Below are 109,375 nucleotides of genomic sequence, written 5' to 3' on the forward strand. Positions count from 1 at the left end.
CAGAACGCTGGCCTTGGCGGCCGAAGCCCAACGTGCTGATCCTGCTTCACCATCGGTACCCGGAACTGGCGTGGCGGTTCCTGTCCTGCTCAGGGGTGCTGCACTCTGGGAAGTTGTTGCGGTGTCGCTTCCTGGCTCCGGCACGGAGTCCGTCCAGCCGGTCCGCCATTCCGGTGCTGCTGCCGAGGACCACGGCCCGGCCGTTAGTGCTTGGTTCCGGGTCCGCTCCACAGCCTGCGCCGCGACAACCTGCAAGTACTCCACCGACCGGGCGATCTCCTCGACCTTGCCGGCAAAATCCGCAGCCTCATAAAACCCAAGGAGCCGTGCCTCGCCGACGGCTATCGATCGCAACAAATCGGTTGCGGCTGCACCCTCACGTAACGCCGCTTCCAATGCGGGCATGGCAGACAGTGGTGGCTCTGCGGATATCGTGCCCCGCACTTTCCCTGGCGCGGGTTCCGAGCCGCCGGACAGCGACGCCTCCAGCAGTGCCTTAGGCGCAGAAACACTGGAACTGGGCAGCAAATCGAGTCCCGGAAGCAGCCCGGAGTTCCGGTCGGTAGCCGCAGCGGCGACCATCGGCGTCGGGTATGTGCGGACAGCGGGTCCGGGAGGCAAATCTGGAGCGAAGGATGACATGTGAGGGGGCATGTCACTGGCGCCGGACAAACCTGCCCGCCGCGCCAGAACCTGCCCTCTGCTGCCATCCATAAATCAAGCCTGTCACCATGGCTTGACCGTCATAAGCCCTTATCTGCGCTATGTGGAAAACTCTCGTCGGAGGCTCTGCAACAGCTGCAGGCCACCGTTTCGAAGGGAATTATCCGGCGACTCCGGTCTGATGGTCGATGCCCGCTTGGTCGACCTTTCGGTGGAACCGCATGCCGGCCTTTCCGCCGAGGATGGCGCCGAGAAGGGGGACGATCAAGGCGATGACGAGGCCGATGATGCCGCTGGCGGTCATCAGGCTTCCGTCGAGGGGAATCCGGGGTGCGCCGTTGAGGTCGTCGAGGATGTTGAACTGGTTGCCTGCCACTGCCGCGAGGATCGCAACGAGGATGGCGACAATAATGCCCCACAACCACACAGCGAGCCCTTGCTTCGCACCGTCGAAGCGGGCCATGCGGCCGGCAACGTAGCCGCCACAGTAGTAGGCCACGAAGAGGACAACTGCCAGCACAATTCCACCGACGATCCCCAGGGTTTCGGCATTTTGCCGGGCCTGATCCGCTGCCTGTTCGGCGCCGGACGGGTTCGCCGCTCCTACGCCGACCCCGATGGCCGTAGCCAGGGCGCTGAGAAGGACGGTCATCCCGATGGCCGTTAGCCAGCCAAAGAAAGCCGAGCCCCATTTGATGCCGCCAAAGCGGTCCTTCTCCGCCCGGACGACCTCGTCCCTGCGGGCTTTGGGGGTGCTTGATCCCGCGTCATATCCATCAACCATGTCAGCTCCTGATCCGGTTGCCTGAACTTTGGTAAATCAAGCAAAACACCACTTCCAGCAAGAAAGCAAGGATGCTTACTAAGTTGCTGCGGTAAGGGCAGGAGCCGACGCCGACTGTCCGCCGGGGACGGCGGCAGACAGCGCGCAAGCGCACGACGGCGGCAGCTCGCCGTTGTGCGCTGCCCGCGCGCCCGACGCTGCCCTCGCGCCTGACGCTGCCCTCGCGCCTGACGCTGCCCTCGCGCCTGACGCTGCCCTCGCGCCTGACGCTGCCCTCGCGCCTGACGCTGCCCGCGCCCGAGGCTTCCCGCATATAGGGACGGGCGGCTGTTCCGTGGGAGAATCGGAGAATGGAAACCACCACCGCCGGAGCCCGGACACTCGAACGCGGACTCAGCCTGATCGACTGCGTAGCAGGCGGCAATCACCGGCTGGAGGACATCACCAAAGCCGCAGGACTCAGCCGATCGGCCACTCACCGCATGTTGACCTCCTTGGTGGGAGCCAAGTATCTGAGCCAGTCGGAGGACCGGAGCTACCACCTTGGTGTGAAGCTCCTGGAATTGGGCACGCAAGCTCAAACCAGCATCGATTTGCCGGGGGCCGTGCAGCAAATCCTGTCAGATATTGCCCGCATCACCCTGGACGCAACCCATCTGGGGATACTGTCCGGCGATGAAGTGGTCTACCTGGCCAAGGCCCGTGGCCACCGGGGCTTCGAGATGACTTCCTATCCGGGCGTTCGCCGGAAGGCCCAGACCACGGCGTTGGGCAAAGTGCTGCTGGCCGAGAAAAGCGACACCGAGGCAATCAAGGCCTTCAACCACACCATCACGCCAACGCCGCTTTCCATCAGGACGGCCGAGGAATTCCTGGACGCGCTGCATGAGGCCAAGCACAACGGCTATGCCATGGATGACCAAGAGAACGAACTCGGAATCACGTGCCTTGCCATTGGGGTACCTGATTTGAGCGGGGCCATGGCTGCCGCCGTGTCAGTTTCAGCCCCCACTGTCCACATGAATCCCGAGCGCATCCAATCCCTCGTTGCGTTGTTGCAGAAGTTCCAGCCGGAGCTCACCAGTTGCCTGCCGCCGGGATTCGAAAGGGCCTGGATCTAGCGCCGGTAGAGCCGTGCAGGGAAGAACCGGGTCCGAACCCTGCTACCGCGTCACGGGCTCAGAAGCATCGAGCAACCCCAGTTCGTGGCGCCGGGGCATGCCTTCCCAGTCGCCGGGTACCAGGCAGGCGAAGGCTCCTGTCCTCACGGCGGTGCGTAGCCGCTCTTCTACGGAGGCTCCGGCAAGGAGGTCGGAGATGTATCCTGCCACGAAGGCGTCTCCTGCCCCGACCGTGTCCACTGCGTTGATCCGGACGGCTTCTTGGCGGTATTCGGCGCCGTCGATCACACCGACGCAACCAAGGGGGCCGTTCTTGATGATTACTTGTTGGGGTCCCATGGCGGCGATTTTGTGTGCAAGCTCCAGGGAATCCGCGCACGGTCCCACTGAAATAGCCGCTTCGTCGTCACCTGCAAAAACAATGTCTGCCTGTTTAATGAACGTGCGGAAGACCGGCCCTGCCTGGTCCTCTGTCCACAGCCCAGTGCGGTAGTTCAGGTCGAAGGAGACGGTCACCCCGGCTTCGCGCGCCACGGACACCGCAAACAGTGCGGCGTCACACGCTGAGTCGGAGAGTGCGGGCGTGATTCCGGTCAGGTGCATCAGCTTCGCGTTCCGGATGGCACCGACGGGGACGTCCTCCGGGGCCAGACGTGAGCCGGCGCTGCCGGAGCGGTAGTACCAGACCTTAAGGTGTTCCAAGGTGCGGCGTTCCTTGATCATCAGGCCTGTGGGTGCGTGCGGGTCGCGGATACCTAGAGTGGTGACACCCTCGGCGGCTATCTCCCGGAGTACAAGGTCGCCGAGGCTGTCCTGCCCCACCCGCCCCAGCCAGGTCACGCTGGTACCCAGCCGCTTCAGGGCGATGGCGACGTTGGTTTCGGCCCCGCCCATGCCCAGCCCCAGCGAACCTGCGTGGGCCAGGGGTCCGGGTGTGGCGGCTTTCATCAGCGCCATGGTTTCGCCCATGGTCACCACGTCGGTGTAGGTAGTCACTTGGCTGCCCGCGCTTCCACGGCCTCGGCTACCAGTTGGCTGAGCTTCGATGCGCGTGCGGTCAGATCGGCCAGGTTTCCGCCGGCGAACGCGTCGCGCAGCAGAGGCCCGCCGAGGCTGACGGCCAGGGCGCCGGCCGCGATCCACGCCGGTGCGTCGTCGATTCCGATGCCTCCGGATGGGACTATCCGCATCTCCGGGAACGGTCCGCGGAGTTGGCCGATGTACCCAGTGCCGACAGCTGAGGCGGGGAAGAGCTTCACGGCTGTGGCGCCGGCGTTCCAGCCGGCGAGCAGTTCGGTGGGCGTCAGTCCGCCCGGAAACACCGGGATGTCACGCTCGACGGCGGCACTCACCACTGCGGTGACCATCGCCGGGGTGACCAGGTAGTCCGCTCCGCCGTCGAGGGCTTGCCTGGCTTGATCCACGGTGGTGATGGTGCCGACGCCGATCTCCGCGTCCGGACCGAAGCGTTCCGTGAGCCGGGGCAGTTCCTCGAAGACTCCTTGGGTGCTGAGGGTCAGCTCAATGGATCGGACGCCTCCGCGTATCAGAGCCTCGATCACGGGGGCGTACTCGCGGGCGTGGTGTGCCCGCATGACGGCCACCACGGGATTGGCTGTCAGGATCGCGGAAACGGCCGGCCGTTGCGGGTTGCCCGCTGGTTGGGTGCTGTTCATCGGGCCAGCCACCCGCCGTCGACCGGAAGAACAACGCCGTGCACGTAGTCCGCGGCCGGGGAGGCCAGGAACACCACAGCTCCGGCGAGGTCGTTCCTTGATCCCCAGCGGGCGGCGGGGATCCGGCTGGATATCTGCTCATGCCGCACCGTATCAGCGAGCAAGGCCTGGTTCATGTCGGTGGCGATGTAGCCCGGGGCCACGGCGTTGACGTTCACGCCTTGCGGGGCCCATTCGTTGCACAGGGCCTTGGTTAGTTGGGCGACTGCACCTTTGGATGCTGCGTAGGCGGGGACCCGCAACCCGCCTTGGAAGGTCAGGAGGGAGGCCAGGTTGATGATTTTGCCGTGTCCGCGCTCGACCATGGCCTTACCGAAGCCTTGGCAGAGTTGGAACACTGCACGGGTGTTGATGTTCATGACCGCGTCGAAGTCCTCCAGTGGGAACTCGACGGAGTCGTGGCGGATCTGCGTGCCGGCGTTGTTGACCAGAATGTCGATCCGGTGATTTGCCAGGGTCGTTTCGATCGCGTGGGACACCGAGTCCTGGCTGGACAGATCAATGGCCACGGCCTCGGCAGTTACGCCTGCTTCCGCCGCGGCCTGGGCCAGTTCCGGAGCGAGCGGGCCACGTTGCAGCGCAACCACGTTGGCGCCGGCCCGGATCAGGCCCAGGGCAATGCCCAGGCCGATGCCGCGGGAAGCTCCGGTGATGGCCGCCGTCGAGCCTGTCAGGTCAAATGGCGCGCGCGGCGCCGCTGCTGTGTCTGTCATGCTTCTCCCTTGCCGGGGACGGCTGCCGTAGCCGGCCCAACGAATACTTTGAGGACCGCTCCAGCGGTCATGGCCTTGGTGAAGGCGACCGGGGTTTCTTCGAGGGGGAAGACCTCCACCGGGATGCGTCCGAGGCCAAGGTCGCCGCCCTCGATCAGTTCCACGGCGCGTTCGACGTCGGCCCGCGTGTAGACGCGGACGCCCACTACTGTGTTTTCCGCGAAGGTCAGGGCCTGCAAATCCACCTCGACCGGTTTCTTATAGACACCCACCAGCACGATGGTGCCCAGGACCCGAACAGCCCTCGGCAACAGGGCCGCGACCGAAGGGTGGGCAGCGGAATCGAACACGATGTCCGCGCCATCCCCGCCGGTTGCCTCCAGGACGGCAGCTACCGGGTCAACGCCGGGAGCAACGGTGTCGAAGCCGAGCTCCACAGCCACTCTGCGGCGTTCCTCGGAGGGCTCGGAAATCAGCACACTGCGGGCCCCCTCATTGCGGGCAACAAGGGCCGTGAGGATGCCGATGGGACCGGCGCCGAAAACCACCACCCGCTCACCGCCACGCACCCCCGATCGGGATACGGCATGCACTGCCACGGCCAAGGGCTCAGCAAGCGCGGCTTCCTTGAGCGGGACAGTCGAACTGACGGGAATGAGGGTCTCTGCCGGCAAAGCCACGTACTCGGCCAAGGATCCTGCGACGTCGATCCCGTACAGCTTCAAGTGGCGGCACACATGGGTGTTCCCCTCCCGGCATGGGTGACACTTTCCGCAGTGGATCAAGGGTTCAACGGTCACGCGGGTCCCCGCTGCCGGGCCTCCCGGGGCGGCGATTTCCACAACGCCGGTGATTTCATGGCCCATCACCACGGGCGCTTCGGCCCGCGGGTGGCTTCCGTGCAGGATGGAGAAATCCGTGCCGCAAATGCCGGTGAGTTCAGATCGGACCAAGGTCCAGCCCTCCGGCACTTCGGGAAGCGGAACGGTCCGATACTCAATGGTCTCCGGACCCGTCCAGACCGCCGCGCGCATCGTTGGGTGGGTGGTTCCGGCCGCTGTTTCGCTGCTCATAGGGCGATGCTCTCTGTTAGTACTTCCGGGTTGAGGATGTTGCGTGGTGTACGGCCTGCGCATACCTCGATGATGTTTTCCACCGTGCGTCGCTTGAGCTCCGCGTAAGACTCCTCGCTGTACCACGCCGCGTGGGGCGTGAGGACCGCATTCTCCAGGTCCAGCAACGGGCTGGTCCTGGGCAGTGGCTCCGCCTCAAAAACATCCAAACCGGCAGCATGCAGGAGCCCATCCTTCAGAGCCGCAGCCACCGCGTCAGTATCCACCACCCCGCCACGGCAGGTATTGACCAATACAGCGCCCGGCTTCACCTTCGCCAGGACCTCAGCGTTGATCAGGTGATGCGTGTACTGGTTGAGGGGGACATGCAGGGATATCACGTCAGCGCTGGCAACGAGCTCCTCGAAGCCGACCACCGTGGTCCCGTCCGCGGTGACAGTCCCGGCGGTCAGCAGCGGATCCGAACCGATGACCTGGTAGCCCAGACCTTTCGCTTTCCGGCCCGTGGCGGCACCAATCAAGCCCAGGCCCACCACCCCGAACACGCGATCGCTGATCCGGTGCAACGGTTGAACCGGCCCCAGCGAGTAGTCCCCGCGTCGCACGCCGCGGTCCAGCTGCGTGATCCCACGGGCCAGGCTGACAGCCAAGGCAATTGCGTGGTCGCTGACGTCCTCGGTGCCATAGTCGGGGACGTTGCAGATGGCGACGCCGCGCGCGGTGGCCGCTTCGACGTCAAGCGTGTCAACCCCGACGCCGTAACGGCCAATTGCCTTCAATCCCGGCAAAGCGTCCAAAACCTTGGCGGTGATGGGCGCGTACTGGACAACGATCGCATCCGCACCGGCCGCGGCAGTGATGACCTCGTCTTCGGTTCGGCACTGAGCCAACACCAGCTCGACGCCGGCGTCCCGGGCGACCGCACGCTCGATATCGATGGAATCGTGATCACAATCGGTGATGACAATTTTGGTCGGGTTGGTGGAGGGGGTGGCGGTTTCTGACATTACTTGGCGTCCTCTTCAAGGAGAAGGTCACGATCGACCGTCTCCGGGGATTTGATGGTGGTGAACAAACTGATGCCCATGATGGCCATCATGTAGATGGCCACGGGGATCCAGGATCCGCTGAATGCCGTGACCAATGCGGAGCAGATCAGCGGGGCGACGCCGCCGCCGAAGACGGAGGAGAACTCGCGGCCGAGCGCCACGCCGGCGTAGCGGTAGCGAGCGCCGAAGAGCTCCGGGAAATACGCAGCCTGGACTCCGACGGAACCCTGGGCGGCAAAAATGAAGCCCAGGACGATGACCAGAGAGATCAGGAACAGGTTGCCCGTGTTGATCAGCAGGAAGGCTGGGATGGGGAAGATGAACAGGAAAGTGGTCACTACCAAGTACATGGAGCGGCGTCCGAACCTGTCCGAAAGGTTTCCGAACACGAAGGCTGACACGCAGGCGAACAGGGCACCAACCAGCAGGACCTTGGGAATGAACGTGGCGTCGATCTTGAGCTGGCTGATGAGGTAGGAGCCCAGGAACACCTGGAAGAGGTAGGAATGGGCGTTGGCGCCGACATTCATGAAGAACACGCGGAAGAGGTTGGTACGGCCGTTCTTGATGACATCTGCCACGGGGGTGTCCCGCTTGCCGATGCCGCCTTCTTCCTGGAGCTCCTGGAATACCGGGGACTCCTTGAGCTTGCGTCGGATGACGTAGGCGGCAATCGTCACGAAGATCGAGGAGAAGAAGACCAGCCGCCAGCCGTAGGATTCCAGCGCTTCCTTGGGCATCATCTGCACCAGGATCCAGACCACCGCTCCCAGCGCCGTTCCTGCCGCTGCGCCGACGAACACCAGTGAGGCGTACTTGCCGCGCTGACCCATGGGCGCTGTTTCCGCGATGAGGACCACTCCGCCGGCCTGTTCAGCTCCGGCGCCGAAGCCTTGCAGGAATCGGCAGGCCACCAGGAGCGCCGGCGCCCAGAGCCCGGCTTGCTCGTAGGTAGGCAAGAGCCCGATGGCGAACGTCGCGATGCCCATCAGGAAGAGGGTGGCCACCAGAACCCATTTACGGCCCAAACGGTCGCCGTACTTGGAGAAGAAGAGTCCGCCCAAGGGCCTGGCACCAAAGCCAACGGCATAGGCGCCGAAAGCGGCGAGGATGCCGATCGCAGGATCAACATTCGGGAAGAAAATCGTGTTGAAGATGATCGCGGAAGCGGTTCCATAGATCACAAAGTCGTACTGCTCCAAGGCAGTTCCAATAAGTCCGGCCCATGCGGCCCGGCGGACGTTCTTCACCTCGGACGGGGTGCCGGCATCTGGCCGGCCGGCATTCTGAACAACGCTGTTCTCAGTCAATCTTGTCTCCAAGCGGGTGGTGGCTGGTAGCCGTGGATGAGGACGTTCGCTCTAGATTCCGATTATCGGGATAGCATCCCGAAAACCGCTGGAGATAAATGTAGTGCATCCCGAGCTTGGAAGAAAGCGATTTCTGGAAAGGTTAAAAAGGCGCACGATGGCGCAGCCCGCTGCCGCGGGTCCTCTCGCCGGCCGACGCGGTAGTTTCCGCCGGTTCCCACATTGGCTCTTGCCAAGCAAACGCTAAGCATGCTTACTGTATTGGTGTTCCTTAAAGCCGGCGGGTTGAATTTCTTCCCCGCTCCGGCGTCCGGAAACCATGCCTGGTGATGCAGCCCGCTTGCATTCCAAGGAGACATCATGCTCGCGAGGGAAAACATTGACCGATTGATGGGCCTCAACGGACACGTCCGTACCACTGAAGGTGACAAGGTGGGCTCGATCGGCACTTTTTACACCGATGATGACACCGGGGAACCCACCTGGGTGACCGTCAAGACCGGACTTTTTGGCAGTTCTGAATCATTCGGACGCCGCCGTGGAAGGTGAGGACGTAGTGGTCCCCTACACCAAGGACCACATCAAGGACGCTCCCCGGGTGGCCGAAGACGGGCACTTGGAACCGGGTGAGGAGAGTCGCCTGTACAACCACTACGGACTCGAGGGCGAGCGCGGCTTCAGCGGTCACGGCGATGATCTGCGCGCCGACGCACCAACTGATCGCGACGCGCATTTCGCCGGCACGGTGGGTACGCGGGACCGGTTGGGAACCCAGGACACACTCGGAACCCGGGATGCGATGGACACGGGGGGCACCTATCGTCCGGAAGGTGACAGGAACGACGGCGACGACGCCATGACCCGCTCTGAAGAAAGGTTGAACGTCGGCACGGGGAAGCAAGCAACGGGTCGGGCGCGCCTGAGGAAGTACATCACCACTGAGAACGTCACCACTACGGTCCCCGTGCAGCGCGAGGAAGGCCGCGTGGAGCGTGAGCCCATCACGGACGCGAACGCAGGTGATGCCATGTCCGGCGCTGACCTGACGGAGAGCGAGCACGAGGTCACCCTCCACGAGGAGAGGCCTGTGGTGGACAAGGAGACCGTCCCGGTGGAGCGCGTCCGCCTCGAAAAGGACACAGTGACCGAGGATGTTCGGGTGGACGAAGAAGTCCGTAAGGAGCGCATCGAAACCGAGGGGACCAGCTCGGACGACACCCGCCGCTAGATGCACGGTGTGAGGCCCGCTCTACGCTCAAAGTGCCCGGAGATGGGCGCAGAGCGGGCCCCACACCCCGCACCCCGGGCCCCGCACTCCGAATTCCGCTATCGCAAAAGCGCGGTCGATGGGACGATCTCCTTATGGGCGAACATGAGAAGGACCGGACTGCTGCGCGAACGGACACTGCGCCGTCAGACGCGGCGGTTGAGGACAGGGGCGACCCCACCACCCAGCAGTTGAGGACCGTCGGCCAGCGGCGCCGTGAGGCCGAACGTAAGTTGGATATCCACTTGGAAGAAGCGAGTCATAAAGGCGAACCCCCGGTTAACGCAGGCGAGGGTCATTCCGAAGGGTAGTACTGCTGGAGTGCCCCGGATGTTTCGGGTGCCCCAGCGGGGTGTCGCTCTTGTGCGCCTCTCCCTGGTGCAGTTGCAAGGCGCTGTGAATGAGGGGGAAATGGCTGAAAGCCTGGGGGGTGTTGCCCAGCTGCCGTTGGGCGCGGGGGTCCCACTCCTCGCTCAGCAAACCCACGTCATTGCGCAGGGTGAGGAGCCGTTCAAAGAGTTCAGTTGCCTCGGTGGATCGGCCGATTCCCAGCAAGGCATCGACCAGCCAGAACGAACAGGCAAGGAAAACCCCTTCGTCCCCGGGCAAGCCGTCGTGCCCGGACTGGGTTCTATAGCGGAGGACCAAGCCGTCGTCCGTGAGTCCCTTCTGGATGGCTTCCACGGTCCCCGTGACGCGTGGATGCCTGTGCGGGAGGAAGCCGACACGGGGGACCAGGAGCAAGCTCGCGTCCAGTTCCTTGCTTCCGTATGACTGGACGAAGGTGTTGAGTTCCTCGTCGAACCCCTTGGTCATGACGTCGTTGTGGATTTCACTGCGGAGTGCTGCCCAGCGGTCGTGTGGGCCGGGCAACCCCGAGGTCCGGACGCCTTTGACCATGCGGTCCGCGGCCACCCACGCCATGACCTTGGAATGAGTGAAGTGCTGCCGTGGTCCGCGCATTTCCCAGAGGCCGTTGTCCGGTTGGTCCCAGGCTCCTTCGAGGTACTCCATCAGGGCCACCTGGATGTCCCAGGAACTGTCCACGGTGCCGTCCTGGAAGGCGGCCCGGGTTAGGGAAAGGCCGTCCAGGACCTCGCCCCACACATCCAGTTGCAGTTGCGGGGCTGCAGCATTTCCGGTGCGGACGGGCTGGGATCCTTCGTAACCGGAAAGCCAGGGGATGTCTGCCTCGGGGAGTCTCCGTGCGCCGTCGAGCCCGTACACAATCTGCAGTTCCGACGGGTCGCCGGCGATGGCTCGCAGCAGCCAGTCCCGCCACGCGGAGGCCTCCTCCGTGTACCCTGCGGCGAGCAGTGATTGCAGGGTCAGGGTAGCGTCTCGCAGCCAGCAGTAGCGGTAGTCCCAGTTCCTGGGGCCGCCGATCTGCTCGGGCAGGGACGTGGTTGCCGCTGCCACGATGCCTCCGGTGGGAGCATACGTCAGTGCCTTGAGGGTGATGAGGGACCGCTCCACCGGCTCCTTGTACTTCCCGGCCATTTCGCTGCGGCCGATCCATTCCAGCCAGAACGATTCGGTGACGGTGAGCGCGCGGAAGGGGTCGATCCGTCGCGGCTCCCGCTCGTGGCTCGGCGCCCAGCGCAGCACGAACGGGACCCGATCGCCCGCGCGGACCGTGAATTCGCTGTAGGTGCGCTTGTCCCGCCCCTCAAGCGGGACATGGGTGGTGAGGTAGGCCGAGTCGGGACCCGCTACCGCGCTGATGCCGTGCTTGCCGTGCCGGACCCACGGCACCACGCGGCCGTAATCGAAGCGCAGGACCAACTCCATCTGCATGGTGACCTCGCCGGAGATGCCCTCCACAATCCGCACCAGGTCCACGGCGTCGTCCCGGACCGGCATGAAGTCGATCACCCGGACAGCGCCGCCGTCCACTTCCCATTCGGTCTCCAGGATGAGGGTGTCCTCCCGGTAGCGGCGCCGGGTGCAGTTGCCGCCGTCGGGGGTGCCGGCGGGCGCTAAAAGCCAGCGGCCGGCGTCGGGCGTGTGCAGAAGCGACGCGAAGCAGGCGGGGGAGTCGAACCGTGGCAGGCACATCCAGTCAATGGACCCGCTCCGCCCTACCAAGGCAGCGGTGTTCAGGTCCCCGATGATCGCGTAGTCCTCAATCCTGGCCATGGATCAGATCCTAGTCCGCGTCTCCCGCCTGACGGCTCAAGCCGTCGAGAATGAGGTCCAGGCCGAACTGGAATTCGTCGCCAAAGTCGTACCCGGGTTTAAGGACATGCTCGACGGCGATCTCCACCATGCGGGGATACTCCCCGGTGGTGAAGCGCTCGAGGATAGGGCTGGTGATCGCGGCGGCGGTGTCCCGCCCCTCGAACGGAAGGGCCGCTTCCTGTACGGCAAAGCCGTAAATGTAGCTGTCCAGCAGGGCGTAGGCATGGGCGGTGAGCTGCACGGAGAATCCTGCAGTTCTCAGCGTCGCGAGCGTCGCTTCGTGATGGCGGAGGGTTGCAGGGCCCGGCGCGGACCGGCTCTCCAGCAACCCGACTGCCCAGGGGTGGCGCCTGAGCGTCGAACGCACGCGGTGGGCCCTCAGCTCCATCTCCTCGCGCCAGTCCCCTTCGGGTGCGGGCAGCTCGATTTCACTGAACACCATGTCCACGATGCCGTCCAGGATCTCGTCCTTGTTGGCCACGTAGTAGTAAAGGGACATGGGTTTGGTTCCCATGCTGTGGGCGAGCGTGCGGATGGTCAGGGCGTCGATTCCGGACTCGTCGGCGAGGGCGATGGCGCACTCAAGGACCCGCTCCCGGCTCAGCGGGGGTCGCTGCGATGCTGCGGTGGGCACGGAACTCCTCGAGGGGTTGCTGGGCTCTAGCGGTTTAGTACAGTGTACGATAGCCTCATTGGTACAGCGTACGAAAATTATCGAAACCCGTACGTCCCCACCCAGCCCTCACCGCACAAGCACAGAGAGGTCCGGCCATGACCACTGGTCAGCAAGCCAAGGAATCGCGTCGCCATAAGGATCGGGCGTTGCCGGGTCCCACCATGCGGGCCATCGTGCAGGAGGGCTACGGTTCCGCCGCGGACGTTCTCCATGAGTCCCGGGTCCCGCGCCCAGTCATCGCGGAGAATGAAGTGTTGGTGAAAGTCCGGGCGGCCGGGCTGGATCGAGGCACGTGGCACATAGCCACCGGCCTGCCCTATGCGCTGCGCTTGGTCTATGGGTTCAAGGCACCCAGGAAGCCCGTCCCCGGGCTGGACCTCGCGGGAACCGTTGAAGCGGTGGGAGCTAAGGTGACCCGCTTCGCGGTGGGTGACCACGTGTTCGGCTCGGGCACGGGCACCTTTGCCGAGTATGCCGCGGCCCGCGAAAACCAGGTGGCCCACAAGCCGGCGAACATCACCTTCGAGCAGGCCGCCGTGGTGCCGGTGTCCGCGTGCACGGCCCTGATTGCCCTGCGCGCGGGTGGCATCGATCCCGGCCAGGATCGGCCGGCGAGAGGGCAAAGGGTCCTGGTCAGCGGAGCTTCGGGCGGTGTGGGCAGTTACGTGGTGCAGTTCGCCAAAGCCGCCGGGGCTGAGGTCACCGGAGTGGCCAGCGCTGCGAAAGTGGATATGGTGAGAGCCCTCGGCGCCGACCACGTGATCGACTACACCACCCAGGATTTCCTCGATGGCACTGAGCAGTACGACGTCATCATCGACATCGCGGGCAACCCCTCGGTTTCACGTTTACGCCGGTCACTCACCCCGTCCGGGACTGCCGTGATAACCGGTGGTGAGGAGGGCGGCACGTGGACAGGGAGCATGGACAGGCAACTCCGCGCCGTGGTCCTCTCGCCCTTCATCCGGCAGCGGCTCACCATGATCGTGGGCACCCAGAATGCCCCGGATCTTGAGTACCTCGCCGGACTCCTCGAGGCAGGAACCATCACTCCCGTCATCGACCGGACGTATCCGCTGGCCCAGGTTCCGGACGCCATGCGCTATTTCGACGCCGGCAAGGTCCGCGGCAAGGTGGCCATCACCCTCTAACCCGGATGGGTACAAGGCAAAAGCAAGGGACGCACGACGGCGGCAGGTCGCCGTCGTGCGTCAGGCCCCTTTGCCGGGGCCCTTGGCGGATAAGGTCTCAGGCGCAGGTCCCATGGTGGTGGGCTCGGCCAGGGGAGGCAGCTTCCTGTCGCCCCCGCGCTGGGAAGCGGCGCCGGCAACCACAACCAGGGCGATCCCGATGAACTGGACGATGGTGGGTTGCTGGTGCAGCACCAGCAGCCCCAGGAGAACGGCGAAGGCAGGTTCCAGCGACATCAGCGTGCCGAAAGCCGTGGACGTCATCCGGCGCAGGGCCTTCAGCTCCAACACGAACGGCAGGACCGGCATCAGGATGGCTACGCCCAGGGCCCCTGCGAGGATGCCCCAGTTCAGGTGCCCAACAGCCTGCGGAATGCCGACGACGGCGGCCGTCGCGGCGGCGATGGGCACCGTCAGCGAGAGCGCTCCGATGCCGGTGAAACGGTCGCCGATCAGCTGCGTCAGCAGGATATAGGCACCCCACCCGGCGGCGGCGATGGCCGCGAACATGATTCCCAGGAAGTCGACGCGGCCATGCCAGGGTTCGGTCAGCAGGACCACTCCCAGCAGCGCCAGCACCGGCCATGCCAAGGCGCGGCGGTTATGGCTGCGGATCGCCGCCACCGTCAGTGGGCCAAGGAACTCGATGGCGACGGTGGTGCCCAGCGGGATCCGCTCCACAGCGGCGAGGAACATGATGGTCATGAGCCCGGTAGCGATGCCGAGACCCAGGAGCGGCAGGATATCCGGCCGGCGAACCGATCGCAGGGGTGGGCGGGCGATGGCAAGGAAGATGATGGCGCCCAGGCTGAGCCGCAACCATGCCGTTCCAGCCGCACCTACCTCCGCGATGAGCCCCACCGACAGGGCGGAGCTGAGCTGCACCGAGAACATGGCTGCAACAGCGAGGCCCCAGGGTGGAATGGGGCCACCTTTGCGGGTGCTCACTGGGTGATTCCCATGCCGCTGGAATCCGTGTGCTGCCCGTGCCCGGATCCCACGCCGGGCTCAAAAACAGCAAGGATGAATCTGGCCGGCGCCGTGCCGAGGTTGGCGTAGGAGTGGGCAATGTCGCCTGGGAAAGTCATGGCATCGCCGGCCTCGAGGGTGACTGACTGCTCCCCTGCGTCGACTGTCACCGTGCCGGCTTGAACCTGCAGGAGTTCCTTGGTGCCCGCGGTGTGGGCCTCGCTGCCGTGGCTGTCGCCGGGGCCCAGTGTCCAGTCCCAGAGTTCCACGACGTCCGGTGATTCGGTCCCGGCCACCAGGATGCCCTGGCCGCCCTGTTCGCTGCTCCACAGTGTTGCGCCTTCGCCGCTGCGGGTGATCCTGACGGGCTTGGGACGCGGGGACTCCACCAAGGCGGGGAGCCCGACTCCCAGGGCGTCGCTGATCCGCAGCAGTGTTCCGATGCTGGGGTTCGCTGCCCCTTGCTCCACATTGACGATCATCCGGCGGCTCACTCCTGCGGCCTCGGCCAAGTGGTCCAGGGTCCATCCGCGGGCTTGGCGTTCCTGCTTGACCCGGGCGCCGATGGCCAGGGAGAGGGTGGTGGTGCTGTCATCCATAAGTGCAGCATACTGCACTTTCAGTGCACTCTCCTTATTCACGGGACCTGAGGAGGGGCAAGCCGGGGCTGGCCGCCGTCCCATGCTCGTGCTACCACTGACCCTAGGAACACAACCCAAAGGAGAAATCGTGGCCGAAGTCCTTCCTGTCCTTGTCATTGGTGCCACGGGATTCCTTGGCGGCCAAGTGGTGGATGAACTGCTCAAGCGCGGCAAGAAGGTCCGCGCGTTGCTAAGGCCCAAGTCCAACGCCGCCAAGGTCGAGGCCAAAGGAGTTGAGATCGTCCGCGGGGACATGTTGGACACCGCCTCCTTGATCGAGGCGATGACGGGCGTGTCCGCGGTTGTCTCGACGGCTGCCGGCTATACGCGAAATGACAAGAACGCCCAGGCGATCGATACCTTTGGGAACAGCAACCTGGCCGTGGCTGCCAAGTATGCCGGCGTTCCCCGCTTCGTGCTGATCAGCATCGTCACCAGCGACCAAACACCGCAAATCCCGCATTTTTGGAACAAGAAGCTGGCTGAGGACAAATTCCGGGAGCTCGGCGTTCCCTTTGTGGCTCTCCGCCCGGGCGCCTTCTTTGACCAGGCGGTGGGGATGGGCGGCGACCCCTTCGCCAAGGGCCGCTTTGTATGGCTCGGCTCCAAGGACGCCAGACTCACTTTTGTCCTGGCCAGCGATGTCGCACGGTACCTCGCGGAGGCCGTTGACGCGGACATTGTTGAGGGGGAGCACATTGATGTTGGCTGGAGCCGCCCCGTCAGCATCCAGGACGCCGCCGACATTGCCGGGCAGCGCGCCGGCAGGCAGATCAAGGTGATGTCCATTCCCGCCGGCGCCATCGTCGGGCTCGGCAAGGTGACCTCGAAAGTCCTTCCGCTGGTAGGCGACATGGCCAGCATGGTGGCGTGGTTCGAGACTGGAAAATACGTTGCGGACACTACCCGCCAGGAGCAGGTGTTCGGGCCCCCGCCGACTCCCGAGGATGCCATCGCCCGGGTGGCTTCACGCTACGGCCACTGACGCACGGCCCGCCGGAGGGCTACGCATGGCTGGTGGGAGAAGTGGTTCATAAGTATGCTGACTGTATAGATTCGGCCGACGATCCCTGACCACGCGCCGAACGGACACGAGGAGCACGTTATGAGAATTGGTTCTTCCATTGCCCTGATTGCCATTGGCGCTATTTTGGCCTTCGCGCTCGCCCCCGGACTCATTCCCTTCCTGGACCAGGTGCTGGTGGGCTACATCCTGATGGTGGTCGGCGTCATCGGCCTCATCATCTCCATCGCCATGTCCAACAGGACCCGCCGGACGGTCGTCGAGCGCCGCACCGCCCCTGAAACAGTGGTCGAGCGGCGCGCCGCCCCTGAAACCGTTGTCGAGCGCCGCCCGGAGGTTTAGCGGCCGCTGCACAAGCAGGTCACCAGGAAGCGCACGACGCCGGGCTGCCGCCGTCGTGCGCTTCTTGCGTTGGCCGCTCACCGCTCACCGCTCGCCCCTCACACGAGGGAGAGCGTGAACGAAAGGACGAAGCCCGCTGCCGTGCTCAGCGCCACAGCCGGGCCACCATGCTCGTAGGCCTCGGGCATGAGGGTGTCCGCCAGCGACGCGATCACCGCACCCGCGGCGAACGCCAACGGCAGGGAGATCGCGGCGGGTTCGGCGGAGGAGAGGGGCCCGGCGCCGAGGACCACGGCTGCCACCAGCAGCACGGCGCACACACTCCAGAGCAGCATGACCGATCCGGCTTTGCGGCCCTGGCTGCGCATGGACGAGGCCCCCACCAAGGCTTCGGGGAAGTTCGACACAAAGATGGCCGCCAGCAGTGCCAGACCGCCGGATCCTTCTTCCAAGGAGATGCCCAGTGCCACGTTTTCCGGGACGCCGTCCAAGGTCACGGCGGCCAGTAATGCCATGCCGGCGGCCCCGCGTGTAGAGGCGGAGGTGGCTGCCCTGTCTGACGCGGCGGCGTCGGTGTCCAGCTTCGGGCTGCCCTGTACTTCGTCCGCGGGCTTGGATTTCGATGTGCGGCCGGGTTGGGCCAGGCGATCCAGGAAGGCGCTGAGCGCGGTAAACACGATGGCGCCGGCAAGGAGTCCCACCGCCGCACGCACAATTCCGCCTTGTTGGTAGGCGTCCTCGAACAGTTCGAACGCCAGGGCGGTAATGAGCGAACCGGCCGCGAAGGACAGCAGGATGGCAAGGAGCCGCTTCGGCAACTCGAAACGCACGCCGATGAGTGCGCCTATCACCAAGGCGCTGGAGGCAATCAATCCGAACCACAGTGATGCCATCACAACGCCATTATAGAAGTAAGTAACCTGATCTTCTCTAGGATGGGGAAGCAACGTTCGACGGCGGCAGCCCGCCGTCGAACGCTGCTTGCCTTGGAACGCAGCCCGCCGTCGAACGCTGCTTGCCTTGGGTAGGCGGTCAGGCCGTCCCGCTGCCCTGCCTCGCACCCAGCGAATCCCCGCTCCAGGCCGGCGACTGGAAATGGGCGCCGCCGAACATCGGGAAGGACAGCAGGCCTTCCTGGTCCCGGAGTTGGGCCCAGGGGCGGTTGATGCCGTGGGTTCCGTAGCGGCGGAGCTGCGTGACGCGGTCCAGGTCCAGCACGGCGAACAGAATCTCTTCGCCGCCTTGGGCGTGCTGCATGATGGTGCCCTCGGGGTCCACGATGACGCTCTCGCCCACGCCGGACGGGGATGCTCCGTTGACGTTCACCACGAACACCTGGTTGGCGAAGGCGTTGGCCTGGGACATGACGATTTCCATGGCCCGGTCCCGGGTGGTGGTCAGGGTGGGCTGGATGATGACCTCCGCACCCAACCAGGCCAACTGCCGTGCAACTTCGGGGAAGCTGCCGTCGAAGCAGATCGCGAGGCCGATGCGTCCGCAGCCCGGGATATCGAACGTGACGAAGGAATCGCCGGGCGTGGTGGTCTCGAACGGGCGCCACGGGAAGAGCTTCCGGTAGCGTGCCACGATTTCGCCCTGCGGGGACACTGCGATGGCGGTGTTATAGGTGTTTCCGTCCTCCGTTTCCAGTAGTGAGCCGGGCACGAGCCACACATTCAGCCTCCGGGCCAATGCGGAAATGCGGTCCGTGAGCGGGCTGGGGATGGGCGCAGCGGAACGGGTTTCGCCCTCTGGATCCGGGAGCAGGAACTCGCCTGGCGCGGAAAGCAGCAGTTCAGGCACCACGATGACGTCCACGTCGGGACCGAGCTTCTTGGCTGACTCAGCCTGTGCTTCGAACCTGGCCCACGTGGCCTCGAGGTCGTGGGGGACGGGGTTGGTCTGGATTGCTGCGATGGACAGGATGCGCATTTATGCCTCGGTTTCGTTGCTGGGATTTTCGGTGCTGAGAATGGAGGGAAGTTGGTTGCGGGTAGTGACGTTTCCGCGGGGGATGGATTGGCCGGAAAAGAAGCGGCGAGGCCTTGTCCTCAGGATCGCGGTGACCATCAAGCCCAAGGACAGCGCGCCGATCCCGATCCAGAACACTGAACCGATGCCAAGCCAGGACAGCCCCGCGTACTCAGGGGACAGCATGTCCACGGCGCTGTACGCGAACGCTCCGATCATCAGGAGTGCTCCGAGGCCAGGGAGGATGCCTTTCATGATCAGGGCGGAGGGGGAGGTGCGCATCAACGGGGCGAAGTACACCACCGAGGCCAAAGCTGTGGCCGCGTAGTACGCGGCGATCATCAGCCCCACCGAGAGGATGGCCAGGCCGATGAAGTCGGCGCTGATGGCCGTCAATCCCAAAGTGATGGCCATGGTGATGCCGGCCCACCAAGCGATGGAGGTGGTGGGCGTTCCCCGCCTGGGGTGCATCTTTGTGGTCGCCTTGGGGAGCGCACCATAGCTGCCCATGCTGAGCCACGTCCGGGGCGTGCTCACGGCTACGGTCAGCAGGGCTGCCAACGCGGACAGGCCCACGGCAAGGACGATGACCTGGCCAAACACGTCCCCTGTCGCCTGCGGACCGAGGACCGAGAGGACGTCGGAGACGGTTTCGGGATCGGTGATGCTTGCAGTTCCTGCAAATCCGACGGCGGCGGTGGCTGTCACGACGTAGGAGACCAGCAGGATGACGGTAGTGATGACAACCGCCTTTCCGGGCGTTCCCTTGCGGTCGGTGGTCTCTTCGTTCACGGCTATCAAGGCATCCCAGCCCCAGTAAATGAACAGGCACAGGATGACGCCGGACACGAGGCCGGACATGTCGCCGGAGGCAAAGGGATTGAACCACTCCAGGCTTGGCTTCTCTGCTCCGCCTGTTGCCGTTCCGGGGGAGGTGCCCGTGGCCATGGCGGTGAAGGCCGCGACGCAGAATCCGCCGAGTGCCACCAACTGGAGGCCAATCAGCGCGTACTGGACCCAGGCGGAGAGTTCGATTCCCCTCGAGGCGATCCATGCACTCAGGACGATCAGCCCGCACGCGATGGCAGCCACGGCAAGGGGCTCTGCGGCGATCGATGCTAAGCCAAAGAAGGTGAGCAGGTAGGTGGTGGCGACTTGGGCCACGGCGGCGCCCGCAATGAAGGTGGCCATCTGGGGTACCCAGCCACCGAGGAACCAGCCGGCGGCAGGCCCGAAGACGCGGGTGATCCAGACGAAAACGCCACCGCAGTCGGGCATCTCCCGGTTGAGGTCCCGGAAGGCGAGGGCGGTGAAAAGGATCGGCACAAATCCCAGCAGGAAGGCAGCCGGGGTGCTCTCTCCTACGGCGAGAACCACGAAGCCCAGCGTCACAGCCAAGCTGTAGGCCGGGGCGACGGCGGCCAGGCCAAGGGCGACCGTGGGGCCGATGCCGATGGACCCGGCTTTGAGGCCTTTGGAAGCTGTGTTCGTGGGGATTGGTTCCTGGGTGGCCATGGGCGGGGGTGGGGGAAATGACACGGAGACTCCTCGTTGAATCAGTAATTTGAATCACATTCAAATTTGAATGCCATTCAATACCCGTCTAGAGTCAATGTCAACAGGAATCTTCAGGAGCTCACGGGGGAGCAGTAGTGGCCAAGGTAGACAAGAAGGAAGCCCGGCGTCAGGAAATAGTGGCCGCTGCCCAGGCTGTAGCTGCGCGCGACGGCGCTGAAGGGGCCACCCTGCGCGCCATCGCCGCCGAAGCCGGCATGGCCGCCAACGCGGTGCTCTACTACTTCGGCAGCCACGCCGAGATCATCGCTGCTGCCGTGCGGGCTTCCTCCGGCAGGTTTCTTGAGAAACTCGCCGAATCCGTTGACCCCGACATGAGCCCGACGGCGCGGCTCGCCGCCGTCATGAGCGCGGGCACTACTGCCGGACTGGACGACGACGTCTCCCGGATCCTCTACGAATACTGGCCCCACATGCTCCGTGACCCCGAGCAGCGGCGCATCCAAGACGAGCTCACCAGCGCCCAGGAACGCATCTACCGCGAGATCATCGACGCCGGAACCCGCTCCGGCGATTTCTCTCCGCTTTTGGATCCGGCCAAGATCGCCCGGACCCTGGTTGCCCAGGAAGACGGGCTGGTGATGGATGTGCTGGCAGGCAGTGCCGGCAGCGAGTACGTGCTGGACCTGATGGGGAGCCTCGCGGCCGCCCTTCTGGGCCTGCCGGCCGGGGCGCTGCTGGAGCACATGGGCGCCCGGTCGGCACCGGCCACGTAACGGCGAACGGTACGTGCGGCGTTAGGCTGCTGCCATGGAGAAGTCATTCGATATTGAACTGGTTAATCAGAACGAGTACCTGGTGCGTTGGGCCTCGGAGGGCCAAACCGGGGAATCCCTGGTCCACACCAACCCGGAGTTTCTTGCTGAGGCTGGCCTGGGCGATTTCGACGAGCAACTCGTTGTTGAAGAAACCACGTCGTACCTGGCCGAGCACCAGCCTGTGATCGACTTCCCCCAAACGGTGGACCTCGAAGAGATCGCCGCCGCCTATGCGGATTACGCTGAGCAGCTGAAGGCGCGGCTGGGCGCCAAGCAGACGGGCTCCGACCAGCCACAGGCGTAGGCCTGGACCAACGCCGGCAGGGCCTATGACAGGCGGGCTGAAGCCTCTATCCTCATGACATGGGCGTTTGGGGAGCGTTTTCCTTGCCGGGCTCCCCCTTCAGTGGACGGGACCGGGCTTTCCTGCGGGAAGACGCGGCACCATGGATCGGGTGGCCGGGTGGCCCATGAACCCAGAGGAAAAATTTTCGCCCCCGGACAATTACCCTGCCTTCATCGAGAGGGTGGACGACGCCACAGTCCGTCTCAAGACCCGCCTCCGATCCGTCATCCAGGCACTCGGTGCGGTCTCGTTGCTCGTGGAGAAGTACCAGGGTGCTTCCTTGAAATGGGAGCAACGCCGGGCCAGGGTCGCTCTGGAACTTGACCGCTGCGCCGGCGAACCGGAGACCTATGCCGCTCTGAGCGAGCTCCACGATACAGCCGTGAAAATGGTGGGACTCCACCACGCACAGACAGCGCGCATCACCGAAAAGTTGCACCTGCTGCAAGACCACCGCGACGCCATCCACAAGGCGTTGGCTGAGCTGGAGGCCGGCAGGGCGAAACTGGCGGCGTCCCGTGCAGTGTCGCAAGACCGGCGCAAGCTGAAGAGCGCCCTCTATGAACTTGCCGGTGCAAACGGTGCCGCTGCAATAACCCCGGACCCTGGATTGCTCAGCGATCTGAGGCAAGCCCGCGAAGCGGTCGTCCTGGCCGAAGCGCTCATGGAAGTGAAGGGACCCCGACCATGAAAGATTCAGCGCCACTGCCATCCCCCAAGGACGCGGTCACAGTGGTTCATTGGGAAAGGAAACCGGGCGACGAGCCAGTCATCAAGTTCGTGATCTTTAGTGTGCTGGGGGTGCTCCTGGGGCTGCTTCTGATGGTCCTCATGCCGGCGTTCAGAAGCATCGGAGCCCTGGCCCTCTTCACGGTGGTCTTCGCGGGTCTTCTCACGATTCCTGTCATCGCAGCTCAGCGGAACTTCATGCGGGGAGTGGTCAGGAGGATCAATGACACCATCGATGCGGTGACGCACAGCTCCCGCCACGGGCTGTCAGTGAAGCAATTGAACCGGCTCATCAGGAGCGGAGAGCCGTGGCCAATCGCGGTTAGCGGAGTGCCAGGGCTGCGGCTGCAGGTTCAGCGGGTCCTGGCCCGTGAAGAAGACGCTCCTGGGAAGTGGAGAGCCGTGATCACGGCAGCCCCTCCCCGGAACGGAATGTCCAGCTTCGACCGCCTGCTGGAAGCCGCACTGAGCGGCGGGACGGGGACCTCTGCCCATTCCCGTCGCATCGAAGGCGCCCCTAATGTGGGAGGTTCAAGGTAATCCAACAGGGGGTAACGATGAAAAAGCTCAAAACGGTCCTGGCAACAGCGGTGGCGGGAATTTCCCTCAGCGCAGGGGCGCTGGTGATGGCCGCGCCGGCCCACGCTGATTTCAACACCTACCAAGTGGTCAGGGCCACCAACGCTGCGTGTTCAGCAGAACTCCGAGCAGCGATTCAGGCTTATGGGGGATCGGTAACTGCGGTTACTCCGTGCCACTGGAACAAGTACCAGCGGATGTACATCGGCAGCTTCGGCTACAACTACTAAGCTGCCCACCGCCGAGGGTTCATCCGTCGGCAGGTTGAAAGGCGGTCGCCGAAACCGGCGGCCGCCTTTCCTTCGAGCAAGGCGCTTCGAGCAAGGCGCTTGGGGAAGGCGCTTGGGGAAGGCGCTTGGGGCGAGCCGCGAAATCAGGCCTCGACGTCGGCCGTGACGCGCTCGCCGTTGAAGTACTCCAACTGCCAGCCATCGGTGACGTGGTGGTGGGCCAGGTTCAGCACCGCGTTCTGGACGCTGTCCAGGGTACGTCCGATCGCACGGCTGAGGGTCAGCCGTATCAACGTGCCGTGCGCGACCACCAGGACGCGCTTGCCGGCGAATTCTTCAGCCAGCGATTCCAACGCTGCGATGCCCCGATCGGCGGCGGCTTCGTCGCTTTCGCCGCCGCGGAATCCGCCCGGGATGCGCAGGGCATCCAGTTCCGGGCCGGCCTGCAGCCCTTCGGCCGGTCCAAAGCTTCGCTCCGTGAGCTCAGGAACCAGCCGTGCAACCTTCAAGCCAAGCCCCTCGGCGATGATCTCCGCAGTTTCGGCGGCGCGGCCCAGCGGCGAGGACACCACGGCATCCCATGGCTGGTCCGACAGGAAAGCAACGGCTTCGCGCGCCTGGCCGCGGCCGACGTCGTTAAGCGGAATATCGGTGGACCCTTGCAACCGGCGCTCCGCGTTCCAATCGGTCTGGCCATGGCGGACGAGGGCGAAAGTTGTGAGGGTCATGCCTTCCATTGTGCCCTGCGTACCTGCGGGACCGCAGTTCCGTACGTCAGGCAAGGAAGCGCACGACGGCGGCAGGTCGCCGTCGGACGCTGCGTTGCGGTCAGTGCCGCCCGGCGCGGTCTATCCCTCCATAGCCTGGCCCATTGCGTAGACCGTGCGCCCGCCCACCACTGTCCGCAGGACCTTTGCGTCCAAAAGCGCGCGCGGGTTCGTCATGGCGAAGACGTCAGTATCCAGGACCACGAAGTCCGCGTACAACCCCGCAGCCAGACGGCCGATGTCGTTCTCTGCCCCGCACGTCCAGGCCGAATCACGGGTGGCGTGCTCGATCGATTCGGCCATTGGCAGGGCGAATTCCGGGACATTGGTTCCGGCCGCGGCATCCAAGGCCGAAGCCCGCGTGGTGGCCACGTACATGTTGGGCAATGGTGCGTGCGGGGAGGTGGGCGAGTCCGTGCCAAAAGCCAGGCGGGCTCCGGCAGCCGTGATCCAAGGCCACGGGAAGCCGCGTTCCACGCGGTCATCGCCCAGCTTGGTGCACCAGTTCTCGCTGATGGCAGGATCGGCGTGGACCGGCTGCATGCTCGCGGTAATACCCAGCGCGGCGAGGCGATCGACGTCGGCCCTGTCCACCAGCTCCAGGTGCTCAATGCGGTGACGGCGTTCGCGGGGGCCGTTCTCCGCCACGGCGTGTTCCACGGCGCCGATGGCGATCCGTACCGATTCGTCGCCGATCGCGTGCATGGCGACTTTCAAACCGGCAGCATCGGCCGCGGCGACCACTGGCGCGAGCTCCGCAAGGCTCCAGATCGGCTCCGCATTCGAACCATCGGCGTACGGCATCCCGAGGGTGGCGGTGCAGCCATCGATGGTGCCGTCGATGATCACTTTGATGCCCACCACGCGCAGGAAAGGAGATTCATGCTCGACCGCGAGCGCGGCCGCCCGCCGGACCTGGGCGATGTTTTCCTCGGCCGATCCAGCGTTGTTTACCCTCCAGTAGGCGATGAGCCGGCTGGTCAGGGTGCCGTCTTTGTCGGCACGCTTAAAGGCCTCAAGGTCGGTCTCGTTGAAGCCCATGTCGCAGGCGGTGGTCACGCCTGTTTCGCGGTAGGCCTGCTGGACTGCGGCGATGCTGGCCTCGTGTTCGTTGTTGCTGACCTGGGCATCGAGGTAGGGGAGCACGATGTCATAGAAGGCGTTCTCGTCGATGTAGCCGGTGGCGTGCCCCCGGGAATCGCGCTTGATGGTGCCGCCGTGCGGGTTCTCAGTGTGGTGGTCTATGCCGAGTTCGGCCAGCGCCGCGGTGTTCACCCACACGGAGTGGAAGTCGTAGGCGAAGGCGTACACGGGCTGGTCGGGAACTACGGCGTCCAGCATCGCGGCATCCGGCACTCCGCCCGGAATGGCACCGTGCAGCCATCCGGTGGCCAGGATCCGGTCAGCATCCGGGTGTTCGTCGGCCCTTGCCTTGATGCGTTGCTGGATCTCCTCCACGGACTTGGCTCCCCACAGACTCACTTGGCCGAGGGCTTCTCCGGTACCGACGACGTGCGCGTGGCCGTCCACGAACCCGGGGACCACCAGGCGGCCTCCGAGGTCAATCCGTTCGGCGTCGGGCTGGAGCCGTTCGGCGGTTTCGGCGTCGCCGACGTACAGGACGCGTTCGCCCTGGACGAGGATGGCCTCGGCCCAGCGGCGTGTATCGGAGGTGAAGATGCGGGCGTTGGTGTAGAGCTGGGTGGTCACGCTGCGTTGTCCTTGCTTTCGGGTGCTGCTTGGTCTGCTGCTTCTTGTGCGGCGGCTGCTTCTGCCGCAATCCGGCTGTCCAGGGAGCGGCTGACGTCCAGCAACAACTGGTTTTGGAGTTGGTGAAGGTGTTCGCTTTCCGGCTCCGGCCAGGTGGACAGTTTCACCATCACGGTATCGGTGGCGGGGTCGATCCAGAGGTACTGACCGTAAATGCCGATGCCGGTCACGTTGCCGCGCTCGTTGCCCGTGCACCACCACTGACGGGTGTAGGAGCCGCGCGGGTGGATGGCGGTGAAAGAGGAGTCCGCCATGGCTTCGCGGTCCCCTCCGTTGAGGATGTTCCCCACCCACTCCGGGGAAACCACCCTGCCAAGGGGACCTTCGCCGTCGTCGAGCATTAACTGCCCCACCCGGGCGAGGTCCCGGGCGGTGCAGGAGACCCCACCGTTGGCGAAGCCGAACCCGGCGGGATCCACGGTGATGGTGGCATCCCGGTCGGCGTCGAGTTTGGACCACAGATACGTGGACAGGGCCTCGGAGTAGCGCAGCCCTGTGACGCGCTCGATGATCCAGGCAAGGACATCGGTGTTGGCGGAGCAGTACTGGAATTCGGACACGGTGCCGTTGCCGGTGAGCGTGGTCAGGAACGCGTAGGTGTCCTGGGGGTCTCCGGGGCGGCGGGTGCGCCACCCTGCGGAGCGGTCGTGGGTCTGAACCTCGGAGGCTGGATCCACATAGTCTTCGCTGTAGTTGAGGTGGATGGCCATATCCAACACGTGCTGGATGGTGGGACCGTCGTAGGCAGAGCCGGCGAGCTCCGGAACGTAGTCCACTACGCGGGCGGACGGGACGATCTCTCCCGAATCGATCAAGGCTCCCACCACCAGCCCGCACATGGACTTGGAAACGCTCATCACCAGGTGCAGGTCATCCGGCGCGAAGCCGGGGCGGTAATACTCTCCGATGACCTGGTTGCGGTGCAGGACCAGGAAGGCATCGGTATAGGTCTCTTCGAGCCGGTGCTTCAGGCTCGGCAGCCCCAGCCCGTCCAAGCTGTCAGCAGCCGCAGCGGAGGCGTCCGGGAGGCGGCGGGAAACTGCCGCCGTCGGGACTATCTCGCCAAGGTGCGCGAACGTCCAACGGTTGTGCGGTCCTTCCTGCCACGTGTCCAGCGTTGGCTGGCCGGTGGCGCCGGGATAGCGGGAAGGGTGGTGGCCGGTGGGGGCGGTCATGCGTGCGCTCCTTGGGTGACGGATGGTGTGGTGGTGGTGCTGCGGCGCAGGGAGGGGGTCAATGCGATGTACACGCCGGCAGTGACGATCATGGAAACGGGTACGGAGAGATCCAGGAAGCCCATGGCTGCCGAGATTGGTCCGGTCCATACGGCGTTGGTGAGGAAGAGTGAGGCCACGGCGGCGCCGAGGACCACCGCGAGCAAGCCGGGGATGTGCCAGCCGCGGCTGTACCAGAACGGGCCGCCCGGTTTCTCGTTGAAGAGGTCTTCGCCCTTGTAGCGGTTGCGGCGAAGGATGACGTCCATGGCGAAGATGGTCATGGTGGGCCCGGAGATCAGGACCAGCAGTTGCAGCATCAGGTTGACGGCGTCCAGGAGGCTGGTGGACATGACGAGGTAGATGGTCAGTGCCGCGCCGATCGCCCCGACCACAATGGCCGACGGGATGCGCCGGATCGGGACGCCGATGGACTGGAACGCCATGCTGGCGGTGTAGGTGGTCATGCCGTTGAGCGAGATCGTGTTGATGATGACCCCCACCACGAAGATCGGCCCCAACCAGGCAGGGAGCAAGGCCAGGAGTGCCGACTCAATGCCGAGGTCCATGGCTGCTGAGCTGATGCCGGTTGCCAGCAGTGCGCCCACGGCCGTGAAGAAGATGCAGGGCAACGCACCGCCGAAGGCCGTGGCCGCGATGATGTGAGAGCGCTTGGTGGTCTCCGGGAGGTAGCGGGCCAGGTCCGGACTGTTGGTGTAGGACAGGGGAGTGGAGGCCAGGATGGCGATGCCGATGGTCACCGCAGACCACAGCGGTGCTCCTTCCAAGGGTGCCGGAGCCGCATATCCCCACTGCACGTGGGGCAGGACGAACGCAGTGACCAGCAGGAAGATGGCCAGCAGCACGGAGGCCACTACGGGGTAGCTGCGGAGGATGAGGCTGTGGCCGAAGACCGCCACTACGACGGTAATCGCAGCCACGACGATGGTGACGATTACCGGCACGGCCACGGGATCCGTGAAGCCAAGCTGTGCCAGGAGTTCAGCGCCCATGAAGGAGGATGCGAGCCAGTTCAGGGCCAGGAAGACGGCGGAAATGAACCAGCCGAAGAAGGCGACGAGCACCCTGTTGCCGCGGATTCCGTAGATGGCGCGGGTGATGACCGAGCCGGATGTTCCGGCGGCCGGGCCGCTGGTGGCCACGATCCCGGTGAGGATCCATGGGAGGCTGCCGGCAACGATGACCAGGAGGGCCTGCCACAGTTCCAGGCCAAGCAGGATCAGTGAGGCACCCACGGTGAAATTCAGGACGCTGACGTTGGGGGCCGCCCATACGGGGAAGAGATCGCGGGCGCGGCCGTGCCGTTCGGAGGCGTCGATGAGTTCGATGCCGCGGGTTTCGGGATGGGCAAGGGGTTCCGGGTAACTGACCGGATCGGTGACATGGGGCTGGGACAACGCTGTTCCTCTCGGGCAAGGACCGGATCACGACGATGGGATACCGGGCCATTGATGCTATTGGTCATGCGACCAACGTGCTATTGGTCACTAATCCAATAGACTGGGGAGCATGGTGTCAAGCCCCACAACCCAACGCGTTCGAAAGTTACCTGGCGAGCGCCGTGCCGAAATCCTCGCCGAGGCCGCGTCCATTGCCCTGGGTGAGGGGCTCGAGCGGATCACCCTCCGCGCCGTCGCGGACCGATTGGGTGTGCGGCCCGGCCTGATCAGCCACTACTACCCGGCCGCTGAGGATCTGGTGGTCGCAGCCTTTGTCCTGGCGGTATCGGAAGAGCGGGAAGAGCTGTTTCCCGACGGCGGAACGCCCCTCGCGCGGATGGCGCACCTGATTTCCCGCATCGAGGGTGGCGGCGCCTTGGAGCTCACCCGGCTGTGGCTCAATGCCAGGCACCTCTGCCGCTTCACGCCCGCGTTGGCGGACGCCATGCTGGCGCAGGAACACCTGGACCGGACCCGGCTCACAGCCCTCATCCAGGAAGGCGTGACGTCCGGTGACTTTGCCGTGGGAGACCCATTCGCGGCGTGCATCCGGATCTGGGTGGCAATCGACGGCGTCGGCTCCTACGTCAACAACCCCGGATCCTTCGACTATGAAGCGTTCACGCGGTTCGTCGCCGACGTTGCCGAATGGTCCCTGGGTGTGCCCGCGGGTGCGTTGCGGGCGGCGGTTGATCAGTTGCGCGAGGCGTGATTTCCGCCGTAACGCTGCACTCCGCATTGTCCTTCCCGCTCCTTAATCAGTATCCTGATGACTTATCTGGTGAAACCGGATGATGCTGTTCGGGCTCCTTGCCTGGGCCGCACGTGGCTGAAGCAGCTCGGCCGCGCGGCCATCGTGAAAGTTTGATTGACGGCATTGCTTGGTGACGCAAGGACAGCGGTTGGGTCCGTGGCTCCAGGTATGCCTGAAGGACGTGACATTCGTGGGCACCATTGACGAGGCTGTGGACTCCCCCGTCCCTGATTCCATCGACGACACACTTGACGGCCGCTACCAGCTGGGGCCCGTCCTTGGCCGGGGCGCCATGTCGGCTGTCTACCGTGCGACGGATCTGCTGCTGGGCCGCGAGGTGGCCATCAAGATCTTCCTGCCCGGCTCAGGCGACGAGTCATTCCGGGCCCGCCAGGAAAACGAGATGCGGCTCCTCGCCGCTTTTGACCACCCAGGGCTCGTGGCCGCATTCGATGCCGGAGTGGACACCCGGAACGACGAAGAGCGCGCATATCTGGTCATGGAACTGGCTGAAGGCCGGGACTTGCGGGCCGTGCTGTCGGATGGACCTCTCACCGTTCCTGAGACCGCGCGCATAGGGATCCGGCTGGCCGGGGCGCTGTCCCAGGTGCACGCGCAGGGCGTCATCCACCGTGACATCAAGCCGGCCAACATCCTGGTATCCGACGACGACGGGCTGGGGGAGTCGGTGAAGTTGGCGGACTTCGGCGTAGCGCTGGTGATGAACGACAACCGTCTGACTGCCACCGGATTCACCGTGGGCACGGCACAGTATCTGAGTCCAGAACAAGCCCAAGGTTTGCATCTGACCCCGGCGAGCGACATCTACTCGCTGGGCCTGGTGCTCCTTGAATGCCTCACCGGCAAGGCAGAATACCCGGGGACGCCCATTGAGACGGCATCAGCGCGCCTGCATCGCGCGCCACAGGTCCCCGTGGAATTGCCCGGCCCGCTGAGGGAGCTCCTGGAAGCCATGACAAACATGGATCCCGACAAGCGTCCCAGCGCCCACCATGTGGAACAGTCACTGGCCGAAGAGGGCATCCAGTCCGGCCGCAGGACTGCGTTGCTGCCGACGACGGTGCTTCCGAAGCGTCCGGTGCTTCCGAAGCGCCCGCTGCGTTCGTCGACCCGGAAGCAGGCGACGGTCACCAGCATCCTCGACTTCGGCAGGCGTCGGCCCAGGACGGTCAGGGGTGTCGCGGCAGCAGCCGTGACCATCCCGCTTGCGCTGCTGATTTTCTCGCAAGGCATCAACCCGTCCGGCAACAACACGGCCGATCCGTCACAACCCGCTGATCCCAGCGTATCGCAGGCCGAGCCGCAGCCCAGCAGCCCTGCCGGCCCGGCCGCGCCCGTGGATCCGGTGCTCGCTGATCCGGTCCCTGCACAGACAGTGCCGGCAGGCACTGTGCCAGGCGAGGCCGTTCAGGCGGAGGTGGTGGACCTCCCGGAGGCAACCCGCCCGGAGCAGGTTCCAGCGCCTGCCGACCAGCCCGCCGTTGAACAGGCGCCCCTCACGGGCAAGGACCTCGCAGGCCAGAAGAGCGAGGGCAAGAACGACAAGAAATCCGAGAACGGCAAGGTCAACGGCAAGTAGTCCACGCGCTGGCGACCAACGCACGACGGCGACCTGCCGCCGTCGTGCGTCAACTTCCGGAGGGAAAGCTCACTGCCACGGTGGTTCCGCCGCCCGGGGTTTCCGCAAGGGTGAGGTCGCCGCCGTGGGCTTTGGCGATGCTGCTGCAGGTGGCCAGGCCCAGACCGGAACCGGGACCATCGCCCTGCCTCCGCAGGCGCACCAGGGGTTCCAGGACCTTGGCGCGGTCCTCGGGGGCGATGCCCTTGCCGTTGTCCGCAACGTAGATGGTGGCCCCGTGGTAGTTGGAAACGCCGGTAATCCGGATCCGGAGGTCACGATCCGGGCTGCGGTAGTTCATGGCGTTGGACAGGAGGTTCTGCAGCAGGGTGCGGAGCTGGCCGCGGTCCGCGTGGAGCCTGAGCTCCTGGACGTCCACGATGCCATCGTTCTCAATGCCAAGGTCCCGGGCAACTTCCTCGGTGACCTCGCGCAGGGAGACGTGGGCGGGCTGGATGCCACCGCCCACGCGGGAGTAGCTCAGCACATCTTCCAGCATCCCGAGCATCCGCCGGCCGCTGGCACCGATCCGGTCCAGGTACTTTGCAGCGGTGCTCTGTGGTTCCACGTCGGGATCGTCCTCCACGAGTTCCACGTAGCCGAGGATGGTGGTCAACGGGATGCGGAGATCGTGGCTGACGCGGCCCGCGAATCCAGCGAGTTTGGCGTTGCTGTCCCTCAGCTCGGTGTAGGTGCGGTCCAGCTGGACGGTGCGGTGCTGCAGCTCGAGCAACTCCACCACTTGCTTGGCCAGGACCTCCAGCATGCTGACCTGTTCGGGGCGCAGCTCCTGGGTTTTATCGGAGAAAACACACAGGGTTCCCGGGACGAACCCGGACTCTGTTTGCAGGGGAACAGAGGCATAGAAGCGGACTTTGCCGATTTCCCCAGTGACAAACGGATTGTCCGCGAAGCGCGGATCCTTGGACGCGTCCGCTACCACCGTCCTCTCGCGGGAGAGGAAGACCTTGGCGCACATGGAGTCTTCGCGGGAGCAGACCCCCGGGTCCACGCCCCAGGCACCTATCTGGTGCTGGTACTCGGCACTGATGATGTTGACCACGCCAAACGGTGCACCGCACAGCTCCGTGGCCAGCCTCACGAGGTTCTGCAGGGCACTCATGACGGCGGCATTGGGCAGGAGGGTCGAATCCATGGCGGGATCAAGCCCATATTCCTGAAGTTCCAAGTCCCTGCCGGCGTCCTTCGTGAAGGACAGTTGCCCCTGAATTTCCGTCATAAAAACAATCCCCCAAGAGTCTCGTGAATTCCCTGCCGATACTACCGGGCGGTTGGACCCGGTGGTTTACTGGAACGCATGACCGAGCAGGAACCGGCCACCGCCGCGTCTACTGACAATATCGATCTCTCCCTGCGAACCCCGGCACAAAGATCCCGCACCTTTACCGGGATCCTGGTCAATACAGCCATGGCCAACATCACCACCAGCTATCTCTGGTTCGCGCTGACCTTTTGGGTGTACCTGGAGACCCGCAACGTGATTGCCACGGGGGTGATCGGCGGCGCCTACATGCTGTTGATTGCCCTCTCCAGCATCAGCTTCGGCACCTTCGTGGACCGATACAGGAAATTGGCCGTAATGCGGTTTGCCGCCGCGTTCACCCTGGTGATGTTCGTGCTGTCCGGGGTGATGTTCTTGCTGACACCGGAGGAAGCGCTGCTTGACCTGACGCAGCCCTGGTTCTGGATCTTCACCATGATCATCCTGATCGGTGCGGTGGTGGAGAACATGCGCAACATCGCGTTGTCCACCACGGTCACCATCCTGATAGAGCCTGACCGCCGGGCCAACGCCAACGGGCTGGTGGGTATGGTGCAGGGGCTCATGTTCATTGTGACCTCGGTGCTGTCCGGATTGTCCGTGGGACTGCTTGGCATGGGATGGACCGTGGTTGTGGCCCTGGTGCTCACGGCGTTGGCCTTCGGACACCTGCTGACGCTGCGCCTGCCGGAGGAAGTACGGGCAGCCGCCTCCGACGCCGAAGGCGGATTCGACCTGCGAGGATCCTGGGCCGCCGTCATGGCAATCTCCGGTCTGTTCGCACTGATTCTTTTCTCCACGTTCAACAACTTCATCGGCGGCGTTTACATGGCTCTGATGGACCCCTACGGCCTGGAAATGTTCTCCGTGGAGATGTGGGGAACCGTCTTCGCCATAGGAGCCACCGGTTTTGTGGTGGGCGGCGCGCTGATCGGCAAGTTCGGCCTCGGACCCAACCCTTTGCGGACCATGCTCACCGCAGTGGCGGTGATGGGCCTCATCGGTGCCGTGTTTACGCTGCGGGAATGGGCCTGGCTCTACATCGTGGGGATCTGGCTGTACATGGCGTTGGTTCCCGTGGTGGAAGCAGCCGAGCAGACCGTCATCCAGAAGGTGGTTCCGCTGCCCCGCCAAGGAAGGGTGTTTGGCTTCGCCATGGCCTTCGAGTCGGCGGCCGCACCCATCACCGCCTTCCTCATTGCCCCGATCGCCCAATTCTGGATCATTCCCTACGCCCGTTCGTCCGAGGGGGCAGCACAACTGGAACCCCTGCTGGGCGAAGGCATTTCCCGCGGCATTGCCTTGGTGTTCCTGGTGGCCGGCCTCATCATGATTGCCGTGGCACTGCTTGCCTTCCTGACCCCGGTCTACCGGCGGGTCTCGGCCTCCTACGCGCAGACAGCTGCAGAGGAATCCGCGAACGCGGACTCTCCAGCGGCTGGCTGAACTGATGATGCCTGGCCTGCCGGACCGAAACGGACCAGCCAGCCGTGCACCCAAAGATCACTCTTTTCGGATGAGACGGTGTAATTGCCTGCGGGTGCAGGGTTGATTCAGATCGTGGCGCGACGGGCAAGGCACAGAAAGGGAGACACCTCCATGGCTCAGCAGGACACCTGCGATTACACCATTGGATTTGAATCGGACGATGTCATGTTTTTGGCGTGGAAATCCGGGGTCCGCATCGAAGCTGCCAACGCGCGGGCCGCCGTCGAGGCGGTGAATGACCTCGCCGCGGGCAGCAGGTATCCCCTCCTGGTGACCATGGCCGAGACTGCGCACCTCAGCCGCGCAGCCCGCGACGTCTTTGTTGAACCCTGCGCTGCCTCGAGGATTGCCCTCTTGGGGAACAATCCCGTGGACCGCATGCTCGCCGATTACCAGCTGGCCGTTCAAGAGCCGCCATGCCCCACGCGTTTCTTCACCTCGGAAACGGATGCGATTGCCTGGCTCCGGAACCCCTCCGAGGGCGGGCAACAGGAGAGGCAGGAGGACCACACCGTTTCCGGCGGAAGAGCCGCACCGTGACGGAACCCGCGTCGGATATCAGAACCGGCAAGCTGTCCGGGAACGACTGATGCCGGCCGGAGACGTCGGAGCCGAAAGGCATGCGCTGCAGGCATCGCTGTGGGTCTCCGCTGCTTCGGCGGCAGGGGCACTCATCCTCGGCGTGCTCAGCGGGACCAGGATCATCGTCTTTGACGGCGCCTATATGGGTATTGGGCTGGTCCTCACCGCGATCTCCTTGAAGGCGTCGTCGGCATCGGCCGCGGGACCCACACGCCGTTTCCCCTTCGGACGCGATGCCCTGACCCCGCTGGTGGTGCTCATCCAGGGTTTGGCGGTGGCCGGGACGCTGCCGGGGTGGCGCGCTCACGACGGCTCCGGAACTTTTCGAATGAACCAGCCATCCCCCACATCGAATGAGAACTCGACAACCCCTACCCCTCGTCAGGGAGGTATGGAAGTATCGGCAAATGGACCAATATCTGTGGGTGTTGAAGCAAGATCAACTTGACTTGATTCGCGAATTGGAGCCAGCCAGGCTTGAGCTCCTCGATGAGGAAGGCCTGCTGAAACTGCACAAACGGGTTCGGCGGGCCCGCAACAAATACACCACCAACTATCGGCGCAAGGCCGCTGACGAGGTCCTGGAGGCAGGCGGACGCGGAGCCGCGTCCAACAAATCCGACAAAGCGCGGGCCCGGGCGTTCGTGTTCGAGGAAGCACTCTCGATCGTGAGCACGGAACTGGCCCGGCTGGCCCACGAAGCAGCCGAAGCCCTGAAGGATGAACGGCTGGAACGCGCCAGCGCCGGAAAGTCCGCAGGGCCTGCTTCCTCTGGTTCAGGGGCCAAATCCGGTGCAGGTTCGGGCCGGGCACGGTCCCACCAAAAGACCACGGGCGGCGTGAAGCGCGACGCCTCCAGCCGGTCCCAAGGCGCCCAACGCCAAGCCAAGAAGGACTCGCGCTAAGGCGCCCACCCTTAAAGGCGGCAAACGCACGACGGCGGCAGGTCGCCGTCGTGCGTTTGTTGCCTCTTGGCTTCCAGGAGAGTTGCGTCCACAGCCCCTCAGGCCATAAACGCCAGGTCCTCCAGCCGCACCGGGAACCGCAGCGCTTCCCCGCGGGACAACCGCAGCGCCTCGTCCACGGCGCTCGCCGCCATGCGCTCCAACTCATTGCCCAGCGACCCCGCCACGTGTGGGGTGAGCAGCACGTTGGGGTGGGTGTAGAAGCGGGATCCGGCGGGCAGCACCCACGGGGTGGTCACATCCAGGATGGCGTAGAGGTCGCCGCGTTCCACCCGCGCGAGCAACGCGTCCTGGTCCACCAGCTCGCCGCGCGAGGTGTTGATGAACGTGGTGCCCGGCCGCATCCGCTCGATCAGCCCGGCGTCCATGAGGTTTTTTGTTGACGGTAATGACGGCGCGTGGAGGCTGACGACGTCGCTGCTGGACACCAGCTCGTCCAGGCTGACCAGCCCGACGCCGAGAATGTCCGCCTCTTCGGGGGAGAGATAGGGGTCGGCCACCACGACATCCAGCTCATACGGAGCCAGCAACCGGATCACGTGCCGGCCGATCTTCGAGGCCCCAATAATGCCCACTCGCTTCCGGTAGTTGCCCATGTCCGGGAAGAGCTGCTCAGCCAGGACGTCGGTCCGGGTGGTGTGCAGGGCGCGGGCAATCTGGAGGACGCGCTTGTTGGCGAGGATGATCATGGCCACGGTGTACTCGGCCACCGGGATGGCGTTGGCGTCAGCCGCGGAGCTGACCTGGATGCCACGTTCCCAGCAGGCGTCGCCGATGTGGTGTTTGACGCTGCCGGCGGCGTGCAGGACATAACGCAGCCGGGGTGCGGCATCGAGGACGGTGTGGTCGATCATCGGACACCCCCAACCGGTGATGAGGATATCGGCCTCCGCCAGAACGGCGCGGCCTTCCGGCGTCGAGAAGTCCTGAATGGGGTCCCGGCCCAGCAGCGTCAGCGCGGGCTCCAAAGGATCAAGGCTCCTGGACGGAAACACCGCCCGTGCGGTGTGGGCCGGCATGGCCAAGGCAACATTCAAGGTCACTTGACGCTCCCTGCCGTGAGGCCGGACTTCCAGAACCGCTGCAACATGATGAACGCGAGCAGCAGCGGGATGATCGAGAGCAAGGAACCTGTGATGACCATGGGCGTGAATTCCGGCTGGGGGATTGAATAACCCTGCCAGATGGAGATGCCAACGCTGACGGGCAGCAGCTTCTGGTCCTGGAGCATCACCAGCGGGAGCATGAAGTTGTTCCAGACGCCCACAAACTGGAACAGGGCGATGGTGATATACCCGGGCATCATCATGGGAAGGCCCAGAGAGAAGAAGGAACGGATGGGTCCGGCTCCGTCAACGCGGGCTGCCTCCAGGGTCTCGGCAGGAACGTAGGCCGCCGAGTACACCCTGGCCAAGTACACGCCGAACGGGTTGCAGAGCACCGGGATGAGGATGGCCCAGATGGTGTTGGTGATGCCGAAAACGGAGGCCAACAGATACATGGGAAGGACCGTTGCCGTGTTGGGTATCAGCACGCCCACCAGGACAATCCCGAAGAACGAGTCCTTGCCGCGGAAGTGGAATTTATCGAACGCGTAGCCGGCCATGACGGAGATGAGGCCGCCAAGGATTGCTCCGAAAGCGGCGTAGAACATGGAGTTGGCCATCCAACGGAGGAACATCCCGCCGTCCTGGTTCAGGACCGCCATGACGTTCTCGAAGAAGGCCGGCTCACCAAAAGCGTACGCGGCGGTTCCGTAGAGATCCGCGGTGTTCTTGGTGGAGGCGAAGAACAGCCACACCACGGGAAGGACCATGTAGGCGCAGCCCAGGATGAGCAGGGCGTTCACGGTGAACGTACTCGCGAAGCCGCCGTTGCGGGCGTGCCTGCGCCTGCCTTGCGACGGCGCCTGCTCTGTGACTGGGCGGGAGATCGTGGAGGTGCTCATGCTGTGTTCCTTGAGCCGAAGCGGGTCACGGCCCAGGACAGTACTGCGGCCATGAGCGCGATGATGATGGAGGCAGCCGCGGCCTGGTTGAGGTTGTGGCGGTTGAACGCGGCGTCGTAGGCCCACATATTGGGTACCCACGTGCTGGTGACCGATGCCGTGGCCTTGGAGATGATGTTCGGCTCGGTGAAGAGCTGCAGCGTGCCGATCACGGTGAAGAGCATGATGACGCTCAGGGCCGGGAGGATCAGGGGCAGCTTGATGCTGATGGCTGCTCGGATCTCGCCGGCACCGTCTACGCGGGCAGCTTCCAGGATTTCCCGGGGCACAGCCTGCAGGGCGGTGAAGAGGACAATCACGTTGTAGCCCGTCCACTCCCACACGGCGATGTTCACGATGGACGGCAGGATCAGCTGATTGTCCAGGAAATTCAGCGAGATTCCGCCGGTTTCCAGGACTGAAACGATCGGGCTGACACCGGGTGTGTAGAGGTAGGCCCAGATCAATGCGGCAATGACGCCGGGCACTGCGTGGGGGAGGAAGACGAGCAGTTGGAACAGTTTCCGGGCACGCGCGACGGCAGAATCCAGCAGCAGCGCAAATGCCAGGGCGCCGCCCACCATGAAGGGGATGTAGAGCAGGCAGTACAGGGCGAGGCGTCCGATGCCGCCAACGAAGCTCTCGGATTGAAGGACCTGGACGTAGTTTTCCAGGCCCACAAACGCGGTCTTGGCCTCGCCGAAACCGAGTCCGGACTTCTGCTGGGCGAAGAAGCTGAGCACCATCGCGTAGATCACCGGCGCAACCATGGCGAGGGCGAAAATCGTGAAGAACGGCGTCAGGAACAGTGCGGCCGTGCGGCCCCCGGTTCCGGACATGGCGCGGGGCTTTTTCGTGTTTCGGGGTTCGACGGCGGTGGCTGTCTCGGGCGCTGTGGGTGACGTGGATGCTGTGGCATGGATGGGCATGATGATTCTCCTCGCTGGCAGGGCGGCTCCGTAAGCTCGGAGCCACCCCACCCTGCGGGCCTACTCCTTGACGGAGAGGCCGTTCTGCTTGAGTCCGGCCACTGTGGCGTCCTGGGCGGTATCGACGGCGTCCAGCACCTTGCCGCCGCTGGTCAGTGTGCCGTAGGCATCCTTGAGCGCGGTGTTGGTGATGTCCCAGTTGGGACCCCACTGCCAGCCCGGAGTGATGGTGGAATATGCCTTGTCGAAGACCTCGTAGATGTCGTTGCCGAAGTAGCTGGCGTCAAAGGCTTTCTGCGCTACGGGGGTCAGTCCCGGGTAGGCAAGGAAGGCAGAGCCGGTGTTGCCGCGGGCGGTAATGGCCTCTTTGCTGGTGGCAAGGAACTCGATGAACTTCGCCGCCGCGGCCGGGTTCTTGCTGCTCTTGGTGATGTTGAAGCTGGAGCCGCCGTAGAACGCGTCCGCCGGCGTGCCCCAGTTGGGCACCTCGGCAGCGATCCACTGACCCTTCTGGCCGCTGGCCTCCGTCCGCTTCTGGATACCGGTGGCGCTCCAGTTGGCGCCCAGGACTCCGACGACGGCGCCGCTCGCCAGGTCTGCTGACCATTCGTCACTGAAGGACTGCTGGACTTTGACGATCTTCTGGTCGATCAGCTTCTGCCAGTACGTGGCGACCTTCTGGGTGGCTTCGTCGTTGACGCCCACCTTCCAGCTGTCGCCTTCGGTGCCGAACCACTTGCCGCCCGCCTGCCAGGACAGCGCAGCAGTGAGCGCAGCCTCGTTCGGGTTGAAGCTGGCCAGGTGTGCTTCGGGGGCAACGGCCTTGAGCTTCTTGCCGGCCTCCTCGAATTCCTGCCAGGTCTTGGGTGTGGCGACTCCGGCCTTGTCCAGCATGTCCTTGCGGTACCACATGATCATCGGCGCGGCATCGTAGGGCAGCGCATAGGTCTGCTCGCCGAACTGCACCAGGGCCTTGGTTTCATCCGTGAGCTTGTCCACGGTTTCAGCCTTGTTGATGAAGCCGTCCAGAGGCTGCAGTTGGCCGTTGCTGACAAACTGGGGGAGCTGCGGATACTCGATGGTGGCAACGTCCGGGCCATTGCCTGCGGTAATGGCAGTGGAGAGCTTGGCGTAACCGCCGGCTCCGCCGTTGGGGATGGTTTCGAAGGTGACCTTGATCTTGTCCTGGCTGGCGTTGAACGCTTCCGCCACTTTGTCCATACCGGCCATGGAGGACCAGAACGTGATGTTGCCGCTGGGGTCCTCCACCGGGCTGGGGGTTGGCGTGGCGGCCGGGGTGCTGCCACAGCCGGTGACGAGGGCAGCACTGGCCATGATGCTGGCTGCTCCAAGCAGAAGCTGGCGACGCTTCATTCTGTTCTCCTTTGAAGTTCACGATGCGAAAGTCGTGGTGCTCTGGGGGCACTTTCGGACTAGGCACCATGAAATCCACAAAAGTGAACATCATCAATGAAGTGAACAGAAGTAAACAGGAGTGGGGCGGCCCGCGGGCGGCGGGGGGTGGCTCGGCGGGGCGGGGTGCGGGGGTGGCTACACCTGCGTGGAGCCGCGCACTTCCAGCGCCGGGGACAGGTTCACCCGTTGCAGGGCGGACGTGCTTCCCCGCCGCGCCCCGATCCGGCTCAGGCACATCACCAAAGCCTGGTGGCCGACGTCGTATTTTGGCGGTGCCACAGCGGTGAGCGGGACGGCACCGAGCGCGGCGATCTCGTCGTCGTAGGAGACGATTGCGAAGTCCTCCGGCACGCTGATCTGCCGTTCCAGGCAGGCGCTGACGAACTGGAGCGCGTCCTCGTCGGTGTGGACGACGGCGGCCGTCACCTCCGCCGATGCGCACCAATCCAGGATCCGGTCCACCAATTCACGGTGGGCTTGGGGATCGTTTTGGGCGCGGGACATGGCACGCACCATCGAGTCATCGCGGGCATGTCCGGCACGCTGCATGGCCAGATGGAAGCCATCGATGAGTTGCGGGGCGGTGGGACTGTTCTCGCGCAGGCAAATAGCGATCTTCCGGTGCCCGAGGCCCAGCAAGTGGTTCACGGCGATCTCCGAGCCGCGGACATGATCGCTCCGAACGGCTTCGAGCCGGCCGTGGTCCAGGGCGTCGTCGATGGACCGTTCCACCACTACCACCGGCACCTCCGCTTCTGCCAGCAGGTCCAGTGTTTCGGTACCCGCCAACGACTGCCCGCTGGGCGTGATGAGAATTCCATCCACGCCGTGTTCGTAGAGCCGCCGCAGCTGCCGCCGCTCTTCCGCGTCCGAATAGTTGGTGACGCCCAGCACCAGGCGGACGCCCGCTTCCTGCGCGGCGGCTTCAGCGCCGCGGATGACGCCCGGGAAATAGTACGACGCCGACGGCACGATCATCCCGATGGTCGCCAAAGGCCGCCTCCCGCCAGGACGCCAGGATGTGGAGGGCTGCGTCGCCGGCCCGGCCGACGGCTTGCCACCCACCGGGATGGCGCCGCCGTGGACCCGTTCCAGCAGGCCCTGCCCGGCGAGCACTGCGAGGTCCCGCCGCACGGTCATCCCCGAGGTGCCCAGTTTCGCCGCGAATTCGCTGGCATTGAGGGAACCGTTCAGGGCGAGTTCCCTCAGGATGAGCTGTTGACGATCCTCGGTCAGCATGCAGGTCTCCGCCTATCACGTTCACTTGTGTTCAGTTTGTTCATTATGAACCAGAACCCGGCGGCTTGGACCCCCGTCGCCTAACTGCCCAGCTTCACCACGGAAATCTCGACGACGGCGGCCCGGGGGAGAAGGTGCTTGCGGATCGCCCCGGCTGCTTCGCGCGTCACCGCCGGAGCAGGACGGGAGGCATTCACTCCAATCCTGACTTTCACTGCCAGTGCCTCGGCGGTCTCGGTCAGGCCGATCAGGGGAAGTGTCTCTCCGGTGACCGCGGCCAGGGCGGCGCCGGCTATGGACTGCCACAACGGCTGGGCGGGATAAACCGAGTGGACCCCGTCTACCGCCTGGACGAGGCCGAGCAGTTCCTCAGCCAAGTCGGTTGACGCACCTGCCGACCCGCCTGCAGGGGAAGTGTTCGCGGCTTCCAAAAACTCCGTCATGGCTGGTCCTCCGTGTTCAGCGGTTCGGTGGCGGCGGGTGTATGAGTGGGCTGGACCGGTGCTGGTGGCTCGAGCACGTCCGTCACGGTGATGTTGATGGCCTGGATGTTCAGTTCCGTCTGGGTTGCCAAAGTCCTTGCCAGCTCGTCGCGGAGGGTGGCCGTGAGTTCTTCCATGGGGTGTCCGTACACCACGGCCACTTCCACCTCTACGGTGATGGGGGCTCCCATGGTGGTCACCTCTCCCTGCAGCCGGCACTTGCCGGCGGCTGTCCCGGGGAGCGCATCGGCCACGGACCGGATCAGGGCGGAGATGGCTCCTTCGGATTCCCACAGCGTGTCATCAGGGTGTTCCGACTGCAAGGGAATGCTCCGTCCGGGCCGCAGTTCCAAGCGCAGGTTATCCAGGATGGACTGCATCCAGTCGTCGTTGCCTGAGCCCGCGTCTGCTACATCGGACCGGAGCAAATCTCCGCCGAGTTGGGAGAGATGTCGCAGGGAGGCCAAAGCGGCCTGGCACTCGGGGCACCTTTCCAGGTGCGCCGGATCGTCAATCTGTCCCGTATCCACGTAGGCACTGAGATCCGCAAGGCTGTGCCCGCATTCGAGGGTGTCGTTGGGGGTGTTCATCGCCATTCCTCCATGGTGCGTGCGAGCGTGATCCGTGCCCGGGCCAACCGGCCGCGGACACTGGCGGGGCTGATATTCAACGTCAGCGCAATCTCCTCGTAGCTCTGGTCATTGAATTCCTTGAGTACCCAACAGCGTCGTTGTTCCTCGGGGAGAGCGGCCAGCGCGGCTTTGAGCGCATCCACCCGCGAGGCGTTGACAGCGTTGTTTTCCGGATCCTGGGTCCTCGTCCGGTGGCTGTCATCACGTCGGTTTTCCACGTCGTCCACATCCACGTAGTGTCGTCGTTTCCTGAGGTGGTCGATGCTGCGGCTGCCAAGGATCCGCAACAGCCATCCTCTGACGGCGGCAGGCTCCCGGAGCGTGTCCAGCTGCTTCCAGGCCTGCACCAGCGTTTCCTGGACCACGTCATCAGCGTCCGTGAGGCTGCCGGTCAACCGGCGGGCGGTGGCGCGCATCAGAGGGCCGTGGCGACGTGCAAGCGCTTCGAAAGCTGCCGTGTCGCCGTCTGCTGCCCGGCCGGCCAGCAAAGCATCCGGAACGAGGTCCAGTTGGTGCTGCGCCGCGGGTGAACCAGTCACGTTCTGCCTTTCCAGTGGGGTCGAGGGCAATGGTGGAAAGGGGCCGGCCCCACCATCGGTGCGGGGCCGGCCCGGGAGTGGCCTACTTCTTGGTGAAACCCTCTTTGAGCTTCCGGGCCGCATCCTTGATGTTGTCTCCGATGTCGGCGGCAGCGTCCTTGACCTTCTCGCCTGCCTGCTGGAGCTTTGCCTGGGCCTGATCGTGCTGGCCTTCACGCTCCAGCGACTGGTCACCTGTCAGCTTTCCGGCACCTTCCTTGGCAGCGCCGAGGTGTTCGGTGGCGGCGTTGTTGATTTTGTCGTTGATTCCCATGGTGTTCCCTTTTCTTTTCAGTGCGCGTGCTCTGTGGTGCCCGTGCATGGTTTGGGTGGAGAGAAGTGCGTTCCAGCGGTTACCGTGTACGTCGCGATCCTGACACCTGGGTTCGGGCGCCGCTGGTAATTCGGACCAGGACGGGGATCGGATGTCCCAGCAGGGCATCCATTTCGCGGATGAGTTCTTCGGCAGTGTCGGCAAGTTCCCGTGGCGAGCTTCCCTTGCGGGCTTCCATGCGGAGCCGGAGGGCGGTTCCCCGCCGTGACTCCCACGCCGAAACGGACGTGGCCAGGACGTCCCGATTCCCGCTGAGGGCTTCCCGGAGGGCTGCAGAGACCAGCCCGACGTCAACCACTGTCCGGCCGCGGGCGCCGCCGGTCCCCCCAGTGCCGTCCCGTTCCCCAGTGCCGTCCTGTTCCTCTGCGAGGCGGGGAGTGCGTCCCCCGCCTTGGGAGGCAAGCCAGGCCGCGCTGAGGGCGACTCCCGCCAGCAACACCGCGATTCCTGCCACCAGCCACCAGCTCCGGACGGGGTCCGGTAGAGGTGCGGTGTCCACGAGGTTCCTGGCGGAATCGCGGACCGATGATGCCGTAGCTGTCCAGGTATCCGCTGCTCCCGGCAGGGTTCCGGCCGCGATGACTGCGGCGCCGGCTCCCAGCAGTGCAAGGCCCAGGAGGGCAAGCAGGATACGGTTCAGTGCACGGTTGGTTTGCCTCATTGCCCCACTGCTCCTTGGTTCAATACCCGGACACTCGATGAGGCCCGGCGGTCCAGCGCGAACGCGGCCAGTTCGCCGTCGACCACTGTTGCCACGGACTCAAGGTCCAACGGAACGCCCGACGTCGGACGCACCTGGACGCGTACGGAGCGTCCACCGACGGTGGTGGTCACCTGCCCTGGGGCCAGGCCGGCCGCGAGCCGGGTGGTGTTGGAGAGAGCTGCGGCGATCACGTCGTCGTCCACCACCACGGCTGTGCGCTGGCTCGCCAAGGAGCGTCGGGCCTTTCGGCCCCTGCCCACGGCAAGTCCCAGCAGCAGCAGGCCAAGAATTCCAAGGCCCGCTCCGGCCGCTGCCATACCCGCCGGGAGAGTGGTGGCCGGAAGGTCCGCGAGCCACTGGAGCATCTGGGCTGGGCTTGCCAACAGCGGTTGGTCCTTGAGGATCCACAGCACGGCTTCCACTGCGAGCCAGAGGAAAACGACCATCAGTACGCAGGCTGAAATGATGGACGGGAGAGCCCGGGAAGAGTGCGTTTCCCGGCGGATCATCCGCCGTTGGGTTCGGTCCTGGCTCACAGCACTCTCCTTTCTCCGACTCGGTCCATGGATTGTTTGGTGGATTGCTGCTTGGTGCGGGGTTGCTCCTTGGTACCGGTGAGGCGGATATCCACCCGGCCGATTTCCAAGCCGGTCAGCTCCTGGCTTCGGGACGCCAGCTGTGTTCGTGCTGCCTGGGCCTGCTGGAAGACGGTGCCTGTGGTTTTCCGCGGTCCCGTAAGCGGCGGGAGTGACAGTTTGACGGAGAGGCTGACTCCGAGCTTGCCGGCGTCGTCCTCCACGTCGGCTGCCACGTTTCCCGTACCCACCCGGAAAGCCTGGGCGGTGACGGCTTCCAGGGTTTTCCGGAGAGCGTGCCGGGTGATGCGCGTGTGGCCGGCGCGGCTCATGATGAGGAGCGCTTGCCCCGCAACGCGTCCAGCACGCCGCGCAGGTCAAGCTTTCCTTCGGCGGAGCGGCCCAGGACAGCCCCGACGCCCATGAACAGTGCCGTCAGCAGGAGGCCCCGGAATCCAAAGGCCAACCCTGCCAGCGCCAGGACCGCACCTATGGCTGTGCCGGCGATGGTGGGGTTCATGCGACCCTCGGCTCACGGTTGTCGTCGTCGGTGTCTGCGTCCTCGGAGGGAACGTGGATGTCCGTGATGGTGATGTTGACCTCGGTGACTTCCATTCCCACCAGGTCCTCGATCGCGTTGTAGACGGCGTCGCGGGCGTTGTCCGCTACTTCCTGGAGCGGGTGCGGGTACTCAACAACCAGGGTGACATCCACGGCCACCTGGGTTTGGCCCACTTCGACGCTCACGCCCTGGGTGAGGTCTTTCTGGCCCACTTTTTCGCGCAGGTTGCCGATAGCGCGGGCAGCACCGCCGCCGAGGGCGTGGACGCCCGGGATTTCCTGGATGGCGATGCCGGCGATTTTGGCGACGACGCCGTCGGCAACCGTCGTGGCACCTCGGCCGTCCTTGCCCTTGTTCAGGGCAGGGCTGTTCAGCGCAGGGGCATCTGCGTCAAGCGTGGCGGTGGGGTTGGTGGTCGTCGCCTTGCTGTTCTTGGCCGGAACGTCTGCGGGGGTGTGCGTCTGGATCGTCATGGCAATCAGTCCTGTCAGTTGGAAGCGGCTATGAATCATTGCGGCTTGGTTCGCTACGGCGTCTGTTTCGCCGTCATGAAGAAGACGCATCCAATATGCAGATCCTCACGGTACCTTTTGTGTGAGCTGCGTCACGCATGCTGGTGTTCACTATTGTTCAGCTCGGCCCATTCAGGACCGGCGGCACCTAGGGTGATGAGGCTGGAACTACCCCGCAGGAGACACATGGCCACCGGCTTCACCATGCCCGCCCCGGATTTTGACCTCAGCCCCCTCACCGGTTGGACGCGGGAGCACTGGGTTTCCTTCGCGGATCAGCAACTCCTCGCGGTGCGCCCCCACTTTTCCCCGCTGAAGGCGGCCATCCGGCTGGGCGGCCGACCGTCGTCGTCGGGCGTTGTGTCCGACGGCCTGGAGGGCTTCGCACGGACGTTCCTGCTGGCGGCTTTCCGGGTGGCGGGGGAGAAGGGCAGCGATCCCTTCGCGCATCTGGACCTTTACCGTGACGGCCTCCTTCATGGCACGCAGAAGAACGGGCCGGAAGCGTGGCTGCCCATCACTGACCGCTCCCAGCCCATGGTGGAAGCCGCGTCCGTGGTCCTGGCGCTCCAGCTCACCAAGCCCTGGCTGTGGGACACGCTGTCTGCCGGGCAGCAGGAGCAGGTGGCTGCCTGGCTGCAGGGTTCCTCGAGGAGCATCTGTGTGGACAACAACTGGGTGCTCTTCCAAGTGATGATCGCCGAATTCCTGGCCGGTGCGGGCTTTGAGTACAACGCAGCCCAGATAGGGCACGGCCTGGACAGGCTGGACGATTGGTACACGGGCGGAGGGTGGTACCGGGACGGGGACAATGCCGGCACCGGCGACTTCTTCGACTACTACTGCGGCTGGGCCATGCACTTGTATCCCATCCTGTGGGCCGAGTTTGCTGCCGGCCGGCATCCACAAGCCGATCACCGCCTGGAAGTCTCCCGCCGCCGCCTCGCTACATTCCTGGAGGACCATGTCAGGTTCTTCGGCGGCAACGGAGCCCCCGTGTTCCAAGGCCGCTCCCTGATCTACCGCTACGCCGCCGTTGCGCCCCTCTTCATGGGAGAGGCGATCTGCGCCACTCCGCTCACTCCCGGCCAGACCCGCAGGATAGCCAGCGGCGCAGCCAAGTACTTCCTCGACGGCGGGGCCTACGACGACGGCCTGCCGTCACTGGGGTGGCTCGGCGCTTTTGAACCGATGACCCAGGAATACTCCGGGCCGGCCTCGCCGTACTGGACGTCCAAGGCCTTCGTCGGACTGCTCCTCCCCGTGGACCACCCGGTGTGGACCGCTGTTGAGGAGCCCTCGCCGTTGGAAATGGCGGACGGCCTGATGCACGCGGAGGCCCCCAACTACCTGCTCCATTCCACCGCGGCCGACGGCATCGCCCGCCTCCTTAACCACGGCAGCGACAAGTACTACGCCCCGGGCCCGGACGATCCCCTCTACCGCCGCCTCGCGTATTCAAGCCATACAGCGCCGCTGTTCACCCAAGACCCCATCGACAACCACTTCGCCATCCTCAACGACGCCGGGATACCCAGCCGACGATCTCGGATCCACCGGCTGCCTGCGGGGCAGGGGCAAGCAGCCAGTTGGCACGCCCCGGTGTGGAACGATGCAGAGGACCCCGCTGATTCGGACTGGCGTGCCGCGACGGGGACCGCCGCCGCAGGCGGATACGAACTGCGGGTACACGCAGTGGAGGCGCCGGAAAGCTCCAGGCTCATGGTCCGGGAGGGCGGATACGCGCTCGCGGATGATCACCCGATGCAAAGGGGCGGCGTCCTTGCTGACGGCCGGCTGCACACGGCCATCTGGCCGCTCCATGGCTACACGGACAGCGGCACTTACCAGGCCCAAGGGGTGTCCCCTTTCGGCGCCTTTGCCGGCTGCGGCTACCTAAAAGGCAGGCTGTCCGGGAAGCGCAGCTGTTTCGCCTCCCTGGTGTACCTCGGCGGCGAGCCGCCCGCCTGGGTTCCTCCCGCCGTCGGGCCTTCTCCCGCTTTTGAACTGCTCGACGACGGCGCCAGCGTCACCGCCCGCCTCACCTTGGGGCCAAGCCAAGTGCTGGAAGTGGTGTTCGCCCTCTGATGTCCCGGCCCGGAATCTTGAGCGAATCTTGAGATGACCCGGCGTCCTTCTTGAGGGCTGCGTCCGATGGTTGAAACATCAGCCAAACCGCTGATGGAGCTTCCAGGAAGGACCACCCACATGACTGACCAGATCTCCACCCAGTCCTCGAGCGTCACCGTCGTCCACGACGCCCTGTCAGGCACCGCAGAGGCCGTCCGGCATGCCGGCGAGGTTCTCGGTCAGACGCGTGTGGCCGTCCGTGAGCAGTTCAACCCATTGGGCGTGGGACTGCGCAGCATCTGGCCGCAGTCGGTGGTTGGTTTCTAAGGGTCATCCGGACCCAGGAACTCTGGAGCTTGAAGCGGGCAGGTACCTCCATCATTGGGGAGGTACCCTGCCCGGCGCCATTTAAGGGACGATGGATGCAGCTCAATAAATAAGGAGGCTTGTCATCAAGGAAGAGATGAGGAAGGCCGCCGATGTGGCCGAGGAAGCGTCGAATTCACAGGCTTTCGCCGCTGTTGCGCGCGGCGGCTACGTGGTCAGCGGAATCCTGCACGTACTCATTGGCGTCATCGCCCTCCAACTGGCGTTCGGAAGCAGCGGCGAAGCCGATGTCAGCGGGGCCGTGACGTCCCTCGCCAGCCAGCCCTATGGGCCGCTGCTGCTCTGGGCCTGCTTCGCAGCCTGCGCCGCGTTGGCACTGTGGCAACTGGGAAACGCCATCCTTGGCCACCGGAACGGTTCGGACAAGATCACCAAGAAGCTGTCCGCCATAGGACAGGCGATCGTCTTCGCTGCCCTCGCCACCACCATCGTCTCCTTCATCGCAGGCAAAGGCCAGAACAGCCGGGAATCCAGCAGCGACTTCACCGTCGCGCTCCTCAAGGCGCCGTTTGGCGTGTTTCTGCTGGTCGCCGTGGGTGCTGGCATCGCCATCACGGGGATCGTTTTCGCCGTGCGGGGATTTCGCCGGAAATTCACCAAGGACCTCACGTTGTCCTCCAACAGTTCGGTGCGGAAGTTCCAAATGGGGGTAGGCGTAGTGGGATACATTGCCAAGGGAATCGCCCTCTTCCTGGTGGGCCTGCTGGTGGTCATCGCATCGGTGCGGGCCCAACCCGAGCAGTCAACGGGGCTCGACGGCGGGCTGAAGGCACTCAGGGAGCAGCCTTATGGGGTGTACCTGCTGGCTGCCGTGGCAGTGGGGCTGATCGCCTACGGCCTGTTCCTGATGGTCAAGGCGCGGACCCTGCGGACATAGGTTTTCCGGACTGTTGGGGCGGGTAGGACGGATTGCGGGGTTGGCGCGGTTAGGCGCCGCCGAATGCGGGTAAGGAACAACCATGACTCATCATGATCCGGACAACTCCGGCCAGCCACAGAACCGTCTCACCTCGCCCCCGGCGGACCCCCGCCGCGGATACCACTCCGGCGGGTTCCCGCAACAGGAGCAGGAACAACCGGGCCTGACCAAGCCCCTCGATCCCCAGCCGGACCACGGCGAGAAGAGTTATGTGGGACACGGAAGGCTGCAAGGCAAGACCGCGCTCATCACGGGCGGCGACTCCGGGATAGGCGCCGCTGTGGCTATCGCCTACGCCCGCGAAGGCGCCAAGGTGGCCATCAGCTACCTGCCGGAGGAAGAAGAAGACGCAAGGTCGACGGCGGAATGGATCCGCGAGTGCGGATCGCAGGTGCTCCTCCTGCCAGGCGACGCGCGGGACGAGTCGTTCGCGGCGGAGATCGTGGAGCGGACCGTGCAGGAACTCGGCGGGCTCAACGTGGTGGTGCTGAACGCCGCCTACCAAAAGAACCGTGAAGGCCTGGAAACCATCCCCACGGAGGAGTTCGACCGCGTCTTCAAGACCAACCTGTACTCGCTTATCTGGACCGCACAGGCGGCCATTCCACACCTCCGGCCAGGTGCGTCGATTATTGTCACGGCCTCCATCCAGGCGTTCAACCCCTCCGCCCAGCTGGTGGACTACGCCATGACAAAAGCCGCCCAGGTGGCCTTCACCAAGGCCATGGCCGAAGAGTTGGGACCCAAGGGGATCCGGGTCAACGCGGTGGCACCGGGACCCATCTGGACCCCGCTGATTCCCGCCACGGAATGGCCGGACAAGCTTCCCACGTTCGGCCAGGACACGCCGTTGGGCAGGGCCGGCCAGCCTGCTGAGTTGGCTCCGGCCTACGTGTTGCTCGCCTCGGATGAAGGCTCCTACATTTCCGGAGCCGTGCTGCCCGTGACGGGAGGCAAAGGATTGTGAACCGCTTGGCCGGAGGACACCCATGATCGCCGTGCTGGTCATCGACATGCAGAACGCTTACTTCGAGGACCCCGCGTTGAAGGCGCGCCAGGAAGAAGTTGTTGCTGCCTGCAACTCCCTGGCCAGCGCCGCCCGTGAAGCAGGGGCATACGTGCTCTTGGTGGGAACCGTGCATGAACGGGACAAATCCACGTGGAGCCTGAACATGCTGGACGACGATCAAGGCTTCATCTTCCGGGGCAGTGAGCAGGCAGAGTTCGTACCCGGCCTGCTCACTGCCGACCTTCCCCGGCTCATCAAGACCCGGGACAGCGCCTTCTTCGGGACAGACCTTGCCATGCGGCTCAGGAACCGGGGAGTGGACACTGTGATCCTGGCCGGACTCTCTGCCCATAACTGCATCGCGCAGACTGCCGCCGACGCCTTCGCCCACAACATCAGGGTGATCTATGCTGCCGAGGCCACTGCCACGGAGAACGCCGAGGCCGCGGAGTCAGTGCTGCGGGTCTTTACCCGCGAATACCGGCAAGCCGTGCTACCGCTGGAGGAGATCCTGCGGTTCCTCGAATCCGGGCCCCCAGCCTAGTCCTGCCGATCGCCTGATTCCTCCCGTTCCACCGGAATCCAGAGCTGCCCGCGGCCGTGGGTGCCCCCTGCCTCCACCTGCACGCTCAGCAATTCCGGCCCCGGTGCCCACCTGTAAGGGTTGGCCGGAAACCATTCAGTAGCTGCGTCCGCCCACATGCTTTGCAGGACCTCCGGGAACTTCCCCTCGGTTTCGAAGACCACCCACAAGCCTGCTGGAACGTCCATGGCCGCGAACCCCTCCGGTGCCGGCTGGCTGGATGCCACCGCATGCCAGTAGTCCAGCCCGCTTCCCTCGCTCCGCTGCTCATCGATGTTGTCGGTGACGGACAGTGGACCCGCCGGCTCCGTGTCTGACAGCCCCACCAGACGCTGGGTGACGGCAGGATCCAAGCCACGTTGGAAGTCGATGATGGCCTGGTTGGGTCCTTCGTGGACCAGGGGGACGCGGGCTTTCAGGCCAATAAGGCGGAAAGCTGATTTGTCTTCTATACGGTGTTTCATGTCGGTATTCCCTTCGACTCGCAAGTGGAACCTCAGCTGAGGCTGGGAATGAAGCACGGCGCCGGCTTGCCTCGCTTCAGACGGCGTGAGGCCGTGCATGGCTTTGAACGCACGGGTGAACGCCTCAGCAGAGGCGTAGCCGTAGCGGACAGCAACGGCCAGGACTGTGCCGCCGTCGATGATTTCCGCCGTGGCCGCTGTGAGGCGGCGCCTCCGGATGTACTCCGAAACCGGCAGCCCGGCCAGGGAGGAGAACATCCGCCGGAAGTGATACTCGGACGTCAAGGCGATCCTGGCCAAAGTTCCCACGTCAATGTCTGCCGTGAGGTCCTGCTCGATTGCCTCTATTGCCCGGTTCCACTCCTGCATGCTGACCCGTTCCCTCGTTGTGTTTCCCTGCCGTGTCTTCATTCCTGCCCTTGACGCTACGCAGGGACGGGGGCCGTTGCCCCACCTATCCATGCCCGAAAATATCAGGGCCTCACGCCGCCTCGTGAGTTGGCGCTTTCCCCCCCCGCGAGTTGGCACTTAACCCCCATCCTCGGGCAAAACATGGGCAGCAACTGCCAACCCGCAGGATCACTCCGGGGCCGGACTTAACGCAAGGACCCGGAGGCTGCGGCTGCAGCACTCCGGGTCCTTGGTGTTATTCAGTTACAGCCGGTTCAGTGTCAACCGGTTCATACTTACGGGCGACTTGAGCCAGATGCTTCTTCATCCGGTTCGGATGAGAAGGGCCGGTCCTCAGGGGTGTCTTCCGTGTTGTGCTCGTCCAGTTCAGCGTCGGCCGACGGGACCGCCTTCTCGGCGTAGTCCCCTGCGGTGTAGTCGCCTCCGGCGTCTTCCTTCAGGGTCTCCGGGGATACCCCGGAATCGCCGTAGTTGCCCTCGGAGTACTGGCCTTCGAGTTCGTCGCCGTTGGCGTCGCGGTGCTGGTTGTTAGCCATGGTGGGTCCTGCGGCTGGTGACCAGGCCGTAGATCAGCAGCACGATGATGGAGCCGCCGATAGCCAGGAGCCACGTGGTCAGGGAGAAGAATTCCTGGAGACCCGTACCGAAGATCAGGCCACCGATCCAGCCGCCCAGGAGAGCGCCGACGACGCCCAACAGGAGGGTGATCAGCCAGCCGCCACCCTGGCGGCCCGGAAGGATAAGTTTAGCGATAGCGCCGGCCAGAAGACCGAGCAGAAGAAAACCAAAGAAACCCATTTTTGGTCCTACTTTCTTGTTGATGGAAATTCCATGAACGTGATGAAGCGAGTAAGTTCACCGGGTGCCTGTTCCGAGGTTTAGGCACCGTAATGGGGCCCCTGGAGGCCCTATGGAATGTGGGGAGTGGAACTGTTTATGCAACCCCGATGAATTTATGAAATACAGCCAATAAAGCACTCCTGCCGATTGGGTCGATCTCGGTACTACACCAGTAACGCTAGCGGCTCCCGGGGCTAGTAGCAAGTAACCTGACTATTAGCTCAACCTTGCTTGCGGGCCTGAAATGCCGGGGATCCGCGCCCCAGCGGCTCTTGAGGCGGTCCGCTGCGCCCTTCGCGGCGTGCTTGATTTTCCCGTCGGACTGCTGGAGGTCCGGCCCGGATTGCCCGCCGCGGTCCCCGGCTTGGATGCCCCTGTCCCCGGTGCTGCTTCCCGCGGTTATTCGCTGGCTGGCTTAGCATTTACTCCAAATGTCCTATTTCGGCAAATTACTATTGAACTTGTCGTCATCAATGGGCAGGTGACAGGCCATGCCCGCCGGGACTAGTGTCGAAGAATACCGCCTCGAAAGGAGTGATTCCTGTGAAAGGGAAAGCATTGTTCGCCGTTGGAGTGGCTGTCGGCTACGTCTGGGGATCCAAGTCCTGGCCGGAGGTGTATCGGCGTCTCCGCGGAGGCACTGAAAAGGTCTGGAAGAATCCAGACGTCCAGGAGAACGTCCACCATGCCACTGAAGCTGTCCAGGAGTCGGTTCCGGACATCCTGGACAACCTCTATGAGGCCGGCAAAAAGCTGATGGAGAAGGCCGAGGCCATGTTCCCCGGCATTTCCTCGCCGAAGACGGACCAGCGGTCCGGTCCCTCACATACCAGCAGCTCTTCCACCGGCCCTACTGTCACCACCGTTCCCACGGTCAAATCCGACGTCGTGTCGGACCCGGCCCGGGATGACACCACCGGAAGTGACTGGACGGATGAGGGTGGCGCGGCGCCGGAGGGGCCCGCTACAAACACGCCGCCCAAGGCCTGAAGCCCCGGACGGAAGACTGCAGCGTCAGGTCAGGGCCGACGTCGGGGGCTGCTTGGCGCGCTCCACCGCGGTCAGGATCGCCTCCCCCAGTTCCTTCGGCTTGGTGAATTGCGGCCAGTGGCCCGTGGGAAGGTCGATGTAGTCCACGTCCCGGATCCGTGCGAGCTCGGCGGTGAACGGGTGCCCGGCGTCCATCCATTCCTTGAGGAGCGAGGACGGGAACTGGCACGCGATGATGGTGGCCGGAACGTCGTACCGGCGGACGTCGCTCAGGTGCTGCTGGTCGAGTGCCACTCCCTTGGGCTCGGGGATGGCGCGGGTGCGGAAAGCTGCCTTCAGGTCATCGGTAAGGTCAACCAGGTCTTCGTCTTCGAACGCCTCCCACGGCGGCAGCGGGATGTCGTCGCCGTCCTCGGGCAGTTCATCATTGATGACCCCGCCCTCGCCAAGCGGTCCGCTGTCCACATAGATGGCGCGGGCCACGCGGCCGGGGCGGGCATCCGCCACGCCGTGGATGATGGCGCCGCCGCCGGAGTGGCCTACCAGGACGACGTTGCCCTCCAGCGAGTCCACTTTTGCCACCACGGCGTCGATGTGTGTGCGAAGACCTATGCCTGCGCGTGGTGCATCTGGAGATTCCAAGCCGGGGAGGGTCAGTGGGTGAACTGTGTGTCCGGCTGCTTCAAGCGGCGGCGTCACCTCCTCCCACGACGACGCGTCCAACCAGAAACCGGGTACAAGGATGATGTCCATGCCGGTACCCTACGGGAGGCCACCGACAGTATGTAAGGGTGGTTGGTTTCCTCCCGCCAGCTTCTGCACTGCCTTCGCGAGGATTTTGTCGCGGGACTCGGGAGTGCGGGCCTTCAGGACCTGAAGGATGATGAGGTAGCGATCGGTCTTGCCCAGCCGTTCAAAGGACTCCTTGGCTGCCGGGTTTGCTGCCAGTGCCGCTTCAAGGTCCCCGGGCACCTCAGCGTTGGCCTGCGAAACGTAGGCGGCCTCCCACCGTCCATCGGCTTTGGCGGCCTCTATCTCCGCGAACCCCGCAGGCTGCATGCGCCCCGCCTCGATGAGGAGGGCCACTTTGCCCACGTTCACCTGCGACCAGGTGCTCCGGGCGCGGCGCCGCGAATACCTCTGCAGAAACGTCTTCACGTCATGCCCCCTGCGTTGGCCATCGATCCAGCCGAAACAGAGGGCGCCGTCCAAAGCGTCCTGAATGTCTATGAGCCCTGTGCCCGCATTCTTCTTGCCGATCACCAGCCACGCTTCGGTATGGGTGGCGTGATGCGCTGCGAGCCATTCCTCCCACTCCGCGCCGCTGGCAAACCTCAGCAACTCCGGTTCGTTCTCCCGCTCCATGCCTCACCTTCCCACTGCCGGCACCCAACTACCTCGCAATAGTGGCTGGTTTGGGGGGGGCTCGTAACAACCACTAATGTCAGTCAGTTGGGTTCCGGAAGGGGGTTGACGTGGGTCACATCCACGGTTCATAGTTATCGTATACGATTTCGTACCTGATGCAGCTCGAGGAAAAGGAGGCGCCGTGACACTGGAGTTCCGGACCCAGGAAGTCAGCCAGGACATGCTGGCCCGGACGCGCAAAGTCGTTGCCGTCCACATCAACTACCCCAGCCGCGCGGCCCAGCGCGGACGCACTCCTGAGCAGCCGTCGTACTTCCTGAAGCCGTCCTCGTCATTGGCGCTCGGTTCCACGGATGCTCCCGGAACGGTTGAGCGTCCCGCCGGTTGTGAACTGCTGGGCTACGAGGGCGAAATCGCCTTGGTGATCGGCAAGACCGCCCGTCGCGTAGGGCTGGACGACGCGTGGAGCCATGTCGAGTGGGTCACGGCGTCCAACGACCTCGGTGTGTACGACCTCCGGTACGCAGACAAGGGCTCCAACGTCCGGTCCAAGGGCGGCGACGGTTTCACCCCCGTTGGCCCCGCACTGATCCCGGCCGACGCCGTTGACCCGGCCCGGCTGCGGATCCGTACCTGGCACAACGGAGACCTTGTCCAGGACGACACCACCGAGGACCTGCTCTTCCCCTTCGCCCAACTCGTCGCGGACCTTTCCCAGCTGCTCACCCTCGAAGAGGGCGACATCATCCTCACCGGAACCCCCGCCGGTGCCTCCGTTGCCAAGCCCGGCGACGTCGTCGAGGTTGAGGTCACCGGTGGTGTCTTCAGCAGCGGCCGTCTGGCCACCACAGTCACGGAAGGCACGACGCCGTTCGCGGACTTTGGTGCCCGGCCCAAGACTGATGACACCCAGCGGGAAGAGGCGTATGGATCCCGGGAAGCCGCTGGTCTGGAGGCAGCAGGACCGGAGGCTGCCGCAAGTGTCCTGACGCCGGAGCTCAAGGCGAAGCTGGAGTCCGTCGCCACCGCCACCCTGTCCTCCCAGCTCCGCAAGCGCGGGCTGAACAACGTGAGTATCGACGGCCTGCAGGCCACCCGCCCGGACCGCAAGGTGGTGGGCCTGGCCCGGACCCTGCGCTATGTGCCCAACCGCGAGGACCTCTTCAAGTCCCACGGCGGCGGCTTCAACGCCCAGAAGCGGGCCATCGACTCCGTCAACGAGGGCGAAATCCTGGTGATGGAAGCCCGCGGCGAGAAGGGCACCGGCACAGTGGGTGACATCCTGGCACTGCGGGCCCAGGTCCGCGGGGCTGCTGCCATCATCACCGACGGCGGCGTCCGCGACTACTCGGCAGTGGCTGACCTGGAGATGCCCACCTATTTCGCGAACCCGCACCCCGCAGTGCTGGGGCGCCGGCACATTCCCTGGGACACGGACATTACCATCGCCTGCGGTGGAGCCACGGTCCAGCCGGGGGACATCATCGTGGCCGATTCGGACGGCATCCTGGTGATGCCGCCGGCCATCGCCGAGGAACTGGTAGAGGACTGCATTCAGCAGGAGAAGGAAGAGACGTTCATCTTCCAGATGGTCCAGAAAGGCAACAGCGTTGATGGGCTGTACCCGATGAACAAGGAATGGCAGGCACGCTTCCAGGAGTGGCAAAGCCGGCAAGGAGCCCACAGTGACTGAAACCGCCGTCGGAAGTACCGCCGTCGAAAACGCCGGAGCCCAAAGCAAATCTCAGCAGGCGTATGCCGCCGTCAAAGCGCGCATCGTGGAGGGCGCTTATACGCCGGGTTACCGGTTGGTGCTCGCCAAGATTGCCGAGGATTTGGGCTTCAGCGTGGTCCCGGTCCGCGAAGCGATCCGCCGCCTGGAAGCCGAAGGTCTGGTGAAGTTCGAGCGGAACGTGGGCGCCACGGTGTCCGGAATCGACCCCACCGAATACCTCTACACCATGCAGACCCTGAGCATCGTGGAAGGGGCTGCCACGGCGTTGTCCGCACCGCTGATCGACTCGGTCTCCATTGCCCGGGCGCGTGCGGTGAACGAGGAAATGCGGGAGTGCCTGGAGCACTTTGATCCCGTCCGGTTCACCGCCTTGAACCAGGACTTCCACAGTGTCCTTTTTGAGCACTGCCCCAACCCGCACATTCTTGACCTGGTCCACCGGGGCTGGAACCGGCTGGCCTCCATCCGGTCCTCGACCTTCCGGTTCGTCCCGGGCCGCGCGCAGGAATCGGTACGCGAACACGAAGCTTTGCTGCAGCTCATCGAGAGCGGTGCAGACGCCGACACCATCGAAAAAGCAGCCCGCCAGCACCGCGCTTCCACGTTGGACGCGTACCTGGCCCAAGCCAAGCAATAACTACCAACCACTGATCGCTAGTTAGGACTTCAACGATGACGACCTCAGTAGAGACCGCCAAGCACTTCATCCCCGAGAACCTGCCGTCCCACATCCAGCACTTCATCAATGGCGAGTTTGTCGATTCGGTATCCGGCAAGACCTTTGACGTCCTGGACCCGGTATCCAACGGCAACTACGCCACGGCTGCCGCCGGCCAGAAGGAAGATATCGACCTCGCCGTCGCCGCGGCCCGTGAAGCGTTCGTCAACGGCCCTTGGCCGAAGATGAAGCCCCGCGAACGCGCCCGGGTGCTGAACAAGATCGCCGACGCCGTCGAGGCCCAGGAAGCTCGCCTCGCCGAGCTGGAGACGTTCGATACCGGCCTGCCGATCACCCAGGCCAAGGGCCAGGCGCTCCGAGCCGCCGAGAACTTCCGCTTCTTCGCCGACCTGATCGTGGCGCAGTTCGACGACGCCATGAAGGTCCCAGGCTCGCAGATCAACTACGTGAACCGGAAGCCGATCGGCGTCGCAGGCCTGATCACGCCGTGGAACACCCCGTTCATGCTCGAGTCCTGGAAGCTCGCCCCGGCACTGGCCACAGGCAACACCGTAGTGCTGAAGCCTGCCGAATTCACGCCGCTCTCCGCCTCGCTCTGGGCGCAGATCTTCAAGGATGCGGGCCTGCCCGACGGCGTGTTCAACCTGGTCAACGGCCTGGGCGAAGAAGCCGGCGACGCCTTGGTGAAGCACCCGGACGTGCCGCTGATCTCCTTCACCGGCGAGACCACCACGGGCCAGACCATCTTCCGCAACGCCGCAGCCAACCTCAAGGGCCTGTCCATGGAGCTCGGCGGCAAGTCCCCGTGCGTCGTGTTCGCCGACGCCGACCTGGATGCCGCGATCGATTCGGCGCTGTTCGGGGTGTTCTCCCTCAACGGCGAACGCTGCACCGCCGGTTCCCGCATCCTGGTTGAGCGGGCCATCTACGACGAATTCTGCGAAAAGTATGCTGCCCGTGCCAAGAACATTGTGGTGGGCGATCCCCACGATCCCAAGACCCAGGTGGGTGCGCTGGTCCACCCGGAGCACTACAACAAGGTGGCTTCATACGTGGAGATCGGCAAGTCCGAGGGCAGGCTCCTGGCTGGCGGCGGCCGACCTGACCACCTGCCCGAAGGCAACTACATCGCACCCACGGTGTTTGCCGACGTCGCCCCTGACGCGCGGATCTTCCAGGAGGAAATCTTCGGTCCCGTCGTGGCCATCACGCCCTTCGAGAACGACGACGAAGCCCTCGCCTTGGCCAACAACACCAAGTACGGCCTGGCGGCCTATATCTGGACCCAGAACCTGAACCGGGCCCACAACTTCTCCCAGAACGTGGAGGCCGGGATGGTGTGGCTCAACAGCCACAACGTCCGCGATCTCCGTACCCCGTTCGGTGGCGTCAAGGCCTCGGGCCTGGGCCATGAGGGCGGCTACCGTTCCATCGACTTCTACACCGACCAGCAGGCCGTGCACATCACGCTCGGATCCGTTCACACCCCTAAATTCGGCGCCTAAACTCGGAGTTTTTGTACAGATAACGCCCCTAAAACCCATCCTAAAGGGCCGTATCTGTACAAAAACTCCATCCAAATGACCCCTTTCAACGAAGAGAGAATCCCATGAGCACCCCCTTCACCGGCCCCATCCCCACTCCCACAATCCCGGCACCGGACATCGTCCGCTGCGCCTACCTGGAACTCGTGGTCACGGACCTGGCCAAATCCCGCGCCTTCTACGTGGACCTCCTGGGCCTGCACGTCACTGAGGAAGATGAAAACACCATCTACCTGCGCTCCTTCGAGGAGTTCATCCACCACAACCTGGTCCTTCGCAAGGGCCCGGTCGCAGCCGCCGCAGCATTCGCCTACCGCGTGAAGTCCCCGGCCGAAGTGGACGCCGCCGAGGCTTACTACCGCGAACTGGGCTGCCGTGTGGAGCGCCGCAAGGAAGGCTTCACCAAGGGTGTTGGAGACTCCGTCCGCGTGGAAGATCCGCTGGGCTTCCCGTACGAGTTCTTCTACGACGTTGAGCACGTGGAACGCCTTACCCAGCGCTACGACCTCTACTCCGCCGGCGAACTGGTCCGCCTGGACCACTTCAACCAGGTCACGCCGGACGTCCCGCGCGGCCGCAAGTACCTCGAAGACCTCGGCTTCCGCGTCTCCGAGGACATCAAGGATTCCGACGGTGTCACATACGCCGCGTGGATGCACCGCAAGCAGACTGTGCACGATACCGCCTTGACCGGTGGCAACGGACCCCGCCTGCACCACATCGCGTTCTCAACGCATGAGAAGCACAACATCATCCAGATCTGCGACAAGATGGGCGCCCTGCGCATCTCCGACCGCATCGAACGCGGCCCCGGACGCCACGGGGTGTCCAACGCGTTCTACCTCTACATCCTGGACCCGGACGGCCACCGCGTGGAGATCTACACCCAGGACTACTACACGGGTGACCCGGACAACCCCACGGTCACCTGGGACGTCCATGACAACCAGCGCCGCGACTGGTGGGGCAACCCCGTGGTCCCGTCCTGGTACACGGAAGCCTCTCTGGTCCTGGACCTCGACGGCAACCCGCAGCCCATCATCGAACGCGAGGATAAGTCGGAAATGGCCGTCACCGTGGGCGCCGACGGCTTCTCCTACACCCGCCCCTCCGGCGGCTCTGATGAAGCAGCCGAAGGCTTCAAGCTCGGAGCGCAGGTCTAAGCCATGCTGGACGCGAAGACGATCGAAGCCATTGCCGACGAGCTCCTCGAAGCCGGGCGTTCCCGTACGCCGGTCCCACGCCTCACCGCCCGCTATCCAGACATGACGGTGGAGGATTCCTACGCCGTGCAGCAGCTGTGGATGCGGCGGAACGAGGAAGCCGGACGCACGTTGGTGGGGCGGAAGATCGGCCTCACGTCCAAGGCCATGCAGGCCGCCACAGGCATCACCGAGCCGGACTACGGTGCCATTTTCGATGACATGGTCCTCGAAACCGGCTGCTCCGTGGAGTGGGACAAGTACACCCATCCCCGGGTTGAGGTGGAGTTGGCGTTTGTGTTGAAGTCAGGCCTCAAGGGGCCCGGCTGCACCATTTTTGATGTCCTCAACGCCACCGATTACGTGGTTCCGGCCCTCGAGATCCTGGACTCCAGGATCGAAATGGAGGGCCGGACCATCGTGGACACCATCTCGGACAATGCCGCGATGGGCGCCATGGTGGTGGGTGGCCGCCCGGTGCGGCCGGACGCCGTGGACCTCCGTTGGGTGTCTGCCATCCTGTACAAAAACCAGACCGTGGAAGAGACCGGAGTGGCCGCCGGAGTGCTGGACCATCCGGCCAACGGCGTGCATTGGCTGGCCAACAAAATCGCCGCCCATGGGGACTCCATGAAAGCCGGAGATATCATCCTGGCGGGCTCGTTTACCCGCCCCCTGTGGGTGTACAAAGGTGATACCGTGCACGCTGACTACGGACCGTTGGGAGTTGTGACATGCCACTTCAGCTAGGCCCCACTTTCTTCTCGGCACTCACCGAGGCGGGCCGGCCGCTCGCCGGCATGTGGGTATGTTCCGGTAGCCCCTTGGTCGCGGAAATCTGCGCCGGCTCCGGCTTGGACTGGGTCCTGATCGACGCCGAGCACAGCCCCAATGGCCTGGAGTCCATCCTGGCCCAGCTTCATGCCGTGAGCGGCTATCCGGTGCAGGCCATGGTCCGGCCACCCGTCAACGACACCGTGGTCATCAAGCAATACCTGGACCTCGGTGTGCAGAACCTGCTCATCCCCATGGTGAACTCGGCGTTTGAGGCTGCCTCCGCGGTGGCTGCTGTCCGGTATCCGCCACATGGGGTCCGCGGGGTTGGCTCGGCGTTGGCCCGGGCGTCCCGCTGGAACCGGGTTCCCGACTATTTGGCGTCGGCCTCGGAATCCATCAGCCTCACGGTCCAGATCGAATCCGAGGCTGCGGCGTCGGCGGTGGAAGAAATCCTGGCCGTCGACGGTGTTGACGGCATTTTCCTCGGACCCTCGGACCTCGCCGCTTCCATGGGCCTGCTGGGACAGCAGGAAAATCCCTTGGTGAGGGCCGTCGTCGAGCATTGCCTTGAAGCCGCCAAAGCGGCCGGAAAGCCGGCGGGCGTGAACGCCTTCAACGAGTCAACCGCGCGGGCGTATCTCGACGCCGGTGCCTCCTTTGTGCTGGTCGGCGCCGATGTCGCTGTGCTGGCCCGCGCCTCGGAAGGGTTCGCATCAACGTTCATTCCCGTGTCCGAAACGGCTGACCGCGAAAGCTACTGACCTGTTCCTGTCCGGGGAAGCCGGTGGGCTAGGCTCGTTGGAACGAGAGCCTGAGGGGGCAGAGCCGTGAATCGTCGTGGGTTGGCTGTTATTGCCGTAGTTGCCATGCTCGGACTGGCCGGTTGTTCGTCGTCGACGGGTCCGGACGTCCTGGCGCGGGAAGCGACGGCGGAGGACGAGCTTCCGGAGACCGTGAGCCTTATCAGTGTGGGCACGGACATCAAGCCGGGGTCAGCCCGGTTGCTGACAACGTACGACGACGTGGAGTACTTCGCTGCCAAGAGTTCCACCGGCGGGTCCGCCTGCCTGATTTCGGTGCCTGTAGGACTCCCGGGGCGATGGAGGGCAGGTTGCGCAGCGTTAGCGACCGGCGAGGAAATCGTCACCCTGACTGGCTTTGACGATTCACAAGCGACGCTTATCAACGATGGCGTGGATCCCGGCCAGGCGAAATACGACGGCTGGACCCAGATCCACCCCAACGTCCTGTACAAATCCCGCTAGCTATGGGCGGGCCATGTACCATTCCGTGAATTCGCGGGCTCGGCCGTCCTCAGCAAACCTGATGACCCACAGGTTGTCGTAAGTGGGTTCCCCGTTCAGGTACGTGGTCAGGCCTTGGACGAACGCTGTGTCACCGTCCTTGCCCAGGAGGGTCCATTCGAAGGTCCAGTCCTCAGGCTTGTCACCGGCGTCCGCCCACGCCTTCACGATTTCCTCGTGGCCGTTCCATGGTTTCGCCGTGTTGGGGCGGTCGTTGTAGACGGCGTCCTCGGTGAAGAGCGCCCTGATTTCTGCAGGGTCGTTTGAGGTCCACGCGCGTTCGTACTGGTCCATCCAAGAGTTCACGTCGCTCATCCCTCCGTTCTACCCTGCTGCTGGGCCGGGTTCAACGGGTGGGCAGCCTATGGTCGTGACGACTCGATCAGTCCTCGTCCAGCGTTTCGGTCAGGTGGTGCGTGGGGATACGGTCCCGATCGTACGTAATTTCCGTGTAGCCGTGTGGCTGCGGACGTCCATCGGTGCCCAGGTTCACGAAGACGATTTCCTCGATGGTCAGGATGGGCCGGCGGGTGATCATGTTGCGGACTTCGGCGCGCATGGTCAGGGAGGTACGGCCGAAGCGCTTGGCCGTCAGCCCCATCTCGACCAAGTCGCCCTGCACGGCCGAGCTCACAAAGTTGATCTCGGAGATGTACTTGGTGACGGCCCGGCCATTGCCCAGTTGGAGGATGGCGTAAATCGCGGCCTCTTCGTCGATCCACTTCAGCAGGCTGCCACCAAAGAGCGTGCCGTTGGCGTTGAGGTCCTCGGGCCGCACCCATTTGCGGGTGCGAAAGGTGATGTCTGCTTTTTCCATAATCCGAGATTATCGAACTGCGGCGGCTGCTGCTTGATATTGCGCCCAGAACAGCCGCCCAGCGCCGATACTGCCATGTCCACGATGCCCATGGATTGCGTCCCGGTGTGGCAATCGCAATCCCGAACACCCACTCCAGCCGCGCCCGCCCGGTTACGCCATGGCTGTGTGCGATGCGCTGTGGGAGTCGATCCTCTTGGAGTAGCAATACGATTCGGTGACGCCAACATATGGGCCGAAATTCGGTACCGCAGCAAAACCGGCGCTCTCGTAGAAGCTTCGACCGTCAGACTGGGCCGACCCCGCCTCGGCCGCGATGACGCTGAACCCGTGGGAATGCGCCTGGGCTTCAAGCGCGGCCAGGATGGAGCTCGCGACTCCCGAACCACGGGCATAGGGGACCACGTATAGCCTCTTGATTTCCGCAGTCTTCTCGTCGAGCATCCTGAGCCCGCCGCATCCCAGCGGTTGACCTGAGCATTTCTCGTACGCCACCACAAAAACGGCGGTATCTGCTTCCGACGGCGGAGGCCCGGGCTCATGGTCCGTACTGCCGAACCGTGCATCGAGTTCAGCCTGTTGGGCGGCCCGGAGGTCAGCACCCACGGGGTTGGCCCATGTGACCTGCCGGATGTTGAGCCGTGGGTTGGTCTGCATCTTGCCTCTTTTCGCCGGGTTTCGGGGAGGTGTCTATGCGTCTTAAGCCTAGGGAGCTGCGGTTACCACGGTGTTTCCTGCGCGTAAGCGTCGGGAGAATTGCTGCCCTTTCCTGCGTTGTGAGGCCCGCTCTGCGCACTCCGGAGGCGTTATGGGGCGCAGAGCAGGCCTCACAACGCCAAAAATCAGGGCCGACGAGCCTCGCCCGTGGGGTCCTCTGCGGTTCGGTCGGCCAACGCCATTCCGCCCACAGGGATCTGGTCCCAGTGCAGCACCTTCCATCCATTCCGGGGGTCGCCTTCGAGAGCCACGATTCCAGTGTTCGGGAGTTGATGGGCTTGAGCGAAAACAGTGTCGATGTCCGTCGCCCGGCGTCCCGCCCAGCAGCGGATCGCGGCACCATGGCTGACGATCGCGGCAGTGGAGTGACCGGCGGACGCAACTTCCTCCACGGACGCATCAAACCGGGCGAAGAAGTCGTGTCCAGTGAAAGCGCCCGGCATCCGTACGTCCAAGTCGCCGTCCGTCCAGGCAAAGACTGTGCTCATGTAGCGGAGGTGCGACTCATGGTCTGTTTTCTTCTCCAAGGCGCCCGCTTCAATCTCGTGGACCCCTTTCAGAATGGCCGGCTCCAAGCCTGTGGACTTCGCCAAAGGAGCGACAGTCCGCTGGGTGCGCAGCAGCGTTGAGGTGTAGAGCGCTTCGATGGCTTCGTCCGCCAGCGCATCCGGGAGGGCCGCTGCCTGGCGCTCACCGAGTTCTGTCAGTCCCGGTCCTGGAAAGGCGGTGTCCAGTTGGCCGGCAACATTTCCGGGCGTTTGTCCGTGCCTGATCAACAGGAGCTTCATGGGTGCTCCGCTCCTTACGTCGTCACTGATCCGTTTCCACAGAGGGTGGTGCGGTCATACGCGCCCGCCGCACTGGCTTCGCCGGCTGTGCTGGTTTGCGCTGGCTGCATCAGGCCCCTCCTCATGAATTCCCAGCCAATCAGCCACTCAAGCACTGGAAGGAGCCGACACGCCGTGTCACAGAACTCCACGCTCGCTCGCGCTAGGGAAGCCGGGAGAAACGCGGTTAACGCCGACGGCGGGCCCAGGCACCCAGCCGCGGCCCGCCGTCGTCGTGCGTTTGGTCTTACTGAAGGTGGTCCACCAACTTGTCGGCGATGCCCGTGTACTTGCCCGGGGTCAGGGCGAGCAGGCGTGCCTCAGCGTCGGCGGAGAGGCCAAGCCCCTGCACGAATTCCTGCATTCGGGCGCCGTCCACACGCTGGCCGCGGGTGAGGTCCTTCAGCCGTTCGTAGGGGTTTTCCATGCCTTCGACGCCGGCAATGGCCTCTGCGCGCATGACCATCTGGATGGCTTCACCCAGGACTTCCCAGTTGGTGTCGAGGTCGCCGGCGAGGACTTCCTCGGCGACGTCGAGGGCTTTGAGGCCCTTGGCGACGTTGGAGATGGCCAGCAGCGAGTGGCCGAAAGCGACGCCGATGTTGCGCTGCGACGATGAATCCGTCAGGTCGCGCTGCCAGCGGGAGGTCACCAGCGTGGCACCCAGGGTGTCCAGGAGGCCGTTGGAGATTTCGAGGTTGGCTTCCGCGTTCTCAAAACGGATCGGGTTGACCTTGTGCGGCATGGTGGAGGAACCCGTGGCGCCGGCAACCGGGATCTGGCGGAAGTAGCCGATGGAGATGTAGCTCCAGATGTCCGTGCAAACGTTATGCAGGATGCGGTTGAAGCGCGCGATGTCGGCGTAGAGCTCGGCCTGCCAGTCGTGGCTTTCGATCTGCGTGGTGAGTGGGTTCCACGTAAGGCCCAGGCCTTCAACGAACGTCTTGGCGACGGCTTCCCAGTCAGCACTCGGGACCGACGCGACGTGGGCGGCATAGGTGCCGGTGGCGCCGTTGATCTTGCCCAGGAACTCGGTCTTGGCTATGCGTGCCAGTTGGCGGTTCAGGCGGTGGGCGATGACCGCCAGTTCCTTGCCAAGCGTGGTGGGAGTGGCGGGCTGGCCATGGGTGCGGGACAGCATGGGCACAGCGCGGTTCTCTTCCGCCATGGCCTCGATCTGCTGGACGAGGGCGGCGGCGTTCGGGAGCCACACGTTCTCCACTGCGCCCTTGATGCCAACGGCATAGGAGAGGTTGTTGATGTCTTCCGACGTGCAGCCAAAGTGCACCATGGCGGTGAGATTCTCGATGCCAATCGCGGGCAGGCGGCGGCCGATGTAGTACTCCACGGCTTTGACGTCGTGGACAGTAACAGCCTCGATCTCGGCGAGTTCGTTGACCGATGCGGCGTTGAAATCGGTGACGATGGCACGCAGCTGCGCGATTTGCCCGTCGGACAGTGGACCGGCGCCGGGCAGTACGGACTGGCTGGTCAGGTGGATGAGCCACTCGACTTCGACGTGAACGCGATCGCGGTTGAGGGCAGCCTCGGACAAGTAGTCCACGAGGGGCGCGACGGCGGCACGGTAGCGGCCGTCGAGGGCGCCGAGGGCGAGGGGTTCGGAAGCGAGGGACACGCGAGGGGATTCAGCCATGGTGCCTATTCTTTCATGTTCCGCAAAGGTGCCCGAGCCGGTGACGACGCTATGTGGACGGCTCCAGGGTTATCCACATACGCGACGTCGTCGCTTCCGTTGGGTTCTGGCGCTCCGTAGCGTCGAACCTACCGATCAGCAGAACAATCGATGGAGTATACGGACATGAGCGTCGGCTTGATGCCTGCAGCCAACCCGCCCACTTTCGACCCCCTGGAGTGTGCCTCCCGAAGCCACGAAGTCCAACGGCTCGCTTGGCGCATCAAGACGTGCGTGGACCAAGTGGACGCTGTTCTGACGTCCCTGCGGAGAACCCAAATGGAAGATTGGCAGTCTCCTGCCGGACGCGCCTACCGGACAACCATTGCCCTGCATGCTTCCGCGCTGATGCGTGCCCGTGAGGCCATGGACACCGCCGCTGCCTTGGTGTTGCGTCATTCCCAGAGCGTTTCAGTTTCCGGTGAGAGGGGCCGGTAATGGCCGATTCAGCTCCAGTGGGAGCCGGTGAAGCGCCACAACCCCTACCGCCGGCGCCGGACGGAATTCTCACCATACGGGGCGGGTTAGGAGGGATGTCTTTCCAGTTGGAGGAACTTCTGCGGGGCGCAACGCAGCTCGATGACGTAGTCCAACAGCTCCTGGGTATTGAAGATGAGGCGCGTCGGGTACAGGACGACCTGGAACCGTACCTGTACGAGTCCCTCGACACCGCCCGCATTGCCGCCGACGCTATTACCGGGAGCCGGAGGGACGTGGCGCAAGTGCGTCAGGAGTTGGTTGAGGTCAGCGCGAGTGTTCGGGCCAGCCACCGGGATTACGAGGTTGTAGAAGCAGGCAACGGCTTCCGGCAGGAACTGCGTCTGGATGAGCTAAGGATCTCCGGGGCAGCCTGGGTCCTTGGCCGGGACTTGACGCATAACTTCTTCAGGGGATTCATGGTTCCACCGTGGACGAACACGAGGGATATCCTCCACGGCATTCTGGAGTCGCCGCTCTTGGAAGCCCTACAACCCAGAGACGTCAGGGTTGAGAAAGTTGAGCAGGCTGTAGAACGTGTGGAGCCTTCAATGGCAGAAAGCCTTCGTCGGCTCGAGAGGCTTCACGCCAGGAACAGCGGCGAGATTGAGGTCATCGAGTTCGAACAGGACGGCTCGTCGTCGTGGATGGTGCTGATACCAGGGACCCAACCCAACTCGCCCAACACGAACCCGCTCGATATTCAGGGCATCGGCGAGGCTGTTGCCTACGATTCGGAGGAAGTAATTCCGGCCGTTGGCCAGGCCCTTCGCGAGGCCGGGGCGGAAGCCGGAGACCACGTTGTGGCGGTAGGGCACAGCCAAGGAGGCGTGCATGCCATGAACCTCAGCCAGAACCAGGCATTTCTCAGCGAGTTCGACCTCAAATATGTGCTGACAGCCGGAGCCCCCGTCGGCGGTATTACCCCCGAGCCAGGCATCACTTCACTCCATTTGGAACATATGCAGGACTGGGTCCCGGGAACAGACGGCCAAGTAAACGCCGACACGAAAGACAGGGTGACGGTGTCGCTGACAGACGAGGTCAGGACACCCGAAGGACAGGACGCAGGCCTTGGCCCGGGACACGATCAGGAGAACTACGCGGCAGGAGCAGAGCTGGTTGCCGCAAGCCACGACGAGTCGCTGGTCGCTTCGACCGCCGTATTCGCGGGAGTTGTGGGCGCCGGCGGGGTAGCAAAAGTGACGCGTTTCAGGATGGAAAGGGCGCCGATGCCGGTTTCGCGGTTGGCGCTGAAACCGGTATCCCCGCAGACGGTTCAGGACACGAAGAAGGGGGCCGGAACGCGGTAGGTGCGCTGCTGCTCGCTGCTGCTACCGTTTGCGGGCTCCAGGTATCAGGCCTGCCACCATCGAGATGATGCTGATGATGAGCGAGGCCAGAATGGCTGTCCAGAAGAACGAGTCGAGGGTGAGGTGTACTGGCGTGAACGAGCTCAGCCAGGCAGTGAGGTACAGCATCGCCGCGTTGATCACGATGGTGAACAGGCCAAGCGTGACGATGGTTACCGGGAGGGACAGCAGCCTGACCAGAGGGCGGACGACCGCGTTCACTACACCAAAGATCAGTCCTATGAACAAGTACGCCAGGATGATGCCGGCGGTGTCTGCCCCTTGGGTGAGTCCTGCATTGGTGGCGGCCTTCTCTGTGGCGCTTGTGGTGATATCCATGCCTTGCAGGAGCCAGGTGGCCACCCACAGGGCAAGCCCGTTAATGAGGACGCGAATGATGAATGAACCCATGAGGCCATGCTTTCATACGGAGCCGTTAATCAGCTCAGCATTGGCTAGAAGCAGCCAAGTAGGCTTGAAGCCATGACTACTACTGACAACGCACCGGAGGGCGTACTCCCTCGACCGGTCGTGGACAGGCTACCGAAGTACGCGGCAGGTAAACCCCCCGCTGCGATTGAGGGCCTCACCAGCTACAAACTGTCGTCCAACGAAAACCCGCTGCCTCCGATTCCTGCAGTGTTGCAGGCAATTGCTGACCAGTCCGATATCAACCGCTACCCAGATCCACTCGCCACCAAGCTGCGAACCGCTCTTGCCGGCTTCCTCGATGTTCCCGCCGACGATGTCGTCACTGGTGCGGGCAGCCTTGGAGCGCTGAACCAGATTCTCGCAACCTTTGCCGGGCAGAACGACGACGGCAAGCAGGACGAGGTCATCTACGCGTGGCGTTCTTTCGAGGCATACCCCATCTGTGTCGGCCTCGCAGGTGCCGCCAGTGTCCAGATCCCATTGCTGGCTGACGGACGGCACGACCTCGAGACCATGGCCTCGGCCGTCACCGTCCGGACCAAGGTGATCCTCCTGTGCACCCCGAACAACCCCACAGGGCCCATCCTCACGGCAGAAGAAACTGAGCGCTTCATCCAGTCCGTACCCCCACATGTGGTGGTGGTCATCGATGAGGCGTATCAGGAGTTCGTTCGGGATTCAGGCGCGGTGGACGGCATCAAGTTGTACCGCAACTATCCCAACGTGGTGGTGCTGAGGACCTTCTCCAAGGCGCACGGACTGGCCGGGTTGAGGGTTGGATACAGCGTTTCGGGCCCCTTGCTCACGCAGCACCTCCGCGTCACCGCCACTCCTTTTGCAGTTTCCCAAATCGCAGAACGCGCCGCGGTTACCTCCATCGAGAATTTCGATCAGGTTGTGGAAAGGGTACAAAGGCTGGTGGACGAGCGGGACCGTGTAACAGCCGGCCTCCGGGACCTTGGGTGGTTTGTTCCTGAGGCTCAGGGAAACTTCGTGTGGCTGAATCTCGGAGAGCACAGTGGCGAGTTTGCGGCCTTGGCGGCAGAGCAAGCATTGTCCGTGCGGGCCTTCGCCAATGAGGGCGTTCGGGTAAGCATCGGTGAGGTCGAGGCCAACACCCGATTCTTGGAACTCTGTGCAGGTTATACAAAGGCGCCGCTGGGTTCCTAGCGGTTAACAAATGCGCCAACCCAACTTACTGCCGATAAAGTAAGGGACGAAAGCCAAAAATATGCCCGTTCCGGAATACATTCCGGAACGGGCATATATCCCAGCGACAGACATTGCCCGGCACCCGCCGTGGCAAGCAAGGAGACGGAATGGGCTCGACACAACTGCCCCCCGGGACGGAAGACACTCTCGCGGCAACCTCCGCGGCAGCAGCCGCGCCAGGCGAACCGGTGGAAATGGTTCAGTTGCTAGGCCCTGACGGAAAACTGGGTTCAGATCCAGTGTTCTCGGATTACGCCAAGCGCATCGATCCCGAGAAGTTGCGTGTTTTCTACACGGATATGGCCAGGATCCGTCGTTTCGACCAGGAAGCCACCGCCTTGCAGCGCCAGGGTGAGTTGGCGCTGTGGGTGCCGCTGACCGGTCAGGAAGCCGCGCAAATTGGTTCCGGCCATGCAAGCCAGCCCCAGGACTACATCTTCCCCACCTACCGCGAACACGGCGTCGCGCTGGTCCGCAACGTGGACCTCGCCGAGCTGCTCAAGCAGTTCCGCGGTGTGTCCAATGGTGGCTGGGATCCCCGCGAGAACAACTTCCACCTGTACACGCTGGTCCTTGCGGCCCAGACGCTGCACGCAGTTGGCTATGCCATGGGTATCCAGAGGGATCAGAAGCTCGCCGCAGCAACTGACTCCACAGACCCCAAAGCCGCAGTCATTGCTTACTTCGGTGACGGAGCCAGCTCAGAAGGCGACGTCCACGAGTCCATGGTCTTTGCTGCGTCCTACGACGCACCGGTGGTGTTCTTCTGCCAGAACAACCACTGGGCCATTTCCGTGCCCACCGAAGTCCAGACCAAGGTTCCGCTGGCCAATCGAGCCAAGGGCTACGGCTTCCCGGGAATCCGTGTGGACGGCAATGACGTCATCGCAGTCCACGCCGTCACCGAGTGGGCCTTGGAGCATGCCCGTGAAGGCCGCGGCCCGGTGCTGATCGAGGCGTACACCTACCGGGTGGGCGCACACACCACCGCTGATGACCCCACCAAATACCGCGAATCCGCAGAGGAAGCTGCCTGGCGCGAGAAGGATCCCCTGGACCGCCTGGAGAAATACCTGCGCGCCGAAGGGCTTGCGGACGAAGCATTCTTTGATCAGGTCAAAGCCGATGGCGATGAGCTGGCCAAGTATGTCCGCAGCACCACGCATGGCCTTGAAGTCCCGGACATCCGGGATGCGTTCGCCAGCGTCTACGCCGAACAACACCCTCTGATTGCGGAGGAACTGGCATGGTTCGAGGAGTACTCGGCCGGCTTCGAAAGCGATGAGGAGACAGCTCACTGATGGTAACCATGACCATTGCGAAGGCCATCAACGAGGGTCTCCGCGCATCGCTGACGAACAATCCCAAGTCCCTGCTCATGGGCGAGGACATCGGTCACCTTGGCGGCGTCTACCGCGTTACCGATGGGCTCATCAAGGAATTCGGCGACGAACGCGTCCTGGACACGCCGTTGGCCGAATCGGGCATCGTGGGTACGGCAATCGGATTGGCCCTGCGCGGCTATTCGCCGGTGTGTGAGATCCAGTTTGATGGCTTTGTCTACCCGGCCTTCAACCAGATCACCACGCAGCTGGCAAAGATCCATGCCCGCAGCCTCGGCAAACTCACCGTGCCTGTTGTCATCCGTATTCCGTACGGCGGCGGCATCGGCTCGATTGAGCACCACTCCGAGTCCCCGGAAGCCCTGTTCGCACACACCGCCGGCCTGCGCATCATCTCGCCGTCCAACGCCCACGATGCCTACTGGATGATCCAGAAAGCCATTGAGTGCCAGGATCCTGTCATCTTCTTCGAACCCAAGCGCCGCTACTGGCTCAAGGGTGAGGTGGACGTCGACAATGCCGGCCTTTCGGAGGATCCCTTCAAGGCGCACGTTGTCCGCGAGGGTACCGACGCCACCATCGTGGCCTACGGACCGTTGGTGCCCGTGGCCCTGGCGGCCGCCAATGCTGCCACCGAGGATGGACGGAGCATCGAGGTGATCGACCTCCGCTCCATCTCGCCCCTGGACTTCGACACCGTGGAAGCTTCGGTCAAGAAGACCGGCCGGCTGGTCGTCGCCCATGAGGCCCCCACCTTCGGAGGCATCGGAGGTGAGATCGCGGCACGTATCAGCGAGCGGGCGTTCCTGCACCTTGAAGCTCCCGTAATCCGGGTGGGCGGATTCCACATGCCCTATCCCGTTGCCAAGGTGGAAGAGGACTACTTGCCGGACATCGACAAGATCCTCGAAGCGCTCGACCGCTCCCTGGCCTACTAAAGCCCAAAGGCCTGCGAGCGCCCACCGGCCAATCCAACCGCCCTGATCCTGCCCGGCTTCGCTGCCAGGTAACCGGAAACCGAGGACCACCGTGACTGTAAAGAAATTCAACCTGCCGGACGTCGGCGAGGGCCTGACCGAGGCCGAGGTAGTGGCTTGGAAGGTCAAGCCGGGCGACGTCGTGGCGATCAACGATGTCCTGTGCGAGATCGAGACCGCCAAGTCCCTCGTCGAGCTGCCGTCGCCCTTCGCCGGCACAGTTACAGAGTTGCTGGTGGAAGAAGGCATCACGGTGGAGGTCGGCACGGCAATCATCGCCGTTGCCGAAGGCGCTGAGGGCACGGACGGCGCAGGGGGCGATGCCGCTCCGGCAGCTCCCGCCGTCGAGATGCCGTTGTACGGCAAGCTGCCCGCCGATGACGACCACGATGACAACCGCCCAGCCGGCGGTCCGCTGGTAGGTTCCGGACCGAAGGCCGACGCCGTTAAGCGCCGCGCGCGTAAGCGTCCGGCAGGTTCGGTAGAGGCTGCCACGGTCGCCGAGAATGCCGAAGGTACCGTCCAGGACCACCAGGCCGTTCTTGAAGCCCAGGCGGCCGAAGTGCCGGCTTCCCACCGCACGACGCCGCCACGCACCGCCGTCGCGCCTGTCACCGAAGCGCCGGTTGGCCAGGTGCCGGCTACCCCGGCGCAGGCCCCGCAAGCAACCCAGCCCGCGAGCACGCCGACGGCTGCTTCCCGCGGTGCTGCCATCAGCGGCACCATCAGTGGCCTGGTCAACAAGGTCCTTGCCAAGCCTCCGGTGCGCAAGTTTGCCCGGGATCTGGGCATCGATCTCGCCGACGTCGTGGCCACGGGCCAGCGTGGCGAGGTGACCCGTGAGGACCTGGTGAGCTACCAGGCGCAACGCGATGCCGAACACGATCAGGCTGACTCGTTCTGGGGCGCGTCCAAGAAGCCGCAGGACCAGCGCGTTGAGCGTCTGCCGGTCAAGGGCGTGCGCAAGGCGACAGCCAAGGCCATGGTGGAGTCTGCGTTCTCAGCTCCCCACGTCAGCATCTTTGTGGATGTCGATGCCAGCCGCACCATGGAGTTCGTCAAGCGGCTCAAGGTCTCCCGCGACTTCGAAGGCATCAAAGTCTCTCCGCTGCTCATCCTGGCCAAGGCGGTCATCTGGGCCGCTGCCCGCAACCCCAGCGTCAACGCCACCTGGGTGGATAATGCTGACGGGAACGGAAACGCCGAGATCCAGGTGAAGCACTACATGAACCTGGGCATTGCCGCCGCCACCCCGCGCGGCCTCATGGTCCCCAACATCAAGGACGCCCAGGACCTCTCGCTCAAGGAACTGGCTTTGGCGCTCAACGAGTTGGCCACCAAGGCACGTGCGGGCAAGACCCAGCCGGCGGAGATGCAGGGCGGAAGCCTGACCATCACCAACATCGGTGCACTGGGCATTGATACCGGAACGCCCATCATCAACCCGGGCGAGGTTGCCATCATCGCGTTTGGAACCATCAAGCAGAAGCCGTGGGTCCTGGACGGCGAAGTCATTCCCCGCTGGATCACCACGCTGGGCGGCTCGTTCGACCACCGCGTGGTGGATGGCGACCTGTCGGCACGGTTCATGGCCGATGTTGCAGCCATTCTCGAAGAACCGGCGCTGCTGCTTGACTGACAGGGACGCCTCGCCCGTCGCTGAGGTGTCCACCAACGTCTCAGGCCACGTTCCCCCTCAACTGGTGGCGGGGCCGTGGCGCACAGTTGCCCGTGTCCTGACGGAGGTGTTCCAGCCGCCGATTGTGGTGTTTGGGCTGTTGTTGATCAGCCCCGCGATCGAGCCCGGCTTTCCGGGAACCATATGGTTCGGGCTCCTGGCGGCGTTGTTCGTTTGTGTCCTGCCGCTGGCCTATGTGCTGGTGATGGTCAAACTGGGCAGGATCACGGACCACCATGTCAGTGATCGTCGCCAACGGCCTGCCCTGCTGCTGATGGCCTTGGTGTCGGTGGTGGTTGGCCTGGTGGTGCTGCAACTGATGAATGGTCCGGTCAGTGTCTTGGTGATGATCATCGCGCTCATCGGTGGCATCGGGATTCTGGCGGTGGTCAGCGCCTTCTGGAAGATGAGCGGGCATGCCTCTGCCCTTGCCGCGGCGGCCGTCATTGTGGTCGCGATGTTTGGGCCCGTATGGCTCCCCGTGCTGCTCCTGGTGCCGGCAGTGGGCTGGTCGCGACTGGTCCTGCGTGCCCACACCCTGGGCCAGGTCATCGTCGGCTCGCTGTTTGGTGGCGTGGTGATCGCCGGCCTGTGGTGGTTGCTGCGGGAGTGGATGCTCTAGCGATCAGCGTCGCCCCCGAGCGTACCGTCCAGACTCAGAACGCCGGGTAGCTGACCAGCAACGCCTGGAGTTCGGTGGTGGACATGTGGTTGGCCATCTCGACGCTGATGCCCATGGCAACGGCGGCGACGGTGACCATGGCAACGCATGCCACGGACAGGAAGCGCCAGTCCTTACGGAACACACTCCCGAAAGTCTCCGGCATGGCAAGACCCGGGGTGATCATGTTGGGGGCGCTGTCCCAGGAGCCGTCGTCGAGCATCGCAATGATGCGATCGTTACTGCGGTCGTAGCGCATGGTGCTGATGTTGTTGCCGTGGCGCGCGAGCAGAATATCGTGTCCCACGCGCTGGCGCGGCTGCAAAGTAAGCAAGAAAATGATCCCCTGAAGTCGGAAAGTGGAGGTGGCACGCGCCATTGGGGGCATCTCGATTTTATAACGATGACTTCAGGAGGATGGCTCGAAAGACGCCAAACGCCGGGTGAGCCTCCCCACCCGGCGCCGTGATTCAGCTCGCTTTACGGCTGGTCGGTCTTGGCGATGTAGACGTCGCACGGTGCAGTGTGGGCCACGGTGTTGGCCACGCTGCCCAGCACGCGGCCCAAGCCCTGCATGCGCCGGTTGCCTACCACGATCAAGCGGGCTTCCTGCATTTCGGCTTCCTTCACCAGGGCTTCGCCTGGCTTGCCGCGGGCAGCGGAGTAGGTGACCTCAAGGCCCTCGTGGGACAGTTGCTCCGCCACGGTGCGGGCTACGGTTTCCGCTTCGGCGGCGTCGGACACGATCCACTTGTCGGTGCCGATCTCAACCACCTCAGTGCGGTTGCTGTCGAAAGCACTGACAACCCGCAGGCTGGCGCCGAGGCCGATGGCCAACTGTTGGGCGGCCTTTGCTGCCCTCATTGCCGTCTCGCTGCCGTCTACTCCGACAATCACAACTCCGGTCATTGTGCTGCTCCTTCATTGGTGGCTGTGATGGCTTCTGCCAAAACTGGGGCCAGGCGGCGGACGCCTTCGGCAATCGTATCCGGCGGCACCGCGCTGAACGCCAGGCGGAGCTTGTTGGAGGGGCCGTCGGCCGGCGAGAAGGCTGCGCCGGGGATGAAGACGACGCCGGCATCGATTGCCTTCGCGAGCAAGGGGTACGTATCCACGCCATCGGGCAGGGTGACCCACACGAAGAATCCGCCGTCCGGCCGTGTCCATGTGAGGCCTTCCGGCATGTACTCATCGAGCGCGGAAAGCAAGGCCTCGCACCGCTCTGCGTAGAGCTTGCGGTACGTGTCGATCTGGCCCCTCCAGTCGTACTCGCGGAGATATGCCGAGACAAGCATCTGGTTCAGGGGTGGCGGGCAGAGCGTCACGGCCTCGGATGCAAGGTAGAAGCGACGCTGCAGGTGCGCAGGCACCAGTGCCCAGCCAATCCGAAGACCGGGAGCAAAGATCTTGGAGAAGGAGCCGAGATAGATGACATCGTCCGGGTTGGCTGCGCGCATCGGCGCAATGGGGTGGCCGTCGAAACGCAGCAGCCCGTAGGGGTTGTCTTCCAGGACGATAATATTCGCATCGCGGCATATATCGACGATCCGCTGCCTGCGGTCCTCGGCCAGAGTGATGCCGGAGGGATTGTTGAAGTTGGGGATCGTGTAGAGGAACTTGATGTTCTTCCCCTGCGACTGAAGCGCCGCGATCCTGGCCTCAAGAAGCTCAGGCACCAGGCCGTCGTCGTCCATGTCGATCGGCTCCACCTCCACTTGGTACGCCTCGAACGTGTTCAAGGCACCCACGTAGGTGGGGTTTTCCACCAGGACAACATCGCCGGGGTTGCAAAAGACTTTGGTGGCCACGTCCTGCGCCGACTGGGAGCCCGCAGTGATCACTACGTTGCCGGGATCGGCGTCGGTGATGCCCTCGGCGGCCATGATGTCGCAGATCTGTCGGCGAAGCTCTTCAGTGCCTTGGCCGCCGCCGTACTGCAGCGCCGTCATCCCCTCTTCGGCGATGATCCGGGCTGCGGTGTGGCCCAGTTTCTCCAGTGGCAGGGACTGCAGGTAGGGATTACCTCCGGCGAGCGAGACAAGGCCTGGCCGCATGGAGATGTCGAAGACGTCCCGGACAGCAGATTGCTTGATGTTTGCGGCCCGCGCGGAGAACAGTTCCTCATGCGGGTGGGCGGCCGTGGCGGCCCGCTCAATGGCGTCGATGGCTTCAGCGGGCAACGTTGCGCCGGCATCCAATGTTTCGTGGGTCACAGTCACAGGATACTCCTCGATGTTGCTAATGAGGCAACAGTTGTTTTCAAATATCCTCCAGTCTGGCATTCGGCGCTTTACCTTGCGATGCGGAAGGGCTGGAATGTAGCTATGACAGCGCACCGCGGATCCGTGACCAAGGCCGAACAGTTCCACAAACTCCATGATGCAGGGCCTGCGCCGCTGGTGCTGGTGAACGTGTGGGACGCCGCCTCCGCCCGCGTTGTCCAGGAAGCAGGCGCGACGGCGATAGCAACCTCGAGCTCGGCCGTCTCCTGGAGCCTGGGGTTCCGGGACGGTGACCATGTGCCGTGGGGCTTGGCCATGGCAGCCTTGGGCCGCGTAGTCGGCGCCACCACGCTGCCGGTCACCGCCGACATCGAGACCGGATACGGACGCACCGACGATGAACTGCGGGCAACCGTCCACGCCGTCCTGGACGAGGGCGCTGTGGGGATCAACATCGAGGACTCCGCTAACGAACCGCTCACCGACATCGCCGAACAATCGCGCCGTATAGCCCTCATCCGCGCCGCTGCCGACGACCGCGGGATCCCACTGTTCATCAATGCCCGCACGGACACTTATCTGTCCGGACAGTTCCCGGATGCGGCTTTCGACGAGACGCTGCGCAGAGCCGAGGCCTACCTCACTGCCGGCGCCGACGGCGTCTTCGTGCCCGGCGTCGTGGATCTTCATGTCCTCCACGAACTTTCCAGCCGCATACCGGCGCCGCTGAACGCGCTGGCGGGGGTGGGTGCGCCGTCGCCGCTGGAACTGCACGACGCCGGTGTCCGTCGCGTCAGTATTGGCGGCAACACCGCCAAAGCTGCCTACGCCAAGGTGGCGCGGGTTGCGAAGGAGATCCTGGGGGACGGCAACTGGGCCGGCCTCGCCGGGACGCGCAGCCACGACGAGATGGACGCCCTCTTTGCGGAGGGACCCAAGTACAGCTTGTGAACTGATGCAACGCACGACGGCGGAGCCCGCCTTTATTGTCGGACCTCGCCGATAGCTTGGGATCCGAGGCAAAGGCCACCACGGCAGGGGAGTACGGATGGCACGACGCAGTGTGCAGTTTTGGCGGATCGAACAGCTCAACGGTGACGAGCTCAGCCGCCCCTTTCCGGCGCGCCGGGTGGCGGAAGTTCTGAAGAAGGCCCAGGATTCCGCGACGGACCGGCATTTCACCAGCGTGGACGGGACTGTCTTGCTCGCGCAGGCGGTGGCATCCTCACCTCATCCTGTGCTGTTGCTGGACCGTGTCCGGGACACCAACCTGCCGAGCGTCGGTGATGCCCTTGGCCGGCGTAAGCCACTCCCGCTGGCTCCCGGCGACCACCTCCTGGAGACCACCTATTTCGCGTTCCTCAAAAGGAATGTCATAGCCGTGCTCACCAGCGGCAACGGCCCCCGGGCATCCCGGATGGGGGAGTACCTCGGAGGGATGTTGGGACTGGAACCCGCTCTGGTTCCTGTGGTGAGGGAAGATATCGAGGAAATCCTCACCCGGCTTGAAGTGAGCCGTTTTGAGTTCGCGCTTCCCGCAGAGCGCCTCTCAGGGAAGCTGATGGAGGGTGAGTGGGCAGACGTCCTGGAGAGCGCCTCGCGCCTCATGAATGAAGGAACGTTCCGCATTTCCCTGAGCGTGGGCCGGTCCGGGAAGGCTGAGGACAAGCAGCGGATCCGGGATCGTATTCAGCAACTCATCGACCTCTTCCGCAGGGCCGGGTCCGTGGAGCACTTTGACTATGTGGTGGCGGAGGGCAAGGATTCCCTGACCGGTGACCGCGAGGTGGTGGACCTCCTGAAGGAACGGTTCGTTTCGCACATCGAGGTTGACCCGGACGTGTTCAACGATCCACAGAAGTCGGTGGCCGAGGCCGTTGCCATCCTCAACAAACAAGCCAGGGACAACGAGGCCTTCTTCGCGAGGACCCTGCCGGATGTCAGGGGCTCTGCAGACCCGAGCATGGTGCCGGACATCGTTGCGGGCGGAATGGCTGCCGTGCGCGAGGCTCTCGCCGCCGCGGCACCCGCTGATGAAGCCGTGGCAGGCGGGGAGGGCCATGAGCTTGTACGAGGTTGATATCGAACGCTCGGGACGGCGACGGACCCTGTGGCGGTGGTTCCTGCTGCATCCCACTGCCGACTACCTGTGGGCGGTTCTGGCCGTCCTGATCTGGTGGGGCATTGCCTTGCTGGCGCGTCAGCCGTTGATGCTGGAAGGGGTTGATGCCGGAACCCGGCGTACCCTCTTCCAGACACTCGCCACCTTGGCCGGCGCCACGGCCGGGCTGACTCTCACCAGTGTTTCGATGCTCATCAACGTGCTGGGCAAGAAGGCCGCGCCGGGCCAGCGGGAACTGCCCTTGGAGAAATTATCGGCGACCCATCGTCGCCAGATCGGTGAGGTGTTCCTGTTCGCCATCCCCGGGCTTGGCCTGTTGCTGATCGCTGCACTGGTCACCATGGTTCTGGAAGGAGGCGCGCCCACTGGCTTGTGGATTCCCGAGGCCGTGGTGTTCGTGCTGGCGTTCGCTTCTGTCCTGGCTTTGTTGCGCGTGGCCTGGGCCCTCCGGAGGGTGTTGGCTATCGCTACAGCGTGAACGGCCGGAGCGCGGCGACAATCGCCGCGCTTTCCTAGCGCAGCGCCCGGAGGTATCGTCGCCGCACGCACTTCTGCAACACCAGGAGGGCCGGGTACAGCAGGCGCCATGGTTGCCGCGGCGCTGGCCCTGTCAGCGAACGGATAGTCAGGCTTACCTGGTCCCCTACGCGATGCACGATGAATGCTTCTTCGCCGGAAACGGGATGGCCAGGGAGGGTCCGGTACGCGAAGCCCACCCGGTCCGGCCTTTTCACCACCGCGACCACCTCCACGGGTTCCAGCACCCTGAAACCGAGGAAATGTGCGGTGACCAGCACACGATCACCGGGAGACACGGGGCCCGGTGAATCGACGGAGAATCCGCTTGCCGTCTTAACTCCCCACCGGAGCACCTGCTCCTTTGCGCGTTCCCAGGCAGCAGCACCGTCTCCCATGTCTGGAGATATCACCGCAGTGATCTCCGAGCGGCGGTAGCCCGTGGCAGCGATGGGCCATTCCTGCACGTCAGGACACGTCATGAAGCGTTCCCCCAAAGCGTTGGTCCTCAAATAGTCTGTTCCCCAGCATTCTTGTTGACGCCGAATCACGTCGCCAAGCAACAACAGTCCCCAAGCAACAACAGTCCCCAAGCAACAACAGCAGGCCTCTGTTCACCGTACCGCTGTTCACCGCACGCTCAGGGCCTCCGTCAAGGTCCTGCCGTTCACGTAGATTTCCGCCCGTGATGCCCCGCTGGCCGCCACGATGGTCTGCGTCAGTTGTGCTTGGATACGCGGAATGTCGCACACACCCCCGGGTCGCAATGATCCGCTGAGGTTCACCACCACGGTGGCCCCGCTCATATAGCCGGACAGGTAGCGCAGCGATGAACCAGCCAGTGCGTCGTAGAGGGCGGCATCGCTGTCCACCGGCATTCCCGCCTCCAGCAGCCGGCCCAGCGCCACGGTCAGTGGATCCCCGGGTACGGCCATCCCGCGGACGGGAACCAGGCTGTCGTTGCAGCCGAACCGCACGCCGCGGGAGCCGCCGTCGTCGATTGCCACATAGTAGACCGCTGGACCGGAGGCATCCACGGTCATGACCGTGCCGGTTTCTGCAGGCTCCGGAGCGCTGGTGCCCGGTTCAGGGGAAGGCTCGACGGCGGCACGTGGCTGGGTAGGTGCGGCTGCGGATGGCGCGGGGGTGGTGGAGGCGGCTGCGCTTGGAGCGGGCACCGCAGGCTCCGTGGGCGAGAGGGCCGGGGAAGTGGACGCCGGGGCGGGGATCAGCGACGCGGGACCCGCAACCGACGGCGTGCCTGGCGCGGAAGGACTCGATGCCACCGGCGCGGCGCTGGGCGAAGCGACAGGTGAACTGACGGAAACCGTGGGTATGGGTGCCGAGCTTTCAGGTGCGGCTCCTGCAGGACCGCCAGGGGCGGTGGTGCAGCCAGCCACCCCCAGGCTGAAGAAGAGGCAGGCAGCCGTGATCGCCGTCGTACTTTTCAGTCCCCATTCGGCATGCATGACAGCCCCGCGCTCCTGTCCACCTGTATCTCCTACGTTAGGCCGGGTGGGCGGAACACAACATGCCGCTACGGTGACGGTTCGGACAAGAGTTGGTCACGTTGGGGCCGTCTGCAGTCCAGCAGTCGGGCGGGCAAGCGGAAGTAACGCGAATGCCCCCGCCCCGCACACAGCGGAACGGGGGCATTGAAAGCGAAAGACTAGGCTGCTGCTTCTTCGTCCTGGACGGCGGTCAACGGCTCGAAGATGCCCTTGATCTGCTCTACGACCTCGGCGTCGTCCTTCGGGTGCAGTTCAGCGAAGCGGATCATGGAGCCCGGGACGGCAAGCTTGACGTCTTCCAGGACCTTGGCGCCGGCGATGCCGACTGCCTTGCGGGCCTCGTCCTGGGCCCACACGCCACCGAACTGGCCAAAAGCGGTTCCGACGACGGCGGTCGGCTTGCCGGAGAGGGCGCCGGCGCCGAACGGGCGGGACAGCCAGTCGATGGCGTTCTTCAGCGATGCGGGCATGGTGCCGTTGTGCTCGGGGGTGACCAGCAGAATGGTGTCGGCGTCTGCAGCTGCGGCGCGGAGTGCGGCGGCTTCGGCGGGGATTTGACCTTCGACGTCGATGTCCTCGTTGTAGAACGGGATGCTGCCCAGTGAGCCGTGGATCTGCACATCAACATTCTCAGGCGCGTTCAGCTGGATGGCTTCGGCGAGCTTCTTGTTGTGGGAATCGGCGCGCAGGCTGCCGACGAGGGTAAGAACGGTGCTCTTGGACATGGTGTCTCCTTGTGTCTGGCCGAGTGCCTTGCGGAACCCGACCTGCGGTATCTGGGCTTTGGAGCCTTCACCGATACTAAACGGACTATGGTCCGCTTTCTATTCCCGGGGTCTAGAATATTTCTGTGAGCTCCATCCCTCTTCGGCCGGACGTGCCCCTGGGCGCGCCCCACGAGCGCAGCGATGCCGCCCGAAATCGTGAGCGCCTTCTCAGTGCTGCCCGGGACCTGGTGGCCGAGTTCGGCGCGGAAGCACTCACTATGGACGCGCTCGCCTGTAAGGCCCATGTCGGCAAGGGCACCGTCTTCCGCCGGTTCGGCAGCAGGGCGGGGCTCATGATGACCCTCTTGAGCGATTCTGAATCCGAGTTCCAACACGGCTTCATGTTCGGGCCGCCACCGCTGGGTCCAGGCGCCGCCGCAAGAGAACGGCTGATTGCGTTCGGCGAAGGGCGGATCTACTTCGTCCTGGAAAACGGCGAACTCCTGAAGGCGGCGGGCGCTGCCACCCGCAACAGGTTCGATGTCCCCGCAACCAAGCTCTCCCACCGCCACATGGAGATCTTGCTCCGGGAAGCCGGGATTGCTGATCCCTGGGTGATGGCGATGTCCCTGACGTATGCCCTGGACCCTGAACGCATTGTGGACGACGTCCGTGTCCGCGGCATTTCACCCACGCGCCTCACGGACTCCTGGCGCGAACTGATCACGCGGCTGCTGCCCGCCTCCTGAGTGGGCGTGGGTGGGTCGGGCTCCGCGCCGCCCGCCGTTGGGCTCCTGACCTTACGGCCGGACTCGCGCCCCGCCCTGTTAGCGCCCCCATTGCCGCCGCTGCGGGCGCACAAGTGCCATTGGCGCCGGTAACGTGACGCAGTCTGCACATAACAATCTGGCTGCAGGCGCGAAACTGGACGCGAGGAAGCAAAACGTGAAGCAGTTATTGTGGTAGTTTCCTCTTGAATGTGACGCATGCCATACAGGGCTGGTGATCACTGAAGGGGTGCGGGGGACCCAAAGCCCGCTGCGCCAATTCGTAGCTGACGCCGGCCACAGCCGGGAACCGCGGAAGGACGAGCATTGAGTTTTGCCACGATTCGGGGCAGCCGCCCGACATGCTGAAATATCTGATGAAGCGGTCGGGCATCTACCTGATCATGATCTTCCTGACCACAAGCGCCGGCTACTTCCTGGCGGTCTCATCACTCAAGCCCGCAGTTCTTGAGCAAGAGAAAATCCCGCGGCCAACCCCTGAACAGGTCAACGCTTCCTTCCGGGGACTGGGACTGGACCCGGAGAAGAATGCCTGGGAACGCTACGTCGACTGGCTCGGTGGCATCCTCACCCGCTGGGACTGGGGCCGGAGCCCCAACGGCGCGTTCGTCAACGCAGAGTTCGCCGACCGCGTCCTGGTCTCCACCCGCTTGTTCATCGCCTCGATCATCCTCACCCTGATCATCGGCGTCGCCCTCGGAGTCTATTCCGCGGCCCGCCAGTACAAGGTCCAGGACCGCGTCATCACGTCCTACAGCTACCTGGTCCACATTCTGCCCGCGCCCATCGCCTACTTCCTGGTGCAGCTCGGAGCCATCAGCATCAACGAGGCCGTTGGGGAGCGCATCTTCTTCGTGACGGGAATTTCGACGCCGGGAATTGACCCCGGCTGGCCGGCTTTCGTGGACATGGTGGCCCATTACGCCGTGCCCACCTTCGCGATGACCATCTTTGGTTGGGCCGGTTACCAGATCGCCCAGAGGCAGTACCTCCTGGACAACGTCAACGCCGATTTTGTCCGCACTGCACGGGCCAAGGGGCTCACCCGCAACCAGGCCATCAGGAAACACGCCCTGCGGGTCTCCTTCATCCCGGTGGCCCAGAGCATCGCATTCACCATCCCGGCCATCTTCACGGGGGGCTTCTTTGCGGAGGCCATCTTCGCCTGGCCCGGCATTGGCCTCTGGAGCATCCAGGCCATCAGCCTGCAGGACGTCAACGTTGCCACCGCCACGCTGGCCTACGGCTCCGTAATCTTCGCGATCGGCGCCATCCTTGCCGACTTCGCCACCACGCTGGTCGATCCACGAGTGAGGGTCCAGTAATGACCAACATCATTGATCCCATCGCGGAAATCGACGAAGCCCGGGTTGGCGACCAAGACGTCGTCATCGGCAAGTCCCGCATCATCTTCCGTCGCTTCATGCGGAACCGTACCGCCGTCGCCGGTTTGTTCATCTTCCTCGCGTTGTTCCTCTTCTCGATTTTCGGCGGCTTCCTGACGTCGTGGGACAAAGACACCCTTGATCCGTTGAACATTGGCATGCCGCCGTCACCGGACCACTTGTTGGGGACCACGCAGGCCGGGATCGACCTCATGGCACTGATTGTGGACGGCACGCGAACCTCGATTCTTATCGGCCTCATTGTGGGCGGCCTGTCCGTCCTGATCTCTGCTGTGTACGGCTGCACCATGGCCTTCTTCGGGGGCAAGGTGGATGCCACCATGCTGTTCATCCTCGAAGCACTCATCATGATGCCCGCCATCCTGGTGGTGGCCGTGGCAACCAGCGGCAGCGGTGGCCTGAAGGACCTTCCCAGCTGGCTCCTGCTGGTGGTGGTCCTGCTGTTCTTCAGCTGGATGGGAACTGCCCGCCTGGTGCGCTCGCTGTCCATGTCGCTCATGCAGCGCGACTACGTCAAGGCTGCCAAGTACATGGGCGTCCCGTCCCGCCGCATCGTCTGGCGTCACTTGGTTCCCAACATCGGCTCGTTGCTGGTGCTCGACTTCACCCGCGGCATCACCGGCGCAATCCTTGCCGAAGTTGCGTTCTCCTTCATCGGTATTGGCATCAAGCTTCCCGACGTCAGCCTTGGTGTCCTCATTGGGCAGGCCACGGGCCAGGTGTCGTCCTTCCCATGGATGTTCTGGGTTCCGCTGACTGTCATGTTCCTGCTGACCGGTTCGCTGGCCATGATGAACGACGGCCTCCGTGACGCGTTTGATCCCAGCTCCAGTTCCATTGGCCGGGCGAAGACCAAGACCGCAAAGAAGGTCAACAAATGAGCACCAACATCTCCCACACCCCCGCCGAACGCCTCCGCGACGCCGGGCTCTACGCACCCGGAGACGCCGTTCTGAGCGTCCGCGACCTCAACGTCCGCTTCAACTCCGAAAACGGTGTGGTCCACGCGGTCCGTGGAGTGGACTTCGACCTCATGCCCGGCAAGACCCTGGGCATCGTTGGCGAGTCGGGCTCCGGCAAGTCCGTCACGTCCATGGCCGTCATGGGGCTCCTCCCCGAAACCGCGGACATCACAGGTTCCGTTCGTTTCAAGGGCAAGGAACTCCTGGGCCTCAGCGACAAAGCAATGTGCAAGCACCGCGGCAGCGACATCGCCATGGTGTTCCAGGACCCGCTGTCCTCGCTCACTCCCGTCTACACGGTGGGCACCCAGATCATCGAGGCGCTGACGGTCCACAACCCCACCATGAGCAAGCAGGCCAAAGAAGCCCGCGCCGTCGACCTTTTGCGCATGGTGGGCATCCCGAGTCCGAAGGATCGGCTGAAGGCCTTCCCGCACGAATTTTCCGGCGGTATGCGCCAGCGCGTCATGATCGCGATCGCCATCGCCAACGATCCGCGGGTACTCATCGCGGACGAACCCACGACGGCGTTGGACGTCACCATCCAGGCGCAGGTGCTCGAAGTCCTGCACACCGCGCAAGAGGAGACCGGCGCCGCCGTCGTGATGATCACGCACGACCTCGGTGTCGTGGCCGGCATGGCCGACGACATCATGGTCATGTACGCAGGTAAGCCGGTAGAAACCGGCACAGTGGAGGACATCTACTACAACCCGCGGATGCCGTACACGCTGGGCCTCCTGGGCGCCGTTCCGCGGATCGACACCGCCACCAAACAGTCGCTGGTTCCCATCGAGGGCACTCCGCCCAACCTCGCGCTCCCCGTCACCGGATGCTCCTTCGCGGCCCGCTGCCCCATGGTCAGCGACGCTTGCCTGCACGGCGAGCCGGAGCTGTTCCCCGTGCCCGGTGTTGAGGGCCAGACCAGGGGGCACAAGGCCGCCTGCATCAAAGCTGAGGAACTGTCCGGCAACGCCGACGCGCACAAGATCTTCCACGCGCCGCCCAAGCCCGTTTCAAAGTTCGACGGCGTCGCTCGCGTCGAGCGCGCAAAGGTTCTGGAACTCAAGGACGTCAAGAAGCACTTCCCGCTGCTCAAGGGTGCGCTCATCAAACGGCGCATCGGCACGGTCAAGGCCGTGGATGGCCTGAGTTTCGACATCCGCGAGGGCGAGTGCGTCTCGATCGTGGGCGAGTCTGGCTGCGGCAAGACCACCACACTCCTGGAAATCATGGAATTCCACCCGGACCAAATGGGCGAGGTGGTGATCGGCGGTGTCAGCAACAAGGTGGCCACCGATCACAAGACCAAGATGGCCATGCGCAGGGAAATGCAGATGGTCTTCCAGGACCCCACGGGCGCCTTGGATCCGCGTTTCACAGTGTACGAAGTCCTGGCCGAACCGCTGGAAAACCTGGGGATGCCCAAGGCGGCCATCAAGAAACGCATCATGGAGCTCATGAAGCTGGTGGGCCTGCAGCCTGACCACGTGAACCGCTTCCCCAACCAGTTCTCCGGCGGCCAACGCCAGCGCATCGGCATCGCCCGGGCGCTCGCGGTGAATCCGAAGCTGGTGGTCTTGGATGAGCCAGTGTCCGCGTTGGACGTGTCCGTCCAGGCCGGCGTCATCAACCTGCTGGACCAACTCCGCGCCGAACTGGGACTCAGCTACCTCATGGTGGCCCACGATCTCTCGGTGGTCCGTCACATTTCTGATCGTGTGGCAGTCATGTACCTCGGCAAGATTGTGGAAACCGGTGACGTGGACGATGTCTTCGACAACCCGCGCCACCCCTACACCAGGGCGTTGCTGTCGGCGATCCCGGTGCCGGACCCCCAACTGGAACGCACCCGTGAACGCATCATCCTGCAGGGTGACCTTCCCAGCCCGCTGGATGCGCCCAAAGGATGCAATTTCGCCACCCGTTGTCCTGTGTTCGCCGCACTACCTGCCGCGAAGCAGGAGAAGTGCCTTACTCTGGAGCCGCCACTGGCTTCTGAGAAGGAAGGCGCGCAGGACTTCGCATGCTTCTTCCCGGACGGAGAGCTGGATGCCGACATGCTGGTGGTGCATGCCTGACGACATATGAAGCATTGAATACATCCCTGGTCTCAACTCGCAAAGATATTTCAGTCGTAAACACGAAGGGCAAACCATGAAGAAGTACACGACGATTGGCGGCGTAGCGCTCGTAGCAACGCTCATGCTGACCGCTTGCGGCGGGGGAACGCCGTCGGGTCCGGCCTCGCAGAAGGCCGAAGAGAGCGGCGGCGATATCAGCAAGCTGATCAGCGTCAACGCCAAGGAAGCAAAGGACCTGGAGCAGGGCGGCACTGTCACCCTGGGCGTAGGAAGCATTGGGCCGGACTTCAACGGCTTCTCGAACGTTGGTAACAGCGCGGATACTTCTGCACTGCTGACGCCGGTCAACCCGGCTGCCATCAGCAGCGGTGGCATCGGTGGCTGCTGGAAGCTGGACTTCAGCGGCAAGGCCGAGCCCAACAAGGACTTCTGCGAAGAGGTCAAGAGCGAAGTCAAGGATGGCAAGCAGACCATCACCATCAAGGTGAACGAGAAGGCCACCTGGAACGATGGCACGCCGATCGACGTCAAGACGTTCCAAAACACCTGGAACATGTTGAAGGGTGAAGACAAGGCCATCGACATCGTCACGGCAGGCAACTACGCCTTCGTTGACTCGGTGGAGGCCGGCGCCAATGACAAGGAAGTCGTTGTCACCACCACCCAGCCGGTCTACCCGCTGGACTCTCTCTTCTTCGGATTGATCCACCCCGCCAACAACTCGGCGGAGACCTTCAACACCGGATTCGCGGGCAACATGCACCCCGAGTGGATGGCCGGCCCGTTCAAGGTGGAAAACTACGACACCACCGCCAAGACCGTCACCATGGTTCCGAACGAGAAGTGGTGGGGCCAGAAGCCGGTGCTTGAGAAGGTCATCTGGCGCCAGATGGAGCCCAGCGCAACCATCGCCGCTTTCAAGAACGGCGAAATCGACGCAGCCAACGGCCGCACCCTGGGCCGCTACAAGCAGCTCGAAGGGACCACCAACTCCGAGATCCGTCGTGGCCAGCGCCTGTTCGCCGGTGGTCTGAACTTGAACGCCAAGCGTCCGGCCCTCACCGACGTCGCCGTGCGCAAGGCGATCTTCACCGCCGTCGACCGCAAGGCCATCCGCGACGTCCGCTTCAACGGCCTGAACTGGTCCGAAGAGAGCTCGGGCTCCATGATGCTCATGCCGTTCTCCGAGTACTACCAGGACAACTACCCCGTGAAGGACACCGGCGCGGAGGCTGCCAAGAAGGTCCTGACGGACGCTGGTTACACAGCCAACGACAAGGGCATCATGGCGAAGGACGGCGTCCCCGTCGCCTTCAAGATCACCAACTTCGGTGACGACCCCACCACCGCTGCCACCTCGCAGACCCTGCAGAAGCAGCTTCAGGCCGCCGGCATGGACGTGTCCATCGACCAGCGCGGCGACGCTGACTTCGGCAAGGTTGTTGGCTCCCGTGAGTTCGATATGACCATCTCGGGTTACACCGTGGGCCCGGATGCTACCGACGCTGTGAAGCAGTACTACGATTCCACGACTAACGAAAACGGCCTGGGCGATGCTGAACTCGACGCCGAGATCAAGCGCCTTTCCACGATCTCGGATGATGCTGAGCGTAACAAGGCGGCCATGGACGTCGAAAAGAAGCACATGGAGAAGTACTTCTCCATGGGCGTCGTGATGAACGGCCCGGAGATCCAGTTCGTGCGCAAGGGTCTGGCCAACTACGGCCCGTCCCTGTTCCAGAGCCTCTCCAACGTTCCGGACTGGACCACCCTCGGCTGGGAAAAGGGCGCCAAGAAGTAGCCTTCCCGCTGTAGTTTCCAAGGTGTAGTTTCCTGAAGGCCGGGAACGTCCCTGAACCGCTTGATGGGTTCGGGGAGGTTCCCGGCCTTCGACGTCCCCACCCTCTCGCACGTCCCGCGTGCTTGGGCCGGACGCTCGCTCACCCGGTGATAGAGGGTTGGCGTGAAAGGGCTGTTATGTGAGTGAGGATCGGTAGCCTAGGGTCATGACTTCCCAGCCGATCCGTACCGCCGTCGCAGGTTTTGGCCTCTCGGGTAGCGTCTTTCACGCGCCCTTCATCGCCAGCAACCCTGCCTATGAGCTTGCCGTCATCTCCACCTCGGACGAGTCACGCCAAGCCAAGGCCAAGGACCGCTATCCGCAGGCCGCCATTGTCAGCACGCCGGAGGACATCCTGGCACTGGCTGACCAGCTGGACCTCATCGTCCTGGGGACACCGCCCGCAACCCATTTCCCGCTCGCGAAAGCCGCGCTGGAAGCCGGGCTCGACGTCGTCGTGGACAAACCGTTCACGGTCCGCAGCGCTGAGGGCGAAGAGCTGATCGGTCTGGCGGCACAGCTGGGCCGCGTCCTCACCGTGTACCAAAACAGGCGCTGGGACGGCGACTCGCTCACCGTCAGGAAACTGCTCGACGCCGGAACGCTGGGGACAGTGACCAGGTTTGAGGTGGGCATGGAGCGTTGGGCGCCAGAGATCGCCAAAGCCTGGAAGGCCAGTGCTACGGCGGAAGACGGCGGCGGTGTCTTGTTCGACCTCGGCACCCACGTTCTGGACCTGTGCCTGCAGTTCTTTGGTCCGGCCACCGTCACCTACGCGGAAATCCAGGCGCGCCGTCCCCAGGAGAGCGTCGATGACGATGTCTTCCTGGCACTCCGGCACCAGTCCGGTGTGGTCAGCCATGTCACCATCAACCTGACCAGCCACCTGCACGGCCCGCGTTTCCGCATCCTCGGCACGGAGGGCGGCTTCGTGAAGTTCGGCGCCGACCCCCAGGAGCCCTATGTGCTGGGAGGCGGGCTGCCTACGGATGCGCGGTACGGCGTCGAACCCGCAGAAAACCATGGCACGCTGGAACTGAACGGGCAGCGCATCGAGGTCCCTACGGAGCGCGGCGCCTACCCCGAGTTCTACCGGATTCTGGCGGACAAGCTCGACGACGGCGGCACAGCCTCCGCGCTTCCGTTACCTGTGGACCCGGCCGGCTCCGTTGCGGTGCTGAAGCTGATTGAACAGGCTAGGAAGCTGGCGTAACGTCCGCGCTGGCAACCAGCGAGTAGATGGCCTTGAGGTCGTCGCTGCCTTCAGTGGGCTGGCAACTGCCCGTCAGCTGGACGATATCCGCAGCGGTCTCGTGGTGAACCACCGTGACGGCCGTGAACTGGGCCAGGGAACCGGCCTGCGGATGCGTGTAGCGTGCTTCGCGTACGTGCCAATCCCGGCCGTTGATCACCACAGGTTCCGTGCCCAGCAGAACTGCATCCGGCAAGGCATCCAGGAACGAGTCCACGGACGCCGCGATGTCCTGGAGCTGGTAACCGGGCAAGCGGCGCGACACGGAAATCACCACATTCGCTGTGTAGCGTCCTTCCGCAGTGGGGGCCATCAGGGCGCCAACCGCGTCGGGGACCACTTGCTGGGACCATCCCGCGGGTGCGTCGAGTTTGATGGTGGGGTAGGCGGGAAACCCGGTGGACGGGAAAACCTGGTGCGATGTCATGGGAGCCCTTTCGGAGCGCAGTCAGTACAGGAAACTATTTGCTGAGGAAGTCGACGAACCCGGTCACGGAATCAACCAACCCGGACGGGCTGATGGTGATCTGGCCACCTGCTCCCAGTCCCAGCTCCGCAGTGATCTTGGCACCCGCGCCGAGGGTCAGCCCGTCTTCGTCCATGGAAGCTGTGAAGAAGTGACTCTCGCCGGCTCCGGCAGCAACTGTTGCGTTGAGGGTCAGCGTCTGGCCCAAAACTTCGACGTACCGGCTTCCGGTCAGTTCCGCTCCGGCACCCGCGCTGAACGCTGTACCGGTCGTCTCGCGGCCCTTGACGCTCAGCTCGCCTTCCCCGGCACTTGCCCAAGCCCCGGCGCGCAGCTCTCCGCCCTGCCCCAAGGAGAACAGCCCGCCGGCGAACTCGGTCTTGTTATCCATGGTGAGCTTCTGACCGGCAAAGCCTTCACCGCCCGCGGAAAACAGGAACGGGCTGGTCGCTTCTGTGTGTGCGCTGGCCTCCACCCCGGTCATCAAGCGCGTCGTGGAGGTATTGGTGACCCAGCCGTCGAAGAAGTCGGATCGTGTGGTGGTCACGTTCTCTGCGCCTGCGAATGCTTCGCCGGTGGCGTGGGCGCTGGGAAGTCCCAGCCCGAACGGCACGCTGGCCCCGTACTCGCCTTCGGCGCGGGCGCCGACAAAGGTTTCGTTGGTGACAGTCGTCTTGACGGGCCCCACATCGGATTCCGCCTTCCAGGTCATGCCCCCTCCAGAGGAAGCCTCTCCTGAACCTCCGACGTCGATGCCGCTGGGACCAACTGAACCGTGGGTTTCACCCGTTGCCTCACTATCGAAGGAGCCTTCACCTTCAATGGTGAAGGGCCCGTAGGTGGTGGGATCAAAAGTGAACCCAAGTTCCCCTGGGATACCCCTGAAGGACCCGGCCGAGGGCCCTCCCTTGGATCCTCCCGCGCCTCCCACGGATGCCTGTTCCTGCTGCTCCGCGTTGAGCTTCAGTGCGCGGGCATTGTTCCGAAGGCAAGTCGCGGCCGCGCTCAGCCGCCCGTGGAGATCGCTTTGCCACCTGCTACGGAACTGGTCGGCGTCATTTCCGCGCCAATACGTTCCGTTCTGAATCATCGCGGTCAGTTCCCGCTGAAGACCCGTGATCTTCTCGGCTTCAGCATCCATCACAGCCGATAAGCGCCGGAGATCTCCGACGTCCGCGCCGACTAATCCTTGTCCCATTAGGTACCCAGTCCCATCACGTATCCCCTGAACGTAGTGACATACAAAGCCAGGCAACCAACGGCGCAGGCGTTTTCCTGAGCATAGTTGGCTGCAGCCGACCCGGCCATGGGGACATCTAGCCAGTGTGGACAACTGAGCGGCATGCGGCGCGCTGACAATCATTTTTGGACAAGGCGTAACCTCACCGCCGCCGCAAACGATGTAAGGGGAGTGCGGGCCACGTCCGCACGCTGATCATCCGGCAGCGACCCAACAGCTGCCGGGGCAATCCTAAGAATTTTGTCGGAGGGTTTTATGTCCTTGTTCACTGTCCTCGCCACCAGCAAAGTCGCCGCGGGCGTCCTGGCCGCCGGAGCTGTAGCTGCCGGTGGAACCGGTGTAGCTGCCTTCAACGGTGCGCTTCCCACCGGAATCCAGCAGGCCGCACATGACGTCGTGGGCGCCCCTGCTCCGGTTGACGGCACGGCCGCGGAAGCAGCCGACGCCGCCCGGACTGCCACCACCAAGGCGGCCGGCGCCGTCGGGACCGCGCCGGCAAAGGCGGCCGAAGCCGCCGAAGCCGGTCAGGCCAAGGCTGCCGACGCTGTTTCCGATGCGAAGGCCACAGCCAACGACGCCGCGTCCCCGGAGGCTTTCGGCCTGTGCACCGCGTTCCTGAACGGCGGCCTGACGTCCGATGCCAAGGTCCCGGGCTTTGAGTCCTTGACCGTTGCCGCCGGTGGCGAAGCGAAGGTGGAAGCGCACTGCGAGGCAGTGGTTGACGCCGGCAAGGCTGCCGAGGCGAACGGTTCGACCCAGGCAGACGCCGACGCGGATGCTTCCGTGACGTCTGAACTTCCGGCAAAGCCGGCGGTACCGGCCGTCCCCGCCAAGCCTGCTGTCCCGGCGACGCCTGCTGTGCCGGCCAACCCAGCCGTTCCGGCGACGCCTGCTGCTCCGGCCCTCCCGTCGCAGGTTCCGAGTGACGTTCCGGCGGATGTTCCGGCGGAACCGGGCGCAGCCCTCGATTCTGTCCGCTAACCACGCAGCGGCTACGGTTTAACGGCGGGGTTCCTTGGCTTAGGGCAAGGAACCCCGCCCTCGTAACGTGGGATGGAGGCGTCCACGGGTGCTTGACCCTTTAGCTGACGAATACGTGCAGGCGGACCGGGATGACCCCGCGCTGCTCTTCACGGCTGCCTACAACAGCTTCTCCGGGCCGGTCTTTGGCTACCTCCGCGCCCGCGGTGTGGAGGACCCCGAGGCCGTCACCCAGGACGTGTTCCTGGCCCTGTACCCAAAGCTTGAAACCCTCCACGGCGGCCTCCAGGGTGCCAAAACACTGCTGTTCTCCATCGCCCACGCCCGGATGGTGGACCACTACCGCAAACGTGAACGCACGCCTGACTCCACACCTTACGAGTCGGAGCTGGATTCGCGACGTGCGCCGTCGGCAGAAGACCAGGCCTTTGGCCGGGCCTCCGGTTTGGGCGTCACAGAACTCTTGAACGACCTCGCAGACGACTACCGGGAGGTCCTGGCATTACGCGTCATTGCGGACCTGTCCGTGGAAGAAACCGCGGCCATCATGGGCAAATCCCAAGGCGCCGTGAAGCAGTTGCAGCGCCGGGCCTTGGGCGCACTGAAGAAGCGGGCACAACGAACGAACGGCACATCATGAGCGAACACTTTCCGCCCCGCGGACGCAGCCACCAGCAGGCAGTGCACCAGCAGGCAGTCGACCGTTTCCTGGCCGACTCCGGCCTGGAGGGCGACGCCGAACTCCGCACAGAACTGCTGGAACTTCGTTCGCTGGCCGATACTGCCCCCGTGCCTTCCGAGGCAGTTCGTGCGCTCATGGTCCGCGGCCAGGTTGCGGCCACCCAGCAGATCACGACGACGGCCGGTCCCGTTGCGTCGTCGGGCGCGCCGACGGCGGTACTCGCCACGGTTGGAGACCCGGCCCGTGCGGCTGACCCGGCACGTGTAGGTGCCCTCCCTGCCGACGAACTTGCTGCGCAGCGGCGGGCAAAGCGGCGCACGGCCATTGCCGGCCTTGCTGTCGTGGTGTCCTTGGCCGGCGGTACTACTGCTGCGGCTGCGTCCGACGGCGGAATCCCGGGTGCCCTCCAGCATCTGGGCGCAGCCATCGGCTCAGCGGTCTCGAAGCTCACTCCTGGTTCGGGCAACGCTCCGCAGCAGGGCGGACCGGCCGGCTCCAACCCGGCGCCGACTGTTGAGGAGGCGCCCGCAGTTCCCGACCGTGACCAGCCCGCCCCGGCACCGGCTGCCCCACTTACAAGCGGCAACCCAGCCCCAGGATCTCCTCCGCAGCCCGGCGGAGGAGCGTCGCCTCAAAAACCCAAGGATCCCCCACCCCACGAACCTGGGAACGGCGGCATCCCCACGCCGGTGGTTCCTGTGACGCCGCCGGGGATCGACCCCTCAGGACTTGATCCGGCCAAGCTCCGCCCCTCAGGAGTACCTGTGCCGGTTCCTACCCGCGTGGTTCCCAGCCTTCCCGCGGACCAGGGCACCCCGAGCCTCCCCGCGAAGTGACGGCGCGGGTTAAACCACGATGGCGGGGTGCTGCTTCGTGTGGAAGCTGCACCCCGCCGTCGTGCGTGGGTTCCTAAGCGGTAACCAGGCTGTGCCAGTCGTTGACGAGGGGCAGGTTGTGCGCCTCGGAAACGGAGTGGTGTGCCACGTGGCCTGCGGCGATGTTGAGGCCGGCAGCCAGCGCGGGGTCGCGGTCGAAGGCGGCCTTGACGCCCAAGTTGGCCAGTGCCACGGCGTAGCGCAGGGTGACGTTGGTCAGTGCGTACGTGGAGGTGTTCGGAACAGCGCCAGGCATGTTGGCAACGCAGTAGAAGATCGAGTTGTGGACCTTGTACGTCGGTTCCTGGTGGGTGGTGGGGTGCGTGTCCTCGAAGCAGCCGCCCTGGTCAACTGCGATGTCCACCAGGACCGAGCCCGGCTTCATGCGGGCAACGAGCTCGTTGGTGACCAGCTTGGGTGCCTTGGCGCCCGGGATCAGGACGGAACCGATGACGAGATCTGCGTCGATGACTGACTTCTCGATCTCGTAGGCGTTGGAGGCAACGGTCTTCAGGCGGCCCTGGTAGAGGGCGTCGAGTTCACGCAGCCGGTTGATGTTGATGTCCATGATGGTGACATCAGCACCGAGGCCCAGCGCCATGGCGGCGGCGTTGGTTCCCGCAACGCCGGCACCGAGGACAACAACCTTGGCCGGGCGGACGCCCGGTACGCCGCCCAGGAGGACGCCCTTGCCGCCGGCCGGGGCCATGAGCGAGGAAGCGCCGACCACGACGGACAGGCGGCCTGCTACCTCGGACATGGGGGCGAGCAGCGGAAGGGTGCGGCCTTCCTGCACGGTTTCGTAGGCGATGGCCGTGACGCCGGAGTTGATGAGCTCTGCGGTGAGCTCGGGCTCTGCGGCGAGGTGCAGGTAGGTGAAGAGGATGAGGCCCTTGCGGAAGCGGTGGTACTCGGCCGCGATGGGTTCCTTGACCTTCATGACCATGTCTGCACGGCCCCAGACGTCGTCAGCGTCGTTGACGATTTCGGCGCCGGCGATCGAGTATTCCTCGTCGGTGATGCCCGAGCCGAGGCCCGCGCCGCGCTCAACCAGAACGGTGTGTCCGTGGGTGCGGAATTCGTGGACACCTGCGGCCGTGATGGCTACGCGGAATTCGTTGTTCTTGATTTCTTTGGGGACGCCGATGATCATCTGTGGGCTCCATCGTTAGCGGCCTCTTCGGCCGAAAAATGTGTTGCGGGCTGTGATTCCAGAATAAATCCGGCTGTGAGGCAGGCGACATGGGCTTTGCCGCGTACAGTCCGAGAAGGCCCGGAAATTCAAGGATCTTCATCTCTGCAGCTCGACATTTGTCGAGCCATGGAGCGTCAGGTGTCGCCTGCTGTTGGTACGCTTTCCTGATGCAGCAGGACGTGGAACAGATCGTTGAACGCGTGGCGTTGAAACTGGGCCGCGGCCTCTCCCTGGAAGACCTCGACGGCGTCCTCCTCGCCTACAGCTCCAACCAGTCGCACGCCGACCGCGTCCGCGTGAACTTCCTCCTCAGCAAGCGTGTCCCCGGCGATGTCAGCGCGTGGCAACTGTCCCACGGCATCGCCACGGCGGTGCGTCCCGTCGTCGTTCCCGCCAATGAGGAACTCGGAATGTTGGGCAGGGTCTGCGTGCCGCTCCTGGTGCGCGGCTTCCGCGTGGGCTACTTGTGGGTCCAGCTGGACGTTGAAGAGCAAAGTGCGACGGCGATACTCGCCGAGTTGCCCGGCGTGCGCGACGAGTTGGACCTGTTGGCGGGATTGCTCCTTGATTCCAACACCGCGGAATCGGAATTCCGGCGCCGGCGTGAGCAGGAGTTCCTCTCTGCTTGCAGCGGCGAATCGAATGCCGTGGCGGCCGTGGCCGGGTGGAAGGAAATCCAAGGCCGCGGTCCGTGGCAACTGGTGACCATCCTGGACGCGGACGGCGCGAGGTCCGACGTCGATCCCCTTGCCGCGACCCTGACGCACCGTTCAGCCGCGCTGCAGTCCACTATCGGGGTCAACGCTGCGTTGTTCAGCGCGGGAACGGAGACGCATTCGGTGGTGCTGTTCCGCGAGTCCGGTGGCCGGGCGGACCACGCCCAGGTGCTGGTCCACTATCAACTGGAACTCGCCAAGCGCTCCGGCAGGGCGGTGGACCGGGTGATCCTGGGCATCAGCGAACCATTCCAGGTGATCCGGCAGCTCGGGGGAGCATACCGGCAGTCCAAGGTTGCGGCGCAGGCTGCTGCCGTCGATCGACCCCTCGGCGAGCTCGTGGACAGCCGGGCCGTGGGCGTCTATCAGCTCTTCGACCGTTTGCTGGCACCCGGAGGCTGGGACGACACCGGTTCCGTGCACTTCCGAACGCTGGAGGACCAGGACAAGAACGGCGAACTCCTGCCCGTCCTGGAACTCCTCTATGACAGTGATGGTTCAGTGCAGGACGTCGCGGCCAAACTCCACCTCCACAGGAGCAGCATCTACAACCGACTCGGCCGGATCCGCCAGCTCATCGGTGCCGACCCCCTCAGTGGAGCGATCCGCCTTGAACTGCACGCTGCCTTGAAAGCCCGCCGTTGGGCCGGCCGGCCACGGATCTAAGGTTGTTAAGGAACAAATGAGGCAGACACCCGGTGGGTGCCTGCCTCATGCGCAGGGTCTTGCCTTAGGAACGCCTCAGCCGCTGGCAGCTCCAACGGCCCCATCGGCGCCGGAACGTGGCCGTCCGGCTGCTGCTGCAGTATCGGCTGTGCCATCCCACGTGCGTGGTGGTGCGCGGCAAGCGCGTGCTCATTTGAGGGCGTCCTTTGCCGCGTTGAGAATCTCTTCAAGTGCCGTCCCGGTGGGCTGCGGTGCGGCGGCCGCGCTGGGCTTGCCCGTGGGCTTTGGTTTGGTGGTCTGCGTGGGAGTCCCCGTCGGGGTGGGGGTAGGTGTCGGAGTGGGCGTGACCGTCGGCGTCGTTGTGGGCGTCGGTGTCGTGGGAGGCGTGGTGATCGTGTCCGACGGCACCTCACTGGGTGCCGGCGCCGGCTGGGTGGGGGCCGGGCTGGCGGTGGACGGGACCGCGGCGATGGTTGAGGGTACTGCCGACGGGACCCAGACGGGGTCAGCCAAGGAAACTTTCGGGGTGGGAACGGACGACGGCGACACAGGCGCGGGTGACTCCGGAACCGTGGCCGGTTGGCCGGCTGCCGACGTCGCAGCAGCTGACGCGGAGGGCGATGAGGCCCTCGAGTACGAGGCACTGGGTGCGGGAGCCGCGGAGCCTGAATTCCGGTCGGCGCCGCTGGCTTCCTGGGAGGGGGTCTCCTGGCCGAAGAACGGCAGCTCGAGGGCCTGCCCCAAGGTGCCGGCTGTCAGGACCAGACCCAGGGCACCAGCCACCACGGCCATGCGCTGGCTCATGTGCTTGACCGACGCAGCTTTACGCAGGACCGCCTGGGGTTCCCGGCCAAGGGACGATCCGCCCCTGCCCGGCCTGGAGGGAGCGGGAGCGGCCGACTCCTTTGGAACGTCCTTGCGGCTTGCCAGTGAAGCCGACGCCGTGGCGGCCGCAGCAACCCGCGCCGGGGATGTGCCCCGCGGTGAAACGGGTGCCGGGGAAGCGGCTGCAGGCGAAACCGCTGTGGGGGCAGACTTGGCCTGAACGATCGGAATAGCCGAGGTAGGAGGCCCCGGCGTGGTGGAGGGCGGAGCTGCTGCCTGGGCGGCCTCCACGACGGGAATGGCCGCGGTTGCCGGCTCGGCAGCGTCGGCAGGTTCTCCGACCGCGGATGGAGCGGGCGCGATCACAGCTTGGGCGGCCCGTTCCCGCTCGGCTGCGCGCGCGGCCGCACGTGTGGTGGGCGGCGCGACGGTGGGGAGGGCCGCGGTGGCGGGCTCCGACGTCGTGCTTGTGGTCCCGAGTGCGGCAGCAGTGTCTGCCTGCACGCTGATGGGGGGTCCGCTGGGTTGGGCCCGACGGCGTCCGGTTGGTTTGGTGCGCTCGCGTTCAGTCTCGGCGCGGCGCGGCTGATCCATGGTTGGGGACATGGTGGTTGCCTCTCAACGCCTTCGAGGTTAGCTGTCGGGTTCGGACGAGGCCGTCCGGCCGCCGTAGCGGCTTCACCCCAAGGACTTGGGAAAGTCCGGGAACTTGTGGGTCCCCCGCCTCTGCCGCGGGTCTGGCGGATCCCGGAATGCGGCAGAGCTCGGCGTCATTCCGGAAGCGGCCCAGCGGAGATACGGGTCGCCCTACGACGGTACATGAGCCGGAAAGTAAAGTCACATTAATGTAACGGACGGTAGGCCTCCCCAGATGAGAGGGTTCTAGCGTTTAGGCTTCGGGGCCGGTGCTGGCGCCGGGAGTTCGTGCTGGATTTTCTGGATCTGGTGGACGTGATGGGTTTCCGGGCGGAAAATCTCGTCCGCAACTCCCAACATCCCGCCGGCTGCTGCGCGCCGGACACCCCGGCGATTCTGCCGGGCCACCCAGTACCACGCCGCGGCCAGGAGGGCGGGAACTCCAAGTACGGCAGCCAACACGGCCAAGATATCCATCGCCTAAGACTAGCTTCGGCGCGAACCGGCAGGTAGACATTGTCTATGGACCTGCCTGTGATGCCACCCGTCTCGCCCATGCTCGCCAAATCCGTCCCCGCCATTCCCGATGTAGGGCACTACGAGCCCAAATGGGATGGCTTCAGGACCATCGTCTTCAAAGATGGCGACGAAGTCATCCTGGGCAGCCGCAACGAGAAACCCATGACCCGCTACTTCCCCGAACTGGTGGAAGCGCTGCGGCAGAACCTTCCGGACAAATGCGTGATCGACGGCGAGATTGTCCTGATCGAGGGCAACCGTCTGGAGTTCGAGGTGCTGCAGCAGCGGATCCACCCCGCGGACAGCCGGGTCCGGATGCTCGCCGAGAAGACCCCGGCGTCCATGATCGCGTTCGACATCCTTGCCCTCGGCGACGACGACCTCATGGGCAGGCCTTTCTCGGAACGCCGCGCCGTCCTGGAACGTGCGCTCGCCAAGGCTGAGCCGCCTGTTTACGTCACTCCTGCAGTCACGGACCTTGAGCGCGCGCAGGAATGGTTCGTGCAATTGGAAGGCGCAGGCCTGGACGGGGTGCTGTCCAAGCCCTTGGACGGGACGTACTTGCCCAACAAGCGCGTGATGTTCAAGACCAAGCATGAGCGCACCGCGGACTGTGTGGTGGCCGGATTCCGTTGGCATAAGACCGCGAAGGTTGTGGGGTCCATGCTGTTGGGTCTTTATCACGACGACGGTCGGCTCCAGCATGTGGGGGTGGTGGCCTCATTCCCCATGGCCAAGCGCGAGGCCCTGGTGGCTGAGCTTGAGCCGTACCAAGTGGAACTCGGCGAGCATCCTTGGGGCGAGTGGGCCAGCCAGGGCGAGGGGGCCGGGGGTTCCAGGATGCCCGGCGCCCAAAGCCGGTGGAGTGCGGGCAAGGATTTCTCGTTCGTGCCCCTGCGTCCCGAGCTGGTGATCGAGGTGGCCTACGACTACATGGAGGGCGAGCGGTTCCGGCACACCACGCAGTTCAGGCGCTGGCGGCCGGACCGCACGCCGGAGAGCTGCACATACTCCCAGTTGGAGGAGCCGGCGGATTACGATCTTGGGGAGATCCTGAGGCTGCCGTAGTCCGGCGCCCGCAGTTGTTTACTCCTCGTGTCCTTGGTCGCTGCTCATGCTGCCCTCGGCCGGCGGGGTTTCTCCCGGGGGCACTCCACCGCCGGGTTCAAGGCCCGTGACGTTTCCGTCGAGGGGATCCGGGTTGGCGGATGCTGCGGGATCGTCGTCCTCATCCTGCCGCATGTCGGGATCCTCGTGGATACTGTCGGCATCGGACGTAGTATCAAACGGTCCTGTGGCGCCGGTTGCGCCGAAGCCTTGCTCGTCCTTGTGGTCTCCAGTGGTCACGATCAACCCTTTCGTAAGCAAACTTACTAATGTGATGGCTCCGCCAGCCTAGCCGGGGTGCGCGGACTCATCAAGGTGCCTGGCCGTGAAGCGCTGTCGCGGCAACAAAACTCCGGATGGCGTCCGCCACGGCATGGGGCCGCATGTGTTGCGCTACATGCCCGACGCCGGGAATCTCCACCAAGCGCCCCTGGTCAACCGCCCTCGAGAGCCGGAGAGCCCAGTCCGGGCCGGCCACGTTGTCGCGGCTTCCCCTCAGGACCAGCACGGGGACCTTGATGCCAGCCACGCGTTTTTCCGTGGGGTAGGACATCATCACGGGCAGTTCAGTGAGGTACCAGCGCGGACCGGAGCGGAAATAGTCCGACGTGACGATCCAATTGGAGGAGGGGCTTTCGCGGAGCATCCCGTCAAGGAGAAGGGCCACGGACTGGCGCCGCACGTTCTTGTGCCGCGAATCAACAACAGGCCCCATCAGCACCACCTGCCGGACCCGATCCGGCGCATGTAAGGCCGCTTCGATAACGAACTGCGCCCCCATCGAATGGCCCACCAGAACGTAGGAACCGATGCCGCGGGAAGCGAGGGCCTCAGCGATGAAGGCGCCGTAGTCCTCCACCGAGAGCTGTCGATCAGGCTTTGGAGTCCCCCCAAACCCCGGGAGGTCCAGGGAGTAGGTGGGGGCGCTCGCTGCCAGGACGGTGTGCAGCCGGGCCAAATAGCGGTGCGAGACCCCGATGCCGTGGATCAGGACATAGACGGGCCCGGCGGGATCGGACACAGATTCAGTGCCGGGATCAGCCGAGGGCCCGGCTGGAGGCGTGCCCTCTGTCCAGAGGATCCGCCCCTTCAGGCCCAAGGCTTCTACGTCGGCAGACAGCAACGCTGCCGGTTTCCCTTTCGCTGCCATCAAAGTTTCCGCTGCAGGAACACCGGAGCTCCGGGGCCATCCAGCTCGTCCTCCGCTATTGGTCGGCCGGACACCGCCAGCAGCAGTGCGATGGCGGGCCCCTCAACGGCAGGCCCGTCCCCGTGATCGAAGGATGTGTCAGTGGCCACCAAGCGCCAGCCCTCTGCGATTTCCTTGCCTCCGCCCATCTTGGTGCTGGTCCGCACCTGGTAGTGCAGGGCTGTGGCGACGTGCGCTGCAGGATAGTCACGGCGGATCCCCAGCGGGCGGCGGATGTCCTCGCCGTGCACGAAGGCTTCAACCAACCGGGTTCCCAAGCCTGCAGGCGGCCCGGAAGTCCGGGAGAGCGCGGCCTGCAACTGGACCAGGGTCTTCCCCGGGTCAGGCGTCCTTTCGCGCTCAACACCCACGGCATTGTCGCGGTCAAAATCCATCCGGGAGGCAACCATGCGTCGAATGAAGCCGAGGCGCGTGGTCTTGGCACTGTCGATCACGTGCGCCAGGACGTCATGGACGTCCCAGCCCGGGCACAGCGATGGCGTCCTCCACTGGGAGGGCAGGAGCGGTTCAAGATCCCGGATCAGGGCACGGCGTTCCTCATGCACTACGGGCCAAACAACGGAGGGGGAAGTCGAAGCCATACCGCTATTGAACCCCATGCCTACTCCCTGGTGGCGTCGCCGGACCTTGTGGCGTCGTCGGATTCGCTGGGGTCCGCCGCCGGTTGCGGAGTCTCAGGCGCGGCAGACGCCGCAGCCGCGTCCCGGCGTCGTGCGATTTTTGATTCCGTCCACATCGCGACGGCCACGAACACCGTGCACGCGAACATGAAGGTTGCCACGAAGTTCAATCCCATGGCAGAGCCCAAGGGTGCGGCAAGGGCCATTGCGGCCAACCCGGCCACGATATGCCACCCTTTGAAATTGCCCACCGATCAAGCGTAACCCCGGCTTTAAGGGGTGCCCGCCTGTTGGCTGCGATCGTTGCTTGATCCTTATCACTGTGGACACTATTGGCTGGCGTTGACGTCATTTCCGTCGGGCTGGTCCGCGGCGCTTTCGGCCTGTTTCTTCTTCTGGGATTCCAGCCACGCGATGATGGCGGCTTGCCGGATCCGACGATGCGTTCCCCGGTATTCCACGGGAATTTCGCCGCGATCGGTCATATTGCGCAGATAGGTGTGCGAGATTCCCGCGAGCTCGGCAGCCTGCGAGGTGGTGAGCATTTCCTCCACGCTGCTGACCGTCACGGTTTCGCCGCGGCCCAGCCTCGCGAGGAGGTCGACGACGGCGTCCCTCGCCTCGTCCGGCAGGCGGTGGACTGTGCCGTCCACGAACACGGTGATGTCGTTGCTGTCCTGCAGGGAGCGCGCCAGATTCCGGGCGTCGTCGGCGGGGAGACCTGCGGTGACGCGGGGAGCTATCAATGCCATGGCAGAAGCCTAGCGTGAGCCGCGTGCTGGCAGGCCTCGGCCATTTAGACGGCTTGCTGCGCGGTAGACGACTCCTGCCGTCCAACACGCAGCAAACCATCGAATCGGGCAAGCCCGCCGAAGGCTACTCCGCGTCCAGGTCCGTCTCCAGCAGCTTCACCAGTGCGTCCAGCGCAGCGTCGGCGCCGTCGCCCTCGGCCCGCAGCACCACGACATCGCCCTTGGCGGCGCCGAGCGTCATGAGCGAAAGGATGCTGGCGGCGTCGAGCGCATCATCGGCAGGCTCGCCCTGCATGGCAATGGTGACCTCCACCGGTTGCTCGCCCGCGGCTTCCGCGAACAAGGCGGCGGGGCGGGCGTGCAGGCCGGAGCGGCTGGCGATGGTGGCTATGCGTTCGGGCATGGTTTCTCCTTTGACAGAAACAAACAGAAGTTAGAGGCCGAGTTCTTCGAGCACGGGGAGCTTGGCGCGGACCCAGTCGCGGGCCTCGGTGGCGCTGGGTGCTGAAAGGGCCAGCCGCGCGAGTTCCTGTGCCTGCTCCAGTGTCACCGTCTTCAGGACGGTCCCGACGGCGGCCAGCGACCGGGCGGTCATGGACAGTGTGGTCACCCCCAGTCCGGTAAGCACGACGGCGAGGGCCGGGTCGGCTGCCGCCTCACCACAAACGCCCACGGGTTTTGCGTCACCCTCACGGCCCGAGCTTTCCTGGGCGGCGCCTTCCACGGTGAGCTGCACGAGCCGGAGCACGGCCGGCTGCCAGGGAGTGTTGAGTTCAGCGAGGGGTCCGAGTTGGCGGTCGGCGGCCATGGCGTACTGGGTGAGGTCGTTGGTGCCCAGCGAAGCAAACCCCACCTCGCGCAGCACGGTGGCAGCGGTCAGGGCGGCAGAGGGAACTTCCACCATGACACCCGGCGTCTGGATCCCGGCAGCTGCGCACAATGAAGCGAAGCGTCCGGCTTCGGCTGCTGTGGAGATCATGGGGGCCATGACCCACACATCAGCCTGGGATTCCGAGGCTGCCCGGGCGATGGCTTCAAGCTGGCGCTCCAGGACCCCCGGCGTGGTGAAGTCGGTGCGGTAGCCGCGAACACCCAGCGCAGGGTTGGGTTCGGTGGCGTCCGTGAGGAACGGCAGGGGCTTGTCGGCGCCGGCGTCCAGGGTGCGCAGGACAACTTTCTTGCCCGGGAACGCGTCGAACACGGCCTTGTACGCGGCGGCTTGCTCGTCCACGGAGGGTTCGGTGTCACGTTCCAGGAAGCAGAACTCGGTGCGGAACAGGCCAACACCTTGGGCGCCTAAAGCGGCAGCCGCCACGGCGTCCTTGGCTCCGCCGACGTTGGCCAGGAGCGGCACCAAGTGCCCGTCCGCCGTCGTGCCGTTTCCGTCGAATTCGGCGAGGGTTGCGGAGGTTTCCGCCCAGGCTGTAGCGGCCGCGCGGTGCTCGTCTGTAGGCGAACCGGCCACGAAACCTGCCGCGCCGTCCACATAGATTTCGGTTCCATCGGCAATGTCGTCAACGCCGTGCGCCGCGACCACTGCGGGCAGGCCGAGCGAGCGCGCGATGATGGCCGTGTGGGACTGCGGGCCGCCACCGGAGGTCACCAGCGCCTGTACCACCGCGGGATTCAATGTCGCGGTGTCAGCGGGGGCGAGGTCCTCGGCAACCAGGATGAAGGGCGTATCCGAGGCAGGGATGCCCGGCGCGGGGACGCCGCGGAGTTCGGCCACAATACGGGCGCGCACATCCAGGACGTCAGTGGCGCGCTCGGCCATGTAGCCGCCCAGATTGTGCAGCATTTCGGAGACCGAGGCGCCGGCTTCCCAGATGGCACGTTCAGCGGAGGAGCCTGCATTGATCAGCTTGGCCGCCGACTTCAGGAGCATGGTGTCCTTGGCCATGAGGGCCGTTGCTTCGAGGACGGCCTTGCCATCGCCCGAAGCGCTTTCCGCACGTCCCTTGAGTTCGTCATGGACGGACTGCGCGGCAGCCTTCAAGCCTGCGACGGCGTCTTCCGGCGCAACGTCCGCGGCCAAACGCTCTCCCGACGGCGGTTCGCTCACCGGCTTGGGCATCTGGCGGACGGAACCAATGATGCGGCCAGGGCTTACCCCTACTCCTTGGAAATTCTGCACTGAATCCTCTGTTCCTGCTTGTTGGTTCAGGCCCGCCGGCGACGGCACCGGGAGCCTCGAAAACTAGCCTACAAAATTCCTTTGTGAGCCACTTCATATAGCAACGCTATAGGTGCTAGGGTAGCGGTTATGAGTTTCGATGACCAGCTTCCGCCTAAAATTCGGTTGCTTCGCGCAGCTGCCGAGTTGCTGGCGAATTCGGAGGGGTCAGCGGTCTCAACGCGCCAGATCACCAAGCTTGCCGGGGTCACGGCGCCAACGCTCTACCACCACTTTGGCGACAAAGAAGGCTTGTTCGACGCCGTCGTATCAGCCGGATTTGAAGAGTATGTGGCGGGGGAGCGGGATTTTGCACCGTCCGGGGAGCCTTTGGAAGATGTCAGGCGGATGTGGGACAACCACGTCCAGTTCGGGCTGAGCCAGCCACATCTGTATCTGGTGATGTTCGGCAACATCAGGCCGGAGAGCCGTCCAGCCATCGTGGCCGATGCCGAAGCGCTTCTGGAGGAAATGCTGAACAAGGCCGCAATTTCCGGTCAGATCAACGTGCCGCCCCGCGAAGCGGCCCGCAGCATCCTCGCGGCCAACGTGGGCGTCACGCTCATGCTGATCGCAGAACCGGTGGAAGAAAGGAACCTCGAGCTCTCAACGATGACCCGGGATTCCATGATTTTTGCCGTCTCCACGGACACCGCCCGTGGCGCCGCAGCGGACGACTCCGGTAAGTCGTCAGTGGTTGTTGCGGCAATCGCCCTGAATGCGGCACTGCAGGCCTCGCATTCGGACCAACTTTCCAGCTCTGAACTGAAGCTCTTCCTTGAATGGCTTCACCGTATTTCCAGCAGCTCCTAAGGCTGCGCTCTCTCGATCTATATCGACTGACCCCGCGCCGCCGCGGGACACACGTTAGGAATTCACATGGCAACAGAGACAGTTGCGAAGCCCCGCACCAGCGTGCGCGTTGGTGTTCAGAAGTTCGGCACCTTCCTGTCCGGCATGATTATGCCCAACATCGGCGCCTTCATCGCCTGGGGCCTCATCACGGCCCTCTTCATCGAGAAGGGCTGGATTCCAGTCGCTGAGCTGGGTGGGTTCGGTACCAACGCCGAGGGTGATCCCAACGTCGGCATCGTTGGCCCCATGGTCACGTACCTCCTTCCGATCCTGATTGCCTACACGGGCGGCCGCATGGTCTATGACGTCCGCGGCGGTGTGGTGGGCGCCATCGCGACCATGGGCGTCATCGCAGGTACGGATGCGCCAATGTTCATCGGCGCCATGATCATGGGCCCGCTGGGTGCCTGGACCATGAAGAAGATCGACGCCCTGTGGGACGGCAAGATCCGCCCCGGTTTCGAAATGCTGGTGAACAACTTCTCCGCGGGTATCTGGGGTGCGCTGTTGGCTTTGGGTGGCTTCTACGGCCTTTCCTGGGTGGTTCAGCGCTTCACTGACGGCGCCGGTGCAGTGGTCGGGTTCCTGGTCAACAACGGCCTGCTGCCACTGACCAGCATCTTCATCGAGCCGGCCAAGGTCCTCTTCCTCAACAACGCCATCAACCACGGCGTGCTGACTCCGCTGGGTATTCAGCAGTCCCTGGAACAGGGCAAGTCCATCCTGTTCCTGCTGGAAGCCAACCCGGGCCCGGGCCTCGGCATCCTCCTCGCGTACATGTTCTTCGGCCGTGGTGCGGCCAGGGCTTCGGCTCCCGGGGCAGCGATCATCCACTTCCTTGGTGGCATCCACGAGATCTACTTCCCGTACGTCCTGATGAAGCCCATCCTGATCCTCGCCGCGATCGGCGGCGGCATGGCCGGCATCGCCACCATGGCCATCACCAACTCCGGCCTCGTTGCTCCTGCCGCGCCGGGTTCCATCATCGCGGTGCTGGCCCAGACGTCCCGTGACAGCTATGTGGGCGTGATTCTCGCGGTCGTCCTGGCCACCGCCGTTTCCTTCCTGATTGCCGCGGTCATCCTGCGAACGTCCAAGAACAAGGGCGACGACGATCTCTCCGCAGCCACCTCCCGCATGGAAGCCATGAAGGGCAAGAAGAGCTCCGTCTCCTCCGCACTGACCGGCGACCAGGCAGGCACCAGCGGCGCCCAGCCCGGGACCGTGCTCACCCGCCCGGTCCGGAACATCGTGTTCGCCTGCGACGCCGGCATGGGTTCCAGTGCCATGGGTGCCTCGGTCCTCCGCAACAAGATCAAGGCTGCCGGCTTCCCGGAGGTCAAGGTCACCAACTCGGCCATCGCCAACCTCAACGACACCTTTGATGTGGTGGTCACGCACCAGGACCTGACCGAACGCGCCCAGCCGCGCACGTCCAGCGCAGTGCACTACTCGGTGGACAACTTCATGAACAGTCCCAAGTACGAAGAGATCGTTGAACTGGTGCGGATCAGCAACAGCGAAGGCGCCGCATCTGAAACAGGCACGACGGCGGAGCCCGCCTCCGGTGCGCAGCCCGCCGCGGCTGCCCCCACAGCAGCCGCCGGCCACGGTGCGCACACCGCTGAGCCGGCACCCGCCGCAGGCGCTCAGGCAACAGACGGTCAAGCCGCCGAAGGCAAAGGTGTCCTGCTTCGCGAAAGCGTGATCCTGAACGGCACGGCAACCGAGCGTGACGCAGCGATCGACGAGGCCGGAAAGCTCCTGCTGGACCGCGGTGCCGTGGATGTCAGCTACGTCCACGCCATGCACGAGCGCGAGGAATCCGTGTCCACCTACATGGGCAGCTTCCTGGCGATCCCGCACGGCACCAACGATGCCAAGGAACACATCAACCACTCGGCCGTGTCCATCATCCGCTACCCGGAGGGCATCGACTGGGGCGGCAAGCAAGTGAAGTTCGTGGTCGGCGTGGCCGGCCTCAACAATGAGCACCTCCACATCCTGTCCTCCATAGCCAAGATCTTCACCAACAAGGCACAAGTTGCCCAGTTGGAGGAGGCCACCACGGTTGACGAGGTCCTGGAGCTGTTCAGAAAGGTCAATGCATAGTGAAGGCAGTCCATTTTGGGGCAGGAAACATCGGGCGCGGCTTCGTGGGGCTGCTGCTTCACGAGGCCGGCTATGAGGTGGTGTTCGCGGATGTCGCGGACGCGCTGATCAGCCAGCTCGCATCGGCAAGCAGCTACGACGTCCACGAGGTAGGCGAGAGCCCGGCGGTCAAGACCGTCACTGGTTTCCGCGCTTTCAACTCCGCGTCGCAGGAAGCCGCTGTTGTAGAGGAAATCTCGACGGCGGATGTGGTCACCACGGCGGTGGGGCCGCACATCCTGAAGTTCGTGGCGCCGGTGATCGCCCGGGGGCTGGCGGCCCGTCCCACGGACCTGCCGCCTCTGCACGTGATGGCTTGCGAGAATGCCATCAACGCCACGGACCTCCTGCACACGGCAATCGTGTCGGCTTGGGACACTTCCGCAGGTGATTTGGACGCCATCGCGGTTTTTGCCAACACGGCGGTGGACCGCATTGTCCCCAACCAGGCTCCCGGCCAGGGCCTGGACGTCACGGTGGAGACCTTCTATGAGTGGGTCATTGACCGCACGCCGTTTGGTGACAAGGTGCCAACCATTCCCGGAGCCACGTTTGTGGACGAGCTGGGCCCGTACATCGAACGCAAGCTCTTCACGGTGAACACCGGCCACGCTTCGGCGGCGTACTTCGGTTATCAAGCAGGCTTGGAGAAGATCTCCGATGCCATGGCGGATTCGTCCGTCGCTGCAAAGGTACGGGCTGTCTTGGAGGAAACCAAGGAATTGCTGGTGGCCAAGCACGGATTCGTGGAGGCGGAGCAGGAAGCGTATGTGCAGAAGATCCTGTCCCGCTTCACCAACCCGCATCTGCCGGACACCGTAAACCGGGTGGGCCGGGCGCCGTTGCGGAAGCTCAGCAGGCACGAGCGTTTTGTTGGTCCTGCCGCGGAATTGGCCGAGCGCGGCGTCACTCCAGTGGCCCTCCTTGAGGCGATGTCCGCAGCGCTGCGTTTCGACGACGGCAACGATGACGAAGCCGTGGAGCTCGCCTCCTTGCTGTCCGAGCTGGACGCGGCTGCCGTCGTCGAGCGCATTACTGAACTGACGCCGTCGCACCCGCTCTTCGCGGCTGTCCAGAAGCTCGTGGAGGACCGGCAAGCCGAAGCGTAGGCGCCATCCGAAAGTAACAAAGGCTCTCCGGCGGGAGAATAAAGCGTGACTTCAGTCACAAATATCCGCTGGAGAGCCTTTCGGTTTTGAAGTTAGCCTCACCTTACTAATAGAGTCTATGGCAATTAGGCAACACATCTATGACTTATTAGTGAGTGGAGTACAGGCGTGAAAAAGAGGCTGTCGAGCTACATCGGGGCACTGGCTGCAGGCGCTGCCTTGCTGACCGTTACGGCCTGTGGAGGCGGGGCAACGGCGTCTTCGCAGCCCGAGGAAGCCAGCACCATCACCATCGAGCACGCCCAGGGGTCAACCTCCAACGTTCCGGTGAACCCGGCCAAGGTTGTCACGTTCGATCTGGGCGTTCTGGACACCATGAACGCGCTCGGCGTCGAGCCCACCGGTGTTCCCGAGGCCAGCTACCCGGAGGCCCTCAAGAAGTTCTCCGACGCAAAGTACGCCAAGATGGGTTCACTCAAGGAGCCGGACTTCGAAGCCGTCAGCTCCGCAGCCCCGGACCTCATCATCGTCTCCGGCCGCACCGCCGGCGCATACGAGGAACTGAGCAAGATCGCCCCCACCATCGACCTCTCCGTTGATGCGGCCAAGCCCATGGAAAGCTTCAAGGCCCAGACCGAGAAGCTCGGCAAGATCTTCAAGAAGGAAGACGACGTCGCTTCCAAGCTTGCAGAGGTGGACAAGATCGTCGCGGACACCAAGACCAAGGCCGCCTCGGCCGGCACGGGCCTGATCGTCCTCACCTCCGGCGGCGAAGTTACCGCGTACGGCGCAGGCTCTCGCTTCGGCATCATCCATGACGTCCTGGGCGTCCCCACTGCTGCCGACGTCAAGGCCGAAGGCTCCCACGGCGAGGCCGTTTCCTTCGAGTACATCAAGGAAACCAACCCGGACATCCTCTACGTCATCAACCGCGACACCGCGATCGGCACGGCAGGCTCCACCGCCAACCCCATCCTGGACAACGAGCTCGTGAAGTCCACCAACGCCGCGAAGAACAACAAGATCGTCAACCTCGATCCCGCCGGCTGGTACATCGTGGGCTACGGCCTGAACAACGTCCAGGCCATGGTCACGGCAGTGGCCGACTCGGTCGCCTGACCTTCCGCTTCACCTGAAATCCTGACGTGACAACTACAGCCGTGCGCCCCACGGCAGCAGCAAGCCGCAACCGGACTGGCGAAACCGCCCGTCTGGTTGCGGCTGCCGCCGTGGTGCTGGTGATCGCCGTGGGCAGCATATTTGTGGGCGTCAGCGACGTTTCGCTGCCCGCCCTTGTGGCGAACGACGCCGGCGCCTGGGAAATCTTCTGGGTCTCCCGGGTGCCGCGCACCGTGGCTGTGGTCCTGGCCGGAATGGCGGTCGCCGTTGCCGGGTTGATCATGCAGCTCATGGCCCGGAACCGCTTTGTTGAGCCATCCACCGTGGGCACCGTGGAGTCGGCCACTCTCGGAATCCTGGTGGTCACTGTGCTGGCTCCGGACTCTCCGATTCTCACCAAAATGCTGGTGGCTTCTGTGTTCGCAGTCCTGGGTACGGCCCTTTTCCTGGCCATTCTCCGCAGGCTCCCCGCCCGCAACACCCTGCTCATCCCGCTGGTAGGCATCATGCTGGGTGGCATCATCGCTGCCGTCACCACGTTCTTCGCCTATCGCTTTGATCTCCTCCAGACCCTGAGCAACTGGATGATCGGCGACTTCTCCGGCGTGCTCCGCGGGCGGTATGAACTGCTGTGGATCGTGGCAGTCCTGGTGTTGGTGGGCCTCTTTGCTGCCGACCGCTTCACCGTGGCCGGAATGGGCCAGGACTTCACCACCAACCTCGGCCTGAACTACGCGCGCACCATGCGGCTGGGGCTGATGATCGTCTCGTTGATCTCGGCTGTTGTGGTTACCACGGTGGGT

Annotated in this window: 117 protein-coding genes, 2 pseudogenes and 1 riboswitch (1 of these 120 cut by a window edge); of the genes and pseudogenes, 56 read left to right on the forward strand and 63 right to left on the reverse strand. The window is 64.2% G+C overall.

Annotation, left to right across the window (positions count from 1 at the left end; all coding sequences use genetic code 11):
• Positions 1-405 (reverse strand): annotated as a pseudogene (locus tag ACIQLI_RS18370) (HNH endonuclease); the annotation flags it as partial.
• On the opposite strand from ACIQLI_RS18370, the gene ACIQLI_RS18375 reads away from it, so the two are divergent.
• Positions 404-646: a hypothetical protein gene (locus tag ACIQLI_RS18375; RefSeq protein WP_400390951.1), complete on the forward strand. Its 243-nt coding sequence runs from the start codon at positions 404-406 to the stop codon at positions 644-646. The pseudogene ACIQLI_RS18370 and the gene ACIQLI_RS18375 sit on opposite strands and share 2 nt — an antisense overlap.
• Positions 647-823: 177 nt before the next feature.
• Here the strand turns inward: ACIQLI_RS18375 and ACIQLI_RS18380 are convergent, their stop codons facing one another.
• Entirely contained in the window at positions 824-1,447 is a 624-nt protein-coding gene (locus ACIQLI_RS18380; protein WP_400390953.1) for a hypothetical protein, read from the reverse strand.
• 350 nt (positions 1,448-1,797) lie between these two features.
• Here ACIQLI_RS18380 and ACIQLI_RS18385 point away from each other — a divergent pair, with 350 nt between their 5' ends.
• Positions 1,798-2,568 carry an IclR family transcriptional regulator gene (locus ACIQLI_RS18385; RefSeq protein WP_400390955.1) on the forward strand — a complete coding sequence of 257 codons (771 nt, stop codon included), beginning with the start codon at positions 1,798-1,800 and terminating at the stop codon, positions 2,566-2,568.
• A gap of 42 nt (positions 2,569-2,610) precedes the next feature.
• Here ACIQLI_RS18385 and ACIQLI_RS18390 read toward each other — a convergent pair whose 3' ends face one another.
• The 6 genes from ACIQLI_RS18390 to ACIQLI_RS18415 are packed head-to-tail and all read right to left on the reverse strand — an operon-like array spanning position 2,611 to position 8,449.
• Positions 2,611-3,564: a sugar kinase gene (locus tag ACIQLI_RS18390; RefSeq protein ID WP_400390957.1), complete on the reverse strand. Its 954-nt coding sequence runs from the start codon at positions 3,562-3,564 to the stop codon at positions 2,611-2,613.
• Positions 3,561-4,244, reverse strand: a complete 684-nt coding sequence (locus ACIQLI_RS18395) for a bifunctional 4-hydroxy-2-oxoglutarate aldolase/2-dehydro-3-deoxy-phosphogluconate aldolase (protein ID WP_400390959.1) — start codon at positions 4,242-4,244, stop codon at positions 3,561-3,563. Before ACIQLI_RS18395 ends, ACIQLI_RS18390 begins: the two co-directional genes overlap by 4 nt.
• Positions 4,241-5,017: an SDR family oxidoreductase gene (locus ACIQLI_RS18400; RefSeq protein WP_354232617.1), complete on the reverse strand. Its 777-nt coding sequence runs from the start codon at positions 5,015-5,017 to the stop codon at positions 4,241-4,243. Before ACIQLI_RS18400 ends, ACIQLI_RS18395 begins: the two co-directional genes overlap by 4 nt.
• Positions 5,014-6,090 carry a zinc-binding dehydrogenase gene (locus ACIQLI_RS18405; RefSeq protein ID WP_400390961.1) on the reverse strand — a complete coding sequence of 359 codons (1,077 nt, stop codon included), beginning with the start codon at positions 6,088-6,090 and terminating at the stop codon, positions 5,014-5,016. The genes ACIQLI_RS18400 and ACIQLI_RS18405 overlap by 4 nt, the downstream gene beginning before the upstream one ends.
• Positions 6,087-7,097 (reverse strand): C-terminal binding protein, encoded by a 1,011-nt coding sequence (locus tag ACIQLI_RS18410; protein WP_400390963.1) that lies wholly within the window; start codon positions 7,095-7,097, stop codon positions 6,087-6,089. The genes ACIQLI_RS18405 and ACIQLI_RS18410 overlap by 4 nt, the downstream gene beginning before the upstream one ends.
• A complete protein-coding gene (locus ACIQLI_RS18415; protein ID WP_400390965.1) occupies positions 7,097-8,449 on the reverse strand; it encodes an MFS transporter in 1,353 nt (450 codons plus the stop codon). Before ACIQLI_RS18415 ends, ACIQLI_RS18410 begins: the two co-directional genes overlap by 1 nt.
• 360 nt (positions 8,450-8,809) lie before the next feature.
• Between ACIQLI_RS18415 and ACIQLI_RS18420 the strand changes: the two are divergent.
• A pseudogene (locus tag ACIQLI_RS18420) lies at positions 8,810-9,677 on the forward strand (DUF2382 domain-containing protein).
• 318 nt (positions 9,678-9,995) lie between these two features.
• On the opposite strand, the gene ACIQLI_RS18425 reads toward ACIQLI_RS18420, so the two are convergent.
• Together ACIQLI_RS18425 and ACIQLI_RS18430 are read right to left on the reverse strand one after the other, a co-directional pair.
• A complete protein-coding gene (locus ACIQLI_RS18425; protein ID WP_400390967.1) occupies positions 9,996-11,855 on the reverse strand; it encodes a glycoside hydrolase family 15 protein in 1,860 nt (619 codons plus the stop codon).
• Positions 11,856-11,865: 10 nt separating this feature from the next.
• Positions 11,866-12,531 (reverse strand): TetR/AcrR family transcriptional regulator, encoded by a 666-nt coding sequence (locus ACIQLI_RS18430; protein WP_400390969.1) that lies wholly within the window; start codon positions 12,529-12,531, stop codon positions 11,866-11,868.
• Positions 12,532-12,668: 137 nt separating this feature from the next.
• On the opposite strand from ACIQLI_RS18430, the gene ACIQLI_RS18435 reads away from it, so the two are divergent.
• Complete coding sequence (locus ACIQLI_RS18435) at positions 12,669-13,724, forward strand: NAD(P)-dependent alcohol dehydrogenase (RefSeq protein ID WP_400390971.1); 1,056 nt, start codon at positions 12,669-12,671, stop codon at positions 13,722-13,724.
• Between the two features lie 60 nt (positions 13,725-13,784).
• Here the strand turns inward: ACIQLI_RS18435 and ACIQLI_RS18440 are convergent, their stop codons facing one another.
• A complete protein-coding gene (locus tag ACIQLI_RS18440; protein WP_400391266.1) occupies positions 13,785-14,657 on the reverse strand; it encodes an EamA family transporter in 873 nt (290 codons plus the stop codon).
• A gap of 50 nt (positions 14,658-14,707) precedes the next feature.
• Positions 14,708-15,331: a helix-turn-helix domain-containing protein gene (locus ACIQLI_RS18445; RefSeq protein ID WP_400390973.1), complete on the reverse strand. Its 624-nt coding sequence runs from the start codon at positions 15,329-15,331 to the stop codon at positions 14,708-14,710.
• A 130-nt stretch (positions 15,332-15,461) separates the two neighbouring features.
• Here ACIQLI_RS18445 and ACIQLI_RS18450 point away from each other — a divergent pair, with 130 nt between their 5' ends.
• A complete protein-coding gene (locus ACIQLI_RS18450) occupies positions 15,462-16,358 on the forward strand; it encodes an SDR family oxidoreductase (RefSeq protein ID WP_400390975.1) in 897 nt (298 codons plus the stop codon).
• 120 nt (positions 16,359-16,478) lie between these two features.
• The gene (locus ACIQLI_RS18455) at positions 16,479-16,739 is read left to right on the forward strand and encodes a DUF6458 family protein (RefSeq protein WP_089596786.1); all 261 of its coding nucleotides are present in this window, start codon (positions 16,479-16,481) and stop codon (positions 16,737-16,739) included.
• A 98-nt stretch (positions 16,740-16,837) separates the two neighbouring features.
• Here ACIQLI_RS18455 and ACIQLI_RS18460 read toward each other — a convergent pair whose 3' ends face one another.
• The 3 genes from ACIQLI_RS18460 to ACIQLI_RS18470 all read right to left on the reverse strand — a co-directional run bounded on the left by ACIQLI_RS18460 (position 16,838) and on the right by ACIQLI_RS18470 (position 20,249).
• Complete coding sequence (locus ACIQLI_RS18460) at positions 16,838-17,635, reverse strand: ZIP family metal transporter (protein ID WP_400390977.1); 798 nt, start codon at positions 17,633-17,635, stop codon at positions 16,838-16,840.
• 136 nt (positions 17,636-17,771) lie between these two features.
• The gene (locus ACIQLI_RS18465; RefSeq protein WP_400390979.1) at positions 17,772-18,671 is read right to left on the reverse strand and encodes a carbon-nitrogen hydrolase family protein; all 900 of its coding nucleotides are present in this window, start codon (positions 18,669-18,671) and stop codon (positions 17,772-17,774) included.
• Entirely contained in the window at positions 18,672-20,249 is a 1,578-nt protein-coding gene (locus ACIQLI_RS18470) for an APC family permease (RefSeq protein ID WP_400390981.1), read from the reverse strand.
• Positions 20,250-20,362: 113 nt separating this feature from the next.
• On the opposite strand from ACIQLI_RS18470, the gene ACIQLI_RS18475 reads away from it, so the two are divergent.
• The 5 genes from ACIQLI_RS18475 (at position 20,363) to ACIQLI_RS18495 (ending at position 22,927) form a co-directional block, all read left to right on the forward strand.
• On the forward strand, positions 20,363-21,001 hold the full coding sequence (locus tag ACIQLI_RS18475) for a TetR family transcriptional regulator (protein ID WP_400390983.1): 639 nt from the start codon (positions 20,363-20,365) through the stop codon (positions 20,999-21,001).
• A 34-nt stretch (positions 21,002-21,035) separates the two neighbouring features.
• Positions 21,036-21,347, forward strand: coding sequence for a hypothetical protein (locus tag ACIQLI_RS18480; RefSeq protein WP_400390985.1), 312 nt, complete (start codon positions 21,036-21,038; stop codon positions 21,345-21,347).
• Between the two features lie 166 nt (positions 21,348-21,513).
• Positions 21,514-22,080, forward strand: coding sequence for a hypothetical protein (locus tag ACIQLI_RS18485; protein ID WP_400390988.1), 567 nt, complete (start codon positions 21,514-21,516; stop codon positions 22,078-22,080).
• Positions 22,077-22,658: a hypothetical protein gene (locus ACIQLI_RS18490; protein ID WP_400390991.1), complete on the forward strand. Its 582-nt coding sequence runs from the start codon at positions 22,077-22,079 to the stop codon at positions 22,656-22,658. Before ACIQLI_RS18485 ends, ACIQLI_RS18490 begins: the two co-directional genes overlap by 4 nt.
• A 17-nt stretch (positions 22,659-22,675) precedes the next feature.
• On the forward strand, positions 22,676-22,927 hold the full coding sequence (locus tag ACIQLI_RS18495) for a hypothetical protein (protein WP_354232598.1): 252 nt from the start codon (positions 22,676-22,678) through the stop codon (positions 22,925-22,927).
• A gap of 143 nt (positions 22,928-23,070) precedes the next feature.
• Here ACIQLI_RS18495 and ACIQLI_RS18500 read toward each other — a convergent pair whose 3' ends face one another.
• The 4 genes from ACIQLI_RS18500 to ACIQLI_RS18515 all read right to left on the reverse strand — a co-directional run bounded on the left by ACIQLI_RS18500 (position 23,071) and on the right by ACIQLI_RS18515 (position 28,096).
• Positions 23,071-23,664 carry a histidine phosphatase family protein gene (locus tag ACIQLI_RS18500; RefSeq protein ID WP_400390994.1) on the reverse strand — a complete coding sequence of 198 codons (594 nt, stop codon included), beginning with the start codon at positions 23,662-23,664 and terminating at the stop codon, positions 23,071-23,073.
• Positions 23,665-23,775: 111 nt separating this feature from the next.
• On the reverse strand, positions 23,776-25,404 hold the full coding sequence (locus ACIQLI_RS18505; protein ID WP_400390997.1) for an amidohydrolase: 1,629 nt from the start codon (positions 25,402-25,404) through the stop codon (positions 23,776-23,778).
• A complete protein-coding gene (locus ACIQLI_RS18510) occupies positions 25,401-26,639 on the reverse strand; it encodes a serine hydrolase domain-containing protein (RefSeq protein WP_400390999.1) in 1,239 nt (412 codons plus the stop codon). The genes ACIQLI_RS18505 and ACIQLI_RS18510 overlap by 4 nt, the downstream gene beginning before the upstream one ends.
• Positions 26,636-28,096 (reverse strand): purine-cytosine permease family protein, encoded by a 1,461-nt coding sequence (locus tag ACIQLI_RS18515; RefSeq protein WP_400391002.1) that lies wholly within the window; start codon positions 28,094-28,096, stop codon positions 26,636-26,638. Before ACIQLI_RS18515 ends, ACIQLI_RS18510 begins: the two co-directional genes overlap by 4 nt.
• Positions 28,097-28,208: 112 nt before the next feature.
• Here ACIQLI_RS18515 and ACIQLI_RS18520 point away from each other — a divergent pair, with 112 nt between their 5' ends.
• Positions 28,209-28,850 carry a TetR family transcriptional regulator gene (locus tag ACIQLI_RS18520; RefSeq protein ID WP_354232593.1) on the forward strand — a complete coding sequence of 214 codons (642 nt, stop codon included), beginning with the start codon at positions 28,209-28,211 and terminating at the stop codon, positions 28,848-28,850.
• Between the two features lie 232 nt (positions 28,851-29,082).
• Entirely contained in the window at positions 29,083-30,492 is a 1,410-nt protein-coding gene (locus ACIQLI_RS18525; RefSeq protein ID WP_400391005.1) for a protein kinase, read from the forward strand.
• 49 nt (positions 30,493-30,541) lie between these two features.
• On the opposite strand, the gene ACIQLI_RS18530 is transcribed toward ACIQLI_RS18525, so the two are convergent.
• On the reverse strand, positions 30,542-31,771 hold the full coding sequence (locus ACIQLI_RS18530; RefSeq protein ID WP_400391008.1) for an ATP-binding protein: 1,230 nt from the start codon (positions 31,769-31,771) through the stop codon (positions 30,542-30,544).
• A gap of 78 nt (positions 31,772-31,849) precedes the next feature.
• Here ACIQLI_RS18530 and ACIQLI_RS18535 point away from each other — a divergent pair, with 78 nt between their 5' ends.
• The 4 genes from ACIQLI_RS18535 (at position 31,850) to ACIQLI_RS18550 (ending at position 34,788) form a co-directional block, all read left to right on the forward strand.
• The gene (locus ACIQLI_RS18535) at positions 31,850-33,259 is read left to right on the forward strand and encodes an MFS transporter (protein WP_400391011.1); all 1,410 of its coding nucleotides are present in this window, start codon (positions 31,850-31,852) and stop codon (positions 33,257-33,259) included.
• 153 nt (positions 33,260-33,412) lie between these two features.
• Positions 33,413-33,841, forward strand: coding sequence for an STAS/SEC14 domain-containing protein (locus tag ACIQLI_RS18540; RefSeq protein WP_400391014.1), 429 nt, complete (start codon positions 33,413-33,415; stop codon positions 33,839-33,841).
• Positions 33,842-33,890: 49 nt separating this feature from the next.
• Positions 33,891-34,331 (forward strand): cation transporter, encoded by a 441-nt coding sequence (locus ACIQLI_RS18545; protein WP_400391016.1) that lies wholly within the window; start codon positions 33,891-33,893, stop codon positions 34,329-34,331.
• On the forward strand, positions 34,309-34,788 hold the full coding sequence (locus tag ACIQLI_RS18550) for a hypothetical protein (RefSeq protein ID WP_400391019.1): 480 nt from the start codon (positions 34,309-34,311) through the stop codon (positions 34,786-34,788). The genes ACIQLI_RS18545 and ACIQLI_RS18550 overlap by 23 nt, the downstream gene beginning before the upstream one ends.
• 98 nt (positions 34,789-34,886) lie before the next feature.
• Here ACIQLI_RS18550 and ACIQLI_RS18555 read toward each other — a convergent pair whose 3' ends face one another.
• The 14 genes from ACIQLI_RS18555 to ACIQLI_RS18620 all read right to left on the reverse strand — a co-directional run bounded on the left by ACIQLI_RS18555 (position 34,887) and on the right by ACIQLI_RS18620 (position 44,758).
• Positions 34,887-35,891: a hydroxyacid dehydrogenase gene (locus ACIQLI_RS18555; RefSeq protein WP_400391022.1), complete on the reverse strand. Its 1,005-nt coding sequence runs from the start codon at positions 35,889-35,891 to the stop codon at positions 34,887-34,889.
• Positions 35,888-36,796, reverse strand: coding sequence for a carbohydrate ABC transporter permease (locus ACIQLI_RS18560; protein WP_400391025.1), 909 nt, complete (start codon positions 36,794-36,796; stop codon positions 35,888-35,890). Before ACIQLI_RS18560 ends, ACIQLI_RS18555 begins: the two co-directional genes overlap by 4 nt.
• Positions 36,793-37,764, reverse strand: coding sequence for a carbohydrate ABC transporter permease (locus ACIQLI_RS18565; RefSeq protein ID WP_400391028.1), 972 nt, complete (start codon positions 37,762-37,764; stop codon positions 36,793-36,795). Before ACIQLI_RS18565 ends, ACIQLI_RS18560 begins: the two co-directional genes overlap by 4 nt.
• Before the next feature lie 60 nt (positions 37,765-37,824).
• The gene (locus ACIQLI_RS18570) at positions 37,825-39,138 is read right to left on the reverse strand and encodes a sugar ABC transporter substrate-binding protein (RefSeq protein WP_354232583.1); all 1,314 of its coding nucleotides are present in this window, start codon (positions 39,136-39,138) and stop codon (positions 37,825-37,827) included.
• A gap of 177 nt (positions 39,139-39,315) precedes the next feature.
• Complete coding sequence (locus tag ACIQLI_RS18575; protein WP_354232582.1) at positions 39,316-40,419, reverse strand: substrate-binding domain-containing protein; 1,104 nt, start codon at positions 40,417-40,419, stop codon at positions 39,316-39,318.
• Between the two features lie 80 nt (positions 40,420-40,499).
• Positions 40,500-40,862 (reverse strand): hypothetical protein, encoded by a 363-nt coding sequence (locus ACIQLI_RS18580; RefSeq protein ID WP_400391032.1) that lies wholly within the window; start codon positions 40,860-40,862, stop codon positions 40,500-40,502.
• Positions 40,859-41,491, reverse strand: a complete 633-nt coding sequence (locus tag ACIQLI_RS18585; RefSeq protein WP_400391035.1) for an Asp23/Gls24 family envelope stress response protein — start codon at positions 41,489-41,491, stop codon at positions 40,859-40,861. The genes ACIQLI_RS18580 and ACIQLI_RS18585 overlap by 4 nt, the downstream gene beginning before the upstream one ends.
• The gene (locus tag ACIQLI_RS18590) at positions 41,488-42,072 is read right to left on the reverse strand and encodes an RNA polymerase sigma factor (protein ID WP_400391038.1); all 585 of its coding nucleotides are present in this window, start codon (positions 42,070-42,072) and stop codon (positions 41,488-41,490) included. Before ACIQLI_RS18590 ends, ACIQLI_RS18585 begins: the two co-directional genes overlap by 4 nt.
• A gap of 82 nt (positions 42,073-42,154) precedes the next feature.
• Positions 42,155-42,385, reverse strand: coding sequence for a CsbD family protein (locus ACIQLI_RS18595; RefSeq protein WP_400391041.1), 231 nt, complete (start codon positions 42,383-42,385; stop codon positions 42,155-42,157).
• A gap of 79 nt (positions 42,386-42,464) precedes the next feature.
• On the reverse strand, positions 42,465-43,106 hold the full coding sequence (locus ACIQLI_RS18600) for a hypothetical protein (RefSeq protein WP_400391044.1): 642 nt from the start codon (positions 43,104-43,106) through the stop codon (positions 42,465-42,467).
• The gene (locus ACIQLI_RS18605; protein WP_354232576.1) at positions 43,103-43,684 is read right to left on the reverse strand and encodes a hypothetical protein; all 582 of its coding nucleotides are present in this window, start codon (positions 43,682-43,684) and stop codon (positions 43,103-43,105) included. The genes ACIQLI_RS18600 and ACIQLI_RS18605 overlap by 4 nt, the downstream gene beginning before the upstream one ends.
• Entirely contained in the window at positions 43,681-44,055 is a 375-nt protein-coding gene (locus tag ACIQLI_RS18610) for a hypothetical protein (RefSeq protein ID WP_400391047.1), read from the reverse strand. Before ACIQLI_RS18610 ends, ACIQLI_RS18605 begins: the two co-directional genes overlap by 4 nt.
• On the reverse strand, positions 44,052-44,243 hold the full coding sequence (locus tag ACIQLI_RS18615) for a hypothetical protein (protein ID WP_400391050.1): 192 nt from the start codon (positions 44,241-44,243) through the stop codon (positions 44,052-44,054). Before ACIQLI_RS18615 ends, ACIQLI_RS18610 begins: the two co-directional genes overlap by 4 nt.
• On the reverse strand, positions 44,240-44,758 hold the full coding sequence (locus ACIQLI_RS18620; RefSeq protein ID WP_400391269.1) for an Asp23/Gls24 family envelope stress response protein: 519 nt from the start codon (positions 44,756-44,758) through the stop codon (positions 44,240-44,242). The genes ACIQLI_RS18615 and ACIQLI_RS18620 overlap by 4 nt, the downstream gene beginning before the upstream one ends.
• Positions 44,759-44,983: 225 nt before the next feature.
• Between ACIQLI_RS18620 and ACIQLI_RS18625 the strand changes: the two genes are divergently transcribed.
• The 5 genes from ACIQLI_RS18625 (at position 44,984) to ACIQLI_RS18645 (ending at position 49,726) form a co-directional block, all read left to right on the forward strand.
• Positions 44,984-46,885 carry a DUF2264 domain-containing protein gene (locus tag ACIQLI_RS18625; protein ID WP_400391053.1) on the forward strand — a complete coding sequence of 634 codons (1,902 nt, stop codon included), beginning with the start codon at positions 44,984-44,986 and terminating at the stop codon, positions 46,883-46,885.
• Positions 46,886-47,005: 120 nt separating this feature from the next.
• Complete coding sequence (locus ACIQLI_RS18630) at positions 47,006-47,194, forward strand: hypothetical protein (RefSeq protein WP_400391056.1); 189 nt, start codon at positions 47,006-47,008, stop codon at positions 47,192-47,194.
• A 136-nt stretch (positions 47,195-47,330) separates the two neighbouring features.
• Positions 47,331-48,131: a DUF1206 domain-containing protein gene (locus ACIQLI_RS18635; protein ID WP_354232572.1), complete on the forward strand. Its 801-nt coding sequence runs from the start codon at positions 47,331-47,333 to the stop codon at positions 48,129-48,131.
• 82 nt (positions 48,132-48,213) lie between these two features.
• Complete coding sequence (locus ACIQLI_RS18640) at positions 48,214-49,140, forward strand: SDR family oxidoreductase (protein ID WP_400391059.1); 927 nt, start codon at positions 48,214-48,216, stop codon at positions 49,138-49,140.
• A gap of 22 nt (positions 49,141-49,162) precedes the next feature.
• Positions 49,163-49,726 carry a cysteine hydrolase family protein gene (locus tag ACIQLI_RS18645; RefSeq protein ID WP_400391062.1) on the forward strand — a complete coding sequence of 188 codons (564 nt, stop codon included), beginning with the start codon at positions 49,163-49,165 and terminating at the stop codon, positions 49,724-49,726.
• Here ACIQLI_RS18645 and ACIQLI_RS18650 read toward each other — a convergent pair.
• The 3 genes from ACIQLI_RS18650 to ACIQLI_RS18660 form a co-directional block, all read right to left on the reverse strand.
• Positions 49,723-50,598: a helix-turn-helix domain-containing protein gene (locus tag ACIQLI_RS18650; protein ID WP_400391065.1), complete on the reverse strand. Its 876-nt coding sequence runs from the start codon at positions 50,596-50,598 to the stop codon at positions 49,723-49,725. The genes ACIQLI_RS18645 and ACIQLI_RS18650 overlap by 4 nt on opposite strands.
• A gap of 317 nt (positions 50,599-50,915) precedes the next feature.
• The gene (locus ACIQLI_RS18655; protein ID WP_400391068.1) at positions 50,916-51,176 is read right to left on the reverse strand and encodes a hypothetical protein; all 261 of its coding nucleotides are present in this window, start codon (positions 51,174-51,176) and stop codon (positions 50,916-50,918) included.
• Positions 51,169-51,438, reverse strand: coding sequence for a GlsB/YeaQ/YmgE family stress response membrane protein (locus tag ACIQLI_RS18660; protein ID WP_089596629.1), 270 nt, complete (start codon positions 51,436-51,438; stop codon positions 51,169-51,171). Before ACIQLI_RS18660 ends, ACIQLI_RS18655 begins: the two co-directional genes overlap by 8 nt.
• A gap of 585 nt (positions 51,439-52,023) precedes the next feature.
• On the opposite strand from ACIQLI_RS18660, the gene ACIQLI_RS18665 reads away from it, so the two are divergent.
• Positions 52,024-52,470: a hypothetical protein gene (locus ACIQLI_RS18665; RefSeq protein ID WP_400391071.1), complete on the forward strand. Its 447-nt coding sequence runs from the start codon at positions 52,024-52,026 to the stop codon at positions 52,468-52,470.
• Between the two features lie 24 nt (positions 52,471-52,494).
• Here ACIQLI_RS18665 and ACIQLI_RS18670 read toward each other — a convergent pair whose 3' ends face one another.
• Together ACIQLI_RS18670 and ACIQLI_RS18675 are read right to left on the reverse strand one after the other, a co-directional pair.
• Complete coding sequence (locus ACIQLI_RS18670) at positions 52,495-53,223, reverse strand: alpha/beta hydrolase (RefSeq protein WP_354232566.1); 729 nt, start codon at positions 53,221-53,223, stop codon at positions 52,495-52,497.
• Between the two features lie 9 nt (positions 53,224-53,232).
• Positions 53,233-53,835, reverse strand: coding sequence for a YdeI family protein (locus tag ACIQLI_RS18675; protein WP_400391075.1), 603 nt, complete (start codon positions 53,833-53,835; stop codon positions 53,233-53,235).
• A 184-nt stretch (positions 53,836-54,019) separates the two neighbouring features.
• On the opposite strand from ACIQLI_RS18675, the gene ACIQLI_RS18680 reads away from it, so the two are divergent.
• The 7 genes from ACIQLI_RS18680 (at position 54,020) to ACIQLI_RS18710 (ending at position 61,040) form a co-directional block, all read left to right on the forward strand.
• Positions 54,020-55,531 (forward strand): fumarylacetoacetate hydrolase family protein, encoded by a 1,512-nt coding sequence (locus tag ACIQLI_RS18680; RefSeq protein WP_400391078.1) that lies wholly within the window; start codon positions 54,020-54,022, stop codon positions 55,529-55,531.
• Complete coding sequence (locus tag ACIQLI_RS18685) at positions 55,524-56,210, forward strand: GntR family transcriptional regulator (RefSeq protein WP_354232563.1); 687 nt, start codon at positions 55,524-55,526, stop codon at positions 56,208-56,210. Before ACIQLI_RS18680 ends, ACIQLI_RS18685 begins: the two co-directional genes overlap by 8 nt.
• A gap of 35 nt (positions 56,211-56,245) precedes the next feature.
• On the forward strand, positions 56,246-57,757 hold the full coding sequence (hpaE, locus tag ACIQLI_RS18690) for a 5-carboxymethyl-2-hydroxymuconate semialdehyde dehydrogenase (protein WP_400391081.1): 1,512 nt from the start codon (positions 56,246-56,248) through the stop codon (positions 57,755-57,757).
• A gap of 104 nt (positions 57,758-57,861) precedes the next feature.
• A complete protein-coding gene (gene hpaD, locus ACIQLI_RS18695) occupies positions 57,862-58,959 on the forward strand; it encodes a 3,4-dihydroxyphenylacetate 2,3-dioxygenase (RefSeq protein WP_400391084.1) in 1,098 nt (365 codons plus the stop codon).
• Positions 58,960-58,962: 3 nt separating this feature from the next.
• On the forward strand, positions 58,963-59,748 hold the full coding sequence (hpaH, locus tag ACIQLI_RS18700; protein WP_172325102.1) for a 2-oxo-hept-4-ene-1,7-dioate hydratase: 786 nt from the start codon (positions 58,963-58,965) through the stop codon (positions 59,746-59,748).
• Entirely contained in the window at positions 59,733-60,536 is an 804-nt protein-coding gene (locus tag ACIQLI_RS18705; protein WP_354232560.1) for an HpcH/HpaI aldolase/citrate lyase family protein, read from the forward strand. The genes hpaH and ACIQLI_RS18705 overlap by 16 nt, the downstream gene beginning before the upstream one ends.
• A gap of 66 nt (positions 60,537-60,602) precedes the next feature.
• The gene (locus tag ACIQLI_RS18710; protein ID WP_400391088.1) at positions 60,603-61,040 is read left to right on the forward strand and encodes a hypothetical protein; all 438 of its coding nucleotides are present in this window, start codon (positions 60,603-60,605) and stop codon (positions 61,038-61,040) included.
• On the opposite strand, the gene ACIQLI_RS18715 is transcribed toward ACIQLI_RS18710, so the two are convergent.
• The 5 genes from ACIQLI_RS18715 to purB all read right to left on the reverse strand — a co-directional run bounded on the left by ACIQLI_RS18715 (position 61,041) and on the right by purB (position 65,094).
• The gene (locus tag ACIQLI_RS18715) at positions 61,041-61,394 is read right to left on the reverse strand and encodes a nuclear transport factor 2 family protein (protein ID WP_400391091.1); all 354 of its coding nucleotides are present in this window, start codon (positions 61,392-61,394) and stop codon (positions 61,041-61,043) included.
• Positions 61,395-61,461: 67 nt separating this feature from the next.
• Positions 61,462-61,896 carry an acyl-CoA thioesterase gene (locus ACIQLI_RS18720; RefSeq protein ID WP_400391094.1) on the reverse strand — a complete coding sequence of 145 codons (435 nt, stop codon included), beginning with the start codon at positions 61,894-61,896 and terminating at the stop codon, positions 61,462-61,464.
• Between the two features lie 153 nt (positions 61,897-62,049).
• Positions 62,050-62,553: a GNAT family N-acetyltransferase gene (locus ACIQLI_RS18725; protein WP_089596605.1), complete on the reverse strand. Its 504-nt coding sequence runs from the start codon at positions 62,551-62,553 to the stop codon at positions 62,050-62,052.
• A 185-nt stretch (positions 62,554-62,738) separates the two neighbouring features.
• The gene (locus ACIQLI_RS18730; protein WP_400391097.1) at positions 62,739-63,401 is read right to left on the reverse strand and encodes a histidine phosphatase family protein; all 663 of its coding nucleotides are present in this window, start codon (positions 63,399-63,401) and stop codon (positions 62,739-62,741) included.
• 286 nt (positions 63,402-63,687) lie between these two features.
• Complete coding sequence (gene purB / locus ACIQLI_RS18735) at positions 63,688-65,094, reverse strand: adenylosuccinate lyase (RefSeq protein ID WP_400391100.1); 1,407 nt, start codon at positions 65,092-65,094, stop codon at positions 63,688-63,690.
• A gap of 165 nt (positions 65,095-65,259) precedes the next feature.
• Between purB and ACIQLI_RS18740 the strand changes: the two genes are divergently transcribed.
• The gene (locus tag ACIQLI_RS18740; RefSeq protein WP_400391103.1) at positions 65,260-65,571 is read left to right on the forward strand and encodes a hypothetical protein; all 312 of its coding nucleotides are present in this window, start codon (positions 65,260-65,262) and stop codon (positions 65,569-65,571) included.
• Between the two features lie 95 nt (positions 65,572-65,666).
• Entirely contained in the window at positions 65,667-66,923 is a 1,257-nt protein-coding gene (locus ACIQLI_RS18745) for a hypothetical protein (RefSeq protein ID WP_400391106.1), read from the forward strand.
• 21 nt (positions 66,924-66,944) lie between these two features.
• Here the strand turns inward: ACIQLI_RS18745 and ACIQLI_RS18750 are convergent, their stop codons facing one another.
• Complete coding sequence (locus ACIQLI_RS18750) at positions 66,945-67,373, reverse strand: phage holin family protein (protein ID WP_089596594.1); 429 nt, start codon at positions 67,371-67,373, stop codon at positions 66,945-66,947.
• Positions 67,374-67,445: 72 nt separating this feature from the next.
• Here ACIQLI_RS18750 and ACIQLI_RS18755 point away from each other — a divergent pair, with 72 nt between their 5' ends.
• From ACIQLI_RS18755 to ACIQLI_RS18775, 5 genes are all read left to right on the forward strand, one after another.
• Positions 67,446-68,564, forward strand: coding sequence for a histidinol-phosphate transaminase (locus ACIQLI_RS18755; protein WP_400391109.1), 1,119 nt, complete (start codon positions 67,446-67,448; stop codon positions 68,562-68,564).
• 149 nt (positions 68,565-68,713) lie between these two features.
• Positions 68,714-69,907, forward strand: coding sequence for a pyruvate dehydrogenase (acetyl-transferring) E1 component subunit alpha (pdhA, locus tag ACIQLI_RS18760; protein ID WP_354516345.1), 1,194 nt, complete (start codon positions 68,714-68,716; stop codon positions 69,905-69,907).
• Positions 69,907-70,887 carry an alpha-ketoacid dehydrogenase subunit beta gene (locus tag ACIQLI_RS18765; protein WP_400391113.1) on the forward strand — a complete coding sequence of 327 codons (981 nt, stop codon included), beginning with the start codon at positions 69,907-69,909 and terminating at the stop codon, positions 70,885-70,887. The genes pdhA and ACIQLI_RS18765 overlap by 1 nt, the downstream gene beginning before the upstream one ends.
• A gap of 91 nt (positions 70,888-70,978) precedes the next feature.
• On the forward strand, positions 70,979-72,565 hold the full coding sequence (locus ACIQLI_RS18770; protein ID WP_400391115.1) for a dihydrolipoamide acetyltransferase family protein: 1,587 nt from the start codon (positions 70,979-70,981) through the stop codon (positions 72,563-72,565).
• 64 nt (positions 72,566-72,629) lie between these two features.
• Positions 72,630-73,226: a phosphatidic acid phosphatase gene (locus ACIQLI_RS18775; protein ID WP_400391272.1), complete on the forward strand. Its 597-nt coding sequence runs from the start codon at positions 72,630-72,632 to the stop codon at positions 73,224-73,226.
• 34 nt (positions 73,227-73,260) lie between these two features.
• On the opposite strand, the gene ACIQLI_RS18780 is transcribed toward ACIQLI_RS18775, so the two are convergent.
• From ACIQLI_RS18780 to ACIQLI_RS18790, 3 genes are all read right to left on the reverse strand, one after another.
• Positions 73,261-73,572, reverse strand: a complete 312-nt coding sequence (locus ACIQLI_RS18780) for a hypothetical protein (RefSeq protein ID WP_354232648.1) — start codon at positions 73,570-73,572, stop codon at positions 73,261-73,263.
• A 173-nt stretch (positions 73,573-73,745) separates the two neighbouring features.
• Positions 73,746-74,174 carry a universal stress protein gene (locus ACIQLI_RS18785; RefSeq protein ID WP_354232549.1) on the reverse strand — a complete coding sequence of 143 codons (429 nt, stop codon included), beginning with the start codon at positions 74,172-74,174 and terminating at the stop codon, positions 73,746-73,748.
• The gene (locus tag ACIQLI_RS18790; RefSeq protein WP_400391119.1) at positions 74,171-75,478 is read right to left on the reverse strand and encodes a PLP-dependent aminotransferase family protein; all 1,308 of its coding nucleotides are present in this window, start codon (positions 75,476-75,478) and stop codon (positions 74,171-74,173) included. The genes ACIQLI_RS18785 and ACIQLI_RS18790 overlap by 4 nt, the downstream gene beginning before the upstream one ends.
• Positions 75,479-75,589: 111 nt before the next feature.
• On the opposite strand from ACIQLI_RS18790, the gene ACIQLI_RS18795 reads away from it, so the two are divergent.
• The 3 genes from ACIQLI_RS18795 to ACIQLI_RS18805 all read left to right on the forward strand — a co-directional run bounded on the left by ACIQLI_RS18795 (position 75,590) and on the right by ACIQLI_RS18805 (position 78,087).
• Positions 75,590-76,438, forward strand: a complete 849-nt coding sequence (locus tag ACIQLI_RS18795) for an isocitrate lyase/phosphoenolpyruvate mutase family protein (protein WP_400391123.1) — start codon at positions 75,590-75,592, stop codon at positions 76,436-76,438.
• A 97-nt stretch (positions 76,439-76,535) separates the two neighbouring features.
• Entirely contained in the window at positions 76,536-77,567 is a 1,032-nt protein-coding gene (locus ACIQLI_RS18800; RefSeq protein WP_400391126.1) for a hypothetical protein, read from the forward strand.
• Entirely contained in the window at positions 77,548-78,087 is a 540-nt protein-coding gene (locus ACIQLI_RS18805; RefSeq protein ID WP_354232545.1) for a hypothetical protein, read from the forward strand. The genes ACIQLI_RS18800 and ACIQLI_RS18805 overlap by 20 nt, the downstream gene beginning before the upstream one ends.
• 34 nt (positions 78,088-78,121) lie before the next feature.
• Here ACIQLI_RS18805 and ACIQLI_RS18810 read toward each other — a convergent pair whose 3' ends face one another.
• The 3 genes from ACIQLI_RS18810 to ACIQLI_RS18820 form a co-directional block, all read right to left on the reverse strand.
• Positions 78,122-78,607, reverse strand: coding sequence for a DUF1990 family protein (locus ACIQLI_RS18810; RefSeq protein WP_400391129.1), 486 nt, complete (start codon positions 78,605-78,607; stop codon positions 78,122-78,124).
• A 147-nt stretch (positions 78,608-78,754) separates the two neighbouring features.
• Complete coding sequence (locus ACIQLI_RS18815; protein WP_400391132.1) at positions 78,755-79,594, reverse strand: GerMN domain-containing protein; 840 nt, start codon at positions 79,592-79,594, stop codon at positions 78,755-78,757.
• 200 nt (positions 79,595-79,794) lie between these two features.
• Positions 79,795-80,361, reverse strand: a complete 567-nt coding sequence (locus tag ACIQLI_RS18820; protein ID WP_400391134.1) for an NAD(P)H-dependent oxidoreductase — start codon at positions 80,359-80,361, stop codon at positions 79,795-79,797.
• Positions 80,362-80,486: 125 nt separating this feature from the next.
• Here ACIQLI_RS18820 and ACIQLI_RS18825 point away from each other — a divergent pair, with 125 nt between their 5' ends.
• The 6 genes from ACIQLI_RS18825 (at position 80,487) to ACIQLI_RS18850 (ending at position 88,636) form a co-directional block, all read left to right on the forward strand.
• Entirely contained in the window at positions 80,487-81,092 is a 606-nt protein-coding gene (locus tag ACIQLI_RS18825) for a TetR/AcrR family transcriptional regulator (protein WP_400391135.1), read from the forward strand.
• A 380-nt stretch (positions 81,093-81,472) separates the two neighbouring features.
• On the forward strand, positions 81,473-82,456 hold the full coding sequence (locus ACIQLI_RS18830; protein WP_089596580.1) for an ABC transporter permease: 984 nt from the start codon (positions 81,473-81,475) through the stop codon (positions 82,454-82,456).
• Positions 82,456-83,418, forward strand: coding sequence for an ABC transporter permease (locus ACIQLI_RS18835; protein WP_400391138.1), 963 nt, complete (start codon positions 82,456-82,458; stop codon positions 83,416-83,418). Before ACIQLI_RS18830 ends, ACIQLI_RS18835 begins: the two co-directional genes overlap by 1 nt.
• Positions 83,415-85,580 (forward strand): dipeptide ABC transporter ATP-binding protein, encoded by a 2,166-nt coding sequence (locus ACIQLI_RS18840; protein ID WP_400391140.1) that lies wholly within the window; start codon positions 83,415-83,417, stop codon positions 85,578-85,580. Before ACIQLI_RS18835 ends, ACIQLI_RS18840 begins: the two co-directional genes overlap by 4 nt.
• A gap of 76 nt (positions 85,581-85,656) precedes the next feature.
• Positions 85,657-87,384 carry an ABC transporter family substrate-binding protein gene (locus ACIQLI_RS18845; protein ID WP_354232537.1) on the forward strand — a complete coding sequence of 576 codons (1,728 nt, stop codon included), beginning with the start codon at positions 85,657-85,659 and terminating at the stop codon, positions 87,382-87,384.
• 205 nt (positions 87,385-87,589) lie between these two features.
• Positions 87,590-88,636: a Gfo/Idh/MocA family oxidoreductase gene (locus tag ACIQLI_RS18850; RefSeq protein ID WP_400391142.1), complete on the forward strand. Its 1,047-nt coding sequence runs from the start codon at positions 87,590-87,592 to the stop codon at positions 88,634-88,636.
• Here ACIQLI_RS18850 and ACIQLI_RS18855 read toward each other — a convergent pair.
• Together ACIQLI_RS18855 and ACIQLI_RS18860 are read right to left on the reverse strand one after the other, a co-directional pair.
• Entirely contained in the window at positions 88,620-89,102 is a 483-nt protein-coding gene (locus tag ACIQLI_RS18855; RefSeq protein ID WP_354232535.1) for a hypothetical protein, read from the reverse strand. The genes ACIQLI_RS18850 and ACIQLI_RS18855 overlap by 17 nt on opposite strands.
• A 34-nt stretch (positions 89,103-89,136) precedes the next feature.
• Complete coding sequence (locus tag ACIQLI_RS18860; protein WP_400391146.1) at positions 89,137-90,339, reverse strand: WXG100 family type VII secretion target; 1,203 nt, start codon at positions 90,337-90,339, stop codon at positions 89,137-89,139.
• A gap of 297 nt (positions 90,340-90,636) precedes the next feature.
• Between ACIQLI_RS18860 and ACIQLI_RS18865 the strand changes: the two genes are divergently transcribed.
• The 3 genes from ACIQLI_RS18865 (at position 90,637) to ACIQLI_RS18875 (ending at position 92,880) form a co-directional block, all read left to right on the forward strand.
• Positions 90,637-91,362: a hypothetical protein gene (locus ACIQLI_RS18865; protein WP_400391149.1), complete on the forward strand. Its 726-nt coding sequence runs from the start codon at positions 90,637-90,639 to the stop codon at positions 91,360-91,362.
• Positions 91,363-91,450: 88 nt separating this feature from the next.
• A complete protein-coding gene (locus ACIQLI_RS18870; protein WP_354232532.1) occupies positions 91,451-92,002 on the forward strand; it encodes a sigma-70 family RNA polymerase sigma factor in 552 nt (183 codons plus the stop codon).
• The gene (locus ACIQLI_RS18875) at positions 91,999-92,880 is read left to right on the forward strand and encodes a hypothetical protein (RefSeq protein ID WP_400391152.1); all 882 of its coding nucleotides are present in this window, start codon (positions 91,999-92,001) and stop codon (positions 92,878-92,880) included. The genes ACIQLI_RS18870 and ACIQLI_RS18875 overlap by 4 nt, the downstream gene beginning before the upstream one ends.
• A 73-nt stretch (positions 92,881-92,953) precedes the next feature.
• Here ACIQLI_RS18875 and ald read toward each other — a convergent pair whose 3' ends face one another.
• Complete coding sequence (ald, locus tag ACIQLI_RS18880) at positions 92,954-94,072, reverse strand: alanine dehydrogenase (RefSeq protein ID WP_354232530.1); 1,119 nt, start codon at positions 94,070-94,072, stop codon at positions 92,954-92,956.
• A gap of 206 nt (positions 94,073-94,278) precedes the next feature.
• Here ald and ACIQLI_RS18885 point away from each other — a divergent pair, with 206 nt between their 5' ends.
• Positions 94,279-95,496, forward strand: coding sequence for a PucR family transcriptional regulator (locus ACIQLI_RS18885; protein WP_400391275.1), 1,218 nt, complete (start codon positions 94,279-94,281; stop codon positions 95,494-95,496).
• A 189-nt stretch (positions 95,497-95,685) separates the two neighbouring features.
• On the opposite strand, the gene ACIQLI_RS18890 is transcribed toward ACIQLI_RS18885, so the two are convergent.
• Both ACIQLI_RS18890 and ACIQLI_RS18895 read right to left on the reverse strand, forming a co-directional pair.
• Positions 95,686-96,927 carry a hypothetical protein gene (locus ACIQLI_RS18890; protein WP_400391155.1) on the reverse strand — a complete coding sequence of 414 codons (1,242 nt, stop codon included), beginning with the start codon at positions 96,925-96,927 and terminating at the stop codon, positions 95,686-95,688.
• A 2-nt stretch (positions 96,928-96,929) separates the two neighbouring features.
• Positions 96,930-97,074, reverse strand: a riboswitch (cyclic di-AMP (ydaO/yuaA leader).
• Between the two features lie 129 nt (positions 97,075-97,203).
• Entirely contained in the window at positions 97,204-97,434 is a 231-nt protein-coding gene (locus tag ACIQLI_RS18895) for a hypothetical protein (protein ID WP_400391158.1), read from the reverse strand.
• A 45-nt stretch (positions 97,435-97,479) separates the two neighbouring features.
• Here ACIQLI_RS18895 and ACIQLI_RS18900 point away from each other — a divergent pair, with 45 nt between their 5' ends.
• Positions 97,480-98,544, forward strand: coding sequence for an ATP-dependent DNA ligase (locus ACIQLI_RS18900; protein WP_400391161.1), 1,065 nt, complete (start codon positions 97,480-97,482; stop codon positions 98,542-98,544).
• 18 nt (positions 98,545-98,562) lie between these two features.
• On the opposite strand, the gene ACIQLI_RS18905 is transcribed toward ACIQLI_RS18900, so the two are convergent.
• From ACIQLI_RS18905 to ptsP, 7 genes are all read right to left on the reverse strand, one after another.
• Entirely contained in the window at positions 98,563-98,823 is a 261-nt protein-coding gene (locus ACIQLI_RS18905) for a DUF6480 family protein (protein WP_354232525.1), read from the reverse strand.
• 70 nt (positions 98,824-98,893) lie between these two features.
• Positions 98,894-99,733, reverse strand: a complete 840-nt coding sequence (locus ACIQLI_RS18910; protein ID WP_400391164.1) for an alpha/beta fold hydrolase — start codon at positions 99,731-99,733, stop codon at positions 98,894-98,896.
• The gene (locus ACIQLI_RS18915) at positions 99,733-100,392 is read right to left on the reverse strand and encodes a maleylpyruvate isomerase family mycothiol-dependent enzyme (RefSeq protein ID WP_400391166.1); all 660 of its coding nucleotides are present in this window, start codon (positions 100,390-100,392) and stop codon (positions 99,733-99,735) included. The genes ACIQLI_RS18910 and ACIQLI_RS18915 overlap by 1 nt, the downstream gene beginning before the upstream one ends.
• Positions 100,393-100,394: 2 nt before the next feature.
• On the reverse strand, positions 100,395-100,664 hold the full coding sequence (locus ACIQLI_RS18920; protein ID WP_354232522.1) for a hypothetical protein: 270 nt from the start codon (positions 100,662-100,664) through the stop codon (positions 100,395-100,397).
• A 78-nt stretch (positions 100,665-100,742) separates the two neighbouring features.
• On the reverse strand, positions 100,743-101,165 hold the full coding sequence (locus ACIQLI_RS18925; protein ID WP_400391169.1) for a helix-turn-helix domain-containing protein: 423 nt from the start codon (positions 101,163-101,165) through the stop codon (positions 100,743-100,745).
• Between the two features lie 124 nt (positions 101,166-101,289).
• Positions 101,290-101,568, reverse strand: a complete 279-nt coding sequence (locus tag ACIQLI_RS18930; RefSeq protein ID WP_400391172.1) for an HPr family phosphocarrier protein — start codon at positions 101,566-101,568, stop codon at positions 101,290-101,292.
• A gap of 30 nt (positions 101,569-101,598) precedes the next feature.
• Positions 101,599-103,299, reverse strand: a complete 1,701-nt coding sequence (ptsP, locus tag ACIQLI_RS18935) for a phosphoenolpyruvate--protein phosphotransferase (RefSeq protein WP_400391174.1) — start codon at positions 103,297-103,299, stop codon at positions 101,599-101,601.
• 129 nt (positions 103,300-103,428) lie between these two features.
• On the opposite strand from ptsP, the gene ACIQLI_RS18940 reads away from it, so the two are divergent.
• From ACIQLI_RS18940 to ACIQLI_RS18960, 5 genes are all read left to right on the forward strand, one after another.
• Positions 103,429-104,151, forward strand: coding sequence for a TetR/AcrR family transcriptional regulator (locus ACIQLI_RS18940; protein ID WP_014923084.1), 723 nt, complete (start codon positions 103,429-103,431; stop codon positions 104,149-104,151).
• 66 nt (positions 104,152-104,217) lie between these two features.
• On the forward strand, positions 104,218-106,305 hold the full coding sequence (locus ACIQLI_RS18945; protein WP_400391178.1) for a PTS mannitol transporter subunit IICBA: 2,088 nt from the start codon (positions 104,218-104,220) through the stop codon (positions 106,303-106,305).
• Entirely contained in the window at positions 106,305-107,453 is a 1,149-nt protein-coding gene (locus ACIQLI_RS18950; protein WP_354232518.1) for a mannitol-1-phosphate 5-dehydrogenase, read from the forward strand. The genes ACIQLI_RS18945 and ACIQLI_RS18950 overlap by 1 nt, the downstream gene beginning before the upstream one ends.
• Before the next feature lie 168 nt (positions 107,454-107,621).
• On the forward strand, positions 107,622-108,572 hold the full coding sequence (locus ACIQLI_RS18955) for a siderophore ABC transporter substrate-binding protein (protein WP_400391181.1): 951 nt from the start codon (positions 107,622-107,624) through the stop codon (positions 108,570-108,572).
• Positions 108,573-108,598: 26 nt separating this feature from the next.
• Positions 108,599-109,375, forward strand: the 5' portion of a protein-coding gene (locus ACIQLI_RS18960; RefSeq protein WP_354232516.1) for an ABC transporter permease. The gene runs 231 nt beyond the window's last position; the window shows 777 of its 1,008 coding nt (coding positions 1-777); its start codon is at positions 108,599-108,601; its stop codon lies beyond the right edge, outside the window.

It is taken from the genome of Paenarthrobacter sp. NPDC091669, assembly GCF_044756725.1.
GTDB lineage: Bacteria > Actinomycetota > Actinomycetes > Actinomycetales > Micrococcaceae > Arthrobacter > Arthrobacter bambusae_C.

Coding starts and splice junctions, on each gene's coding strand:
- ACIQLI_RS18865 (WP_400391149.1), top strand. CDS start 90,637: ATGTCCTTGTTCACTGTCCTCGCCACCAGCAAAGTCGCCGCGGGCGTC.
- ACIQLI_RS18495 (WP_354232598.1), top strand. CDS start 22,676: ATGAAAAAGCTCAAAACGGTCCTGGCAACAGCGGTGGCGGGAATTTCC.
- ACIQLI_RS18375 (WP_400390951.1), top strand. CDS start 404: ATGGCAGACAGTGGTGGCTCTGCGGATATCGTGCCCCGCACTTTCCCT.
- ACIQLI_RS18855 (WP_354232535.1), bottom strand. CDS start 89,102: ATGACATCGCACCAGGTTTTCCCGTCCACCGGGTTTCCCGCCTACCCC.
- ACIQLI_RS18830 (WP_089596580.1), top strand. CDS start 81,473: ATGCTGAAATATCTGATGAAGCGGTCGGGCATCTACCTGATCATGATC.
- ACIQLI_RS18660 (WP_089596629.1), bottom strand. CDS start 51,438: ATGGGTTTCTTTGGTTTTCTTCTGCTCGGTCTTCTGGCCGGCGCTATC.
- ACIQLI_RS18755 (WP_400391109.1), top strand. CDS start 67,446: ATGACTACTACTGACAACGCACCGGAGGGCGTACTCCCTCGACCGGTC.
- ACIQLI_RS18640 (WP_400391059.1), top strand. CDS start 48,214: ATGACTCATCATGATCCGGACAACTCCGGCCAGCCACAGAACCGTCTC.
- ACIQLI_RS18815 (WP_400391132.1), bottom strand. CDS start 79,594: ATGCATGCCGAATGGGGACTGAAAAGTACGACGGCGATCACGGCTGCC.
- ACIQLI_RS18725 (WP_089596605.1), bottom strand. CDS start 62,553: ATGCAGACCAACCCACGGCTCAACATCCGGCAGGTCACATGGGCCAAC.
- hpaH (WP_172325102.1), top strand. CDS start 58,963: ATGCTGGACGCGAAGACGATCGAAGCCATTGCCGACGAGCTCCTCGAA.
- ACIQLI_RS18715 (WP_400391091.1), bottom strand. CDS start 61,394: ATGAGCGACGTGAACTCTTGGATGGACCAGTACGAACGCGCGTGGACC.
- ACIQLI_RS18610 (WP_400391047.1), bottom strand. CDS start 44,055: ATGAGCCGCGCCGGCCACACGCGCATCACCCGGCACGCTCTCCGGAAA.
- ACIQLI_RS18585 (WP_400391035.1), bottom strand. CDS start 41,491: ATGAACACCCCCAACGACACCCTCGAATGCGGGCACAGCCTTGCGGAT.
- ACIQLI_RS18485 (WP_400390988.1), top strand. CDS start 21,514: ATGAACCCAGAGGAAAAATTTTCGCCCCCGGACAATTACCCTGCCTTC.
- ACIQLI_RS18845 (WP_354232537.1), top strand. CDS start 85,657: ATGAAGAAGTACACGACGATTGGCGGCGTAGCGCTCGTAGCAACGCTC.
- ACIQLI_RS18510 (WP_400390999.1), bottom strand. CDS start 26,639: ATGACCGCCCCCACCGGCCACCACCCTTCCCGCTATCCCGGCGCCACC.
- ACIQLI_RS18445 (WP_400390973.1), bottom strand. CDS start 15,331: ATGGATGACAGCACCACCACCCTCTCCCTGGCCATCGGCGCCCGGGTC.
- ACIQLI_RS18745 (WP_400391106.1), top strand. CDS start 65,667: ATGTCTTTCCAGTTGGAGGAACTTCTGCGGGGCGCAACGCAGCTCGAT.
- ACIQLI_RS18545 (WP_400391016.1), top strand. CDS start 33,891: ATGCCGGCCGGAGACGTCGGAGCCGAAAGGCATGCGCTGCAGGCATCG.
- ACIQLI_RS18705 (WP_354232560.1), top strand. CDS start 59,733: ATGCCACTTCAGCTAGGCCCCACTTTCTTCTCGGCACTCACCGAGGCG.
- ACIQLI_RS18580 (WP_400391032.1), bottom strand. CDS start 40,862: ATGACGGAGTTTTTGGAAGCCGCGAACACTTCCCCTGCAGGCGGGTCG.
- ACIQLI_RS18395 (WP_400390959.1), bottom strand. CDS start 4,244: ATGAACAGCACCCAACCAGCGGGCAACCCGCAACGGCCGGCCGTTTCC.
- ACIQLI_RS18400 (WP_354232617.1), bottom strand. CDS start 5,017: ATGACAGACACAGCAGCGGCGCCGCGCGCGCCATTTGACCTGACAGGC.
- ACIQLI_RS18945 (WP_400391178.1), top strand. CDS start 104,218: ATGGCAACAGAGACAGTTGCGAAGCCCCGCACCAGCGTGCGCGTTGGT.
- hpaD (WP_400391084.1), top strand. CDS start 57,862: ATGAGCACCCCCTTCACCGGCCCCATCCCCACTCCCACAATCCCGGCA.
- ACIQLI_RS18385 (WP_400390955.1), top strand. CDS start 1,798: ATGGAAACCACCACCGCCGGAGCCCGGACACTCGAACGCGGACTCAGC.
- ACIQLI_RS18570 (WP_354232583.1), bottom strand. CDS start 39,138: ATGAAGCGTCGCCAGCTTCTGCTTGGAGCAGCCAGCATCATGGCCAGT.
- ACIQLI_RS18600 (WP_400391044.1), bottom strand. CDS start 43,106: ATGAGGCAAACCAACCGTGCACTGAACCGTATCCTGCTTGCCCTCCTG.
- ACIQLI_RS18560 (WP_400391025.1), bottom strand. CDS start 36,796: ATGAGCACCTCCACGATCTCCCGCCCAGTCACAGAGCAGGCGCCGTCG.
- ACIQLI_RS18810 (WP_400391129.1), bottom strand. CDS start 78,607: ATGACGTGTCCTGACGTGCAGGAATGGCCCATCGCTGCCACGGGCTAC.
- ACIQLI_RS18410 (WP_400390963.1), bottom strand. CDS start 7,097: ATGTCAGAAACCGCCACCCCCTCCACCAACCCGACCAAAATTGTCATC.
- ACIQLI_RS18615 (WP_400391050.1), bottom strand. CDS start 44,243: ATGAACCCCACCATCGCCGGCACAGCCATAGGTGCGGTCCTGGCGCTG.
- ACIQLI_RS18500 (WP_400390994.1), bottom strand. CDS start 23,664: ATGGAAGGCATGACCCTCACAACTTTCGCCCTCGTCCGCCATGGCCAG.
- ACIQLI_RS18455 (WP_089596786.1), top strand. CDS start 16,479: ATGAGAATTGGTTCTTCCATTGCCCTGATTGCCATTGGCGCTATTTTG.
- ACIQLI_RS18405 (WP_400390961.1), bottom strand. CDS start 6,090: ATGAGCAGCGAAACAGCGGCCGGAACCACCCACCCAACGATGCGCGCG.
- ACIQLI_RS18765 (WP_400391113.1), top strand. CDS start 69,907: ATGGTAACCATGACCATTGCGAAGGCCATCAACGAGGGTCTCCGCGCA.
- ACIQLI_RS18890 (WP_400391155.1), bottom strand. CDS start 96,927: ATGTCCCCAACCATGGATCAGCCGCGCCGCGCCGAGACTGAACGCGAG.
- ACIQLI_RS18645 (WP_400391062.1), top strand. CDS start 49,163: ATGATCGCCGTGCTGGTCATCGACATGCAGAACGCTTACTTCGAGGAC.
- ACIQLI_RS18595 (WP_400391041.1), bottom strand. CDS start 42,385: ATGGGAATCAACGACAAAATCAACAACGCCGCCACCGAACACCTCGGC.
- ACIQLI_RS18915 (WP_400391166.1), bottom strand. CDS start 100,392: ATGGGGTTCAATAGCGGTATGGCTTCGACTTCCCCCTCCGTTGTTTGG.
- ACIQLI_RS18520 (WP_354232593.1), top strand. CDS start 28,209: ATGGTGTCAAGCCCCACAACCCAACGCGTTCGAAAGTTACCTGGCGAG.
- purB (WP_400391100.1), bottom strand. CDS start 65,094: ATGGCTGAATCCCCTCGCGTGTCCCTCGCTTCCGAACCCCTCGCCCTC.
- ACIQLI_RS18575 (WP_354232582.1), bottom strand. CDS start 40,419: ATGCTGACCGAGGATCGTCAACAGCTCATCCTGAGGGAACTCGCCCTG.
- pdhA (WP_354516345.1), top strand. CDS start 68,714: ATGGGCTCGACACAACTGCCCCCCGGGACGGAAGACACTCTCGCGGCA.
- ACIQLI_RS18730 (WP_400391097.1), bottom strand. CDS start 63,401: ATGAAGCTCCTGTTGATCAGGCACGGACAAACGCCCGGAAATGTTGCC.
- ACIQLI_RS18820 (WP_400391134.1), bottom strand. CDS start 80,361: ATGTCCAAGAGCACCGTTCTTACCCTCGTCGGCAGCCTGCGCGCCGAT.
- ACIQLI_RS18840 (WP_400391140.1), top strand. CDS start 83,415: ATGAGCACCAACATCTCCCACACCCCCGCCGAACGCCTCCGCGACGCC.
- ACIQLI_RS18530 (WP_400391008.1), bottom strand. CDS start 31,771: ATGACGGAAATTCAGGGGCAACTGTCCTTCACGAAGGACGCCGGCAGG.
- ACIQLI_RS18490 (WP_400390991.1), top strand. CDS start 22,077: ATGAAAGATTCAGCGCCACTGCCATCCCCCAAGGACGCGGTCACAGTG.
- ACIQLI_RS18835 (WP_400391138.1), top strand. CDS start 82,456: ATGACCAACATCATTGATCCCATCGCGGAAATCGACGAAGCCCGGGTT.
- ACIQLI_RS18910 (WP_400391164.1), bottom strand. CDS start 99,733: ATGGCAGCGAAAGGGAAACCGGCAGCGTTGCTGTCTGCCGACGTAGAA.
- ACIQLI_RS18465 (WP_400390979.1), bottom strand. CDS start 18,671: ATGCGCATCCTGTCCATCGCAGCAATCCAGACCAACCCCGTCCCCCAC.
- ACIQLI_RS18875 (WP_400391152.1), top strand. CDS start 91,999: ATGAGCGAACACTTTCCGCCCCGCGGACGCAGCCACCAGCAGGCAGTG.
- ACIQLI_RS18805 (WP_354232545.1), top strand. CDS start 77,548: ATGAGCTTGTACGAGGTTGATATCGAACGCTCGGGACGGCGACGGACC.
- ACIQLI_RS18650 (WP_400391065.1), bottom strand. CDS start 50,598: ATGCAGGAGTGGAACCGGGCAATAGAGGCAATCGAGCAGGACCTCACG.
- ACIQLI_RS18655 (WP_400391068.1), bottom strand. CDS start 51,176: ATGGCTAACAACCAGCACCGCGACGCCAACGGCGACGAACTCGAAGGC.
- ACIQLI_RS18675 (WP_400391075.1), bottom strand. CDS start 53,835: ATGGAGCGGGAGAACGAACCGGAGTTGCTGAGGTTTGCCAGCGGCGCG.
- ACIQLI_RS18380 (WP_400390953.1), bottom strand. CDS start 1,447: ATGGTTGATGGATATGACGCGGGATCAAGCACCCCCAAAGCCCGCAGG.
- ACIQLI_RS18895 (WP_400391158.1), bottom strand. CDS start 97,434: ATGGATATCTTGGCCGTGTTGGCTGCCGTACTTGGAGTTCCCGCCCTC.
- ACIQLI_RS18625 (WP_400391053.1), top strand. CDS start 44,984: ATGGCCACCGGCTTCACCATGCCCGCCCCGGATTTTGACCTCAGCCCC.
- ald (WP_354232530.1), bottom strand. CDS start 94,072: ATGATCATCGGCGTCCCCAAAGAAATCAAGAACAACGAATTCCGCGTA.
- ACIQLI_RS18540 (WP_400391014.1), top strand. CDS start 33,413: ATGGCTCAGCAGGACACCTGCGATTACACCATTGGATTTGAATCGGAC.
- ACIQLI_RS18900 (WP_400391161.1), top strand. CDS start 97,480: ATGGACCTGCCTGTGATGCCACCCGTCTCGCCCATGCTCGCCAAATCC.
- ACIQLI_RS18535 (WP_400391011.1), top strand. CDS start 31,850: ATGACCGAGCAGGAACCGGCCACCGCCGCGTCTACTGACAATATCGAT.
- hpaE (WP_400391081.1), top strand. CDS start 56,246: ATGACGACCTCAGTAGAGACCGCCAAGCACTTCATCCCCGAGAACCTG.
- ACIQLI_RS18635 (WP_354232572.1), top strand. CDS start 47,331: ATGAGGAAGGCCGCCGATGTGGCCGAGGAAGCGTCGAATTCACAGGCT.
- ACIQLI_RS18785 (WP_354232549.1), bottom strand. CDS start 74,174: ATGACCGGAGTTGTGATTGTCGGAGTAGACGGCAGCGAGACGGCAATG.
- ACIQLI_RS18440 (WP_400391266.1), bottom strand. CDS start 14,657: ATGTTCTCGGTGCAGCTCAGCTCCGCCCTGTCGGTGGGGCTCATCGCG.
- ACIQLI_RS18670 (WP_354232566.1), bottom strand. CDS start 53,223: ATGGACATCATCCTTGTACCCGGTTTCTGGTTGGACGCGTCGTCGTGG.
- ACIQLI_RS18620 (WP_400391269.1), bottom strand. CDS start 44,758: ATGACGATCCAGACGCACACCCCCGCAGACGTTCCGGCCAAGAACAGC.
- ACIQLI_RS18740 (WP_400391103.1), top strand. CDS start 65,260: ATGAGCGTCGGCTTGATGCCTGCAGCCAACCCGCCCACTTTCGACCCC.
- ACIQLI_RS18425 (WP_400390967.1), bottom strand. CDS start 11,855: ATGGCCAGGATTGAGGACTACGCGATCATCGGGGACCTGAACACCGCT.
- ACIQLI_RS18435 (WP_400390971.1), top strand. CDS start 12,669: ATGACCACTGGTCAGCAAGCCAAGGAATCGCGTCGCCATAAGGATCGG.
- ACIQLI_RS18925 (WP_400391169.1), bottom strand. CDS start 101,165: ATGGCATTGATAGCTCCCCGCGTCACCGCAGGTCTCCCCGCCGACGAC.
- ACIQLI_RS18930 (WP_400391172.1), bottom strand. CDS start 101,568: ATGCCCGAACGCATAGCCACCATCGCCAGCCGCTCCGGCCTGCACGCC.
- ACIQLI_RS18800 (WP_400391126.1), top strand. CDS start 76,536: ATGGCACGACGCAGTGTGCAGTTTTGGCGGATCGAACAGCTCAACGGT.
- ACIQLI_RS18565 (WP_400391028.1), bottom strand. CDS start 37,764: ATGCCCATCCATGCCACAGCATCCACGTCACCCACAGCGCCCGAGACA.
- ACIQLI_RS18750 (WP_089596594.1), bottom strand. CDS start 67,373: ATGGGTTCATTCATCATTCGCGTCCTCATTAACGGGCTTGCCCTGTGG.
- ACIQLI_RS18630 (WP_400391056.1), top strand. CDS start 47,006: ATGACTGACCAGATCTCCACCCAGTCCTCGAGCGTCACCGTCGTCCAC.
- ACIQLI_RS18480 (WP_400390985.1), top strand. CDS start 21,036: ATGGAGAAGTCATTCGATATTGAACTGGTTAATCAGAACGAGTACCTG.
- ACIQLI_RS18940 (WP_014923084.1), top strand. CDS start 103,429: ATGAGTTTCGATGACCAGCTTCCGCCTAAAATTCGGTTGCTTCGCGCA.
- ACIQLI_RS18720 (WP_400391094.1), bottom strand. CDS start 61,896: ATGGAAAAAGCAGACATCACCTTTCGCACCCGCAAATGGGTGCGGCCC.
- ACIQLI_RS18860 (WP_400391146.1), bottom strand. CDS start 90,339: ATGGGACAAGGATTAGTCGGCGCGGACGTCGGAGATCTCCGGCGCTTA.
- ACIQLI_RS18795 (WP_400391123.1), top strand. CDS start 75,590: ATGACAGCGCACCGCGGATCCGTGACCAAGGCCGAACAGTTCCACAAA.
- ACIQLI_RS18850 (WP_400391142.1), top strand. CDS start 87,590: ATGACTTCCCAGCCGATCCGTACCGCCGTCGCAGGTTTTGGCCTCTCG.